Below are 115,343 nucleotides of genomic sequence, written 5' to 3' on the forward strand. Positions count from 1 at the left end.
GCCTTTCAGCGCCGATGGTACTGCAGGGGGGACCCTGTGGGAGAGTAGGACGCCGCCGAACAATCATTGTGGGAAAGCCCCGCACCTTATGGTGCGGGGCTTTCCTGCGTTCAGGGGCTTTTTCCACTGCCTCCCAGGGCCCGTCCTGCCTTTCACTGTGGTGTCGTGCAGGCGCGTCCCACAGAACAGCACAGCAAAAGGAAAAGGACGTTCGGTGTCGAGTGGTGTCAGAGCCGCCCTGCGGCCTTGAGAGCGAGATAGGCATCGGCCAGAGCCGGGGCGAGTTCGTCCGGGGAAGCGTCCACCACAGTGACGCCATGGCGCTGGAGCTGCTCGGAGGCGCGTCGGCGCTGGGCCTGGGTCTGTGCGCCGGCGGCCGCCTCGTACACCGCGTCCACACTGCCCCGGGCCTTCGCCATCTCTTCGGTGCGGGGGTCGGCGACCGCGGCCACGATGACGGTGTGCCGCTCGGTGAGCTGCGGAAGTACCGGAAGAAGACCTTCCTCGATGGGGGAGGCCTCCAATCCGGTGAGCAGCACGATCAGGGACCGGCGCGGGGCATGGGCGAGTGCGGCCGCGCTGAGCCCCCGGGCGTCGGTCTCGATGAGCTCGGGCTCCAGCGGGGCCAGGGCGCCGACCAGAGCCGGAAGCACATCGTTCGCAGCGTGGCCCTGGACCCTGGCGCGGATGCGGCGGTCATACGCGAGAAGGCCGACCCGGTCGCCGGCTCGGGAAGCGAGCGCAGCGAGAAGGAGGGCGGCGTCCATGGCTGCGTCGAGGCGGGGGACGTCGCCCACACGACCCGCGGAGGTGCGGCCGGTGTCCAGCACGATGAGGATGTGGCGGTCGCGCTCCGGTCGCCATGTGCGTACGGCGACGGTCGACTGACGTGCGGTCGCTCGCCAGTCGATCGAGCGGACGTCATCGCCCGGGACGTACTCACGGAGGCCGTCGAACTCGGTGCCCTCGCCTCGTGTGAGCACGCTGGTGCGGCCGTCCAGCTCGCGCAGGCGGGCCAGTCGGGAAGGCAGGTGCTTACGGCTGGTGAAGGGCGGCAGCACGCGGACCGTCCACGGAACCCTGTGACTTCCCTGGCGGGCGGCCAGGCCGAGGGGACCGAAGGAGCGCACGGTGACACGGTCGGCGTGGCGGTCGCCCCGGCGCGTGGGCTGGAGAAGGGTGGTGAGACGCCTGCGCTCTCCGGCGGGGACGGTGAGACCGTGCCGGGACGTCGACCCGTCGGCGCCGGGCAGCCAGCTGCTGGGTGGCCAGGCATCGCGGAGGTGGGCGCGCAGACGGCGACGCGAGGGGTTCGTGACGGTCAGCTGGACCGTGGCACTTTCACCGAGTCGAACGGATGTGTCACCACTTCGGGTGAACTGGAGCGGCCGCACTGGCGCGGCCAGCGCGTAGTCGCACAGAATTGCGAGGGAGAGAGGCGCGTTGACGGCGAGCATCCCCGCCCAGCTGGGGGCGAGGATGCCGACGGGAAGCGAGCCGATGGCTGCGAGAAGCGCGGTTCGTCCGGTGAGTGCCACTGTCCACAGCCTCAGCGGGGGACGGGGACGTGGGCGAGGATCGACGTGATGACGGAGTCGGAGGTGACTCCCTCCATCCCGGCCTCGGGGCGGAGTTGGATGCGATGGCGCAATGTGGGCAGGGCCAAGGCCTTCACGTCGTCCGGGGTGACGTAGTCGCGGCCGGTGAGCCAGGCCCAGGCGCGGGCAGTGGAGAGCAGGGCGGTGGCGCCGCGGGGCGAGACGCCGAGAGCCAGGGAGGGGGATTCACGAGTGGCACGACAGATATCGACGACGTAGCCGGTGACCTCGGCGGAGACCGAGGTCTTGGCGACAGCGGCGCGGGCAGCTTCCAGCTCGGCCGGTCCGGCCACCGGGCGGACGCCGGCCGCGTGCAGGTCGCGCGGATCGAAGCCCTCTGCGTGACGGGTCAGGACGTTGATCTCGTCCTCCCGTGAGGGCAGGGGAACCGTCAGCTTCAGCAGAAAGCGGTCCAGTTGGGCCTCGGGCAGGGGATAGGTCCCCTCGTACTCGACCGGGTTCTGGGTGGCAGCCACGAGGAACGGCTCAGGGAGAAGGCGCGGGGTTCCGTCGACGGTCACCTGACGTTCTTCCATGGCTTCCAGGAGGGATGCCTGGGTCTTGGGAGGAGTGCGGTTGATCTCGTCCGCCAGCAGGAGATTGGTGAAGACCGGGCCTGGCTGGAACGAGAACTCGGCAGTGCGGGCGTCATAGATGAGTGAGCCCGTCACATCGCTCGGCATCAGGTCCGGTGTGAACTGGACGCGCTGGGTGTCGAGTCGGAGGGAAGCGGCGAGTGCCCGGACGAGCAGGGTCTTGGCAACGCCCGGAACTCCTTCGAGCAGTACGTGACCTCGGCAGAGCAGTGCGACGACGAGCCCGGTGACGGCGGGGTCCTGCCCGACCACGGCCTTCGCGATCTCGGTGCGCAGGGCCTCCAGTGAGGAGCGGGCGCTGTCCGAGTTCTCAGGGGTCTCGGGGGTCGGGGCACTCATGAGGTGCGTACCTCTCTTTCGAGGGCGTCGAGTTGATCGGCGAGGAGAGTGAGGGCGGCGTCGTCGGTGGGGACCGGGCCGAACAGGAGGGGGCGAAGGTCCCTGTCGCCGGACGCGAGCCGGGCGGAGACGGCGGGGAGCAGTGTCTCCGGTGCGTGGGCGTCCGTCAGGGGGACGCCGAGCAGAGGAGCCAGCCGGGTGCGGGTGGCGGACCGCAGTACGGCGGCTGCCCGGTCACGGGCGTTGGCCTTGCGGTAGAGGCGGGCGCGACCCTCCGTGGATTCCGAGGCGCGGATGGCCACGGGCAGGCGCTCCGTCACCAGGGGACCGAGGCGACGGGCGCGCCAGATGGCGGCGAGGACAGCGGCCAGAGCGAGCTGAAGCGTGCCCCAAAGCCAGCCGGAGGGGACCAGTTCGACGAAGGTGCTCTCGCCGCCTTCACCACTTCCGTCATGGCCGTCACCGTCGCGGGTGGCGGAGGCATCACTGAGTGAGGGGAGGTACCAGACGACGTGAGTCCGGGAACCGAGGAGTTGAAGTGCGAGCGACGCGTTGCCCCGGTGGGCGAGGCGGTCGTTGTAGAGGATGTCGGGGGAGCCGAGGAGGACGGTGTCGCCGTCGGCGGAGCCCGGCAGGCGCAGCAGGGTGGGCATGCCGTCGCTGAGGTAGCACCCGTCGGCGCCGGGGATGTCGGTCGCGTAGCGCTCCCCGCCGAGTTCGGCGTCGCCCGCGCGCTGCGCGGCGGGCAGCGCGCAGCGCGGGGCGCGGACGGTCACCGGGGACGGAGAGTCCGAACGCACCCCGGGAGCCAGTGTGTCGAGGGAGGGAGCGCCGGCGGAGAGCAGGATCGTGCGGCCCCCGGCGGACTTCGTCGCCTCGTGAAGAGTGGTCTGCTGGCTCTCCGTCAGCAGATCGGGGGCGGTGACGAGAAGTGTGGTCGCGGGGCCGACCGTCGAGACCGCCTCGTCGAGGGTGGTGGCCACCGTGGAGGTGATCCCCCTGTTTCTGAGGAGCTCGGCGACGGCTCGGCTGCCTTGGGGGTCGGCGGAGCGGGGGTCGAGCCGGCCGTGCTGGTCGCCGGAGCGGACCAGGGCCATGACGATCGCGGCCAGGAGGAGGATGCCGAGTGCGATGAGCAGGCCGCGGACGCGCGCCCAGAGCTGGCCGGGGGTGAGGGAGGCCGAGGTGGACGTGGCGGTCATCCGGTCGCTCCCCGGACGGCTTCACCCAGCTGCGGCTTGGTCCGTTCCAGCGCGGTGTCCAGGTCCTTGAGCCGTTGGTACGCGCGTTGGTCGGCGGTGCGGCCGCCGTATGTGACGTCGTCGAACTCCCGGGCGGCCGCACGCAGCTCGCCGGCGAGCCCGGGGAGGGTGCGGCTCGCTTCCGCGGCGGCCTCGTCGGCGGTGCGGCCGGGGCGCGGGTCCAGGACGGTCCGCTCCTCCAAGGAGCGCACGATCGCCCGCATCCGTTCCTGGACGGCGTGGTTCCAGTGCCCGGCGGCGGCGTGTCCGTCGGCCGCGGCGCGGTGCGCGGAGGCGCTGCGGGGGCTGTTGTCGAACAGCGGGTCCGAGCCGGCGGGGGCGAGGCGCGGACTGCCGAGCCGCCACCACAGGGCACCGATGAGGGCCAGGACGACCAGGACGATGACCACGAGACCGAGTACGCCCCCGGGGGCGGCCCCGGAGGCGGATTCGAAGATGCCGCCGACCCACTCCCAGAAGCGGTCGAGTGCCCGTTCCAGGATGCTGGGATCGTTCTCGTGGTACATCGGCTTGGACAGCTCCCGCTCCGCGGCCTCGCGGGCCGGGCCGCGAGGGATGCCCACCGGTACGTCGTCGTGCGGTGCGAGCCGCGCCGTCATCGGTCCCCCCGTGTTCGGCACCGCATCAGCTCCCGGGGGCGGCGTCGCCGGGCGGGGCGGCACCATAGCCGGGTACGCCAGCGGCGCGGCCGAGCTCCAGGTCGAGGGCCTCGCGGCGGATGCGCTGGTCCACGTAGAGAAGGACGCTGACGCCGGAGGCGATGGGCGTGGTGATCGAGGAGGCGATCACCGCTCCGATGCCCGTGATGATCAGGAAGGGCCAGCCGAACTCCGGAGTCGAGCCCGTGAGCAGACCGCCGATGCCGTCGCCGTCGACCATCAGCGCGATGACGGTGAACGGGATGGAAATGATCATCGATACGAGCAGGGTCAGGAGCATGGTCAGCGTCAGGATGCCGAAGATGCGCCACCAGGCGCCCCTGACCAGCTTGGCGGAGCGGCGTATCGAGGCGATGACCCCACGTCGTTCCAGCATGAGCGCCGGGTAGGAGAGGCTGAACTGGATCATCAGCCAGAGCACGACGAGGGCCGCGGCGAAACCGCCGAGGACGGCCAGCGCGAGGCCCGCCTCGGAGCCGACGAGCAGCCCGGGCACGAAGCCCACCGACATGATCGCCGCGCTCATCAGCGGCAGCAGCACCGTCAGTCCGAGGAGCTGGAGAAGCCGGGGACGGGCCTCGCTCCAGGCGTCGGAGAGAGACACCGGTCGTCCCAGTACCGAGCGGCTGATCACAACTGTGAGCAGCGCGGTGGTGATGAAAGTGCCGATGAGCGTGATGAGCATCGTCGGTCCCAGGGAGGTGAGGCTCACCTTCAGGGACTCGACCGACTGGTTCAGGACCTCCGACGGGCTGGCGTCGGGATCGACGTCCGGAGGCGTCGGCATCACATAGCGCTGGAGGAGGATGTCGGCGATCTGCGTGACGACGGAGACGGTGATCGTGATGGCCAGCACCGTCCGCCAGTGGGCACGGAGGGTCGAGACCGCGCCGTCGAGGATCTCGCCGACGCCCAGGGGACGGAGCGGGATGACGCCCGGCTTCGCGGCCGGCGGCCGGCCGTAGCCCTGCTGGGGCCCGCCCCAGCCCGGTCCGGGGGGAGCGGGCTGGGTCTGGCGGGACGGTCCGGCCTGTGTGGGCGGGGACCACTGGGAGGCGGGCGGCTGGTCCTTGGACCACTTGGAAGCGGCGCCGTTCCCGTCGGCGGGCTCAGTGGGCCCGGCGGGACGGGGGGCGGCATCGCCCTGGCCGTCGGACGGGGCAGATCCGGGCGAGGCCCAGCCCGGAGTGTCGTTCACGGTCGTCCACCTCGTGGATTGGTCGCGGGGCCGTCTCGTCGCGCCGGCCCGGTCGCAGTGCCGGGCCGCGTGGAGGGGCGGCAGGTTGGCAGCCATCGTGCCACGCGTCGATCGCCGCCGGGTCTCGGTCGGGATCTCGTTCGTACCTTCATTGTCGGTGGTTCAGCGGGCAGACTGGGCGGATGGCTGATCAGTACGCACAAACTCCCCTTCGCATCGAGCCGCCCCCGCTCCCGGCACTGCGCTGGGAGGAGCCACCGGAGGGGCCGGTGGTGGTCCTCCTGGACCAGACGCGGCTGCCCGCGGAGGAAGTCGAACTGGTTTGTACGGACGTGCCGGCGCTGGTGCGGGCGATCCAGATCCTCGCGGTCCGGGGCGCGCCCCTGCTGGGGCTCGCCGGTGCCTATGGGGTGGCCCTGGCCGCCGTTCGCGGCTATGACGTGGAGGAGGCGGCGGAGCTCCTCGCCGGCGCGCGACCCACCGCGGTGAACCTCGGATACGGGGTACGGCGGGCGGCAGCGGCGTACCGGACCGCGGCCGACAAGGGCGCGGACCGGCGGGAGGCGGCCGAGGCCGCGCTGGCCGAGGCCCGTGAGCTGCACCGGGAGGACGCCGCGGCCAGTGCGGAGATGGCGGTCCGGGGCCTGGCCCTTCTCGACGAGCTGCTGCCGGGCGGTGGGCACCGTGTCCTGACGCACTGCAACACCGGCGCGCTGGTGTCGGGCGGCGAAGGCACGGCGTTCGCCGTGGCCCTCGCCGCGCACCGGGCCGACCGGCTGCGGCGGCTGTGGGTGGACGAGACCCGGCCGCTGCTGCAGGGCTCCCGGCTGACGGCGTACGAGGCCGCGCGGCACGGGCTGCCGTACACGCTGCTCACCGACAACGCGGCGGGATCGCTCTTCGCGGCGGGCGAGGTGGATGCCGTGCTCATAGGGGCGGACCGGATCGCCGCCGACGGTTCGGTGGCCAACAAGGTGGGGAGCTACCCGCTCGCGGTGCTGGCCAAGTACCACCACGTACCGTTCATCGTGGTCGCGCCCCGCACCACGATCGACCTCGACACCCCGGACGGGGCCGCGATAGAGGTGGAGCAGCGCCCGGGCCAGGAAGTGACGGAGCTCACAGTTCCGCCACAGGTGGCCGTGAGTGGACCCGGCGCCGGGACGGGACTGCCGGTGGCGCCGCTCGGAACGCGGGCCTACAACCCGGCGTTTGATGTCACGCCGCCCGAGCTGGTGACGGCGATCGTCACGGAGCTGGGGGCGGTGTCCCCGGTGACCGGAGAAGGAATTGCCGAGCTGTGTGCCAGGTCACGCCGGGTAACGATTAGCTAATGGGATGATGTCGAATATGAAGGGACGCGTCCTTGTCGTCGACGACGACACCGCACTGGCCGAGATGCTCGGCATCGTGTTGCGTGGAGAAGGTTTCGAGCCGTCGTTCGTAGCGGACGGCGACAAGGCACTTGCCGCATTCCGGGAGGCCAAGCCAGACCTGGTACTGCTGGACCTCATGCTGCCCGGTCGGGACGGCATCGAGGTCTGCCGCTTGATCAGGGCCGAGTCCGGCGTGCCGATCGTGATGCTCACGGCGAAGAGCGACACCGTCGATGTGGTGGTCGGGCTCGAGTCCGGGGCCGATGACTACATCGTCAAGCCGTTCAAGCCGAAGGAGCTGGTCGCGCGCATCCGGGCACGGCTCCGGAGGTCCGAGGAGCCCGCTCCCGAGCAGCTCACCATCGGCGATCTGATCATCGACGTCGCGGGTCACTCCGTGAAGCGGGACGGGCAGTCCATCGCGCTGACCCCGCTGGAGTTCGATCTGCTCGTCGCCCTGGCCCGCAAGCCGTGGCAGGTGTTCACCCGAGAGGTGCTGCTGGAGCAGGTCTGGGGCTACCGCCACGCCGCCGACACGCGGCTGGTGAACGTGCATGTGCAGCGGCTGCGCTCCAAGGTCGAGAAGGATCCCGAGCGGCCGGAGATCGTGGTGACCGTCCGTGGTGTCGGTTACAAGGCCGGACCGAGCTGACATGTCCCGCGGCACCGCTGCTCCGAAGCCCGGGAACCCGGGAGTCCGTGCGGGGCGGGCTGCCGGGCCGGGGCGTGATTCTTCGCGGGTCGGCCGCCTGTTCCAGGGCGGCCGGCTGCTCCAGGACGGGGCGCCGGGTGGTCCGGTGCTCCGGCTCCTGGCGCGCTGGGTGCGCCGTCCGCTGCTGCCCGCCCTGCGGCTGTGGCGCCGGAACATCCAGCTGCGGGTGGTCGCGGGCACGCTGCTGATGTCGCTCGGAGTGGTGCTGCTGCTCGGCTTCGTGGTCATCGGCCAGATGCGCAACGGCCTGCTGGACGCCAAGGAGAGGGCGGCGCAGAGCCAGGCGTCCGGAGGTTTCTCGGCGGCCCAGGACTCGGCCAGCGCTCCTCCCGCCCCGGGCGGGCAGGACGGCGCGGCGGCCGGTACGGCGCGGTCCTCGCTGAACTGGCGGTCCGACCTGGTCGTGCAGCTCGCCAGCGGAGGCCAGAGCGCCTTCAACGTGGTGGCGCTCAGCTCCGACCTGGAGGGCACGGCCCCCAGCCGCGGCGCCCGCGCGTCGGGTGGTGTGGAGCCCGCGCGGAGCATCCCGGCCGGGCTGCGGGAGTCGGTGGCACAGGGGACCGGGACGTTCCAGACGTACACCCGGATCACCTACACGGACGGCAAGAGGTCCGAGGCGGGCCTGGTCATCGGCAAGCGCCTCAATGACATCGAGGGCAATTCCTACGAGCTCTACTACCTCTTCCCGCTGACGCAGGAGGAGGACTCGCTCTCGCTGGTCAAGACGACGCTCGCGACGGCAGGACTGTTCGTCGTGGTTCTGCTGTGCGCCATCGCCTGGCTCATGGTGCGGCAGGTCGTGACACCCGTACGCATGGCGGCGGGCATCGCCGAGCGGCTGTCCGCCGGCCGGCTGCAGGAACGCATGAAGGTCACCGGTGAGGACGACATCGCCCGCCTCGGTGAAGCCTTCAACAAAATGGCGCAGAACCTCCAGCTCAAGATCCAGCAGCTGGAGGAGCTGTCGAGGATGCAGCGGCGGTTCGTCTCCGACGTGTCGCACGAGCTGCGCACGCCGCTGACCACCGTACGGATGGCCGCCGACGTCATCCACGAGGCCCGCGCCGACTTCGACCCGGTGACCGCCCGGTCGGCGGAGCTGCTGGGGGACCAGCTGGACCGCTTCGAGTCACTGCTCGCCGATCTCCTGGAGATCAGCCGCTTCGACGCCGGGGCGGCGGCGCTGGAGGCCGAGCCGATAGATCTGCGCGCGGTCGTCCGCAGGGTCATCGGCGGCGCCGAACCGCTGGCGGAGCGCAAGGGCGGGCGGATCGTCGTCGTGGGCGACGAGCAGCCGGTGGTCGCCGAGGCCGACGCGCGCCGCGTCGAGCGCGTGCTGCGCAACCTGGTCGTCAACGCCGTGGAACACGGCGAGGGCAGGGACGTCGTGGTGCGGATGGCCGCCGCGGGCGGTGCGGTGGCGGTCGCGGTGCGTGACTACGGCGTGGGTCTCAAGCCCGGTGAGGCGACCCGGGTGTTCAACCGCTTCTGGCGGGCCGACCCGGCTCGTGCCAGGACCACCGGTGGTACCGGTCTCGGCCTTTCGATCGCGGTCGAGGACGCGCGGCTGCACGGCGGCTGGCTCCAGGCCTGGGGCGAGCCGGGCGGCGGTTCGCAGTTCCGGCTGACGCTGCCGCGTACGGCGGACGAGCCGCTGCGGGGTTCGCCCATACCGCTGGAGCCGGAGGACTCCCGGCGCAACCGGGAGCGGGCCGCCGCGGAGAGCGCGCAGGACGCACAGGACGGTGCGCGCCGCGCCACGGTGCCGGGGCAGGCCGGAGTGGACCGTTCGCCGCTGTCCGTACCGCCGAGGACGGCCATACCGCCCCGGCAGGCGCAGGCCGCAGCCGATCCGACCGCCCTGCCGGGCAGCGGTGCCCGGGTGGTCGCGCGCGGCACGGGCGAGCGGGCGGGCGACAGGGCCCCGTCCACGCAGGACTCTGAGCGGGAGGGCACGACTCGTGGGCGCTGACCGTCGTCGGCACGGCCGTGGACGCAGGGTGCGGGGTGTCGCGCTGCTCGGGTGCGCCGGGCTGCTGGCCGGGTGCGCGTCGATGCCCGACAGCGGTGATGTCACCGCCGTGAAGGCATCGAAGCCGGGGGACTCCCAGGTGCGGGTGTACCCGGTGATGCCCCGGGAGAACGCCGAGCCGGGTGAGATAGTCGACGGGTTCCTGGAAGCGATGACCGGCGACGATCCGGGGTTCGCCACGGCCCGCAAGTACCTGACCAAGCAGGCGGCGCGCACCTGGAGACCGGAGGAGCGCACCACGGTCCTCACCGCCGCCCCGGACCGCAAGCAGCCGGAGCCCAGCAGCAGGCTGGAGTCGCCCGGGCTGGTCTACCCCCTGTACGGCCAGCAGATCGCGACGGTCGACGGCCGGCACGCCTACCGGCCGGTGGCGCCCGCCGAGTACTCCGGATCGATCCACCTCGTCCAGGTGGGCAGCGGCGCGGAGGGCAAGGCCAAGGAGTGGCGGATCGACAGCCTGCCGCCGGGGCTCGTGCTCAGTGAGTCGGACTTCCAGCGCAACTACCGCTCCGTGAACAAGTACTACTTCGCTTCGGGGCGGAACTGGGTCGTGGCCGATCCGGTGTACATCCGGCAGCGGCAGGACCCGGTGACACGGATGGATCCCGTGGCGCAGACGGTCAAGGCGTTGCTCGACGGGCCGACCAACTGGCTGAAGCCGGTGGTCGATTCGCGTTTTCCCACCGGTACGACGCTGAAGAAGGACGTCAAGTCGTTGACGCCCGACGACCAGAACACGCTGACGGTGCCGCTCAATGACAAGGCGGACAATGTCGGCCGGGAGCAGTGCCGGAAAATGGCGGCGCAATTGCTCTTCACCGTCGGGGACCTGACGCCCACCAGGGTGGAGCAGGTGGCGTTGCAGCGTTCGGACGGTTCGCCGCTGTGCACACTGGGTGAGAACCAGAAGGAAAACTTCGTGGCCGATCCCAATGCCGGCATTCCCGAGAATCCCTACTTCATCAATGCCGGTGGTCAGCTGGCGGAGCTCGAGGTGGCCGCGAAGGACGTGGGTGAACCGCAGCCGGTGCTGGGGCCGTTCGGCAACGGCGTGGTGAAGCTGGGCTCGGTCGCGGTCGCGCGGGACGAGCGGTACGCCGCCGCGGTGACGCAGGACGGCCAGGACCTGAGGGTGGCGTCCATCGTCTCGGAGGCGGAGCTTCCCGAGCCGTTGGTCAGCAGCAAGGGCAAGCGGCCCGCCGAGCGGCTGTCCGCGCCGAGCTGGGACGGCCGGGGCGATCTGTGGGTCGCGGACCGGGACGCGGCCGGGCCGCGACTGGTGCTCGTGCCGGGTGGCTCCGGTGAGGCGCTGACCGTCACGACCCCCTGGCTCGTGGACGGCGTGCGGATCGAGGCGCTGCGGGTCTCCGAGGACGGGGTGCGGATCGCGCTGCTGCTGGGCAAGGGGGACAAGACCACCCTGCACATCGGCCGGGTGGAGCGCCACGGCTCCGGGACGCAACGGTCGGCCGCCGTGGTGGACCTGGAGTCCGTCGCCCCCCGCATGGAGTCCGTGACCTCGGTTTCCTGGGCGGGCCCGAGCAGGCTCGTGGTGCTCGGCAAACTGGCCGGCGGGGTCCAGCAGGTGCGGTACATCCAGACGGACGGTTCGACGTCCGCCGCCGGTATCCCCGGTCTGAACCAGGTCCAGACGGTCGCGGCGGCCAACGACGAGCGGGTGCCCCTGGTGGCGTCCTCCCCGGACGACGGCATCGTGCGTCTCCAGTCCGGCGCCAACTGGCAGCCCATGGTCGAGAAGGGCAAGGGGACCTTCCCCGTCTACCCCGGCTGATCCGGCTCGTCGAGAGTCCGGTTCCCGGCGCCACGGGTACCCCCTTCCGGGCACCCCATGCAGGCCGGGCCTGACGCGGGGCCCGCATGGGGTGTCCCGCACGCGTGCCCTGCCCCGTGCCGCGCGGCCTGCCCACGGCCTCGACGAGGTTTTCCACAGGGGTGGCAAGCGGTCCGCCCGGGCCCCAGAGTGGACGCATGCGGGTGTGGTGGCGGGAGATCGCCGGGCTGGTGCTGCCGATGGCCTGCGGCGGTTGCGGCCGTCCGCGCACCCGGCTGTGCGAGCGGTGCGGGCAGGCGCTGTACGGGGCGGAGCCCGGGAGGGTCAGGCCGGCGCCGGAGCCTGCGGGGCTGCCGGTCGTCCACGCGGCCGCGCCCTACACGGACGCGGTGCGGGCGGTTCTCCTGGGTCACAAGGAGCGAGGCGCACTGGGGCTGGCCGAGCCTCTGGGCCTTGCCCTGGCGGGGGCCGTGAGGGCCTCCGTACCACCCTCTGCCGGGCTCGGGGCCGGGCCCCTGCTCCTGGTGCCCGTGCCGTCCGCCCGACGTGCGGTGCGGGCACGTGGGCACGACGCGGCCCGGCGGATCGCATGGGCGGCTGCCGGGCAACTGAGACGTACGGGTACAGCGGTGCGGGTGTTGCCCGTGTTGCGTCAGAGGCGAAAGGTGGCGGACCAGACGGGCCTCGGTGCCCGGCAGCGGCTGGTCAACATGGCGGGTGCCCTGGAGGCGGTGGCCGGGGCGGAGCGGCTGATGGCGGGCGGGCGGGTGCTGCTGGTCGACGATCTCATGACCACGGGTGCTTCGCTGGTCGAGGCCGCCAGGGCACTGCGTGCCGCGACGGACGGTTCGTCCGCGGCATTCGGCCAGGTGGGCGCAGCAGTTGTCGCCGCGCCGCTGATCTCGTTCCATAAACCGGAACTGACGGGGAAGACGCATCGTTGCAGCTAGTGAGGGAACGGAAACACCTGATCGGACGTACGTGCTGGTAGCGGGTGCCGACACCCGTCCGAGCGAGCTATGTTCGGTCTGTGAGGAATGGCGAAAGCCGCGCTTCACCGAATGCACTGACGTGCTTCCGGGCACTTTCCGGTAGCGGCCAGGACATCCAAGTCGGTGGAATGGGGATCTTGCCGACGGGGGAGGAGGAGGTCGAAGTCGCCTAGTCCGAGACTCCGGTGTTCACCGGGGTCTGGTGCAAAAGGGAGAGCTCGCCGGCCAGGGAGCTGGACGGAGCGATCCGGGAACGGAGTTCTGCGTGGACATCGTCGTCAAGGGCCGCAAGACCGAGGTGCCCGAGCGGTTCCGCAAGCACGTGGCCGAGAAGCTGAAGCTGGACAAGATCCAGAAGCTCGACGGCAAGGTGATCAGCCTCGACGTCGAGGTGTCCAAGGAGCACAACCCGCGGCAGGCCGACCGGTCCGACCGCGTGGAGATCACCCTTCACTCCCGAGGTCCGGTGATCCGGGCGGAGGCGGCTGCAGGCGACCCGTACGCAGCGCTTGATCTTGCCACGGGCAAGCTGGAGGCGCGGCTGCGCAAGCAGCACGACAAGCGCCACACACGCCGGGGCAGCGGCCGACTGTCGGCCGCCGAGGTCGCCGACACCGTTCCGGGCGTCGCCCGGCTGAACGGGACCGGCGCGCTGGGCGCGGACGACAGCGACAGCATTCCGACCACCAGGATGGGCTCGCTCGAAGTCCAGGGCGAGGGACCGCTGGTGGTCCGCGAGAAGAACCACACGGCCGCACCGATGACGCTCGACCAGGCGCTCTACGAGATGGAGCTGGTCGGGCACGACTTCTATCTGTTCGTCGACTCCGAGACGAAGCAGCCCAGTGTCGTCTACCGGCGACACGCGTACGACTACGGCGTCATCCACCTCGAGTCCGACCCGCTCGCCGGTTCCGAGGCGGGCGGCGCCGGTGGTGCGCTCGGCGGCTGACCCCGCTCGGACAGTGCCCCTGGAGCGCGCTTGTGCGCCCCCAGGGGCACCCTCGTGCGACCGCGGGATCACCGTTTCGCCGTCCGGGCATGAAATCATGACGCCGTGCGCCAACCGGTGCTCCGTGAACCGAGGTTGGCGGACGGAACATGAACTTCAGGCCCCGGCCTTCAGGGGGAGGAACGATGGCGGACAGCTTCGGCCCGGTGTATCACCAGGGCGGCCCCGGCGCCCCGCTCGACGGCGCGGGTCCCGGAAGCGATCCCGGCTCCGACAGGGACGGCGGCGCGTCCCGGGAGCCCATCCGGGTCCTGGTGGTGGACGACCACGCCCTCTTCCGGCGCGGTCTGGAGATCGTCCTCGCCCAGGAGGAGGACATCCAGGTGGTGGGTGAGGCGGGCGACGGCGCGGAAGCCGTCGACAAGGCCGCCGACCTGCTGCCCGACATCATCCTGATGGATGTACGGATGCCGAAGCGCGGTGGTATCGAGGCCTGCACCTCCATCAAGGAGGTTGCCCCCAGCGCCAAGATCATCATGCTGACGATCAGCGACGAGGAGGCCGACCTCTACGACGCGATCAAGGCGGGCGCGACCGGTTATCTCCTCAAGGAGATCTCCACCGACGAGGTCGCCACCGCGATCCGGGCGGTCGCCGACGGCCAGTCGCAGATCAGCCCCTCGATGGCGTCCAAGCTCCTCACCGAGTTCAAGTCGATGATCCAGCGCACCGACGAACGCCGTCTGGTGCCGGCGCCACGGCTGACCGACCGGGAGCTGGAGGTGCTCAAGCTGGTCGCCACCGGCATGAACAACCGGGACATCGCCAAAGAGCTGTTCATCTCGGAGAACACCGTGAAGAACCACGTCCGCAACATCCTGGAGAAGCTGCAGCTGCACTCCAGGATGGAGGCGGTCGTGTACGCGATGCGGGAGAAGATCCTCGAAATCAGGTGACCGGCGGCCACGAGGGCGCGGGTGCCCCCGGCCCGGGCCGGCCGGCGCCGGGGGCGGGGCCCGTCAGGCCAGGGCCGCCGTCAGCGCGGCGGCGAGTTCCGGGCGGTCGACGCGTTCGATCCGTACGGAATCGCACCCCACCCACTCGGCGGCCTCGCGCAGCGCCCGGGCCATCGGTTCCGCGGCCTTCGCCGTGTCCAGCGACACCTGCCTCGCCACCAGGGTCGTGCCCTCGCGCGCCGGGTCGACCCGGCCCAGCAGCCTGCCTCCCGCCAGCAGCGGCATCGCGAAGTAGCCGTGGACCCGCTTCTGCTTGGGGACGTAGGCCTCCAGCCGGTGGGTGAAGCCGAAGACGCGCTCGGTGCGGGCCCGCTCCCAGATCAGCGAGTCGAACGGTGACAGCAGAGTCGTCCGGTGGCGGCCGCGCGGTTCGCTCGCCAGTGCCTCGGGGTCCGCCCAGGCGGGCTTCTCCCACCCCTGGACCCGCACCGGCACCAGCCCGGACTCCTCGATCACCGCGTCGAACTGCTCACCCTTGAGGCGGTGGTAGTCGGCGATGTCCGCGCGGGTGCCGACGCCCAGCGCCCGGCCCGCGAGCCGGACGAGACGGCGCAGGCACTCGTGGTCGTCCAGCTCGTCGTGGAGCAGGTCGTCCGGGATGGCCCGCTCGGCCAGGTCGTAGACCCGCTTCCAGCCGCGCCGCTGGGTGCAGACCACCTCTCCGTACATCAGCGCCCGCTCGACGGCGACCTTCGACTCCGACCAGTCCCACCACTCGCCGCCGTTCTTGGCGCCGCCGAGCTCCGTGGCCGTCAGCGGGCCCTCGGCCCGCAGCTGCTTGATGACCGCGTCATAGGCGCCGTCCGGCAGGTCGTGGTACCAGTGCGGGCGGGCACGGTACGCGCGGCGGCGGAAGGCGAAGTGCGGCCACTCCTCGACCGGCAGGACGCACGCCGCGTGCGACCAGTACTCGAAGGCGTGCGGGCGTGCCGGGGACGTGCCCACGGCCGTGCTCGCCCAGTAGGCGTCGTCGACGGTCGCGCGGCCGACCGCCCCGAGGCGCGCGTACGGGATCAGCTCGTGGGAGCGCGCCAGCACGGAGATGGTGTCCAGCTGTACGGCGCCGAGGTGGCGCAGCACGCCGCGCACACCCGCTCTGCGGTCGGGGGCGCCCAGGAAGCCCTGGGCGCGCAGCGCGATGCGACGGGCCTCGTCGGCGGAGAGGTCGGCGGCGGCAGGAGGCAGGGTCGTCATGCTCACGCACGATAGACCGAGCCACTGACAGTCAGTTCCCGGCCGGCAGGTACGGCCGGGAGCCGGGCAGCCCGAGGTCGGAGGGGAGCAGGGAGGCCACCCAGCAGTCCCTCATGGTCCCCCGGTGGTCCATGGCGGACCGCAGGACGCCCTCGACGGTGAAGCCGGCCCGCTCGGCGACGGTGCGCGAGCCGGTATTGCCGACCTGGGCGCGCCATTCGAGCCGGGCGCTGCCGAGCTCGGTGAAGGCCCAGCGGGCCAGGCCCAGCACCGTCTCCGTGGCGTACCCCCGGCCCCGGTGCTCCCCGACCGTGTAGAAGCCGATCTCCCAGGCGCCCTCGCGCGGGTGGTGGAGGCTGGCAGAGGCGAGGAGCGGGCCGCCCTCCCGCAGCCGTACGGAGAAGGTGTACGCGGTGTCGGTGCGCCAGCCGTCCGGCACCGTACGGCCCACGAACTCGTCCGCGTGCTCCCGTTCGTACGGGGTGGGGACGGGTATCCAGCGCTGGATCCCGGGGTCCTGGCAGGCGGCGCGGACCTCCTCGGAGTCCGCGGGCACGAAGGCGCGGAGCAGCAGGCGTTCAGTGGTGAGGGTGACGGGCTCCATGACGGGATTGTGATACGCAGAGTGACGGTGTGCGACCACTTTTCGGGATGGGCGGCACCTTCCGCGCGTCCCGTGCGTTCTCCTTCGGGGCAGCAGTCGGCGCGGCACCCGGCTTCACGGAGTGCGGACCTCCCGGCGTGGCGGGGTCCTCGCTTACGATGGCCGTTGCGGTGGGGCCCGCCCGCCGCGCCCGTGCCCGTGTCCATGACAAGACCCAGTGCCAGGCCCGACCGGCAAGGAGACCAGCCTCAGTGTCCGTCTTCAACAAGCTCATGCGTGCAGGCGAAGGCAAGATCCTGCGCAAACTGCACCGCATCGCGGACCAGGTCAACTCCATCGAAGAGGACTTCGTCAACCTCTCCGACGCCGAGTTGCGGGCTCTCACCGAGGAGTACAAGCAGCGGTACGCCGACGGTGAGAGCCTCGACGACCTGATGCCCGAGGCCTTCGCGACGGTTCGCGAGGCCGCCAAGCGCGTGCTCGGCCAGCGCCACTACGACGTCCAGCTGATGGGCGGCGCCGCGCTGCACCTCGGCTACGTCGCCGAGATGAAGACCGGTGAGGGCAAGACCCTCGTCGGTACGCTCCCGGCGTACCTCAACGCACTGTCCGGCAAGGGCGTGCACCTGATCACGGTCAACGACTACCTGGCCGAGCGCGACTCCGAGATGATGGGCCGGGTCCACAAGTTCCTGGGTCTGTCGGTCGGCTGCATCCTCGCCAACATGTCGCCCGCGCAGCGCCGTGACATGTACAACCGCGACATCACGTACGGCACCAACAACGAGTTCGGCTTCGACTACCTGCGCGACAACATGGCGTGGTCCAAGGACGAGCTCGTCCAGCGCGGCCACAACTTCGCCTGTGTCGACGAGGTCGACTCCATCCTGGTCGACGAGGCCCGTACGCCGCTGATCATCTCCGGTCCGGCCGACCAGGCCACCAAGTGGTACGGCGACTTCGCCAAGCTGGTCACCCGCCTCACCAAGGGCGAGGCCGGCAACCCCCTCAAGGGCATCGAGGAGACCGGCGACTACGAGGTCGACGAGAAGAAGCGCACCGTCGCCATCCACGAGTCCGGTGTCGCCAAGGTCGAGGACTGGCTCGGCATCGACAACCTCTACGAGTCGGTCAACACGCCTCTCGTCGGTTATCTGAACAACGCCATCAAGGCCAAGGAACTGTTCAAGAAGGACAAGGACTACGTCGTCATCGACGGCGAAGTCATGATCGTCGACGAGCACACCGGCCGTATCCTCGCCGGCCGCCGGTACAACGAGGGCATGCACCAGGCGATCGAGGCGAAGGAAGGGGTGGACATCAAGGACGAGAACCAGACCCTCGCCACGATCACCCTCCAGAACTTCTTCCGCCTCTACGACAAGCTCTCCGGCATGACCGGTACGGCCATGACCGAGGCCGCCGAGTTCCACCAGATCTACAAGCTGGGCGTCGTGCCGATCCCGACGAACCGGCCCATGGTCCGCGTGGACCAGTCGGACCTGATCTACCGCACCGAGGTGGCCAAGTTCGCGGCCGTCGTCGACGACATCGCGGAGAAGCACGAGAAGGGCCAGCCGATCCTCGTCGGTACGACGTCGGTCGAGAAGTCCGAATACCTCTCGCAGCAGCTCTCCAAGCGCGGTATCCAGCACGAGGTCCTCAACGCCAAGCAGCACGACCGTGAGGCGTCGATCGTCGCCCAGGCCGGCCGCAAGGGCGCCGTCACCGTCGCCACGAACATGGCCGGTCGCGGTACCGACATCAAGCTCGGCGGCAACCCCGACGACCTCGCCGAGGCGGAGCTGCGCCAGCGCGGCCTCGACCCGGTCGACCACGTGGAGGAGTGGGCCGCCGCCCTGCCCGCCGCGCTGGAGAAGGCCGAGCTCGCCGTCAAGGCGGAGTTCGAAGAGGTCAAGCAGCTCGGCGGGCTGTACGTGCTGGGCACGGAGCGCCACGAGTCGCGGCGTATCGACAACCAGCTGCGCGGCCGTTCCGGCCGTCAGGGCGACCCGGGCGAGTCCCGGTTCTACCTCTCCCTCGGCGACGACCTGATGCGCCTGTTCAAGGCCCAGATGGTCGAGCGCGTCATGTCGATGGCCAACGTGCCCGACGACGTGCCGATCGAGAACAAGATGGTCACGCGCGCGATCGCGTCCGCGCAGTCGCAGGTCGAGCAGCAGAACTTCGAGACGCGTAAGAACGTCCTGAAGTACGACGAGGTCCTCAACCGGCAGCGCGAGGTCATCTACGGCGAGCGCCGGCGCGTCCTGGAGGGCGAGGACCTGCACGAGCACGTCGGGCACTTCATGGACGACACCATCGACGCGTACATCCAGGCGGAGACCGTCGAGGGCTTCGCCGAGGAGTGGGACCTGGACCGGCTGTGGGGCGCCTTCAAGCAGCTCTACCCGGTGAAGGCCACGGTCGAGGAGCTGGAGGAGGCCGCCGGCGACCGCGCCGGGATCACGGCCGAGTTCATCGCCGAGGCGATCAAGGACGACATCCACGAGCAGTACGCCGAGCGCGAGAAGCAGCTCGGCTCGGACATCATGCGTGAGCTGGAGCGCCGTGTGGTGCTGTCCGTGCTGGACCGCAAGTGGCGCGAGCACCTCTACGAGATGGACTACCTCCAGGAGGGCATCGGCCTGCGCGCCATGGCGCAGAAGGACCCGCTGGTCGAGTACCAGCGCGAGGGCTTCGACATGTTCACCGCCATGATGGAGGGCATCAAGGAGGAGTCGGTCGGCTACCTGTTCAATCTGGAGGTTCAGGTCGAGCAGCAGGTCGAGGAGGTCCCGGTCCAGGACGCGGCCGAGAGGACCTCGCTCACCAAGGAGGACGCCGTGCCGGCGGGCGCCGGGCGTCCCGAGATCCGCGCCAAGGGCCTGGACGCCCCGCAGCGGCCGGACCGGCTGCACTTCTCCGCCCCGACCGTGGACGGCGAGGGCGGCGTCGTCGAGGGCGACTTCGACAACGGCGACGAGGCCCGTTCGGAGTCGGACGGCCTGACCCGCGCGGAGCGCCGCAAGGCCCAGAAGGGCGGCCGTCGCCGCAAGAAGTAACCAGGTCCACGCCGGACCGGGCAGCACCGGCCGGCACGGGCAGGTCCGCCGAGGCGGGGCCGGGCACGCACACGTCGTGCCCGGCCCCGCCTTCGGTTCCCACCCCCGCCGTTCCCCGCCGTTCCCCGCCGTTCCCCGCCGTTCCCCGTGGTTCCTTGTGTTCCGGGGTTCCGCCAGGGGGCTTCGCACGCGTGTGCGTGGGCGGTTTCAGGCCGACGACGTGGCCGTGGCCGTGGAGTGCTCGCTGTCGAGCTCCACGGCCGCGCAGCGCCACTTCCGGTCGGCCCCCTGCTCCAGGCGGAACGCCATGGCGCGCACCCGCTCACCGGCCGCGATGCTGGCGAAAGCCTCGACGACTCCGGGCCGGGGCGGGAAGCCGCCGCACCGGCGGACGACCGGGCGGGTGCCGTGCCCGCGCAGGGGAGCGCCCGGGGCGAGCCGGATCAGCTGCTCGTAGGCCGCGCCGACGGTCTGACCGAGCATCCAGTGGACCGGTCGCTCGCCGCTGAGCACGGCGAGCAGGCGCTCGGCGAACAGCACGTGGGGGAGGAGCGGGCGGGGCCTCCTGAGGGCCCCGGGGCCGCCGGGCCCGCCTGTGCCCCGGGAACCTCCCGGACCGCCGGGGCCGCGCTGGTCCCGGCGTCCGCCCGGACCGGCGGTGCCCCTCGTCGCCGTGACCCTTCCGCTCGCGGTCCTGGCATTGCTGGTGCCCATGGTCATCGCCCCCGTTCCCGCCACCCGGGCCATACCGGGCGGTAACTTGTGTTGATGATCTTCTACGGGGGCCCGGACGGCCGCCGCAACGGGCGTGCCGCCGGCGCGGGGCCGGAGACGGGATCACCTATCCGGGTGACGGGGCCCGGGTGGAGCGGGCGCCGGCCGGGGTCCGCGCGGCCGCGAGTGGACGCGGTACGTGGGCGGGTGCCGGGTCCGAAGGGGGACCGCGCACGTATCCTGAGGGCGTCTTCCGACTACGAAAGCGGCCTGCCATGCGCGTGTACGTCCCCCTTACCCTCGCCGGTCTCGCACGGGCGCACAAGGCGGGCGAGCTGGGCCCCGGCCCGTTGATGGCCTACGCCGTGACGCCCGGCCTGCGCGAGTGGTACGTCTCGGACGACATCGAGGAGCTGGAGTACGCCGCGCTCAACCGGGCCGCGGCCGCCTCGCTCCGGCTGATCGCCGGCGACCCGGACGCCGCGCGCCGGCGGATCGTGGTGGCCGTGGACGTGCCGGACGGGGCGGCGACCGCCGACCCCGGCTTCGGGCTGGACGCGGCGTCGGTCGGCGAGGTGCGGCTCGCGTCCGCCGTGCCGTTCGCCAAGGCGGCGGCCGTGCACGCCGACGCCGACGAGGCCGAGCCCGATGTGTCCGCGGCGGCGGCCGCCCTGGGCGCCGCCGACCAGGGCGACGACGACGCCCAGTTCGTGGTGGACGGTGCCGAGGACCACGAGCTGCTGTGGTTCGGCGTGCAGGAGATCCCCGGGCTCATCCGCTGACGGCCCGCGGGCCCGCGCCGCCCGGTCCGCCGGTCCGGCCCGTGGATCCCGTCCGCAGGCCCCGTCCGCGGGTCGGCGGCCGATCCGTCGTCGGCGTCCGTTGTCGGACCCTGCCGGTACCTTCGTCGCATGGGGAAGCGCAGCACACATCTGGTGTGGGACTGGAACGGCACTCTGCTCGACGACACGGCGACCGTCATCGCGGCGACCAATGCCGCGTTCGCGGAGATCGGGCTGGAGCCGATCACCCTCGCCCGGTACCGCGAGCTGTACTGCGTTCCGATTCCCCTGTTCTACGAGCGGCTGCTGGGGCGGCTGCCCACGGACGCCGAGTGGGCCCTGATGGACGGCGCCTTCCACCGCCATTACTGGGAGCGGGCCGACGCGTGCGGGCTGACGGCCGGGGCTGCCGAGCTGCTCTCCAGCCGGCAGAGTGCCGGGCGGACGCAGTCGCTGCTGTCGCTCGCCCCTCATGAGCACCTCATACCGATCGTGCGGCGGCACGGCATCGAAGAGCGGTTCGTCCGCGTGGACGGGCGGGTCGGCACGTCGACGACCGGCAAGGCCGAGCACATGGTGCGCCATCTGCGGGCGCTCGACGGGCTGGCGGCGGACCGGGTCGTCGTGATCGGCGACGCGGCGGACGACGCGGTCGCCGCCGCGCACGTGGGTGCCAGGGCGGTGCTGTACACCGGCGGCTCGCACAGCCGCGCCAGCCTGGAGGCGACGGGCGCGCCGGTCGTCGACACGCTGGTCGAGGCGGTGGCGGTCGCCGAGGCCATGGCGTAGTGGGGCCATGGCGTGGCGAGGGCCGCGCCGGGCGCCCGCGTGGGCGTCGCGCCCGGCGCGGCCGCCGGAAGCCACGGTCGCCGTGGCCGCGTCACGGCCACGGGGCCGTGGAGGTCCCGCGGGGCGGCGGAGGCCGCAGGACATCCGGGAGAAGCGAAGGACCCGTCGGCGGTCCGCGTCGGCCGCCCCGTGCCAGGACGGTGTCAGGGCGGCGCGGGGACGGTGATCCGACGAGGTCCGTCAGTGGGCCGGCGGACCCGCCGGGCTCTTCGCGCGCAGGACGGTGAGGAACTCCCGCATCCACGCCGAGTGGTCCGGCCAGGCGCGGGACGAGACCAGCGTGCCGTCCACCACGGCCTCGGTGTCCTGGAACGTGGCCCCGGCCGCCTGCATGTCCAGCTCCAGCGCCGGGTAGGCGGTCACCCTGCGGCCGTCCAGGGCGCCCACCGCCGCCGTCAGCAGCGGACCGTGGCAGATCTGGGCCACCGGCTTGTCGGCGTCGAAGAAGGACTTGAGGATCTTCCGGAGCTCCGGGTCGTTGCGCAGGTACTCGGGCGCCCGGCCGCCCGGCACCACCACGGCGACGTACTGGCTCGGCTCCACTTCGGAGAAGGCCAGGTCGGCGGGCCAGGTGTAGCCCGGCTTCTCGGTGTACGTGTCGAAGCCCGGCTCGAAGTCGTGCACCACGAAACGCAACTGCTTGCGGGCGGGGGCGGCGATGTGCACGTCGTACCCCTCCTCGCGCAAGCGCTGATACGGGTACAGGACCTCAAGGGACTCCGCCGCGTCACCCGTCACGATCAGGATTTTCGCTGCCATGACTGCTCCCCGGTTGTCGGCGCTCGACGTGCCTCGGTCACTCAGTCTGCCCAGAGGTCCTGTGTCGCTGTCCAGAGTGTCAAACTTCGGACCCCGGTTTTGTACACATACGGCTCATGACGGCCGAGGGGGCAAGGGCGATAGCCTGGACCCGTGATCAGCGCGATATGCCGCGGGGGCAGCGGAGCCCCCGGCCAGCGCCCGGTGTGCCACAGCACCCGGGCGGACGTTGATCTTCCCAGTCCGGCCCGGTCGCCAAAATTGGCCAATAACGGCTCGGACATCTCTCATCGCGGCATAGCGTCGTTCCTGACCGGATACCCCGCGTCGTGGCGTTGTGCCGTTTCTTTCCCCTACGTCACGCAACGGCGCGCGACAGGAGCCAGAGGACATGCAGACCAAGCTGGACGAAGCCAAGGCCGAGCTGCTCGAACGGGCCGCCCGGGTAGCTGAGAACAGCCCGTTGGGGGGCCCCGGGGGTCCGGGGGCCGGGCCCCGGGGCAAGAAGGCGACCGCCACCGGGCCGGAGAACGGGGGGCGCCCGGACCGGGACACCCTGCTCGACTACCTCCAGCGCTACTACCTGCACACCGCTCCCGAGGACCTCGCCGACCGCGACCCGGTCGACATCTTCGGCGCGGCGCTTTCCCACTACCGGCTGGCCGAGAACCGCCCCCAGGGCACGGCCAACGTGCGCGTCCACACGCCGACCGTCGAGGAGAACGGCTGGACCTGCAGCCACTCCGTCGTCGAGGTCGTCACCGACGACATGCCGTTCCTGGTGGACTCGGTCACCAACGAGCTCTCCCGGCAGGGCCGCGGCATCCATGTCGTGATCCACCCCCAGGTCGCCGTCCGTCGCGACCTCACCGGCAAGCTCATCGAGGTGCTCACCGACGGCCACGGGCCCGCGGACCGGCACGACGTGCTGATCGAGTCCTGGATCCACGTCGAGATCGACCGCGAGACCGACCGCGCCGACCTCAAGCAGATCACCGCCGACCTGCTGCGCGTGCTGTCCGACGTCCGCGAGACGGTCGAGGACTGGGAGAAGATGCGCGACGCCGCGCTGCGCATCGCCGACGAGCTGCCCGCCGAGCCGACCGCCGACGACCTGCCCGACGCGGAGGTCGAGGAGGCCCGCGAACTGCTGCGCTGGCTGGCCGCCGACCACTTCACGTTCCTCGGCTACCGCGAGTACGAGCTCACCAGCGACGACGCGCTGACCGCCGTACCGGGCACCGGCCTCGGCATCCTCCGCTCCGACCCGCACCACCGCGACGAGGAGACGCACCCCGTCTCCCCCTCGTTCGACCGGCTGCCCGCCGACGCCCGGGCCAAGGCCCGCGAGCACAGGCTGCTCGTCCTGACCAAGGCCAACAGCCGCTCCACCGTGCACCGCCCGTCCTACCTGGACTACGTCGGGGTCAAGAAGTTCGACGCCAAGGGCAACGTCGTCGGCGAGCGGCGCTTCCTCGGCCTGTTCTCCTCGGCCGCGTACACCGAGTCGGTGCGCCGGGTGCCCGTCATCCGCCGCAAGGTCGCCGAGGTGCTGGAGGGCGCGGGCTTCTCGCCCAACAGCCACGACGGCCGCGACCTGCTGCAGATCCTGGAGACGTACCCGCGCGACGAGCTCTTCCAGACGCCGGTCGACCAGCTGCGGTCCATCGTGACCTCGGTGCTCTACCTCCAGGAGCGCCGGCGGCTGCGGCTCTACCTGCGCCAGGACGAGTACGGCCGCTACTACTCCGCCCTCGTCTACCTGCCGCGGGACCGCTACACCACCGGCGTCCGGCTGCGGATCATCGACATCCTCAAGGAGGAGCTCGGCGGCACCAGCGTCGACTTCACCGCCTGGAACACCGAATCGATCCTCTCGCGTCTGCACTTCGTCGTCCGCGTCCCGCAGGGCACCGAGCTCACGGCGCTGACCGACGCCGATGTCGACCGGATCGAGGCCCGGCTCGTCGAGGCCGCCCGCTCCTGGGCCGACGGTTTCGCCGAGGCGCTCAACGCCGAGGTGGGCGAGGAGCGCGCCGCCGAGCTGCTGCGCAGGTACACGGGCGCCTTCCCCGAGGGGTACAAGGCCGACCATCCGCCGCGCGCCGCGGTCGCCGACCTGCTCCAGCTGGAGCAGCTGACCAAGCGGGAGCAGGACTTCGCGCTCTCCCTGTACGAGCCCGTCGGTGCCCAGCCCGGCGAGCGCCGCTTCAAGATCTACAAGACCGGCGCCCAGGTCTCCCTCTCCGCCGTCCTGCCGGTCCTCAACCGGCTCGGCGTCGAGGTCGTCGACGAGCGCCCGTACGAGCTGCGCTGCGCCGACCGCACCCACGCCTGGATCTACGACTTCGGCATGCGCATGCCGGTGACGAAGGGCAACGGCGGCGAGCACCTGGCCGACGACGTGCGCGAGAGGTTCCAGGAGGCGTTCGCCGCGTCCTGGACGGGGGCGGCCGAGACCGACGGCTTCAACGCGCTCGTCCTGAGCGCCGGGCTGAACTGGCGTCAGGCGATGGTGCTGCGCGCCTACGCGAAGTACCTGCGCCAGGCCGGTTCGACCTTCAGCCAGGACTACATGGAGGACACCCTCCGCAACAACGTCCACACCACCCGGCTGCTGGTCTCGCTCTTCGAGGCGCGCATGTCGCCGGAGCGGCAGAAGGCCGGCACCGAGCTGACCGACGGGCTCCTGGAGGAGCTGGACGGGGCTCTCGACCAGGTCGCCTCGCTCGACGAGGACCGCATCCTGCGCTCCTTCCTCACCGTCATCAAGGCGACGCTGCGGACGAACTTCTTCCAGAAGGCGGACGACGGCAACCCGCACGGCTACGTGTCGATGAAGTTCGACCCGCAGGCCATCCCCGACCTGCCGGCGCCCCGCCCGGCGTTCGAGATCTGGGTGTACTCGCCGCGCGTCGAGGGCGTCCACCTGCGCTTCGGCAAGGTGGCCCGAGGCGGCCTGCGCTGGTCCGACCGGCGCGAGGACTTCCGTACCGAGATCCTCGGCCTGGTCAAGGCGCAGATGGTGAAGAACACCGTCATCGTCCCGGTGGGCGCCAAGGGCGGCTTCGTCGCCAAGCAGCTCCCGGACCCGGCCGTGGACCGTGACGCCTGGCTCGCCGAGGGCATCGCCAGCTACCGGACCTTCATCTCGGCGCTGCTCGACATCACCGACAACATGGTGGCGGGCGAGGTCGTGCCCCCGGCCGACGTCGTCCGGCACGACGAGGACGACACGTACCTCGTCGTCGCCGCCGACAAGGGCACGGCGACCTTCTCGGACATCGCCAACGACGTGGCGATCGCGTACAACTTCTGGCTCGGTGACGCCTTCGCGTCCGGCGGCTCCGCCGGGTACGACCACAAGGGCATGGGCATCACCGCCCGCGGGGCCTGGGAGTCCGTCAAGCGCCACTTCCGGGAGCTGGGCCACGACACCCAGACCCAGGACTTCACGGTCGTGGGCGTCGGCGACATGTCCGGCGACGTGTTCGGCAACGGCATGCTGCTCAGCGAGCACATCCGGCTCGTCGCGGCCTTCGACCACCGGCACATCTTCATCGACCCGACCCCGGACGCGGCCGTCTCGTACGCCGAGCGGCGCCGCCTCTTCGAGCTGCCGCGCAGCTCCTGGGCCGACTACGACAAGGGGCTGCTGTCCGCGGGCGGCGGCATCCACCCCCGTACCGCCAAGTCGATCCCGGTCAACGCGCAGGTGCGCGCGGCTCTCGGCATCGAGGCGGGCGTCACCAAGGTGACCCCCGCCGAGCTGATGCAGGCCATCCTCAAGGCACCGGTGGACCTGCTGTGGAACGGCGGCATCGGTACGTACGTCAAGGCGTCCACCGAGTCGAACGGCGACGTCGGCGACAAGGCGAACGACGCCATCCGCGTCAACGGCGAGGACCTGCGCGTCAAGGTCGTCGGCGAGGGCGGCAACCTGGGGCTGACCCAGCTCGGCCGGATCGAGTTCGACCGCAAGGGCGGGCCCGAGGGCCAGGGCGGCAGGATCAACACCGACGCCATCGACAACAGCGCGGGCGTGGACACCTCCGACCACGAGGTGAACATCAAGATCCTGCTCAACGGCCTGGTCGCGGACGGCGACATGACCGTCAAGCAGCGCAACAAGATCCTCGCCGAGATGACCGACGAGGTCGGCTCGCTGGTGCTGCGCAACAACTACGCGCAGAACGTGGCGCTCGCCAACGCGGTCGCCCAGTCGCCCTCCCTGCTCCACGCCCACCAGCGCTTCATGCGCCGGCTGGGCCGCGACGGGCACCTCGACCGGGCGCTGGAGTTCCTGCCCAACGACCGTCAGATCCGCGAGCTGCTCAACGCGGGCAAGGGCCTCAGCCAGCCCGAACTGGCCGTGCTGCTCGCCTACACCAAGATCACGGTGGCGGACGAGCTGATCCACACCGATCTGCCCGACGACGCCTATCTGCGCCGGCTGCTCCACGCGTACTTCCCGACGAAGCTGCGCAAGGAGTTCCCCGAGCAGGTCGACGCCCACGCGCTGCGCCGCGAGATCATCACCACGGTGCTGGTCAACGACACCGTCAACACGGGTGGCTCGACCTTCCTGCACCGGCTGCGCGAGGAGACCGGGGCGTCGATCGAGGAGATCGTGCGGGCGCAGATGGCGGCCCGGGAGATCTTCGGCCTGAGCGCCGTGTGGGACGCCGTGGAGGCCCTCGACAACAAGGTCGCGGCCGATGTCCAGACCCGGATCCGGCTGCACTCGCGACGGCTGGTCGAGCGCGGTACGCGGTGGCTGCTCGGCAACCGGCCGCAGCCGGTGCGGCTCGCGGAGACCATCGAGTTCTTCGCCGAGCGCGTGGAGCAGGTCTGGGAGAAGCTGCCGCAGATGCTGCGCGGTGCCGACCTGGAGTGGTACGGGTCGATCGTGGAGGAGCTCACCGGGGAGGGTGTCCCGGAGGAGCTCGCGCTGCGGGTCGCCGGGTTCTCGTCGGCCTTCCCGACGCTGGACATCGTCGCGATCGCGGACCGGACCGGAAAGGACTCGATGGCCGTCGCCGAGGTCTACTACGACCTGGCCGACCGGCTCCGGATCACCCAGCTGATGGACCGGATCATCGAGCTGCCGCGGGCCGACCGCTGGCAGTCCATGGCCCGTGCCTCGATCCGCGAGGACCTGTACGCCGCGCATGCCGCGCTGACGGCCGACGTGCTGGCGGCGGGCGACGGCAGCGCGTCGCCCGAGGAGCGGTTCGAGGCCTGGGAGCACAAGAACGCGGCGATCCTCAGCCGGGCGCGCACCACGCTGGAGGAGATCCAGAGCTCGGAGGACTTCGACCTGGCGAACCTGTCGGTCGCCATGCGGACGATGCGGACCCTGCTGCGTACGCACAGCTGAGTGCGCACCCGCGTGCACGAGTGAACGGGGCGCCCGCCGGTACGGTGGGCGCCCCGCTCGCGTCCCGGCGTCCCGTTCGCGTCTCCGGGTCCGGCGGGCCCCGCCCGGCGGGGCGGGGGTGTGCGACCGCGCCTCAGTGGTCCTCGACGGCCGGCAGCCCGGGCGCCGTGGCCCTCCACAGCCTCCGGCAGGACACCGCCGTGGCGGCGATCAGCAGCGCGTTGCGCGCCACCATCACCGCACAGCCCAGTGGCGTCACGGCGAGGACGTGCTCGTACAGCACGGGATAGGCGAGCGCGCTGAGGGCCGCCGCGGGCAGCAGCAGGAGCGTCACCGGCCGCTGGCTGGTGATCCGGCAGGTCAGGCAGACGGCCGCCAGTCCCAGCAGCCAGATCATGTACTGGGGGCTGATCACCCGGCTCGTCACGGTGAAGAGCAGGACGGCGGCGAGCGCGGCGTCCGGCCCGGTCGCCGTGGTCCAGCGTCGCGCCCTGACCCGCCACAGCAGGAGCCAGCAGAAGGCGGCGACGGTGAGCAGCAGGGAGAGGCGGGCCACGACCGGCACATGGGGGCCGGTGAACTCGAAGGAGCCGTACCGGTACTGGACCGCTCCCGGCCACCCCGCCAGGTGGGCCACGGAGAGCGCGCTGCCTCCGAGCGACTCGATCTGCACGCCGCGGCCGCCCTGGTGGCGCAGGAACTCCAGGGGGTCGGAGAACGCGAGCGCGAGCACGGTCATCAGCGCCACCGCCGCCAGCAGGGCGGAGGCCCAGGCCCGGCGGGTGGGGCGGCCCGGGGCAGTGCCCAGCAGCGTGAGCGCCGGCCACACCTTGACCATCGCGCCGAGGCCGGCGAGGACGCCGCCGAGGCGCGGCCGGCCCGCCTGGACCGCCAGCAGGGCGAACACCGCGAAGGCCGTGGTCTGGACGTCGTAGCGGACGAGCGGCATGTGCAGCAGCAGCGGCAATCCGCCCACCCACACCCAGGCGCCGCTCCCGCCCGCCCGGGCGAGGGCGACCGAGACGGCGGCGTCGGTGCACAGGGTCAGGGCGACGAAGCCCTGGTAGTACGTCAGCGGTTCGAGCAGCCCCGGGGCGAGGATCACCAGGCCGGCGCCGGGCGGGTACTGCCAGGTGACGTCGGCCAGGGGGAACGCGCCCTGGCTCAGCTGTCCGTACCAGTGCTGGTAGAGCAGGTACACCTCGCGGCCGATCTTGCCGACGCCGAGGGTGTCGTCCCACAGCAGCGCCAGCATTCCGGCGCGGCTGAGGGTCCATACCGCGAGGAGCGGGAGGGGGGAGGGGCGTTCGAGGGACCAGGGGATGCGGATGCGGGGGGTGCTGAGCCGATGCGTCGTCATCGCTCGGCATTTTAGTGCTGCTTGGGCCGTTTACCCGTTTTGACCTATTTCCTCTTCATGTACGCCTCGTACGCGTCGATGACCTCGCCCGCCGGTCCGTCCATCAGGACCGTTCCGGCCTCCAGCCAGACGGCCCGGTCGCAGGTCTGCCTGATGGTGGAGTTGCTGTGGCTGACCAGGAAGACGGTGCCGGCCTCCTCGCGCAGCCGGTTGATCCGTTCCTGGCTGCGGGCTCGGAACCTGGCGTCGCCGGTGGCCAGCGCCTCGTCGATCAGCAGGACGTCGTGGCTCTTGGAGGCGGCGATGGAGAAGCGCAGCCGGGCGCCCATGCCGGAGGAGTACGTGCGCATCGGCAGTGAGATGAAGTCGCCCTTCTCGTTGATCCCCGAGAAGTCCACGATCTCCTGGTAGCGGGCGTGGATCTCCGCCCGCGTCATCCCCATCGCCAGGCCGCCGAGGATGACGTTGCGCTCGCCCGTCAGGTCGCTCATCAACGCGGCGTTCACCCCCAGGAGCGAGGGCTGCCCCTGGGTGTAGATCCGTCCCTGGCTGGGGGGCAGCAGTCCGGCGACGGCCTTGAGCAGGGTCGACTTTCCCGAGCCGTTGGAGCCGATCAGCCCGATCGCCTCGCCCTTGTACGCGGCGAAGCTGACGCCCTTGACCGCGTGGACCGTACGGGTGCCCGGCGCGGCCCCGCCGCCCGCCCGGCGCCGGGGGCGCACCTTGCCGAGCAGACGCGCGGCGGCGCCGCCCGCCCCGCCCGCGGGGCCGGCGGACCCGCCGGCCCCCTGGACGGTGTAGGTCACGTGCACGTCGTCGACCACGACGGTCGGAACGCGCTCCGGAACACGGGTGTCAGCCACGGCCGTACGTCTCCTCTGCCTGCCAGAACCAGATGAAGCCGCCCACGAAGGCGACCAGCGCCCACCCGGCCGCCACGCCCCACACATGCGGCGGCAGCTGGGCGGAGGTGAAGCTGTCGATGAGCGCGAAGCGCACCAGATCGATGTAGACGGCGGCCGGATTGCACTCCAGCGCCAGCCGCACGGCGCCCGGCAGCCGGTCCCCCGCGAGCACGTGGTCCAGGCTCCACATCACCCCGGACGCGTACATCCAGGTGCGCAGCAGGAAGGGCATGAGCTGCGCGATGTCCGGGGTCCGGGCGGCGAGCCTGGCCAGCGCCAGCGACACGCCCGTGTTGAACAGTGACTGGAGCAGCAGGGCCGGCGCGGCCAGCAGCCAGGACGGGCCCGGGTGGACGCCGAAGCAGAAGAGGATGACCACCAGCGCGCAGAGCGAGAACAGCAGCTGCTGGAGCTGTTGCAGGGCCAGCGAGACGGGCAGGCTGGCGCGCGGGAAGTGCAGCGCTCTGACGAGGCCGATGTTGCCGCTGACGGCCCGTGTGCCGGCCATGAGCGAGCTGGAGGTGAAGGTCCAGATGAAGACCCCCGTGACCAGGAACGGAACGTAGTCCGGGACGCCGTGGCGGGTGTTCATCAGCACGCCGAAGATGAAGTAGTACACCGCGGCGTTCAGCAGCGGGTTCATCAGCTGCCACACCTGGCCGAGCCTCGCCCGGCTGTACTGGGCGGTGAGCCGGGCGGTCGCGAACGCGGTGATGAAGTGGCGCCGCGACCAGATCTGCCGGGCGTACAGCGGCAGCGACGGCCGGGCGCCGCTGACGGTCAGGCCGTGGCGCAGGGCCAGCGCCCGCAGGTCCTCGTCGGCGACCGCCGGCGGGGCGGGCGTCCGCTCCGGCCCGGCGGTCGCCGGTGGCCGGGTCGACGTCGGGGTGCTCACTGAGGCGGTCCCTTCTCCCAGGCTCTGCGACGGCTCGGCGGCTCCTCGGTGGCGCTGCTCCGCCGCCTCGCGGCTCCGCCCGCTTCGCGTGCTTCGCGGGTCCGCCGCTCCGCGGCCTCCGTGCCGCACGCCAGTCCCACGACGGGACGGTCCCGTATCGTCGCTACGGGGAGAGTAGGACGGTGTACGTCGGAACGCAACCGTCCCGTCGTCACGTGGGTGCCGGGCTATGATCCGAGGCATGACGACACCGCCCGGAACCCCCCGCCGCGCCCCCGCCGGAGCCGCGGTGCTCCGGGAGGACGTGACCGACGCGATCCGCGCCGCCGTCTTCGAGGAGCTCGCCGCGGTCGGCTTCGCCCGGATGTCCATCGAGGGCATCGCCCGGCGGGCCGGGGTCGGCAAGACGGCGGTCTACCGGCGCTGGAAGTCCAAGCTGTCGCTCGTCCTCGACCTGCTGACCGCCTTCGCCGTCCAGGGCCTGCCCGCCCCCGCCACCGGGTCGCTCCACGGGGACGTGCGCGCCCTGCTCGAAGTGGCCTCCCACGCGCTGCGCCACCCCGTCGCCTCGCAGGTCATCCCCGATCTGCTGGTGGAGGCCGCCCGCCACCCCGAGATCGCCGAGGCGGTCAGGGCGGCCCTGCTCGACAGTCAGCAGGGGGTCGCGGCCCTGGTCGTGCGCGACGCCGTGGCGCGCGGGGAACTGCCCGCCGGCACGGACCCCGACCGGGCGCTGGACCTGATCATCGGGCCGCTGTACTGGCGCCTGGTCGTCGTCCGGGGCGGCCTTCCGAAGGGGTACCTCGACGACCTGGCCACGGCCGCGGTGGCCGCGCTGAGGAGCTGACGGGTCACCCGGTCGGGCGCGGCGCGAGTGACGCCCGGCGCGCGGGGCGGTTGAGCCTGCCGACACGAAAGGACGGTGGGTGGCAGTGCGAGAACTGGGCATCAGCGGCGCGTGGGTCATGGAGCCGGAGGTCCTGCGGGACGAGCGGGGCACGTTCCACGAGTGGTTCAGGGCGCCCGAGCTGGTGGAGGCGGCGGGGCACGGCCTGGGCCTCGCCCAGGCGAACTGTTCCGTCTCCTCCCGGGGCACCCTGCGCGGCATCCACTTCGCCGACGTACCGCCCGGCCAGGCCAAGTACGTCACCTGCGTACGCGGGGCGGTGCTCGACGTGATCGTCGACGTCAGGACCGGATCCCCGACGTACCGCGCCTGGCAGGCCGTCCGGCTCGACGACCGCGACCGCCGGGCCGTCCACGTCGCCGAGGGGCTCGGGCACGGCTTCATGGCGCTCACCGATGACGCGACCGTCGTCTACCTCTGCTCGCGCGGCTACGCCCCGGACCGCGAGCACGGCGTCCACCCGCTCGACCCGGACCTCGGCATCGAGTGGCCGGCGGACCTGGCCCCCGTCCTGTCCGGCAAGGACGCCGCCGCCCCCACCCTCGCCGAGGCGGAGCGCCAGGGGCTGCTGCCCTCGTACGAGGTGTGCTCCGACTGGTACGAGACGCTACGGGCCGGGGTGGCCCGGCCGCTCGTGCCCGCGCGGAACTGACCCGGCCCACGGCCCCGGGCCGGACCGATGCCCGGCCCGGGGTGTCCGTCGCCGTACCCGGCTGCCAGGATCCGGGGATGGAACTCGCACACCCTCTCGACGGCCTCGACGCACAGCCCTGGGGCGACACCTCGCACGCCTACGGAAGCGCCGACGATCTTCCCGACCTGCTGCGGGTGCTCGCCGACGGTGGTCCCGACGCGGTGGAGGAGGCCGTCTCGGAGCTGTACGGCCGCATCCTGCACCAGGGCACGGTCTATCCCGCCAGTGCCGTCGTCGTTCCCTTCCTGGCCCGCCTCGCCGCGGCCGGACACGCGACGGCCGACGTGCTCACCCTGCTCGGCGGCCTCGCCGAGAGCGAGGACGAGTGCGACGTGGAGCCGGGCGCCGTCCGGGCGGCCGTCGCCGCCGGGCTCCCGCTGATCCTGCCGCTGCTCTCCGACCGGGACTCCGCGGTACGCCAGGCCGCCGCCTGGGCCGCCGGGCAGACGCGCGACGAGGCGGTGCCGCCGGCCCTGCGCGAGCTGTGGGAACGCGAGCGGGTACCGCTGGTGCGGGCGGAGCTGCTCGGGGTGCTGGCCCGGCTGGACGGCCCCGGCGCCGTGGCCCTCGCCGAGGAGGCCCTCGATCCGGCGCAGGCACCGCACCTGCGCCTCGCCGCCGTGTTCGCGTGCCTGGACGGCGGGGTGCCGTGGAGTCAGGTGCACCATGACGCCGTCCTGTCCCTGCTTCCGGTGAACCCGCTGGTGCTCAAGCGCCTCGACGTGGGACGCACGGAGCCCCTGTACGCCGTCGTCGCCGCACTGCTGGAACGTGACACCGACACCGACCGGGCCGCCGTGGCCGCCCTGCTCGACCCCGCCCTCCGGGACGGTCGCGAGGACGTGCGGGCCGAGGCCCTGTGGGCGGCCGACCTGGCCTGCCGACGCTCCCGGGGCCTGCCCGGGGCGCTGCTGCCCGCCCTGCTCGCGCTCGCCGCCGACCCCGCGACGGTGGGGGAGGTGCTGCCCCTGCTCACCCTGCTCGGCCCCGCGGCGGCCGGAGCCGCGCCGACGCTGCTCGACGCCGCCGACGGCGAGGGCGACCCCGCCGACGCGGCCCTGGCCGCGCTCGCGGCCGTGGCGCCGCACCGGGCCGCCGTGCTGCTCGCCCGCCACCTGGCGGACCGCCCCCGGGCGCTCGACGCCGCCGCCGGGTTCATGGCCCCGGCCGACTCCGTCTTCCCGTTCAACGCGGAGCTGCTGCACGCGGTACGCGTCCGCCTGGCGGCGGCCGAGCCCCGGCCGGAGGAACCCCTCCAGCTGATGAACCTGCTCGCCCAGTGGCGCGGGCAGGCCGCCCCCGCGCTGCCCGAGCTGTACGCGGTGCTGCCCCGGTTCCCCGAACGCGCGGCCGGGACCGTCGCGGCCGTCGCGGCCGACGGGCCGGCCGGCGAGCGCGAACACGCCGCCGGTGTGCTGCGCGCGGCGTCCGCCGACGGCTCGCTCCCGGTCGCACGGGCCCTGCACGAGCTGACCGGCGAGAGCGCCGCGCTCCTTCCGGTGCTCGGCCGACGACTGGAGAGCGGCGGCCCCGAACTGGTCGGCGAGGCCGCCCGGACGGCCGCCGGACTGGGCCCCGCCGCGTCCCCGCTGCTCGACGCGCTGGCGAACGCCCTGTCCGTACCGCGCCCGGACGGCTTCACGACCTCCTCCGAGCTCGACGCCGACGTGGCCGTCGCCGAGGCCCTCTGGCGGATCACCGGCCAGGCGGACGCCGTCCTGCCCGTCCTGGACTCCGTGTTCGACCGGGCGGACGGAGAACCCTGGTTCGCCTGGAGCGCGATACGCGCCGCCCGGGCGGCCGCGCTTCTCGGCCCCGCCGCCCGTCCGTTGGTCCCGCGTCTGGAGCGGCTGCTCGACGACCCCGAACAGACGGCCACCGCCGTGCTCGCCCTCGTGGCCGCCGAGCCGGACTCGTCGCACCGGTCCGCACTGGCCGAGGCCGCCCTGCGGTCCGCCGAGACGCGCGCCGACCCCATGGGCGCGTGCGACGCCCTGGAGGCCCTGGGCGGAACCGCCCTGACGGCGGACCACGTGCGCCGTCTGACGGTCCTGGCGGAGGGGGACGCGCGGGTGACCGGCACGGTGCTGGACCACGAGGTCGTCCACGCGGACGACCGCCTGCGCGCCCGGCTGCGGGAGGTGCTCGCCGCGCTCTGACCTCACCCCGGTACGGAGCACTCCGCCCACACGGTCTTCCCCGGCCCCGGCCGCTCCCGCACCCCCCCACCGCTCCGCCGGCGCGTCGACCAGGACAGGGCCCCGCCCCCGTTCGTCGTCCGAGGCGGGGGCGGCGAGCGCGGGCCCGGCCGGGTGGGTGTCGGAGACCTCGACCCGGACGGTGCGCGCGGCGATGTCGTACGCCAGGTGCACCGCGAAGTCCCGGCCGGGCACGCAGCCGTGCAGTACGGCGACTCGGTCATGAGCGTAGAACTCGTCTGGTTCAAGAGCAGCTACAGCGGCGGCGGGGGCGGCAAGTCGCTCGCCGTGTCACCCGGCGCGTGGTCCGCCTTCACGACGCACGCGGCCGAGCGATGAGCACCACCGACCTGGTCTGGATCAAGAGCAGCTACAGCGGTGGTGGCGGCGACAACTGCGTCGAGGCCGCCGTGCGGACCGACGCGGTCCACGTCCGGGACTCCAAGGACACCGACCGGCAGTCGCTCGCCGTCGGTCCCGCCGCCTGGGCGGACTTCGTCTCCCGGCTGTGACGATCCCGAAGAGCACCCGCCACCGGGCCTCCCGCGTCCGGGGGACTTGGGCGAAAGCGGCTTACGCCCCGCAGGACTTCGGGTAGACAGGAAGCGCGAGTCCGGGGCGTGAGCAAGGGCGGGGGCCTGTCATTCGTACACCCTTACGTGCAGCGACAGCAGTGGCGCTCGTCGTGGTCTCCACCGTGGCGGGCGCCGGGTGCGACCGAGCACCGGAGCAGCGCCCCCGTACGGTGGCCGAGCTGAGTGCCGAGGAGCTCAACAAGGCGGCGGACGGTCTCATCGACTGCTCGGTCCCGGGGCTCGGGGTCGAGAGTCCGCTCGCTCCGGTGCGGACGGACGTCACGGGTGACGGGACGCCGGAGGTGATCGCCTCCTTCGAGTGCGTGACCGGGGACTCCAGTTCGTTCAGCCATGTCGTCGCGTACGACGGCGGATCGGCCGCCGATGCGCCACGGGTGATCAGCACGCTGGTGCGCATGCCCGGGACGGCGACCGACTACGGCGAAGCGATCAGGACCGGAGCCAAGGTCCGGAAGATTTCCGTGAAGGGCTCCGTGGTCACCGTCGTCGCGTCCAAGTGGCGCCATGAGGACGCCAAGGCGTGTCCGGCCCTGAAGTACGTGCAGCTCTTCACCGTGCGGCAGAAGGCCCTGGTGGCGCAGGAGCCCACCGAGCTGGACGTGGCCGGCTGCGTCGCCCAGTACGGAGACGGGGGGATCACATGGTGGGAAGACAACGGGGTGCCGCCGGAGGCCCGACGCGGAACTCGGCGGCGCGCGACCGGGCGGCCCGCTCACGGCGGTCCGCCGCCGGTGCGGGCTCGTTCTGGGAGCGGACCCAGGCATCGTTCGAGGCGCACCGGATCGGTGTGCTGATCGTGGGGGCGTCTCTCGTACTCGGCCTGGTCGTCACGGCGACCGGGCTGCTCATCGACCTGTTCCCCGATCTCAAGCCCGAGCCCAGTACCACCTCCGAGGTCACGGTGGACAGCGTCGCGGTCGGCCGTATCGAAGAGCTGCACGGCCAGACGCGGATCACCCCCGAGGCCGAGAAGGTGAAGAAGGTCTACGACGCTCCGGTCATCGACGTCCTGCTGGGAAACTCGGGTGAGGAGCCGGCGTCCGTGACGTCGGCCCGGTTCGACTTCTTCGCCGTCACGCACATGCTGCGCTGCTCCCGTGCGGGCGGCGGCGCCATCGACTATGTGCGGTTTCCCGTGGCCGTACCCGTCGATGCGAAGGAGAACGGCCACCGGATCGTCCAGGCGATGCGTTTCGGGGTCGGGCCGGGCGAGGCGAGGAGCGTCGCCTTCGCCCTGGGGCCCAAGACCGATTCCTATTCGCCCGCCTGGGTGTACGGGTTCTCCCTCACGCTCACGGCCGGGACCTCCGAGGTCGTGATCCCGAAGGCCGCCGTCACGGATGTCGACAGATGGGAAAAGGACGTGCTGGAAGGCGCTGCCGCCAGCGCGGCCGACCCCGACAGCTCGGAACTCCAGCGCCAGACGCACGCCTGTTACACCGATCTGCTGAAGACCACGGAACGGATCGCCGAAGAGGCCGAGCACCTGCCACCGGGGTGGCAGGAGTTCGCCATCACGTTCCGTGCCGTGATGGAGGAGTGAGGGGCGCGAGGGCGCCCGGCCCCCTCACCCGACGGTCTCATCCCCCGGCGGTGACCAGCGCGGGAAGCGCCTCCTCCAGCGCTTCCCGCCAGTCGCGCGCCGGTGCCACGCACGTCTCCCGCCAGCGGTCGTGGCCCAGCACGCTGTACGCGGGGCGCTCGGCCGGGCGGGGGAAGGCGGCCGTCGTGGTGGGACATACCCGCTCGGGGTCGGCGCCCGTCAGACGGAACGTCTCCCGGGCGAGGTCGTACCACGTCCCCTCCCCGGAGTTCGTCGCGTGGTAGACGCCCGCGGGCGGCCGCGAGCGGCCCAGCGCCACCAGCAGGCGGGCCACGTCCGCGCTCCAGGTCGGCTGGCCGCGCTGGTCGTCCACCACGTCCACGCGCGGGCGGGACGCCTCCAGCCCGAGCATCGTCCGTACGAAGTTCGCGCCGCCCGCTCCGTACAGCCACGCCGTCCGGACCACGTACCCGAGCTCCGGCAGCGACTCCAGCACCGCCCGCTCGCCGGCGAGCTTGGTCCGGCCGTACGCGGTGCGCGGCCGGGGTACGGAGTGCTCCGCGTACGGCGCGCGGGCGGCGCCGTCGAAGACGTAGTCGGTGGAGACGTGCAGCAGGACGCTCCCCGCCTCGGCGCAGGCCCGCGCCAGGTGACCGACCGCCGTGCCGTTGACCGCCAGGGCGTCCGCCTCGCGGGCCTCCGCGTCGTCCACCGCCGTCCATGCGGCGCAGTTGACGACCACCGAGGGGCGCAGGCCCGACACGGCGGCCCGTACGGCGGCCGGGTCGCGCACATCGAGCTCGCCGCGCGTCAGACCGGCCGCCTCGTCCCCCAGACGGGCGACGACGTCCCGGCCGAGCATGCCGCCCGCGCCGGTCACCAGCCAGGTCGGGCTCACAGCACGGCCCGGTCGAGCAGCGGCTCCCACCAGGAGCGGTTCTCCCGGTACCAGGCGACCGTCTCGGCGAGACCCGTGGTGAAGTCCTTGGCCGGGCGGTAACCCAGTTCCGCGCGGATGCGGGAGCAGTCCACCGAGTAGCGCCGGTCGTGGCCCTTGCGGTCCTCGACGTGGTCGACGCTCGACCAGTCGGCGCCGCAGGCCGCCAGGAGCAGCCCGGTCAGCTCCTTGTTGGAGAGCTCCGTGCCGCCGCCGATGTTGTAGATCGTGCCGGCCCGGCCCCGGGTGCGGACCAGCTCGATGCCCCGCACGTGGTCGTCGATGTGCAGCCAGTCGCGGACGTGCGAGCCGTCGCCGTAGAGGGGCACCCGCCCGCCGTCGAGCAGCCGGGTGATGAAGAGGGGGATGAGCTTCTCGGGGAAGTGGTGGTGGCCGTAGTTGTTGGAGCAGCGCGTCACGCGTACGTCGAGGCCGTGCGTACGGTGGCAGGCCAGCGCGATCAGGTCGGCCGACGCCTTGGTCGCCGCGTACGGGGAGTTGGGCCGCACGGGCTCCTCCTCCGTCCAGGACCCCGACTCCAGTGAGCCGTACACCTCGTCCGTCGAGATCTGCACGAAGGTGTCCACGCGGTTGCGCAGGGCCGCGTCCAGCAGCGTCTGGGTGCCCAGCACGTTGGTGCGTACGAAGGCGTCCGCGTCCGCCAGGGAGCGGTCCACGTGGGACTCGGCGGCGAAGTGGACGATCTGGTCGTGCTCGGAGACCAGCTTGCCGACCAGCTCCCGGTCGCAGACGTCACCGTGGACGAAGGTGAGGCCGGGGTGGTCGCGCACCGGGTCCAGGTTGGCCGGATTGCCCGCGTAGGTGAGCTTGTCGAGGACGGTGACGGCGGTCCGGTCCGGTCCGTCCGGGCCCAGCAGCGTACGGACGTAGTGCGAGCCGATGAAGCCGGCGCCGCCGGTCACCAGCACGCGCGTGACGGTCTTCGTGCCGTTCATGACGAGATCTGCACCTTGCTGTGATCGCCGAGCACCAGGCGGTGGGCGGCCGGGATGGGCGGGGCCGGGGTGATCTCGACGTTACGGCCGATGAGGGACGCCTCCACACGCCCCACGCCGTGCAGCGACGAACCGCTGAGCACGATGGAGTACTCGATCTCGCTGTCCGTCACCCGGCAGTGCTCGGCGATCGAGGTGGAGGGGCCGATGTAGGAGTTCTCGACGACCGTGTGCGCGCCGATGACGACCGGCCCGACGATGCGCGAGGCGCGCACGGTCGCGCCGCCGCCGATGCTGACCCGGCCGATGATCTCGGTCGCCTCGTCGACGCTGCCCTCGTTGCGGGGGGTGAGCAGCTCCAGGACGGAACGGTTCACCTCCAGCATGTCCGCCACGTTGCCGGTGTCCTTCCAGTAGCCCGAGATGATCGTGGACTTGACCGTGCGCCGCTCGTCGATGAGCCACTGGAGCGCGTGGGTGATCTCCAGCTCGCCCCGGGCGGACGGTGCGATGGAGCGCACCGCCTCGTGCGCGGCCGGGCTGAACAGGTAGACCCCGACCAGTGCGAGATCGCTGCGGGGGTGGGCCGGCTTCTCCTCCAGCCGGGCCACCCGGCCGTCGACGTCCAGCTCCGCGACACCGAAGGCGCGCGGGTCGGCCACCTTGGTCAGCAGGATCTGCGCGTCCGGCCGGGTCGCGCGGAACTCCTCGACCAGTTCCGTGATCCCGCCGACGACGAAGTTGTCGCCCAGGTACATGACGAAGTCGTCCTCGCCGAGGAACTCCCGGGCGATCAGCACGGCGTGCGCGAGGCCGAGCGGCGCCTCCTGGGGGATGTAGGTGACGTCCAGGCCGAACCGGGAGCCGTCCCCGACCGCGTCGCGGATCTCCCGCGCGGTGTCGCCGACGATGATCCCGACCTCCCGGATGCCGGCCGCGGCGATGGATTCGAGCCCGTAGAAGAGCACCGGCTTGTTGGCGACCGGTACGAGTTGCTTGGCGGAGGTGTGGGTGATCGGGCGGAGCCGGGTGCCGGCGCCGCCGGAGAGTACGAGTGCTTTCACTGGACCTGACCTGACGTGATCCGTCGGAGCGGGGGCCTGGGGCTGAACGGGGGATCGGGGCGGGCGAAACCCGCGGGGGGAGGGGGCGGGCGGGGCCCGTTGGGGGCCGGGGATCGGACCCGGGCCGGAACAAGGTGCGGAATGTGAACGAAAGTTGAGCGCCGCCGATTACGCCACGACGTCCATGCGCCCCTGGGCCATACGTGTGATTCGGTGATTCAGTTCTGCGGCGATAACGCCCATGCAGCGAACTCCGCCACGGCGTAAGTGTGTTAATCGGTGCTTCGTCAGGTGCCATGGGTATTGCTACGTTCGCCCACCATGAGCGCCAGAATGTCGCCCCTGTCCCGTGACGTACGGAAAGCCCGGATCGTCGTCGTCGCTGTCGCGGCGGTCGCGTTCGTCGCCAAGATGGCTCTCGCGGCGTCCACCCGAGGGCCAGCCGATGTGCGCTTCTTCTGGGGCTTCGCCCGGGCCATCGCCCGGACGGATCCCGTACGCATCTACGGTGAGCCGCTGCCCTGGCTGCCCGTCTACAACCACCCGCCACTGGCCAGCTGGATGCTGCTGGGGATGGAGTGGCTGGCACAGCACGGCGTGCCGTGGCGGCCCCTGATCCGCTTCCCCGCCTGCCTCGCCGACCTCATCACCGTCGTCCTCGTGTTCGAGATCGTACGGAGACGGGGCACCGTGCGGACGGCGGTCCTCTGTGCGATCGGCGCGGCCCTGTGCCCGGTGCTGGTGGCGACCAGCGGCTACCACGGGAACACCGACTCGGTGGCCGTGATGTTCGCGTTCGCCGCCGCCTACCTGCTGGTCGACCGGGCCAGCCCGCTGGCCGCCGGACTCGCCGCGGCCCTGTGCGTCAGTGTGAAGCTCATCCCGGTCGTCGCCCTGCCCCTGCTCTTCGTGGGTGCCCGGCACGCCGGACGACCGGCGCTGGCCCGGTTCACGGCCGGCTTCGCCGCACTGTTCCTCGCCGTCTGGGGCCCGGTGATCGCGACCGTGCCCGGCGGGCTCCGGGCCAACGTACTGGAGTACGCGGGCGGCAACTTCAGCTTCTGGGGCATCGTCCGCTTCGCCCGCTGGGCCGGCGTGCCCGAGCACTACGTCTCCATGGTCCGCGGCGACGGCCACTTCCTGATCGTCCTCGCGATCATGGCGGTCGGCGTCTGGCTGGCCTGGCGGCGCCCGGCCGACCTGCCCGTCGCCGTCGCCGTCACCCTCGGCCTCCTGCTGCTGCTCAGCACCGCCTCGGGCGTGCAGTACCTCGCCTGGCCGGCGGCCGGTCTGTTCGTCGTAGGGCTCCGGCAGGGCCTCGCCTACGGCCTCGTCGTCGGCGCGGTGACCACCTCCGTCTACTCCGGGCAGCGGCCCGTCCACTGGACGCTCGCCGAGATGGCGGCCGGCACGCTCGGCTGGGCGGTCCTCGCGGTGTGCGTGGCCACCGGTGTCCGCCGCGTACTGGCCGCCGCGCGGGCCGACGCCGCCCGCCCGCCCGCCACCGGCATCGACATCGCCGGGCCGCGCTCGGAACGGCAGCCCCGCCACGCCGACCAGCCCGCCCCCTGACCCCTGCCCGTCCCCTGACCCCTGTCCGTCCCCCGACCTCGGCGTGCCCCCGGACCTCGGCGCGCCCCCGGACACACCCCCGGCCCCAGCCCGCCCCTGCCCCCAGCGCGACCCCGCGAGACCCCGCGAGAGTGGAGAAGCCACGTGAGCCCCGTGACGGAAGGCCAGCGCCCCAGGATCGGCATCCTGGTGGTCGCGTACAACGCGGAATCGACGCTGGAGAAGACCCTCGACCGGATCCCCGAGGACTTCCGGCCGAAGATCACCGAGATCCTGATCCTCGACGACGCCAGCCATGACGCGACCTTCACCGCGGGCTGCCGCTGGTCCCAGCTCGACGGCAGACCCCCCACGGTCGTGATGCGGCACACCAAGAACCTCGGCTACGGCGGCAACCAGAAGGCCGGGTACGCGCTGGCCGCCGAGCGCGGCCTGGACATCGTCGTCCTCCTCCACGGCGACGGCCAGTACGCCCCCGAACTGCTCCCGCGGATGGTCGAGCCGCTGGAACGGGGCGAGTGCGAAGCCGTGTTCGGTTCGCGCATGATGCGGCCCAAGGACGCCCTGCGCGGCGGTATGCCGGTCTACAAGTGGCTCGGCAACCGCGTGCTGACCAGGCTGGAGAACAAGCTGCTGGGCACCGCGCTCACCGAGTTCCACTCCGGCTACCGCGCCTACAGCGTCGAGGCGCTGCGCGCGCTGCCCATCGAGCGCAACACCGACGCCTTCGACTTCGACACCCAGATCATCGTCCAGCTCGCGGACGCGGGGATGCGCATCAGGGAGATCCCGATCCCCACCTACTACGGGGACGAGATCTGCTACGTCAACGGCCTGCGCTACGCCAAGGACGTCGTCAAGGACGTCCTCGAATACCGCCTGGCCAAGAAGGGGTTCGGCACCTGCTCCTGGATCCCCAAGCCCGCCGCGTACGCCTTCAAGGAGGGCGACGGCTCCTCCCACGCCGTCATCCTGGAGCGGATGCGCTCCCTGCCGCCCGGCCGGGTCCTCGACGTCGGCTGTTCCGGCGGCCTGTTCGCCGAGCGGCTCGAAGCGCTCGGCCACCGGGTGACCGGCATCGACCACGTCGAGATCGACGGCGTGCGCGAACGCTGCTCCGCCTTCTTCCCCGCGGACCTGGAGGAGGGCCTGCCCGACGGCATCGGCGACGGCTACGACTACATCGTCGCCGCGGACGTCATCGAACACCTCTCCCGGCCCGAACGCGTCCTCACCCAGCTCCGCCAGGTGCTGCACCCCCACGGCCAGGTGCTGCTCTCCGTGCCGAACTTCGGGCACTGGTACTCACGGCTGCGGGTCGCCCTCGGGGTCTTCGACTACGACCGGCGCGGCATCCTCGACGAGACCCACCTGCGCTTCTTCACCCGTGCCAGCCTGCGCCGCACGGTGCGCTCCGCCGGGTACGACGTGCTGTCGATGAGCGCCACCGGCGCGCCCTTCTGGCCGGTGCTGGGCGGCGGAACCGTCGCCAGGGTGCTGGGCGGGGTGTCGAAGCTGCTCACCCGCGTCCGGCCGACCGTCTTCGGCTACCAGTACGTCGCCCTGCTGACCCCGCACGCCGCGCGGACGATCATCGCTGGGGAGCACATCGATGTCCAGGACATCCTCAACCGTCAGTTCGTCCCCACCGACCGCCCCACGGACCGGGTCGGCGTATGACCCCGGACCGGTACGGCCCGCGCGGAGGCGGACGTTGACCCTGGCCAGCCTGTCGCTGCTGCTCTTCGCGGTCCTCTCGTCCGCGGGGGGCCAGATCATGCTCAAGCACGGCATGGGGACCGCGGCCGCCGCCGTCGACCGCGACGGCGGCTCACTGGCCGTACGCGCCGCCACCACCCCCTGGGTGGTGCTGGGCCTCGCCGTCTTCGCGGTCTCCGCCCTCGCGTGGATGACGACCCTCGCCAAGGTGCCGCTGTCGCTCGCCTACCCGTTCAACGCCCTCGGCTACCTGCTGATCGTGCTGGCCGGCTCCACCCTGCTGCACGAGCGGACCTCGGTGTGGACCTGGGCCGGCTCGCTGCTGGTGGTGATCGGCCTGGTGACGGTCTTCGCCGGCCAGCGCGACTGACCTCGCCGTCCGGAGCGGCCGGCCTCGCCGGCCGCCGAACGCAACCGACCTCCTCCCGAAGGACCGCACGACCCGAAGGACCGCACGACCTCATGCCCAAGCTCAGCGTCATCGTGTCCGGCCGATCCTCGCAGAGCCGCCTGCGCGCCTGTCTGGAGAGCGTCACCGCGCAGACCCACCCCGACCTCGACATCGTCGTGACCGCCGGTGACGACGGGACACGAGCCCTCGCCCGCGTCCACGAGGCGCTCGACCCGCGCGTCACCGTCGTGTCCGTACCGGCCGACGCGCCCGACGCCGTCGCCCGGGCCGCCGGCGCCCGCGCCGCCCGCGGCACGTACCTCCAGTTCCTGCGCGGCTGCGACCGGCTGCCCGACGGCGCGGTGGCGGCGCTCGCCGACCGGCTCGACGGACTGCGTGACCGGGCGCGGGAGCCCGACGTGCTGCTCTGCGACCACCAGCAGGCCACCTGGTGGGCCGAGGACGTCCCCGGCGGCGACGGCCCGGTCCTCGGCCGCGCGCCGGACACCACCACCCTCGCCGCCCACCCCGCGCTGCTGGACGTCGCCCCCCTCCTCGGCAACCGCCTCATCAGCGCCCGCCTGCTCACCGCCCACCCCGAGCTCATCGGCACCGAAGGGCACGACGAGCTCTATGTCTCCTGCGCCGTGCTGCTGCTCGCCCGGAGCGTCGCCTGCTGCGACACCGTCGCGCTGACCCGCCGCACGGAGCGCCCCGCCCAGCGCCGCGCCGCCCACCCCGACCGGCACTTCGCGGTCTTCGGCCAGTACGAGCGGCTGCACCGGCTCGCCGGCGACGCGGCCGTCTCCACCGCCCTGCGCTCCCGGCTGTACGACCGGATGGTCGACGACTACCTGGCGACCCTCGCCCGGCGCGACGAGCTCCCGCCCGCCCTGGTCACCGAGTTCTTCCGGCGGGCGGCCCGGCACGCCGAACGCTTCCGCCCCGAGGGGCACCGCCGCCCCGGCGGTCTCGACGGCGTACGCCACTCACTGCTCGGCCGCAACGCCTATCTGCGCTACCGGCTGCTGCGGACCGCCAACGACGCCCGTCGCGCCTTCCAGGCCGGCGTGGCCGTCTGCGCCGACCGTGCCGTCGACGCCCACTCCCGCGGCCGCTACCGCCTGGCCCGCTGCCGGAGCGTCGACGAGGACCTCGCCGTCTTCTCCGCGTACTGGGGCCGGGGAGTCTTCTGCAACCCCGCCGCCATCGCCGCCGAGCTCGCCGAACTGGAGCCGGACATCCGCCAGGTGTGGATCGTCGAGGAGAGCGCGGTGCCCCTGCTGCCTCCCGGCACCGACCACGTCGTCCCGGGCACCGCCCGCTACTGGAGCACCCTGGCCCGCGCCAAGTACCTGGTCAACAACGTCAACTTTCCGGACGCCCTGGCCAAACGCCCCGGCACGGTGCACCTCCAGACCCACCACGGCACCCCGCTCAAACACATGGGCGTCGACCAGCGGCCCTACCCGGCCGCCGCCCGGGACCTCGACTTCGACGCCCTGCTGGCACGCGTCGACCGCTGGGACTACAGCCTGTCCGCCAACAGCCACTCCACCGAGACCTGGCGGCGCGCCTACCCCTCCGGCCACCGGTCGCTCGACTACGGCTACCCCCGCAACGACATCCTCTACCGGGCCACCGCCGAGGACGTCCGCGCCGCCCGCGCCAAACTCGGCGTCCGGCCAGGCCAGCGGGCCCTGCTGTACGCCCCCACCCACCGCGACTACGAGGCCCGCCCGTCGCCCCGCCTCGACGCGGCCCGTCTCGTGCGGCGGCTCGGCGACGACACCGTGCTGCTCGTGCGCGGCCACTACCTGTACGCCGACGGCCCCACCGCCGGACGGTCCGCCGGAGACCGCGTCCTGGACGTCACCGGGTACGACCCGGTCGAGGAGCTCGCCCTGGCCGCCGACGCGCTCATCACCGACTACTCGTCGATCATGTTCGACTACGCCAACCTCGACCGCCCCATCGTGATCCTCGCCGACGACTGGGAGACGTACACCCTCACCCGGGGCGTGTACTTCGACCTGACGGCCGAACCCCCGGGACCGGTGGCACGTACGCAGGACGAGCTCGCCGACATCCTCGCCCACGGCGCCTGGTGCGACGAGGCGTCGGCCAAACAGCGCCACGACTTCCGGCTGCGCTTCTGCGAGTACGACGACGGGCGCGCCGCCGAGCGCGTCGTCCGCCGCGTCTTCCTCGGCGAGGGCGAGGAGAGCCTGCCGCCCGTGCTGCCGCTGGAGCGGCGCACCCCCGCCCCCACGCCGCAGGAGGCCACCCGCCGATGAGCACCGACCCCGATGTGACCGTCACCGTCATCGTGCACGACGACGCGGCGCGGCTGCCGCGCGCCGTCGCCTCCGTGCGCGCCCAGACCCACCGCAACATCGAGATCGTCATCAGCGACGACCACTCCACCGACGCCACGCCCCAGGTGGCGGCCGCCCTCGCGGCCAAGGACCACCGCATCCGCCTGCTCCGGCTGGAGGAGAACAGCGGCGGCTGCGGCGCGCCCCGCAACCGGGCCATGGAGATCGCCCGGGCGCCGTACCTGATGTTCCTCGACAGCGACGACGAACTGCCGCCGAAGGCCGTCGAACTGCTGCTCGCCGCCCACCGCGAGGAGCCCGTCGACTTCGTCATGGGCGCGGTGCGACGGGTCCGCGCGGGCACCGGCGCCACCTCCACCTGGATGGCACCGCTCTACGGACGCCGCCGCACGGTCCACGGCATCGAGGCCGAACCCCGGCTGCTCTTCGAACCGCTGGCCACCAACAAGATGTACCGCAAGGACTTCCTGGACCGGCACGCCCTGCGCTTCCCCGAGGGCATCCACTACGAGGACCAGCTGTTCTCCGCGCGCGCCTACACCCTCGCCCACGCCTTCACCGTCATCCCCGAGCCGGTCTACCGCTGGTACGTCGACCCCCACGCCGCGCCCGAGAAGGCCACCATCTCCAACCAGCGCCACCTCATCGGCAACGTCCGCGACCGGGTGGCCATCTCCCGGATGATCGACCAGTTCCTCGCCGGACACGGCTGCTCGGCCGCCGTGCGCGAGGAGAAGGACTTCAAGTTCCTCTCCCACGACCTGCGGATGTACACGGGCGACCTGCCGTACCGCGAGATCCCCTGGATCGCCCGGTTCGCCGACGAGACGGTGCCCTACCTCGACGAGCTGTCGCCCGCCGCCTTCGAGCGGCTCGGCCACGCCGAGCGGGTCGTCGTGGGCCTGCTGCGCGAGGGCCGGTACGCGGAGGTCCGGCTGGCCGCCCGGGGGCTGGGGCACGGCGTGGGGCCCCGCGAGATGACCACCGACGCGCGGGGCCGCGCCTACTGGGGCGGCGCGCTGCCGGTCGGCGACGCCGCCCGGCGCGACCTGGACCTGACCGCGCTCGACCTGACCCGGTGCCCGTTCGCCGCCGCCGCGTTCCGGCACGAGATCACCCGGGTCGAGCAGGGGCCGGGCGCCGCCGTCGACCTGACCGTCCGCACCTACGACCCGGCCCTGCGCCTCCCGCTCGCCCCCCAGGCCGCGCACCTGCACATCTCGCCCGCCGGGCGGCGGATGACCACCGGACTGCGGATGGACCCGGTGGCGCGGGGCGTCTACGAGGGCACCGTACGGCTCGACCTCGCCGCGGCCCCGCTGCCCGCGCACGGCTTCCTCGGGGTGCGCCATCCGGTGCTGGAGATCGGCGACGGGCAGAGCGGCAACACCGGCGTGATGCTCGCGCCCCTGGACTTCACGCCCTTCGTCCTGGCGGGACCGGGGCGGCACCGCATCACGGTGGAGCCCGAGGGGCACGGCGCGGGCCGGCTCCAGCTGCGCTGGCGCCCGCAGGGCGTGGTCGGCATGCTGCTCGGCCAGGTCGTGCAGCGCGGCCCGCTGCGCAGGGCGGCGCGTGCGCTGGCCCGCCGCTGACGCCCGGGGCCCCGCGTGCCGGCCCCTCTGGCGCCGGCCCTTTGTGTGCGCGGGTCCCGCATGTGCCGGACCTCCGCGCGGGGCCTCTCCGCGCGGGGCCCTAAGCGCGGGGTTCCGCCGGACTGGGCCGGCCGCCCGCCGGGGCCTCCCGGCGCGGGGCGAGGGCGGGGAAGACCGTCGCCCCTGCGCCGGTCGCCGCCGGGGCGGGGCGGCGCTCCTCCAGCGGCACGAAGGGCGGCAGGTCCGCCGGGTCCTCGCCGAGGAACAGGTGCCGTACCACCCGCTCGGCCGCGTGGCCGTCGTCGTACGGGCAGAACCGGGCGCGGAACGCGGCGCGCAGCTGGGCCGATCGCGAGCCGCGCCAGTGGCCGGTGGCGAAGATGTCGATCAGCTCGTCCTGCGAGCGGGCCACGGCGCCCGGCGGGAAGTCCCGCAGGTCGAAGTAGGTGCCGCGGGCGGCGTCGTAGGCGGCCCAGTCCTCGGTGTGCACCACGATCGGGCGGTCGAGGCCCGCGTAGTCGAACATCAGTGACGAGTAGTCCGTGACGAGGGCGTCGGAGGCCAGGCACAGGGTCTCGACCGAGTGGTGGCCGGAGACGTCGATGATCCTCGGGTGCGGGACGGGTCCGGGGCCGTCGTCGTGCGTGGGGTGGGACCGGACGAGGACCACGAACCGGGGCCCGAGCGCGAGCAGGATCCGCTCCCAGTCGAGCAGCCGCGGCTGGGGGTGGAGGTGGTCGCGGTGGGTGGGGGCGTACAGGATCGCGGTGTGGCCCGGGGGGATGCGCAGCGACTCGCGCAGCAGGGCGACATCGGTGGCCCTGGCCCGCTGGAAGACGTCGTTGCGCGGGGAGCCGTACTCCAGCGTCCGGTAGGCCGCCGGGTAGACCCGCTCCCACACCAGGGTGGAGTGGCGGTTCGCGGACACCAGGTAGTCCCACTTGTCGATGTTGCGCAGCAGGGCGGCGAAGTCGGTGGAACCGCCGGCGGCCGGCCGGTGCTGGAGGTCCAGGCCCATGTGCTTGAGCGGCGTGCCGTGCTGGGTCTGGATCAGCAGCTGCCCGCGCCGTTTGATCAGCCGCCGGTCGAAGTTGACGTTGTTGACGAGGTACTTGGACCGGGCCAGGGCCGTCCAGTACGCGGCGGACCCCGGCCGCACCCGGCGGGTGGCGGGCGGCACCGTGTGGGCCAGCGCGGACGGGCAGATCCAGGAGGTGCGGATGTGCGGGGCCAGCGCGCGGACCCGCTCCTCCACGGCGGCCGGGCTGCACGCGTACCCGCGGCTCCAGTAGGCGCTGAACACCGCCCTGTCCGCGCGCAGCGGCAGGCACAGCTGGACGCGGTAGTGGACCTGGAGCAGGGCGCCGGCCAGGGCGCGCAGGGCGGCGACGGCGTGCGGGGCGGCCCGGCGCCTGAGCACCCGGGCCAGAGTGATCGCGCGGTAGGTGCGATGGTTGCCGAACCTGATCAGCGCGTGCCGCATCCGGGTGGTGAACTTCGGCGTGGCTCCGGGCGTGCGGTAGCGGCGGTAGTGGGCGCGGGAGCGGCGGAAGAACTCGGCGCGGGTGCCGCGGGGCAGCCTGTCCCTGGCCGTGAACACCGAGGTGAAGTGGTCGGCCATCCGCCGGAACAGCACCGGCCGCCAGCACGCCAGCTCGGGGCGGGCGTCGACGAAGGCGAAGAGCCGCTCGTACTGGTCGAAGAGGTCGAAGTGACGGCGGCTGGTGGTGGTGAGGATGTTGCCGCTGCGCCGCTGGCGGTAGTGGACGCAGACCCGGTCCAGGGTGGCGATCGACCCGGCGGCCATCAGCACCGGATAGCTCCACGGGGTGTCCTCGTAGAAGCCGGGCGGGAAGACGAACCCCTGGCGCTCGACGAAATCCCGCCGGTACGCCTTGTTCCAGACCACCATCAGGACCTTCAGCAGACCGGGGCGGTCGGCCAGGGTGAAGGGGGCCGGCCCCACCTCGGTCAGGTGCGCGCCGAACTCGTTGCGCACGGCCTCGCCCGACCAGTACGTACGGGCGTAGTCGTACACCAGGACATCGGGGCCGCCGGTCTCCTTGAGCCGGTCGGCGATGGCGCGCAGCGCCCCCGGCGCCAGGGTGTCGTCACCGTCGAGGAAGAGCACGTAGTCGCCGGTGGCACGGGCGAGCCCGGTGTTGCGGGCGGGACCCAGGCCGGTGTTCTCGGGCAGGTGCACGGCGACGACCCGGCTGTCGGCGGCCGCGAACTCGTCGATGATCGCCCCGCCGCCGTCCGGCGAGCAGTCGTCCACGGCGATCACTTCCAGATCGTCGTACGACTGGGAGAGCACCGACTCCAGGCAAGCGTGCAGATAAGCCTGGACCTTGTACGCGGGGACGATGACGCTGAACCGGGGCATGGCCCGGGAACTGCCGGTCGACCGACCGGGTTACGCCCGCCGTGGCATACGGGGGACGAACCGCCGGTGGCGGCCGGGTGACCGACCGCCCGGCGTCAGCCACGGGTTGACCGCATGTCACTTCACCGCCCCGGCCATCACCCCCGAGACGAACTGCTTCTGGAAGGCGAAGAAGACGGCCAGCGGGATCACCATCGAGACGAAGGCGCCGGGCGCCAGGACATCGATGTTGTTGCCGAACTGCCGCACCTGCTGCTGGAGCGCGACGGTGATCGGCGGGGACTCGGAGTCGGCGAAGATCAGCGCGATCAGCATGTCGTTCCACACCCAGAGGAACTGGAAGATGCCGAGCGAGGCGATGGCCGGGGCACCGAGCGGCAGGACCACCCGGGTGAACAGCCGGATCTCGCCCGCCCCGTCCAGCCGGGCGGCCTCCAGCAGCTCCCGGGGGATCTCCGCGAAGAAGTTGCGCAGCAGGAAGACCGCGAAGGGCAGTCCGAAGGCCACATGGAAGAGGACGACCCCGAGCGTCGTCTCGAAGAGGCCGATCTCGCCGAACAGCTGGGACACGGGCACGAGCGCGACCTGGACGGGGACCACCAGCAGCCCCACCACGGCCAGGAACCACCAGTCGCGGCCGGGGAACTCCATCCACGCGAAGGCGTAGCCGGCGAGCGATCCGATGACGACGACCAGGACGGTCGCCGGCACGGTGATCAGGACGCTGGAGAGGAGGGATTCGGTGATGGCGCCGTTGTCGAGGAGCGCGGAGTAGTTGTCGGCCGTGAGCTGGGCGGGGGCGGTGAAGACCTGCCACCAGCCGCTCGCGTTGATGTCCGCGGGGTCGCGCAGCGAGGAGATCAGCAGGCCGGCGGTCGGCATCAGCCAGAACAGGGCGACCAGGACGAGGACGACGCGCATCGCGCCGCCGCCGGCCCGGGCGGCGATCCGCGCGGCGGGCGAGCGCTTCGCCGTGACGGTGCTGCCGGTCGTGGTCATCGCCGGGTCTCCTTCCGTATCCGGCGGATGTTGAGGTACATCACCGGGATCACCAGCAGCAGGAGGAGTACGGCGATGGCGCTGCCGACGCCGGGATGGGCGTCCGTGCCGAACGACGAGCGGTAGAGCTGGAGCGCGAGGACGTTCGCGTCGTCCTGGACGGAGCCCGGCGCGATGATGAAGACCAGGTCGAAGATCTTCAGCACGTTGATCATCAGGGTGACCAGGACGACCGCCAGGACCGGCGCGAGCAGCGGGACCGTCACCCGGCGGAAGACCTGCCACTCGTTCGCGCCGTCCACCCGCGCCGCTTCGAGCAGCTCGCGCGGCAGGCTCGCCAGCCCCGCCGCGATCAGCACCATCGCGAAGCCCGCCCACATCCAGACGTAGCTGCCGATGATGGCCGGCGTGACCAGGGCCGGGCCCAGCCAGTCGACGCCGTTGTAGGGCTCCCGGAAGTTGCCGGCGGGCAGCCGGAGCAGGGCGCCGTCCGCCGAGGCGGGCAGCGTGAACGTACCGTCGGCGCCCGCCGTGGCCGTGGCGACCACGCGGCCGTCCTTCACCGCCTCGATCCTGATGCCCTTGAGGCCCGGTTCCCGGCCGTCGACGACGTTCGGCCGTCCGCCGCCGCCGCGGGTGAAGTCCAGCCACGCGGTGCCGGTGACCGTGCCGTCGCCCGGCACGGCGGCCTTCGCGGGCCGTGCGTCGTCCGGCATCCCGGCCGGGGCGACGCCCACCAGCGGCAGCAGCGCGGGGGTGCCCGCCCGTACCGGCTCCTCGGTGACGAACGCCCCGCCGCCCGCCGCCCTGAGCGGATGGACGGGCAGCGGGCGTGCCTTGGGGAAGGCGGCCGACTCGGCGAAGGTGTCGTGCACGCCCACCATGACGGCGTTGGCGACCCCCCGGTCTGGATCCTGCTCGTACACCAGGCGGAAGATGATGCCCGCCGCGAGCATCGAGATCGCCATCGGCATGAAGACGAGCAGCTTGAAGGCCGTGCCCCAGCGCACCCGCTCGGTCAGCACCGCGAAGATCAGCCCGAGCGCGGTGGCGACGGTCGGCGCGACGACCACCCAGATCGCGTTGTTGCGGACCGCGGTGAGGATGGTGTCGTCGGTGAAGATCTCCACGTAGTTGGCGAACCCGGCGAAGCCGCCGCCGGACCGGTCGAAGAAGGACCGGTGGACGGAGTACCCGATCGGGTAGACCACGAGCGCGCCGAGCAGCACCAGGGCGGGGAGCAGGAAGCAGGCCGCGACGGCCCCGCGGGTGCCGGTGACGCTCGCGCGCCGGCCGGCCGGGGCGCTCTCACGTGTGCCGTGCGGGGGAGCGGGGGGCGTGGCGCCCGCCCGGCCTCCCCCCGGGGACGCGGTCACCGCGTCAGTCCTTGTACGCCTTGGCCGCGTCGGCCTCCAGGCGCGCCTGGGTCCCCGCGACGTCCTTCGGGTTCTTCAGGAAGTCCTGGAGCGCCTTCCACTCGCCCTTGCCGGGCGTGCCGCCGAACGACTGCGGCATCTGGTCCGACATGTCGAACCGGAAGCCGTCGCCCGCCGCGATCAGCGCCTTGGCGATGTCGCGCTGGACGTCGTTCGGGTACGCCTTCACGTCGAGCGACTTGTTCGGGGAGATGAAGCCGCCCTCGCCCGCCCAGATCTCCGCCGCGTCCGGGGAGGCCAGGAAGGTCAGCAGCGCCTGGGCGGCGGGCCGGTCGGTCAGTGCGACGGCCACGTCGCCACCGGTCACCACCGGGGCCTGGGCGCCCACGGCCGGGAACGGGAAGACCTTGGCGTCCGTACCGATCTTCGCCGGGGTCTGGGCGATGTTGATGGAGACGAAGTCGCCCTCGAAGACCATCGCGGCCTTGGGCTGGTCGCCGCCGGTGAAGGTGTCGGTGACCGACGTGGGGAACTCCGTCTGCAGCGCGCCGTCGGCGCCTCCCGCGATCAGCTCCGGCCTGCCGAACAGCTCGGCGAGGGTGCCGAGCGCCCGCGCCACGGACGGGTCGGTCCACTTGATCCGGTGCTGGGCCAGCTGGTCGTACTTCTCCGGGCCCGCCTGGGAGAGGTAGACGTTCTCGAACCAGTCGGTGAGGGTCCAGCCGTCCGCGCCGCCGATCGACACCGGCGTGACGCCGGACGCGGAGAGGGTCTCGGCCGTGGCCAGGAACTCCTTCCAGGTCTTCGGCTCGGTGGCGCCCGCGTTGTCGAACGCGGCGGCGTTGTACCAGACCAGCGACTTGTTCGCCGCCTTGAAGTACACGCCGTAGGGGGTGCCGTTCACCGCGCCGAGGTCCTGCCAGCCCTGGGCGAAGTTCTTGGCCAGCTGGGCCTTGACCTCGGCACCGGCCGGCTTGGCCCACTTGCGCCCGACCGCCTCCTTGAGCGCGCCGACCTGCTGGAGCATCGCCACGTCGGGCGGCGAGCCGCCCGCGATCTTCGTGCCGATGTAGTTGAGCATCGCGTCCTGCGTCGGGACGTAGGAGACCACCGCCCCGGTGCGCTTCTCGAACTCCTTGAGCACCTTGGTGAACGCCTGCTGCTCGGGGCCGGTCCACACGGCCACCACCTGGAGCTTCTCGCCGGTCAGCTTCGGCAGCCGGACGGTCGCCCCGGTCTCCTGACCGGTGCTCTCGCTCGCACCGGCCCCCTGGCGCCCGGCGTCACCGTCACCGCCGCACCCCGCGACGGCCAGGGCGCCCACGGCGCCCATCACCACAACAGCCCTGCGTGCTCGAAGAGTTGTGCGCATCACTGCCCCGTCTCTCCCGTGCGCGAACGCGTCCCGTCCGTCAGGTCTACGCCCGGTGCACGGGGGTCGCAATACCGCCTTCGGTGTCGCGTCTGCGATCGTGATGGGCTCGTGACGTAGCGTCAAACTACTCCTCGAACCGGCCCGTTCAGGGCAGGGACGCGGTCAGCGGGGGCAGCGGTGTCGCCTCGACGGACCGGGCGGCCCGCTCCAGCGCGCTGGCCAGCAGCGCCAGGTCCGTCGGGCCGTTGCCCAGCTCCCGCACGGGACGGCGCGTCGGCGGATCGCCCATGCGCTCCCACTCCAGCGGGACCACGGTCGGGCGCAGCGTCGCCGTGCGCGGGATGCGCCCGGTCACCCGGCCGCCCTGGAACGGGGTCACCCGCCCGTCCGGATGCCCCAGCCGGCCCCGTCCGGGCGACGGGTCGTCCGGTCCCCGGGGCACCGCGGGCGCGTCCAGCACGACCCGCAGCCGCGCGCCGTGCGCCAGCTCGGTGTCGGCCGTCCGGTCGGGCCGCGCGGACGTCGCCACCAGATGCACGCCGAGCCGCGCGCCCTCCCGCGCCACGGCCTCCAGCGCCCGCACGACCGAACCGGCCGCGGGCCGGCCCGGGCTGCCGAGCGCGGGCGCGACGAGCGCGTCGTAGTCGTCGACCAGCACCACCAGGCGGGGCAGCGGCGGCGGGACCTCGCTCCGCCCGGAGGCGACGCGGGCGGCGGGCCGCAGCCGCAGCGTGCCGCCGGCCGCCGGATCGGCATCGCCGCGCTGCTCGCCGGGGCCCGGCGGGCGCTGGCCCACCATCCGGCCGGCCACCTCGCGCTGGGTGTGCCATTCGGCGAAGTCCTGGCGGCCCAGCAGCTCGGCGCGCCGTTTCAGCTCCGCCCCCAGGGCCTGCGCGAACGCCCGCATCCGCACCGGGTCGCAGGCCACCAGGTGCTCCGAGGCGTGCGGCAGCTCCAGACAGGGGGCGAGGCCGTCCCCGCGCTCGCCGCCCGCTCCGTCGACGAGCAGCAGCCCCAGCCGGTCGGGGCGCGAGGCGGCGGCCAGCGAGGCCGCGACGGCCCGCAGCAGCTCCGTGCGGCCGCTGCCCGCCGGCCCCTCGATCAGCAGATGCGGGCCCTCCTCGGTGAGGTCGACGCGGAGCGGACCGCGCGGCCCGGTGCCGAGCACCGCGGTGCCGTCGGGGGCCGACGCCCAGCGGGCCATCAGCGAGGCGGGCGTGGCCCGGGCCAGCTCCAGCTCGTCGAGCAGCCGGGCCGACGGGGGCAGCGCCATGGCGGCCGCCCTGCCGCGCGGCGCGGAACCCTCGACCCGCAGCGGCGCCAGGGCCCGGCCGAACCGCTCGGCCCACGCGCCGGAGACGGCGTCCACGGCGGCGACCGTGCCGTGCCCCGCGGGCTGCCCGCCCGCCGTACGCATCAGGCGCAGGGCGGTCGCCACATCACCGGACAGCAGCGCCACGGCACCGCACTCGCGGAACGGCAGCGACGCCGCACACGCCGTCTCGTAGGTCGCCGTGACGGGGGAGACGGGGGAGGCGGCCGGGGTCTCGGCGAGGCACACCAGGTGGATACCGGCCGCCGGTCCGGCGCCGGCCAGCCGGGCCGTGGTCTCGCGCAGCGCGGCCGTGCCCGGGTCGCCGTCGACGATCACCACCGTGTACGCGCCGTCGAAGCGGGCCGCCGCGTCCGCGACGGCCCTGCGGTCGGCGCTCGCCCAGCCGGTGCCCAGGGGGCCGTCGTCCAGGCGCCGGGTCAGCTCGGCCGTGCGGGCTGCGGCCTGGTCGCGGTCGTAGGCGAGCAGGAGACGGCAGTCCTGGCCGTGGGCCGGACGCGCATGGGGGAGCCAGCCGAGCCAGCCCCACTCGCGCCTGCGGTCCGCCAGGGACCGGGCCCGGTCGGCGCTGATCAGCACGATCTCCAGGTCCGTCGGCGCGTGCAGCGCGGTGAGCTGCGCGATCACCGAACGGGCCAGGCCGGCCAGGCGCGCGCGGGGGCCCGCCAGACCCAGCGCCCCGGCCTCCCGCAGCGCGACGGTGACCGGGACGGCCGGCAGGTCGGCCCGGTCGGCCGTGCCGAGCCGGACGACCAGCGACTCGGGGTGGGCGGGGCCCCGCTCCCACAGCCGGGGGCCCGGGCCGAGCGCGGTGAGCAGGACGGCGGAGGGGTCGGGCCAGGTGTCGGCGAGCCGCCCGCGCCGGGAGGCGTCGGCGGCCGGCACGGGGGAGGCGCCGTGCGGCGCCCCGGGCTCCGGGCCGTCGGCCCGGGTGCCGGCGAGCCGCCGCGCCCAGGCGCCTATCCCCCGTCTGCGGGTGGTGCCGCCGGAACGGTCGGGGCCCTCGCCGTCGGAGTCGGAGTCGCCGAGGGACGCCCGGGCCCGGTCGGGGGGAACCGGCGTGCCACGGGCGGGGGTGGCGCTCTGGGGCCGGAAGGCGTCCTCCCGGCCGGGCCGCTCCGGTGGCCGCGCCCCGGCCCCGGGGTGGTGCGCGGCCTGGGCCGGTACGAGCGGGGTCGGGGGCGCGGGCGGGCCGTCGTGCGCGCGCGTGCCGGACTGCGGCGGTACGGCTCCGGGGGCGCCGCCGTAAGGGGCGGCGCCCGGGACCGGGGCCGCGCCGGGATCCGTACCCGCGCCGTCCCCGGTGCCCGGCCGGATCACGCGCACATGCCCCTCGCCGTCCGGCGCCGTGGGCAGCGGGGAGCAGTCCCGGTCGGCCGCGCCGGTCGTCAGCCGCAGCGTCGACTCGCCCAGCCGCAGCAGCGCGCCCGGCGCCAGCCGGACCGGACGGATGCCTACCTCGGCGCCGTCCAGGGTCGTGCCGTTGGTGGAGCCCAGGTCCGCGACCGTGACCCGGCCGCTCTCCGAGACGGTCACCGCGCAGTGCAGCCGGGACACGTCGGGGTCGTCCAGGGGGACGTCCGCGTCGGCCGAACGGCCGATCCGGATCTCCCCGCCGTGCAGCAGATGGACGCCGCCTGCGTCCGGTCCGGCCACCACGTGCAGCCGCGCCGACACGCCTTCCACCGGCACCCGGGCCTCACCGGGCACCTGCAGCGAGAGCACCGCGCCGTCCACCAGCGGCGGCTCGCCCAGGGCGCAGCGCTGCGCGTCGAGCCGCTCGCGGCCCGCGTACAGCACGACGGCGCCCGAGCCGCTGGTGTCGGGACCGGACACGGCCGCGGCCAGCCCGGAGGCCACAGCGGCCAGCGCGGTCCCCGCGGGGGCGGTGACGAGCACGTCGCACGCGCGCCCCGCGGGCTGGCCGCCGAGCGGCGCCGCGAGGACGGTCAGCCGGATCTGCATCGCCGTCAGCGGTCCCTTCTGCGCGGCGTGCGCGGCTGGGGGAACTGCCCGTCGAACCTCCCCCCACCCGGCACGGACGCGTGGTCCGGTACAGGTCGGCACGGACCGCGGGGCTCCCGACCCCGACGATGCGCCGTGCTGGAGGCATCCTCGCACCTGGCACCGACAACACGCCCGGGACCCGCCTCGAATTGATCTTGAACGGACGTCGGTGATCACGAAAACGCCTGCTTGCGTACGCCTTGGGCTCATGTATGACCCGCGTCGCATGTCCCACTGGCAACCATCCGTTCGACGGACGCGTCTTCCCCCCGGCAGAGGGGGAACCAAGAGGGGGCAACGACAGGACCCGAGCACGACCGACCGGTGTGCCGCCCGACGGCACTAAAGTGGGTCGGACCCGGGCGGGCCCGAGAGGGCGGCCCGGGGCCACGCAAGGACCACGATCGCAGGGAGCGCATGACGTGCGGCCGGTAGGCAGCAAGTACCTGCTCGAGGAGCCGCTCGGTCGCGGCGCCACGGGCACCGTCTGGCGAGCCCGCCAGCGGGAGACCGCGGGCGCCGAGGCGGCCGTTCCGGGGCAGCCCGGCGAGACCGTCGCGATCAAGGTCCTCAAGGAGGAGCTCGCGAACGACGCGGATGTGGTGATGCGGTTCCTGCGGGAACGCTCCGTCCTCCTCCGCCTGACCCATCCGAACATCGTGCGCACCCGCGACCTGGTGGTGGAGGGGGATCTCCTCGCCCTGGTCATGGACCTCGTGGACGGTCCCGACCTGCATCGCTACATCCGCGAGAGCGGGCCCCTGACGCCGGTCGCGGCGGCCCTGCTGACGGCCCAGATCGCCGACGCGCTCGCCGCCAGCCACGCGGACGGCGTCGTGCACCGGGACCTGAAGCCGGCCAACGTGCTGCTCGCCGAGCGGGACGGCGAGATGCACCCGATGCTCACCGACTTCGGCATCGCGCGCCTCGCGGATTCCCCCGGCCTCACCCGGACGCACGAGTTCGTCGGCACGCCCGCCTACGTCGCTCCGGAGTCCGCCGAGGGACGCCCGCAGACCTCCGCCGTGGACATCTACGGCGCGGGCATCCTGCTCTACGAGCTCGTCACCGGCCGGCCCCCCTTCGCCGGCGGTACGGCCCTGGAGGTGCTGCACCGGCATCTCAGTGAGGAGCCCCGCCGGCCCTCCACCGTCCCCGGCCCGCTGTGGACGGTCATCGAGCGCTGCCTGAGCAAGGACCCCGACCGGCGCCCCAGCGCGGTGAACCTCGCCCGCGCCCTGCGCACCGTCGCGGCCGGTGTCGGGCTGCACGCCACTCCCGCCCAGATCGAGGCCGCGGAGGGCGTCGGCGCGCTGCTCGCCCCCGACCCCGCTCCGGCCTCGGTGCCCGGAACCCCCGGGGCGGCCGACCCCACGCAGGTCCTGCCGAGCAACGCGGGCCAGTACGACCCCGCCGCCGCGACCAGCGTGATGCCGACCAGCGGCCACGGCGGCCCGGGCGGCAACGCCGACCCCACCGCCGTCATGCCCCCGCTCCCGCCGCGCCCGGACGGCCCGCCGCAGCCCGAGGAGCCGCACCCGTGGCAGTCCCAGCTGCGCGCGGCCCGGGACCGCAACGAGCAGACCCAGGTCCAGTACCTCGACCCGAGCCAGGACCCGCTGCGCCGGCGCCCCCAGCGCCAGGCGCCCCAGCAGCCGCCGCAGCAGCAGTACCCGCCCCAGCAGCAGCGCCACCAGCCGCCGCCGCCCCCGCCCCAGCAGCACAGGCCGCCGCAGCGTCAGCAGTACGCCCCGCCGCCGCCCCAGCAGTACGCGCCCCAGCACCAGGCGCGTCAGCCGTATCCGCCGCAGCAACCACAGCAACCGCAGCGGCCTCAGCCGCCGGCTCCGCGCGAGCCGCGTCCGCCGCGGCAGCGCAGCGCCAATCCGATGCGGATCCCCGGTCTCGGCTGCCTCAAGGGCTGTCTGTTCACGATCATCCTGTTCTTCGTGGCGGGATGGCTGATCTGGGAGCTCACCCCGCTCCAGGACTGGGTCGCCGAGGGCAAGAGCTACTGGACCGCGATCAGCGACGCCGTCTCGGGCGTCTCCGACTGGATCTCGGGTCTGGGCGGGGACGCCGGCGGCGGTACGGGGACGCCGTAACCGCCCCCACGATCGACGGCTCTGCCGATTTGTCGACTTCCGGAGGGTGATTTCCCTCCGGAAGTGAGTACTGGCGCCCGCACCCGCGTAGCTTTGTCGAGAACGCCAGCCGCTGAGGGAGCAGTCTTGGCACGGAATATCGGCAGCCGGTACACGGCCCACCAGATCCTGGGGCGGGGGAGCGCCGGCACGGTGTGGCTCGGCGAGGGTCCCGAGGGGCCCGTCGCCATCAAGCTGTTGCGCGAGGACCTGGCCTCCGACCAGGAGCTCGTCGGCCGCTTCGTCCAGGAGCGCACCGCGCTGCTCGGGCTCGGCCATCCGCGCGTGGTGGCCGTCCGCGACCTCGTCGTCGACGGCAACGACCTCGCCCTCGTGATGGACCTGGTCCGGGGCACCGACCTGCGCACCCGGCTCGACCGGGAGCGCCGGCTCGCCCCGGAGGCGGCCGTCGCGATCATCGCGGACGTCGCCGAAGGGCTGGCCGCCGCGCACGCCGCCGGTGTCGTCCACCGCGACGTCAAGCCGGAGAACATCCTGCTCGACATGGAGGGCCCGCTCGGCCCCGGCGGGTCCCACCCCGCGCTGCTGACCGACTTCGGCGTGGCCAAGCTGATCGACACCCCGCGCCGCACCAAGACCAACCGCATCATCGGTACGCCGGACTACCTGGCCCCGGAGATCGTCGAGGGCCTGCCGCCCCGCGCGGCCGTGGACATCTACGCCCTGGCCACGGTCCTGTACGAGCTGCTCGCGGGTTTCACGCCGTTCGGCGGCGGCCACCCCGGCGCCGTGCTGCGCCGCCATGTGACGGAGACGGTCGTCCCGCTCCCGGGCATCCCGGACGAGCTGTGGCAGCTCATCGTCCAGTGCCTGGCCAAGGCCCCCGCCTCCCGGCTGCGCGCCTCCGAGCTGGCCGCCCGCCTCCACGACCTGCTCCCGCTGGTCGCGGGCATGCCGCCGCTGGACGTGGACGAGCCGGACGCGGAACCGTCCTCGGAGCCGTACGAGGACGACCCGTACCCCACCCTGCCCTCCGAGCCGCGCCGGGCCGCCGTGCCGCTGGTGCCGGGGGCGTCCACCGACTCCAACCGGGACACCCACACCTCGATGCGCGTCCCGGCGCCCGACGAGCTCTCCGGCGGCCCGCTCGGCACCGCCCGGGCGCCGCGTCCGGCCGGCGGCCGCCGCCCCGGCTCGGCCCGCAACAGGGCGGGGGCCGTCCGCAAGCGCCGCCTCGCCCTGGGCGTCGTCGCCCTGGCCCTGGCGGCCGCGGCGGGGGTCGGGGGCTACCTGGCGACCAGCGGCGACGAGCCGTCCGCCCCGCCGCGGGACTCCAGGCAGTCGGCCCCCTCCCAGCCCTGAGCGCCGGCCCCGTTCCCTCCGGGGGGACGGGCCGGCGCGGCCAGCCGTTACGCTGGTGTCGTGGCAGTCGTCGATGTATCCGAAGAGCTGAAGTCCCTCTCCTCGACCATGGGGTCGATCGAGGCCGTCCTGGACCTCGAAAAGCTGAGGGCAGACATCGCCGTGCTCGAGGAGCAGGCCGCGGCCCCGTCCCTGTGGGACGATCCGGAGGCGGCGCAGAAGATCACGAGCAAGCTTTCGCACCTCCAGGCCGAGGTCCGCAAGACCGAGGCGCTCCGGAGCCGGATCGACGACCTCGCGGTGCTCTTCGAGCTCGCCGAGGCCGAGGACGACGCCGACACCCTGGCGGAGGCCGAGACCGAGCTGGAGTCGGTGCGCAAGGCGCTGGACGAGATGGAGGTCCGTACCCTCCTCTCCGGCGAGTACGACGAGCGCGAGGCGCTGGTCAACGTCCGCGCCGAGGCGGGCGGCGTCGACGCCGCCGACTTCGCGGAGCAGCTCCAGCGCATGTACCTGCGCTGGGCGGAGCGCCACGGCTACGGCACGGAGATCTACGAGACCTCCTACGCCGAGGAGGCCGGCATCAAGTCGACCACCTTCGTCGTCAAGGCGCCGTACGCCTACGGCACGCTCTCCGTGGAGCAGGGCACCCACCGCCTGGTCCGTATCTCGCCGTTCGACAACCAGGGCCGCCGTCAGACGTCCTTCGCGGGCGTCGAGATCCTCCCGGTCGTGGAGTCCAGCGACCACGTGGAGATCGACGAGTCCGAGTTGCGCGTCGACGTCTACCGTGCCTCCGGCCCCGGCGGCCAGGGCGTCAACACCACCGACTCCGCGGTCCGGATCACGCACCTTCCCACCGGCATCGTGGTCTCCTGCCAGAACGAGCGCTCCCAGATCCAGAACAAGGCCAGCGCGATGAACGTCCTCCAGGCCAAGCTGCTGGAGCGTCAGCGCCAGGAGGAGCGCGCCAAGATGGACGCTCTCAAGGGCGACGGCGGCAGCTCCTGGGGCAACCAGATGCGCTCCTACGTCCTGCACCCGTACCAGATGGTCAAGGACCTCCGTACGGACTTCGAGGTCGGCAACCCGCAGTCGGTGCTCGACGGCGAGATCGACGGCTTCCTGGAGGCGGGCATCCGCTGGCGCAAGCAGCAGGAGAAGTAGCGGGAGGGCAACGGCCCTTCCTCGCAACGCCTTTCGGCGCCGGACCCCCTCGGGCGGGTCCGGCGCCGTTCGCGTGGAGGCGCGCGCCCGCCGGGTCCGCCCCGCCGGGGAACCGGCGGATGCTCCGCCGATTCGCTGACGCAAGCGGTGAGCAGGGCCCCAGCTCGCTTTGTCGACAAGGGAACTGGCGTATGAGGGGCGGCGGTTCCGCGTTTACGTCACAGTTGCATCGTTGCACGCCAGGCAAGTGTGATCATTTGGGGCATCGTTCGCGCAACGACCTTGACGCTTGTCCTAAAACTGGGAAAGCTGACGCGCGGCATGCGCATGTCTGGGGCGTGTGTGATCGGGGGAGGCTGCGACGAGCCCCCCGTGTCCGATGCCCCGAGCGCTGCTCCACTGACGAGATCAGCTACTGGGGGTAGCAGCCAGATGACCAAGAAGACGCGGGTCCGCGTAGCGCGGATCGCAGCCGGTGCGGTGATCGCAGCCGGTGCGTCCCTGACCGCAGCGGGCGCCGCTTCCGCCGTCGGTATAGACGTCAACGTCGCGGGCATCGGTGTCAACGCCGAGGTCAGCAAGGACGGTATCGAGGCGGGTGCCGTCGGCGGTAACGACACCGTCGGCTCCACGACCGGTGGCGCCACCACGGGCGACCCGGGCACCACGGGTGCCACCACCGGCGACCCGGGCACGACCGGCGCCACGACCGGCGACCCGGGCACCACGGGCGCCACCACGGGCGACCCGGGCACGACCGGCGCCACCACGGGCGACCCCGGCACCACGGGCGCCACGACCGGCGACCCGGGCACGACCGGCGCCACCACGGGCGACCCCGGCACCACGGGCGCCACGACCGGCGACCCGGGTACGACCGGTGCCACCACGGGCGACCCCGGCACGACCGGCGCCACGACCGGCGACCCGGGCACCACGGGCGCCACCACCGGCGGTCCGTCCACCGGTGGCGGCAACGGCGGCAACGGGGGCAACGGCGGCAACGGCAGCACCGGTGGCTCCACGGCCACGGGCGGCAGCACCGGCGGCTCCACCGCCACGGGCGGCAGCACCGGCAGCACGGGTGGCTCCGCCGCCACCGGTGGCTCCACCTCGGGCGACGCCGGTACCTGCACCGTCGACCTCGACGGTGCCGAGTGCGCCGACAACACCGACACCGACTCGGCCGGCTCCCAGCCGGTCGAGCAGGGCAAGGCCAAGGAGGAGCTGGCCGAGACCGGCGCCGCCGAGACCTCGTTCCTGCTCATCGGTGCCGCGACGATGATCGCGGGCGGCATCGGCTTCCGCATGCTGCCGCGCCTCGTGGGTGGCGGCCGCACGGCCGTCTGACCCCCTCGGCACGCCAGAAGGGCCCGGACGCCACTCTCGGTGGCTGTCCGGGCCCTTCCGGCTGTCCCAGGGAGGTCTACGCGGTCTGGTGGGCCAGCAGCGCGAGCGCCGCGACCAGGATCACCAGCAGTGCCAGCAGCGCCGCCGGGTTCAGTCCGCCGAGGGGGCCCTCCTGCTGGAGGCGCTCCCGGTTCGCCCGGCAGACATGGCAACGGCCCTCGTTCACGGGAGCCGCGCAGTTGGCGCACACCAGTCGGTCATAGGTCATGCGCTTTCCTCCTTCCGCGCGGCGGAGCCGCAAACGCGGACTGTGCACACAGTTCTCTCCGCCCAACGCTCAGGGAAACGCATCCGTTCCCCCTACCACTGTGCCAGGTCCCTGGATTTTAGGCGCGCCCCGCCGGATTCCCCCGGTTCGGGCGCCACGCCCGCCGGGACAAAAGGCACAAGGCCGGACGGCGACTGCGCGGGGCATCCCCGGTCGCGTATGGTCACGCTCACCTACTCCCTGCCGACCGTGGTGCACCCGTGATCCGATTCGACAACGTCTCCAAGTCCTATCCGAAGCAGAACCGCCCCGCGCTCAGGGATGTCTCCCTGGAGATCGAGAAGGGCGAGTTCGTCTTCCTGGTGGGGTCCTCCGGCTCCGGAAAGTCCACCTTCCTGCGGCTGATCCTGCGCGAGGAGCGCGCCAGCCACGGCATGGTGCACGTTCTCGGCAAGGACCTGGCCCGGCTGTCCAACTGGAAGGTGCCGCACATGCGCCGCCAGCTCGGCACCGTCTTCCAGGACTTCCGCCTGCTGCCCAACAAGACCGTCGCGGAGAACGTGGCGTTCGCGCAGGAGGTCATCGGCAAGCCGCGCGGAGAGATCCGCAAGGCCGTTCCCCAGGTCCTCGACCTCGTCGGACTCGGCGGCAAGGAGGACCGCATGCCCGGCGAGCTCTCCGGCGGTGAGCAGCAGCGGGTGGCCATCGCGCGCGCCTTCGTCAACCGGCCCATGCTGCTGATCGCCGACGAACCGACCGGCAACCTGGACCCGCAGACCTCCGTCGGCATCATGAAGCTGCTGGACCGGATCAACCGGACCGGCACCACCGTGGTGATGGCCACCCACGACCAGAACATCGTCGACCAGATGCGCAAGCGCGTCATCGAGCTCGAAAAGGGCCGCCTCGTACGCGACCAGGCGCGCGGCGTCTACGGCTACCAGCACTGAGCAAGGAAAGGCTGAACGCACGCGATGCGCGCCCAGTTCGTACTGTCGGAGATCGGTGTCGGCCTCCGTCGTAATCTCACGATGACCTTCGCGGTCATCGTCTCCGTCGCCCTCTCCCTCGCCCTCTTCGGCGGAGCGTTGCTCATGCGCGAGCAGGTCAACGTGATGAAGGACTTCTGGTACGACAAGGTCAACGTCACCATCTACCTCTGCAACAAGAACGACGCGGAGGGCGCGGACACCTGCTCCAAGGGAGCGGTGACCGCCCAGCAGAAGAAGCAGATCGAGGACGACCTCGACAAGCTGGACATCGTCGAGAGCGTCCAGTACGAGACGGCCGACCAGGCGTACAAGCACTACCGGGACCAGTACGGCGACACCGCCATCGCCAGCATCATCACGCCCGACCAGATGCAGGAGTCGTTCCGGGTCAAGCTGAAGGACCCCGAGAAGTACAAGGTCGTGGCGACCGCGTTCGCCGGGCGCGACGGCGTGCACTCGGTGGCGGACCAACGCGGCATCCTGGAGAACCTCTTCAACATGATGAGGGGCATGAACGTCGCCGCGCTCTTCGTCATGGCGCTGATGCTCGTCATCGCCCTGATGCTGATCGTCAACACCGTGCGCGTCTCCGCCTTCAGCCGCAGACGCGAGACCGGGATCATGCGACTGGTCGGCGCGTCCAGTTTCTACATCCAGATGCCGTTCATCATGGAGGCGGCGTTCGCGGGGCTGCTGGGCGGAGTGGTCGCCTGCGCCATGCTGCTGGCGGGGCGTTACTTCCTGATCGACGGCGGTCTCGCGCTCTCCGAGAAGATGCCCCTGGTCAACTTCATCGGCTGGGACGCGGTGATCACGGTCCTTCCCCTCGTCGTGGTGATCGGCCTGCTCATGCCGTCACTCGCGGCCGCGATCGCGCTGCGCAAGTACCTCAAGGTGTGACAAGCGCCCCGGGCGTCGTGGGGCCAACGGCCCTACGGCGCCTTTCGCTTGTCCTAGAGTGGGCGCCATGCTGGGCCCGGAGTTCTGCACCCGGCCCCGCGGCGCCGGGGGCCGCGGGGCGGCCCTGGCATTCGTCTTCGCGACCGTCCTCGCCGCGGCAGCCGCGACCAACTGCCTCCCCCGCGAGGAGCGGCCGGTGCCGGTGCGGCCCGTCAGCTCGGCCGGGGCGTCCACGGCCGACCGGGACGAGGTGGCCAGGGCGGCGGCCGACGCCGTGGCCGACGGCAAGTCGGGGGCGAAGGCCGCCGAGGAGGTCGTCAGCCGCAGCGGGGACCGGTGGGGCGCGGTGTACGACCCGCGCGAGTACGAGGAGTTCGAGCAGGCCCTCGACGGCCGGTACGTCGGTGTGGGCCTGTCCGCCCGGCGCGGCGCCGACGGCCGGGTCGAGGTGGCCCGGGTGCAGGACGGCGGACCGGCCGCGAAGGCGGGACTGCGCCCCGGCGACCTGCTGCGCACCATCGACGGGCGCCCGCTGCGGGGACGCTCGGTCTCCGAGGCGGTCGCCCTGCTGCGGGGCGACGGCCAGGGGGCCGGGGCCCGGGCGGGATCGGCCGTGGTCCTCGGCGTCCAGCGCGGCCCGCGCGTCTGGACCGAGACGCTGCGCCGGGCCCGGCTGGCCACCGAGGCCGTCACCGTCCGGCGGCTGGGCGGCGACGCCGTCCTGATCAAGGTCTCGGCGTTCACCCGGGGTACGGGCGAGCGGATCGGCGACGCCGTCCGCGGCGCCCCCGAGGGGGCCGGCATCCTCCTGGACCTGCGGGGCAACGGCGGCGGGCTGGTCTCCGAGGCGGTCACGGCCGCGTCGGCCTTCCTGGACGGCGGCCTGGTCGCCACGTACGACGTCCACGGGCGGGAGAAGGCGCTGTACGCCGCCCCGGGCGGGGACACCGAGCGGCCCCTGGTCGCCCTGGTCGACGGCGGCACCATGAGCGCGGCCGAGCTGCTGACGGGCGCGCTCAAGGACCGGGGCCGGGCGGTCACGGTGGGGACGCGCACCTTCGGCAAGGGGTCGGTGCAGATGCCGAGCCGGCTGCCCGGCGGATCGGTCGCCGAGCTGACCGTCGGCCACTACCGCACCCCCGCCGGGCACAGCGTGGACGGCCGCGGCATCACCCCGGACCTGACCGCGGGCGACGGGGCCGAGGAGCGGGGCCGGACGGTCCTGAGCGGCCTCGGGGGCGCTTCTTAAAAGAGTTGCGGCACAGTGCGAAAATGGCGGGACTATGGCTAAGGAAAAGGACACAGGGCGCAAGCTCATCGCGCAGAACAAGAAGGCGCGGCACGACTACCACATCCTCGACACCTACGAGTGCGGCCTGGTGCTCATGGGGACCGAGGTCAAGTCGTTGCGCATGGGACGGGCATCGCTGGTGGACGGGTTCGTCCACATCGACGCCAACGAGGCATGGCTGCACAACGTGCACGTCCCGGAGTACGTACAGGGGACCTGGACCAACCACTCCGCCAAGCGCAAGCGCAAGCTGCTGCTCCACCGGGCGGAGATCGACAAGCTGGAGTCGAAGTCGCAGGAGACGGGTCACACGATCGTGCCCCTCGCGCTGTACTTCAAGGACGGGCGGGTCAAGGTCGAGATCGCGCTCGCCAAGGGCAAGAAGGAGTACGACAAGCGGCAGACCCTGCGCGAGAAGCAGGACCTGCGCGAGACGAACCGGGCGATCTCCGCGGCGCGGCGGCGGCAGCGGAGCGCGTAGGACCCTCGTCCGCGTCCGGCAGGACCCGGACGGACACCCCCGGCCGGCACGGAGCCTGCCCGGTCCGGAGGAATACGCTGGCATGGTCGTGCGTTGGTCACGTACGATGGGCCGTGCGCTCCACAGCGGGTGCACGTTTTGAAAAATGAACATGGGGATGATCGGTTTCGACAGCGGATGTCGAAGCAGGGGAAGCGAGCCGAGGAAGCGGCAATGATCTCGTAAACCATATGTCGCAACCAATAATCGCCAACACCAAGCGCGATTCCTTCGCCCTCGCTGCCTAAGTAGCGATTTGCGAAGTGTCAGCCCGGGGGTGATCCCGACCCGGATCCTGGCATCATCAAGGGATCTAAACTTCTAGGCCCGGTCACGGGGCCTGGAAGGAAATCAAACAGTGACTGAGCCCGTCGGAGACTTGTCCGTGTGATCTCCGGGGCCGAGAAAATCGCAGCGGACTGCGCTCGGAGAAGCCCTGATTCTGCACCGTTGGACGCGGGTTCGATTCCCGCCATCTCCACTTTCCCATGTTTCTCATAGACGAAGGCCCGGCTGTCACGACAGCCGGGCCTTCGTCGTACCCCGGGCCGGCTCCGCCGTCGCCGTCGCCGTCGCGAGTACGAGGGCGAGCGCCGCGGCCGCCGCCGGGACCAGGTACGCGAGGGCCGCACCCGCCGACTCCACCGCCCAGCCGCCGGTCGCCGAGCCCGCCGCCGCGCCGCCCATCAGCGCGGTGACGGCCAGGGTCATGCCCTCGTTGAGCCGGCCGCGCGGGGTGCGGCGCTGGATCAGTGTCATGCCCGTGACCATGGCCGGCGCGGTCGCCATGCCCGCGACCAGCAGGGCCGCCGCGACCAGGGGCAGCGCACCGGTCAGCGTGGCCGCGAGCAGCGGCAGCGACATCAGCGCGGCCATGGCGGCGAGGCAGGGCCACAGCCGGGCCGTCCGCCGGGCCCTGCCGTAGAGGAGGCCCGCCGCGCACGACCCCGCCGCCTGGAGCGCCACCACCGCACCGGCCGCCGGGCCGTCCACGAAGGCGAGCGTCACGACCTCCAGCGACCCGAAGACCGCGCCGGTGGCCAGCAGGACCGCCAGCAGGGAGGGCATCCCGGGGGCGCGCAGCGGGGTGCGGCCCGTGCCGGCGCGGGGGGACGCGGGCGGCTCGGTGGCGCGCTGGGTGGCGAAGATCAGGATGCCGGCCAGGAGCAGGACCGCCCCGGTCACGGTGCCCGCCTCCGGGAACAGCGCCGCGCACAGGAACGCGGCCAGCACCGGCCCGGTCATGAAGCACAGTTCGTCGGCGGCCTGCTCGAAGGCGTTCGCGGTGTGCACCGCCGCCGGGTCGTCGCGGTACAGGTGCGCCCAGCGGGCGCGGGACATCCCGCCGATGTTGGGAGTGGTGGCGGTCGCGGCGTACGCGGCGAACAGCGTCCACGCCGGGGCGTCGTGGCGGACGCACAGCACCAGTGCGAGAGAGCCGAGCACGGCGATCAGCGCCGCGGGCACGGCGACCCTTGCCTGGCCGTGGCGGTCGACGAGCCGCGCGGTGAACGGCGCGACCAGGGCGGTGGCGGCCAGGCCGGTGGCCGTGACGGCGCCGGCGAGGGCGTACGAACCGCGCGATCCGGCGATCATGATCACGGCGCTCACCGTGAACATCCCCATGGGGAGCCGGGCGATGAGGTTGCCCAGGGTGAAGGCGCGGGTCCCGGGCTCGCCGAACAGCCGGACGTAGGCGTTGCGCGAGGCGCGACGAGGCGCCGGAGGGGAGGCTTCCTTGTAGCGCGGGGCCGGGAAGGGGGAGTCGGAGTGCAGCCCCAGCAGGGGGCCCCGGAGGGTCGATTGCGGCATGCGGCCAGCTTGGTGGCACCCCGCCGCGGCGGTCCAACACCTGAACCGCACCCATTGACGCACCCCGGTTGTAGATTCGGCGCGTGGCCCATGACATCGAACCCCGGCTGCTGCGCGCGTTCGTCGCCGTGGCCGACGAGCTCCACTTCACCCGCGCCGCCGCCCGGCTGTACGTCGCCCAGCAGGCGCTCAGCCGGGACATCCGGCGCCTGGAGCGCGAGCTGGGTGCCGTGCTGTTCGCCCGGACCACCCGGCAGGTGACGCTCACGTCGGAGGGGGAGCGGCTGCTGCCGTACGCGCGCAGCGTGCTCGCCGCCCACGACGAGCTCGGCGCCGCCTTCGCCGACGAGGCGCGGCCGCTGCTGGTGGACCTCAACACCGAGGGGATGATCACCGGCCGGGTGCTGGCCAGGGCCCGGGAGCTGGCCCCGCAGTGCGAGCTGATGGCCCGTTTCGAGAGCGGCCTGACCGGCGCGGCAGCCGAGATCCTGGCGGGGCGGCTCGATGTGTCCTTCGGGCGCTTCGGGGGGCTGGCGCCCGAGGTCCGCGCCCGGCTCGACCGGCAGACGGTGCGCTACGAGCCGATGGGCGTCCTGCTGCCGCTCGGCCATCCTCTGGCCGCACACGCCGAAGTGGAACTGAACGCCCTGTCGGGGGAGTCCCTGTACGCGGGAGCCGGGAATCCCGGCACCCGGGAGTGGACCGATCTGGCCGAGCGGCTGTTCGCGGGGCGGGGCATCGGGATCGCGCCGCCCGCGCCGGTGGCGATCGGAGCGGAGGAGTTCCGTCGGGTGATGGCCAAAACCCGTACACCGGTCCTGGTCGCGGTGGACTTCCCCGTGATGCCGGACACAGTGCTGCGGCCGCTCGTGCGCCCCGTGCCGCTGTCCCCGGTCTCGCTCGTGTGGCGAAAGGGGCTCAGACACCCTGGTGTCGAAGCCTTGCGCACGGCCGCCGCCGAGCTGGCCGAGCAGGAGAAATGGTTGGACATTCCGCCCGGGGCCTGGCTGCCGGAGGGTGATTTGTTGCAGATGTGCAGCAATCAATGAACCATAAGCACCCCTGCCACACAGGTGCGCTACATTCGTACTCCGGGTGCAGTGTGATAGGGGGGCGCGTCGACCGGGTGGGGGCCTGGCCGGGGGCGACATACCCAGGAATCGCGTGCGCACCCCTTTTTCCGTTCAGTGGGGGATGTGCGTACAGCAGTGGATAATTGGCGAGAAAACACCCAAAACGGGCACACATATGAGCCACACGACGTGACCGTCCAGCTCGACGGGCTCGGGCGGCAGGGCACGGAGCCGCCGTTCGGTCCCGCGACCACCCGGCTCGACGTCGTGACCGCCCCGGAGGCCTCCTCCGACGGGCCGGTCTTCGTCGACGAGAGCGGCCGGCGCAGCAAGAAGTTCCGGCGGCTCGGCTGGGTGCTGGCCATCGCCTGCGCCGTCTACGCGGTCACCCTGGTCGCCGCGGTCATCGGCGGAAACTCCAGCGCTCCCTGGCTCCTCATACCCGGTCCCGCCGACGAGACACAGACGGACACCACCCAGGTCGTCCCCGCTCCCTCCAGCAGCACGGGCCCCGACGGCGTCCCGGCCGCGGTACCCGGCGTCCCCGCCCCCACCGACTCCGCCGGGGCGGTCGTCCGGCAGCCCTCCGGCAGCGGTTCGAGCGGCGCGCCCGCCCAAACCGGCGCCGAGCCCACCGCATCGCCCGGCAGCGGCCTGAGCACCGGCGGCACCGTCGTCGACAAGCCGGACCCCAAGCCCCCGGTCGTACAGCCCTCGGGCGGCGCCTCCGAGCCGCCGCCCATCCCCTCGACGGATCCCGACCCCACGGTCGATCCGACGACCCCGACGGAAGAACCGACCGATCCACCGGTCGTAGACGGCGGCAACCAGCCCCTGGCCGCGGAAGGCGCACAGTAAATGACATCCCCCGGCAGGCGGCGCGCGCAGAAGAAGACGCGTGTCCGCCGGCGCAGGCTGCCCATGCGCTATCTGCTGCCGTCGCTCTTCCTGGTCGCGCTGCTCGCGATGCTGATGCTGCGCGGCTATGTGCACAGCGAGATCCTGGCCGACCACCGCGTACGCCCGCCCGTCGCCTACGACCAGGTGCCCGAGGACATCCTCAAGGGCGGCCCGGTCATCGACGCACGTGACAAGAACGCCCCCAAGGCGCTGAGCGTGCCCGACAAGAAGCTCGTGCTGACCTTCGACGACGGACCGGACCCGGTCTGGACGCCGAGGGTGCTGGACAAGCTGAAGGAGTACGACGCCCACGGCGTCTTCTTCGTCACCGGCACCATGGCCTCGCGCTACCCGGACCTGGTCGAGCGGATGGTGAAGGAGGGCCACGAGGTCGGCCTGCACACCTTCAACCACCCCGACCTCTCCTACCAGTCGGCCAACCGGATCGACTGGGAGCTCTCCCAGAACCAGCTGGCCATCGCCGGCGCGGCCGGGGTGCGCACCTCGCTGTTCCGCCCGCCGTACTCGTCGTTCTCCAGCGCGCTCGACAACGAGGCCTGGCCGGTCACGCAGTACATAGGCAGCCGCGGCTACATCACGGCCTTCAACAACACCGACTCCGAGGACTGGAAGCGCCCCGGCTCCGACGCGATCATCAAGCGCGCCACGCCCGAGGGCACCAAGGGCTCGATCGTGCTGATGCACGACTCCGGTGGCGACCGCTCCCAGACCGTCGCGGCCCTCGACCGCTTCCTGCCCGAGATGCAGGCCAGGGGCTACGAGTTCACCGTGCTGACCGAGGCGCTCGGCGCCCCCAGCGCGCACACCCCGGTGTCCGGCCTCGACCTGTGGAAGGGCAGGGCGTTCGTCGCCGCGGTCGCCGTCTCGGAGAACACCACCGGCGTCCTGGTCGGCGGCCTCGCCATCATCGGCGTGCTGGTCTTCGCCCGTTTCGGCCTGATGCTCGTCCTGTCGTTCGCGCACGCCCGCAAGGTCCGCCGACGCGGCTTCCGCTGGGGCAGCCCCATCACCGAACCGGTGACCGTGCTGGTCCCGGCGTACAACGAGAAGGAGTGCATCGAGAACACCGTGCGCTCCCTGATGGCCAGCGACCACCCCATCGAAGTGATCGTCATCGACGACGGTTCGACGGACGGGACGGCCGACATCGTCGAGGCGATGTGGCTGCCCAACGTCCGGGTGGTGCGCCAGGTCAACTCCGGCAAGCCCGAGGCGCTCAACAACGGCATCCGGCACGCCCGCTACGACATCATCGTGATGATGGACGGCGACACCGTCTTCGAGCCGTCCACCGTCGGCGAGCTGGTGCAGCCCTTCGGCGACCCGCGCGTCGGCGCGGTCGCGGGCAACGCCAAGGTCGGCAACCGCGACTCGCTCATCGGCGCGTGGCAGCACATCGAGTACGTGATGGGCTTCAACCTCGACCGCCGCATGTACGAGCTGCTGGGCTGCATGCCCACCATCCCGGGCGCGGTCGGCGCCTTCCGCCGCGAGGCCCTGGACCGGGTCGGCGGCATGAGCGAGGACACCCTCGCCGAGGACACCGACATCACCATGGCCATGCACCGCGACGGCTGGCGCGTGGTCTACGCGGAGAAGGCCCGGGCCTGGACCGAGGCGCCCGAGAGCGTGCAGCAGCTGTGGTCCCAGCGCTACCGCTGGTCGTACGGCACCATGCAGGCGATGTGGAAGCACCGCCGCGCCGTGATCGAGCGCGGCCCCTCCGGCCGCTTCGGCCGCGTCGGCCTGCCCCTGGTCTCGCTGTTCATGGTGCTGTTCCCGCTGCTGGCACCGCTCATCGACGTCTTCCTGCTGTACGGCCTGGTCTTCGGGCCCACCCAGAAGACGGTCGGCGCCTGGCTGGTGGTCCTCGCCATCCAGGCCGTGTGCGCCGCGTACGCCTTCCGGCTCGACAAGGAACGGATGACCCACCTGATCTCGCTGCCCCTCCAGCAGCTCCTGTACCGCCAGCTCATGTACGTCGTGCTCCTGCAGTCCTGGATCACCGCTCTCACGGGCGGCCGGCTGCGCTGGCAGAAGCTGCGCCGGACCGGTGTCGTGGAGGCCCCCGGCTCCATCCCGGGCCAGCGCCAGAGCAGTGAGAACCGGAGGCCGGTCGCGTGACCATCCCCTCTCTGGAAACCACCGGAGGCGTCCCGCGGGCGCGGCACAAGGCGACCGTGGCCGGCGGACCCGCCCCGGCGGCCGCGCGCCCCGGCCGCGACCGCTACCTCGACCTGCTGCGCGCCGTCGCGCTGGTCCGCGTGATCGTCTACCACATCTTCGGCTGGGCCTGGCTGACCGTCCTCTTCCCGTCCATGGGCGTGATGTTCGCGCTCGCCGGGTCGCTGATGGCGCGCTCCCTCTCCCGGCCCGCGTGGGGCGTGATCCGGGGACGCGTCCGGCGGCTGCTGCCGCCCATGTGGGCGTTCTCGCTCGCCGTCGTACCGGTCATGTTCTACCTGGGCTGGAAGCCGCTGAAGGAAGAGGGCCTGTGGTGGTTCGCCAAGCTGGCCACCTACGTCTTCCCGATCGGCGCCCCGCCGTACCCGTGGCACAGCGGTGACCCGTCGGGGCTCCTGGAGGACACCTGGGCGGTCCAGGCCGCCGGGCCCCTCTGGTACATCCGCGCCTACCTCTGGTTCGTCATCGCCTCGCCGGTGCTGCTGTGGGCGTTCCGCAAGGTGCCATGGGTGACGCTGCTGGCTCCGCTCGGCCTCACCGCGATCGTGGGCTCCGGCCTCGTCAGGATCCCGGGCGAGACGGGCAACGCGATCAGCGACTTCGCCTGCTACGGCTCCTGCTGGGTCCTCGGCTTCGCGCACAACGAGGGGCTGTTCCAGAAGATCCCCAGGTACGTCTCCGTCTCCGCGTCCGCCCTGATCATGGCCTTCGGCCTGTGGTGGGCCTCCGGGCACCTGGGACCGGACGGCTGGGACCTCAACGACATCCCGCTGGCGCAGGCGACCTGGTCGTTCGGCTTCTGCGTGATCCTCCTGCAGTACTCCCCGTCCTGGCAGGTACTGCCGGGGAAGCTGGCCGCGTGGGACAGCCTGGTGACCCTCGCCAACAACCGGGCCGTGACGATCTACCTCTGGCACAACCTGCTGATCATGGCGACGATCCCGGTCATCGACCTGCTGTTCCAGATCCCGGGCGTGTGGCCGACGTACTCCGGCTACATCGAGAGCGCCTACCCCGTGCTCATGCTGATCGTCGTCTTCCCGCTGATCGGCCTGATGATCATGGCCGTGGGGTGGCTGGAGGACGTCGCCGCCCAGCGCAGGCCGCGGCTGTGGCCGAACGGCAGGAAGCGCGAGGCGCGCCGCTGAGGCGCCCTGGGCACCACGGCGCACCGACGGCGCCCGACGGCGCCCGGCACGGCGCTCACAGCCTCGCCGGGCGCCGGGTGAGAGCAAGGTTTCAGCCCGGTCACCTCACATGACCGGGCTGAAACGCGGCCTCCCTAGCGTGAGGTCCTGACGGGATTCAGGACCTGACAGCAGTGGAGGTGCGCGATGAGCGGCCGGTGGATCGAGCGGTGGGACCCCGAGGACGAGACCTTCTGGCGGGACGGGGGTGAGCGCGTCGCCCGCCGCAATCTGCTCTTCTCCGTCGTCTCCGAGCACATCGGGTTCTCCATCTGGACCCTGTGGTCCGTGATGGTCCTGTTCATGGGCCCCGAGTACGGGATCGACCCGGCGGGCAAGTTCTTCCTGATCGGCATGGCGACGCTGGTCGGCGCGGTGATCAGGGTGCCGTACTCCTTCGCCGTCGCCCGCTTCGGCGGCCGCAACTGGACGGTCTTCAGCGCGCTGCTCCTGCTGCTGCCCACCGGGGCGGCGTTCCTGGTCATGGAGCCCGGCACGTCGTACACGACCTTCCTGCTGGTCGCCGCCCTCACCGGCGTCGGAGGCGGCAACTTCGCCTCGTCCATGACCAACATCAACGCCTTCTTCCCGCTCCACCGCAAGGGCTGGGCCCTCGGGCTCAACGCGGGCGGCGGCAACATCGGCGTGCCCGTCGTCCAGCTCGTGGGCCTGCTCGTCATCGGCACGGCGGGAGCCGCCAGCCCCCGGCTGGTGCTCGGCATCTACCTCCCGCTGATCGTCGTCGCCGCCGTCTGCGCCGCGCTCTACATGGACAACCTGGCGCCCGTCAGGAACGACACCGGAGCGGTCAAGGAGGCCGCGAAGGCCCCCCACACCTGGATCATGGCGTTCCTCTACGTCGGGACCTTCGGCTCGTTCATCGGCTACAGCTTCGCCTTCGGCCTCGTCCTCCAGACACAGTTCGGCCGCACCCCGCTCCAGGCCGCCTCGCTCACCTTCATCGGGCCGCTGCTCGGCTCGCTGATCCGGCCCGTCGGCGGCGCGCTCGCCGACCGGTACGGCGGGGCGCGCATCACCCTGGGGACCTTCGTGGCGATGGCCGGCGCGACCGGTGTCGTCCTCTACGCCTCGGTCGTCGAGTCGCTGCCGGTCTTCCTCGTCGGCTTCACCGGCCTGTTCGTCCTGAGCGGCCTCGGCAACGGCTCGACCTTCAAGATGATCCCCGTCATCTTCCGCGCCAAGGCGCACGCCTCCGGACTCGTCGGCGAGGAGGCGGACGCCTACGGGCGCCGGCTCTCGGGCGCCGCGATGGGGCTCATCGGCGCGGTCGGGGCGCTCGGCGGACTCGGCATCAACCTCGCCTTCCGCCAGTCCTTCGCCACCGCCGGGACCGGCACCGCCGCCTTCGTCGCCTTCCTTCTCTTCTACGCGGCCTGTCTGGCCGTCACCTGGGCGGTATACCTTCGCCGTCCGATCGAGGCGCCCGCGAAGCCGCAGCTCAGTTACTCCGAAGTGTGATCGGGAATGCGCCGTAACGGGGGCGAAATACGGCCGCCCCGAGACTGTCACGCATCCTTGTCAGGCTCTGATGCCATGCACCAGGAACAGCACGGGCCCCTCGCGGGCTTCACGGTCGGCGTCACCGCGGCCCGCCGCGCGGACGAGCTGGGTGCGTTGCTGCAACGGCGCGGAGCGGCCGTCGCGCACGCCCCCGCACTGCGGATCGTGCCACTCGCCGACGACACCGAACTCCTCGCCGCCACGAAGGACCTGGTGGCCGACGCCCCGGACATCGTCGTCGCCACCACCGCCATCGGCTTCCGCGGCTGGCTGGAGGCGGCCGACGGCTGGGGGTACGGCGAGGAGCTCGTGGCCTGCCTGCGCGGTGTGCAGGTCCTGGCCCGAGGACCGAAGGTGAAGGGCGCCGTGCGGGCGGCCGGGCTGACCGAGGAGTGGTCGCCCGCCTCCGACTCCATGGCCGAGGTCCTCGACCGGCTCCTCGAACAGGGGGTCGAGGGCCGCCGCATCGGCCTCCAGCTCCACGGCGAGCCGCTGCCCGGGTTCGTGGAGGCGCTGCGGGAGGGCGGGGCGACCGTCGTCGTCGTACCGGTGTACCGATGGATGCCGCCGGAGGACCTGGGGCCGCTGGACCGGCTCATCGACCTGACCGTCACGCGCTCCCTGGACGCCCTCACCTTCACCAGCGCGCCGGCCGGCGCCTCGCTGCTGGCCCGCGCGGAGAGCCGGGGCCTGCTGCCCGAGCTCCTCGCCGCCCTCAACCACGACGTGCTGTCCGCCTGCGTCGGGCCGGTCACCGCCCTGCCGCTCCAGGCGCACGGCATCGACACCGTCCAGCCCGCCCGCTTCCGGCTCGGGCCGCTGGTCCAACTGCTCTGCCAGGAACTCCCGGCGCGGGCCCGCACACTGCCGGTGGCCGGCCGCCGGGTGGAGATCCGGGGCCAGGCCGTCCTCGTCGACGGCGAGCTGCGGCCCGTCCCGCCCGCCGGTATGTCGCTGCTCAACTGCCTGGCCCGTCGCCCCGGATGGGTCGTCTCCCGGGGCGACCTGCTCCGGGCGCTGCCGGGCGCGGGCCGCGACGAGCACGCGGTGGAGACGGCCATGGCCCGGCTGCGCTCCGCGCTGGGCGCCCCGAAGCTGATCCAGACGGTCGTCAAGCGCGGCTACCGGCTGGCGCTGGACCCGGAATCCGACGCCAAGTACGCGGACGGATAGCCGAAGGCGGCCCGGCCGCCGGCCGGACAGCCACGGGCACCGCCGGGCGGCCCGCCGCACGACGGGCCGCACCCGTCACCGCGGGGCGGGAAAGGGGCGGGCGGGGTTCCGGTGACCTCCCCGGGCGGGCACTCTGTTGACGACACAGGGCGGTGACCCCGGGGCGGTGACTGGCGCATGGCGGCGGACCGGAGCACGGGTTCGGGCGGGCGGCGGTTCGACTCGGGGCGGCTGTGCCTCGATCTCATGGCGACCGGGGAGCCGTCCTCCCCGGACCGGCTGTCCGGACCCGAAGCGCTCACCGCATGGCTGGTGGCGGCCGGCCTGGTCCCGGCCGGCACCCCGCTTCCCGCGGTCGACGCCCACTGGGTGGCCCGCTTCGGCGAACTGCGACGGTGGACGGGCCAGTTGGTGCGGGCGCAGCTCGACGGCCGGGGCGGGTACGCCGATTGCGCCCTGGCTCGCCTCAACACCCTCGCCGCCGCCGCGCCTCCCGCGCCGCGCGCCGTACGGGCCACGGCCGGTGAAGGGAACGACCTGGTCAGGGCTTTGGGAAGCACGCCCGACTGCGGCGCGCTGCTCGCCGCTGTCGCACGCGACGCCATCGACCTGCTGACCGACCCGGCCGCCCGCGCCCGGCTGCGGCAGTGCGAGGGGGACGACTGCGCCCGGGTGTATCTGGACACCTCGCGAGGGCGCCGGCGCCGCTGGTGCTCCAGTGAACTGTGCGGCAACCGGGAGCGCGTCGCCCGCCACCGCGCGCGTATCCGAAAAGATCTTTCGAAAAAATCTCCCGCGCTTTGAGTGGTTCCGCGCCGCCCTCCGTAGTGATGGGGGACAAGCAGTCGGACAAGGTCTCGACCGGGAGGTTCCAGGTGCGCAAGGATGCCGCCGTGGCCGATGACCGTCGTGGGACGCATCGGGCTCGGCACCGCGCAGTCACACCGCGTACCAACCCGGATGCTCCGGACGAGGAGTTGATGCGGGCGCTCTACCGCGAGCACGCCGGCCCTCTGCTCGCGTATGTGCTCCGCCTCGTCGCCGGCGACCGCCAGCGCGCCGAGGACGTGGTGCAGGAGACGCTCATCCGTGCCTGGAAGAACGCCGGTCAGCTCAATCGGGCCACCGGTTCCGTCCGACCCTGGCTGGTGACGGTCGCCCGGCGCATCGTCATCGACGGCCACCGAAGCCGGCAGGCCCGGCCGCAGGAGGTCGATCCGTCGCCGCTGGAGGTCATGCCCGCGGAGGACGAGATCGACAAGGCGCTATGGCTGATGACGCTCTCTGATGCGCTCGACGATTTGACCCCGGCTCATCGGGAAGTATTGGTCGAGACCTATTTCAAGGGGCGTACGGTCAATGAGGCCGCCGAGACCCTCGGCATACCCAGTGGGACGGTCCGGTCCCGGGTGTTCTACGCACTGCGTTCGATGAAGCTCGCTCTGGAGGAGAGGGGGATCTCGGCATGACGACGTACGAGAACGAGTCGGTGCACGACGCCGTGGGCGCTTATGTGCTCGGCATTCTCGACGATGCCGATGCCACCGCCTTCGAGATGCACCTGGTGGGGTGTTCCGTGTGCGCCGCCCACCTGGACGAGTTCGCCGGCATGGAACCCATGCTGGCCATGCTGGCCGAGGCGCCGGGGCCGGCCGCCCAGCCGGTCGTGCTGCCGATGCCCGATCCCGTACCGGCCGCCGGGTTCTCCGGAGCCCCGCCCGGATCGGGTCCGCCGCTGATCGACCGGCTGGTCGACGAGGTCGCCGCCAAGCGCGCCCAGCGCCGTCGCCGTACCCGCCTCCTCGTGGCGCTCGCCGCCGCGCTGGTCATCGGCGGTCCGGTGGCGGCGGTGGTCACCACCTCCCGCGACGACGCCGGGACCCTCCAGGCGCTCGACCCGCACCCCACCAGCCCCGCCGAGGACGCCTTCTTCCACCACATGCAGGCGAAGGTGCAGGCGACCGACGCGTCCACCAAGGTCAGCGCGACCATCGGGATGGAGAGCAAGGGCTGGGGGACCCACGCCGTTCTGGAGCTCAAGAACGTCAAGGGCCCCCTGAAGTGCAACCTGGTCGCCGTCTCCAAGACCGGCGAGGAGGAGGTCGTGACCTCCTGGGCGGTCCCGAAGTGGGGATACGGCATCCCTGACAGCCCGGACAAAATGGCCAAAAACCCTCTGTACATCCACGGTGGCGTGTCCATGAACCGGTCCGACATCGATCACTTCGAGGTCCGTACGTTCGAAGGCAAGCGGCTCGTGGAGGTCGACGCCTGACACGAGTGCCCCCCTTGGCGTACGCTCGACGGCTGCCCAATGCACGTCAGAAGGGGGCCTCGGTGGCCGCGCAGGAAGCCGTCGATTCGGTCCGGGACCGTGAAATCGGTGTCGAACAGGACCATCTTGATCAGGTGTACCGCCGCCTCGAGGAGAAGATCCACGAGGCGGAGTTCCTGATGAGTGACGCCGCCAAGCGCGGCCAGGTCGGCACGCCCGGCGCACTCGCCGAACGGGACGCCCAGGTGTTCCGTGCCGGGATCCACCTCAACCGGCTCAACAACGAGTACGAGGACTTCCTCTTCGGCCGTATCGACCTGCTCCAGGGCAAGGACGGCAAGAAGGGCCCGGACGGTGCCTACACCTCGGTGGAGCCCGCCGACGACGCCGTACGCCCCGACAACACGGCCGAGATCGGGGAGACCCTCCACATCGGCCGGATCGGCGTCCTCGACTCCGACTACGCGCCCCTGGTGATCGACTGGCGCGCCCCGGCCGCCGCGCCGTTCTACCGCTCGACGCCGGTCGACCCCGGCCGGGTGGTGCGCAGACGGGTCATCCGCTCCAGGGGCCGCAAGGTCCTCGGCGTCGAGGACGACCTGATGCGCCCGGAGCTGACCGCCACCCTCGGCGGCGCCGAGCTCCCGGTGATCGGCGACGGCGCCCTGATGGCCGCACTCGGCCAGGCACGCAGCCACACCATGCGCGACATCGTCTCCTCCATCCAGGCCGAGCAGGACCTGGTGATCCGGGCCCCGGCCGCCTCCGTGACGTACGTGGAGGGCGGCCCGGGCACCGGCAAGACGGCCGTGGCGCTGCACCGCGCCGCCTACCTGCTCTACCAGGACCGGCGCCGGTACGCGGGCGGCATCCTGATCGTCTCGCCGACCCCCCTGCTGGTCGCCTACACCGAGGGCGTCCTGCCGTCCCTCGGCGAGGAGGGCCAGGTGGCGATCCGCGCGGTCGGCAGCCTGGTCGACGGGGCGGAGGCCACCGCGTACGACGAACCGGCCGTGGCCCGGGTCAAGGGCTCCTCGCGGATGCTGAAGGTGCTGCGCAAGGCCGTGAGCGGGGCGCTGGAGCGCCCCGGTGCCGCAGGGACCGCCGGGACCACGGGGGCCGCGGGGGCCTCAGGGGCCGGGGAGCAGCTCGCCCTCGGGGAGGACGCGCCGGAGCCCGGTACGCCCTCCCGGCTGCGGGTGGTCGCCTTCGGGCGGCGGCTGGAGCTGGAGGCCGACGACCTGTCCCGGATCCGCCAGATCGCGCTGGGCGGTACGGCCCCCGTCAACCTGCTGCGCCCGCGCGCCCGCAAGCTGCTGCTGGACGCGCTGTACGCCAAGTCCGGCGCCGGGAGCCGGCACAGCGACCCCGAGCTCGCGGCGGAGCTGCGCTCGTCGTTCGACGAGGACGTCTCCACCGAGGACAGCTTCCTGCGGTTCCTGGACGCCTGGTGGCCGGAGCTCACGCCCCGCCAGGTGCTCAGGGCGATGGCCGACGAGAAGCGGCTGGGCCGCTGGGCGCGCCGGGTGCTCAACCCCGGCGAGGTCCGCCGCGTGGCCCGCTCGCTGCGCCGCGAGGAGCTGTCCGTGCACGACGTGGCCCTGCTGGACGAGCTCCAGACGCTGCTCGGCACCCCGGCCCGCCCGCGCCGCAAGCGCGAGCTGGACCCGCTGGACCAGCTCACGGGGCTGGAGGAGCTGATGCCGGTACGGGAGGAGACGCAGCGCGAGCGCGCCGAGCGGCTGGCCCAGGAGCGCACCGAGTACGCCCACGTCATCGTCGACGAGGCGCAGGACCTCACCCCCATGCAGTGGCGGATGGTGGGCCGCCGGGGCAGGCACGCCACCTGGACCGTGGTGGGCGACCCCGCCCAGTCCTCCTGGTCGGTGCCGGAGGAGGCGGCCGAGGCCCGTGACGAGGCGCTGGGCAGCCGCCCGCGCCGCCGCTTCGAGCTCACGGTGAACTACCGGAACCCGGCCGAGATCGCCGAGCTCGCCGCCCGGATCCTGGCGCTGGCGATGCCCGGCATGGAGGCGCCGCGCGCGGTCCGCTCCACGGGCGTGGAGCCCCGTTTCGTGGCCCTGGCCGACGGGGACCTGGCCGGAACCGTGCGGGAGGAGGCGCGGCGGCTGCTGGAGCTGGTGGACGGCACGGTCGGCGTGGTCGTCGCGATGAACCGGCGCGAGCAGGCCGCGCGCTGGCTGGACGGGCTCGGTGACCGGGTGGTGGCGCTGGGCAGCCTGGAGGCGAAGGGCCTGGAGTACGACGCGACGGTCGTCGTGTCGCCCGCCGAGATCGCCGACGAGTCCCCGGCGGGCCTGCGGGTGCTGTACGTGGCGCTGACCCGGGCGACGCAGCAGCTCACGGTGGTCTCCGGGCGCCGTGACGAGCCCGACGCGGACGGTGTCCCGGACCTGCTCAGGGACTGATTTCCGGTCAACCGGCGCAGGACGAATCACTTGGCGGGGCGATTTGTTAGCCTGGTGGTGGCACCGGCTCGATCCAAGCCCCCGGGCCCAACCTTCGTCGCTACGAGCGACCACTTGCCGCGAGGCGAGCATGGCGGGCCGGTGCCACCCACAGCGTGAGAAGCAGGTCCGCGTCATCCATGGATGGCGCGGACCTGCTGTCGTTGGCGGCGGCCGGGGGCGGGAGGCCCCGTCGACCGCCCGGTCGGTTCCTTGACCGTCCGTTGGGCCTCCGGGGCTTCCGTCGGAGCCGCCATCTCTCGTATGGTGGAAACTACTTTCCGAAAACTAAACGACCACTATTACCTGCTACTCGCAGGTAGGTGCGACGATCGGAGAGCCCTGCCCGGCCATCGCCGGCGTGGGGCAGCAATGAAGCTAGGGAAAGCAGAGGAACTCGGCCATGGCAACGGCGCCCAGCGTCTCGTACTCGATGACGGTCCGGCTGGAGGTTCCCGCCAGCGGAACCGCGGTCTCTCAGCTCACCACGGCCGTGGAATCCTCCGGCGGCTCGGTCACCGGCCTCGACGTGACCGCCTCCGGCCACGAGAAGCTGCGGATCGACGTCACGATCGCCGCGACCTCCACCGCGCACGCCGACGAGATCGTCACCAAGCTGCGCGGCATCGAGGGTGTCGTACTCGGCAAGGTCTCCGACCGTACGTTCCTGATGCACCTCGGCGGCAAGATCGAGATGGCGTCCAAGCACCCCATCCGCAACCGTGACGACCTGTCCATGATCTACACCCCGGGCGTGGCCCGCGTGTGCATGGCGATCGCCGAGAACCCCGAGGACGCCCGCCGCCTCACCATCAAGCGCAACTCCGTCGCAGTCGTGACGGACGGCTCCGCCGTGCTGGGCCTCGGCAACATCGGCCCCAAGGCCGCACTGCCGGTCATGGAGGGCAAGGCGGCCCTGTTCAAGCGGTTCGCGGGCATCGACGCCTGGCCGATCTGCCTGGACACCCAGGACACCGACGCGATCGTCGAGATCGTCAAGGCGATCGCCCCCGGCTTCGCGGGCATCAACCTGGAGGACATCTCCGCCCCCCGCTGCTTCGAGATCGAGGCGCGGCTGCGCGAGGCGCTGGACATCCCGGTCTTCCACGACGACCAGCACGGCACGGCGATCGTCGTGCTCGCCGCGCTGACCAACGCGCTCCGCGTGGTGGGCAAGGGCATCGGGGACGTACGGGTCGTCATGTCCGGTGCCGGCGCGGCCGGTACGGCCATCCTCAAGCTGCTCATCGCGGCGGGCGTCAAGCACGCCGTCGTGGCCGACATCCACGGCGTCGTGCACGCGGGCCGCGAGGACCTGGTGGACGCCGCGCCCGAGTCGCCGCTGCGGTGGATCGCCGACAACACCAACCCCGAGGGCGTCACGGGCACGCTGAAGGAAGCGGTGCACGGCGCCGACGTCTTCATCGGCGTCTCCGCTCCGAACGTGCTCAACGGGGACGACGTGGCCGGGATGGCGGAGGGCGCGATCGTGTTCGCGCTCGCGAACCCGGACCCCGAGGTCGAGCCGGCAATCGCCCGTCAGACGGCGGCAGTTGTGGCCACCGGCCGTTCGGACTTCCCCAACCAGATCAACAACGTGCTGGTCTTCCCCGGCGTCTTCCGCGGTCTGCTGGACGCGCAGTCGCGCACGGTCAACACCGAGATGATGCTGGCGGCCGCGACCGCCCTCGCGGACGTCGTCACCGAGGACGAGCTCAACCCGAACTACATCATCCCGTCCGTCTTCAACGACAAGGTCGCGGGTGCCGTGGCCGGTGCCGTTCGCAACGCGGCCAAGGCGGCCGGTGTCACTGTGACGGCGCCCACGTCCGTCTGACCTCGGCGCGTCGCGCGTCCCGGGGCCGTAAACCCGCCTTTAGGGTGGCGGTTCGGCTCCGGGGAGTTCCCCAGGAGTCGACCGAACGTCACCACGACGAGGCAGTGGCGCTTTTCGTGTGACTCCGAAGGGTGCCGGATTGGCTTTCCCGCCGCTGGTGGGGGCAGGATGCATATTCGGGCGCGAGGGTCTGACAGCAGACCCGGGTCCGGGGACTGTCCAAGGGCCCTGGCAGCATCGGCTTCGATCTCACGCCTCACAGGCAAGAAGAACACGGGAGTAACAACATGAACCGCAGTGAGCTGGTGGCCGCCCTGGCCGACCGCGCCGAGGTGACCCGCAAGGACGCCGACGCCGTGCTGGCCGCTCTCGCCGAGACCGTCGGCGAGGTCGTCGCCAAGGGCGACGAGAAGGTCACCATCCCCGGCTTCCTGACCTTCGAGCGCACCCACCGTGCCGCTCGCACCGCTCGTAACCCGCAGACCGGCGACCCGATCGACATCCCGGCCGGTTACAGCGTGAAGGTCTCCGCGGGCTCCAAGCTCAAGGAAGCCGCCAAGGGCAAGTAAGCCCCCTGGGCGACACAGAAGGGCGGCCACCCTGTCAGGGGGTGGCCGCCCTTCGGTTTGCCCGCGTACGCCCCCGCTCGGCCCTTTCCTGACCCCACCCATCCCGGCGGGCGCCTCCGGGGCGCCGGTCACGGGTGCCGGCCGCCCGGGAGGCGACGGAGCCGAGGGGCCGTGACGGGAGTCCCGGCGGGGCCGTGACGGGGAGGTTCCGGCGGGCCCGAGGGCGGTTGCTCGTGAACGACCCGTGGTCGCCCCCGCAAACGACCGACGGCCCCCGCGCTCGGCGGGGGCCGTGGGGACGGCCGGCGGGCCTGGCGCGGGGTCAGACCGCCGGGCCTGCCGGGAGTTCGACCTTGGCGCCCGGCTCCACCAGCTTGTCCATGCTGTGTTTGCCCGGGGGGCGACCCCCGGACCCCCGGCCGGGGCGCCCGGGGGCGGAGCGAACTGTCGAGAGGCGGGTCGCGGGGTCAGACCGCCGGGCCTGCCGGGAGTTCGACCTTGGCGCCCGGCTCCACCAGCTTGTCCATGCTGTGTTTGCCCGGGGGGCGACCCCCGGACCCCCGGCCGGGGCGCCCGGGGGGCGGAGCGAACTGTCGAGAGGCGGGTCGCGGGGTCAGACCGCCGGGCCTGCCGGGAGTTCGACCTTGGCGCCCAGCTCCACCAGCTTGTCCATGAAGTTCTCGTAGCCGCGGTTGATCAGGTCGATGCCGTGGACCCGGGAGGTGCCCTGGGCCGCCAGGGCCGCGATCAGGTACGAGAAGCCGCCGCGCAGGTCAGGGATGACCAGGTCCGCGCCCTGGAGCTTCGTCGGGCCCGACACCACCGCCGAGTGCAGGAAGTTGCGCTGGCCGAAGCGGCAGTCCGAGCCGCCCAGGCACTCGCGGTACAGCTGGATGTGCGCGCCCATCTGGTTCAGCGCGGACGTGAAGCCCAGCCGGGACTCGTACACCGTCTCGTGGATGATGGAGAGGCCGGCGGCCTGCGTCAGGGCCACCACCAGCGGCTGCTGCCAGTCGGTCTGGAAGCCGGGGTGCACGTCGGTCTCCAGGGCGATCGCGTTGAGCGAGCCGCCGGGGTGCCAGAAGCGGATGCCCTCGTCGTCGATCTCGAAGGCACCGCCCACCCGCCGATAGGTGTTGAGGAACGTCATCATCGAGCGCTGCTGGGCGCCGCGCACATAGATGTTGCCCTCGGTCGCCAGCGCCGCCGACGCCCAGGAGGCCGCCTCCAGGCGGTCGGGGAGCGCGCGGTGCGTGTAGCCGCCGAGCTTGTCGACACCGGTGATCCGGATCGTCCGGTCGGTGTCCACGGAGATGATCGCGCCCATCTTCTGCAGCACGCAGATGAGGTCCTCGATCTCCGGCTCGACCGCCGCGTTGGAGAGCTCGGTGACTCCCTCCGCCAGCACGGCCGTCAGCAGCACCTGCTCGGTCGAGCCGACCGACGGGTAGGGCAGGCGGATCTTCGTGCCGCGCAGCCGCTGCGGAGCCTCCAGGTACTGGCCGTCCGCGCGCTTCTCGATGGTCGCGCCGAACTGGCGCAGCACGTCGAAGTGGAAGTCGATCGGCCGGCCGCCGATGTCGCAGCCGCCCAGACCCGGGATGAAGGCGTGGCCGAGACGGTGCAGCAGCGGGCCGCAGAAGAGGATCGGGATGCGCGACGAGCCCGCGTGGGCATCGATGTCGGCGACGTTGGCGGACTCGACGTGGGTGGGGTCCAGGATCAGCTCGCCCGGCTCCTCGCCGGGGCGCACGGTCACTCCGTGCAGCTGGAGCAGTCCGCGCACCACCCGGACATCACGGATGTCGGGCACGTTGCGCAGCCGGCTCGGCTCGCTGCCGAGCAGGGCGGCGACCATCGCCTTGGGCACGAGGTTCTTCGCGCCGCGGACACGGATCTCGCCCTCCAGCGGGGTTCCGCCGTGGACAAGCAGTACATCGTCTGTGCCGGTCATGAATCTCGCGTTCCGGAGGGTGTCCCCCCGTGGAGCCAGGGGGAGGTCGGGCAGGGGGCCAGAGAAAAGGGTAAGGGGCTTCCGCCCCTGTCCCGTAAGGCTGAGGGGGCCTCTCAGATGTAATGAATTGGGCACAACACCCTGTGCTCTCCCGCCCTTGCGGACGGTTACCGACCGTATTCGGCCACCGGCCCCGTCCGGCGTGGCGCGGCCGGGGCCGGCACCCGTTCCGGTCCGAGTCGTCCGCTCACCCCACGCGACACGGCAAGATGCGGGATCATGTCTGGCATGACCGAGGTGTCCTCGCTCACAGGACGGCTGCTCGTGGCCACCCCCGCGCTGGCGGACCCGAACTTCGACCGCGCGGTCGTCCTGTTGCTCGACCACGACGACGAGGGTTCCCTCGGCGTGGTCCTCAACCGTCCGACGCCGGTCGGTGTCGGCGACATCCTGGAGCCCTGGGCGCCGCTCGCCGGTGAGCCCGGCGTGGTCTTCCAGGGCGGTCCCGTCTCCCTGGACTCGGCGCTCGGCCTCGCCGTGATCCCCGGTGACGAGGGGCCGCTGGGCTGGCGCCGGGTGTACGGGGCGATCGGCCTGGTGGACCTGGAGGCCCCGCCGGAGCTGCTCGCCGCCGCCCTCGGCTCGCTCAGGATCTTCGCCGGGTACGCGGGGTGGGGGCCGGGCCAGCTGGAGGACGAGATGGCCGACGGCGCGTGGTTCGTCGTCGATTCGGAGCCGGGCGACGTGTCGTCCCCGTCACCCGAGAGCCTGTGGCGGGCGGTGCTGCGGCGTCAGCGCAGCGAACTCGCCATGATCGCGACGTACCCGGACGACCCCTCCCTCAACTGACCGGCCGGCCGGTGGCCGTGCGGACCGGTCCGGACGACCGTCGTGCGGGCCGGCGCGTTCCGGCTCGCGCGCGCCGGTCCGCGCGCCCCGTGCCCCCGGCCGGAGCGGCCGGTGACCGGGTCCGGTGCCCGGCGGACCCGTGCGGGGCCTGGCTCCCGGGACGGCGCGGACGTGGGTACCCTTGGAGCTCATGAGCACTCTTGAGCCCGAGCGCGGGGCAGGTACGGGGACCCTCGTAGAGCCGACGCCGCAGGTGTCGCACGGCGACGGCGACCACGAGCGCTACGCGCACTATGTCCAGAAGGACAAGATCATGGCGAGCGCCCTCGACGGCACTCCCGTGGTGGCGCTGTGCGGGAAGGTCTGGGTGCCGGGGCGTGACCCCAAGAAGTACCCGGTCTGCCCGATGTGCAAGGAGATCTACGAGTCCATGGGCGCCGGTGGCGACAAGGACAAGGGCAAGGGCGGCAAGGACAAGAAGTAACCGACCGGCCCCGCCGGAAGGCCCCCGGGACGCGCACTCACCGCGCGTCCCGGGGGCCTTCTCGTGTTCGGGGGCCGCCGGCCGCCGTTGCACGGGGTGCACCCCCTGGTCACAGAGTGGTTGAGACCTCTTGTACGCCCGTGAGGGCCGATCTAACCTCCTGCGTGTTGTGCAGCACGAAATGACCGTTGCGCATGCTGCAACGCCATCGGAGGGGATCCCGTCATGAAGCTTCCTGCCCGAACAGTCGCGCCGGTCACGGCACTTGCGCTGGCGGCCCTCACCGCCACCGCGTGCGCCCCGGGGACCTCGGACAACGGCGCGACCAAGGACGAGAAGGGCGGCACCCTGCGCGTCTGGCTCTTCCAGGAGGTCAACAACAAGCCCAAGGAGCAGGTCGTCGACGCCGCCGTCGCCGCCTTCGAGAAGCGCAACCAGGGCGCGAAGGTCGAGGTCGAGTACATCCCGGTCGACACCAGGGCCCAGCGGATCAAGGCCGCCTTCAACGACCCCAAGAGCGCCCCCGACCTGATCGAGTACGGCAACACCGACACCGCCGGATACGTCAAGGACGGCGGACTGGCCGACATCAGCACCGAGTTCGCCGCCTGGAACGAGGCGAAGGACATCGACCCGACCGCCAAGCAGTCCGTCACGGTGGACGGCAAGGTCTACGGCTCGCCCCTCTTCGTCGGCGTACGCGCGCTGTACTACCGCACCGACGTCTTCAAGGAGCTCGGGCTGGCCGCCCCCAAGACGCAGGCCGAACTCGTCTCCACCGCAAAGAAGATCCACAAGGCCAGGCCGGAGCTGTACGGGATCGCGGTCGGCGGCGCCTACACCTACGGCGCGATGCCCTTCATCTGGGCCCACGGCGGCGAACTCGCCACGCGGGACGGCGGGACGTACAAGGCGGCCATCAACAGTGAGGCCGCGCGCAAGGGCATCACCGCGTACACCTCCCTCTTCGGCGACGACAACTGCCCCGCCGCCAAGTGCGCCTCGATGGGCGGCAACGCGACCGTCACCGCGTTCGCCTCCGGCAAGGCGGCCATGGTGATCGGCGGCGACTTCAGTCACGCGGCGGTCGAGGCGGGCACGGTGAAGGGTTCCTACGCCGTGGTGCCGCTGCCCGGTGTCACGGCCGGGTCAATAGCGCCCGCCTTCGCGGGCGGGAACAACGTCGGTGTGCTGAAGAGCAGTTCGCACCGGACGCTGGCGGTGGACCTGATGAAGTCGCTCACCGGCAAGGAGTCCCAGGGCCGGCTCTTCGACGCGATGGGCTTCCTGCCGACGTACACCGACGTACGGGCCCGGGCCGCCCAGAAGCAGCCGTTCGTGAAGCCCTTCATCGACTCGCTCGGCGCGGGCGCCAAGTTCGTCCCGGCGTCTCCCGGATGGGGTCAGATCGACGCCTCGCTGGTGCTGCCCACGATGTTCCAGGAGGTCGTGAGCGGCCGCAAGGACGTGGCCGGCGCCTCGGACGACGCGGCGAAGAAGATGGACGCGGCGTTCGCGTCCGCGAGCTGAGCCACATGACCGACCGCACCGAGACCGTGGACCGCGCCCCCGGGCCCCGGGCCGCCGCCGTCGAGCGGACCGGCCGGCGCCCGGCCACCGGGGCCGGCTCCGGCCCCGCGCCCCGGGCCGCCAGCCGCCCCGGACAGGCCGGGTGGACCCCCTGGCTCTACCTGGCGCCCGCGCTCGTCGTCCTCGGCGGGCTCCTCGTCTACCCCATCTACCAGCTCGGCCTGATCTCGTTCCTGGAGTACACCCAGGCCCAGGTCAGCGGAGGCGAACCGACCTCGTTCCAGGGGTTCGGCAACTACACGGCCCTCTTCGGCGACAGCCAGTTCTGGCAGGTCCTCCTCGCCACCGTGCTCTTCGCCGCCGCCTGCGTCGTCGCCACCCTGGCCACCGGGTGCGCCCTCGCCGTCCTGCTGACCCGCGTGCGGGCCGTGCCCCGTCTGGCGCTCATGCTGGCCGCGCTCGGCGCGTGGGCGACCCCCGCCATCACCGGGTCCACCGTCTGGGTCTTCCTGTTCGACCCGGACTTCGGCCCCGTCAACAAGGTGCTCGGCCTCGGCGACTTCTCCTGGACGTACGGGCGCTACAGCGCCTTCGCGCTCGTCCTCTTCGAGGTCGTGTGGTGTTCGTTCCCGTTCGTGATGGTGACCGTGTACGCGGGCATCAAGGCCATCCCGTCCGAGGTCCTGGAGGCCGCGGCGCTCGACGGCGCCTCGCAGTGGCGGATCTGGCGCTCCGTCACCGCCCCGATGCTCCGGCCGATCCTGGTCGTCGTCACCATCCAGTCGATCATCTGGGACTTCAAGGTCTTCACCCAGATCTACGTGATGACGGGCGGCGGCGGCATCGCCGGCCAGAACCTCGTCCTCAACGTCTACGCCTACCAGAAGGCGTTCGCGTCCTCCCAGTACAGCCTCGGTTCGGCGATCGGCGTCGTCATGCTCCTCATCCTGCTGGCGGTCACGCTGGTCTACCTCCGCCTGCTGCGACGACAGGGAGAAGAACTGTGAACCTCCCGCGCATCCGCCGTCCCTGGCGGCTGGCCGCCGAGGCCGCCGCCCTGGCCGTCGCGGTCGTCGTCGCCTTCCCGCTCTACTGGATGGTCCTCTCCGCCCTGAAACCCGCGGGCGAGATCCAGTCCACCGAGGCCCGGCCGTGGACCCTTTCGCCGTCCCTCGACTCCTTCCGCCGCGTCTTCGAGCAGCAGGAGTTCGGCCGCTACTTCGTCAACAGCCTGGTGGTCGCCGGCACGGTCGTCGTGGCCTCCGCGCTGATCGCCTTCCTGGCCGCGACCGCCGTCACCCGCTTCAGGTTCCGGCTCCGCACAACCCTGCTGATCATGTTCCTGGTCGCCCAGATGGTGCCGATCGAGGCCCTGACCATCCCGCTGTTCTTCCTGATGCGGGACTTCGGCCAGCTCAACACCCTCGGCTCGCTCGTCCTGCCGCACATCGCCTTCTCGCTGCCGTTCGCCATCTGGATGCTGCGCGGCTTCGTCAAGGCGGTCCCCGAGGCCCTGGAGGAGGCCGCGTACATCGACGGCGCGAGCCGCACCCGCTTCCTGTGGCAGATCCTCTTCCCGCTGGTCTTCCCCGGCCTGGTCGCGACGAGCGTCTTCTCGTTCATCTCGACCTGGAACGACTTCCTCTTCGCGAAGTCCTTCATCATCAGCGACACCTCCCAGTCGACCCTCCCGATGGCCCTCCTCGTCTTCTTCAAGCCCGACGAGAACGACTGGGGCGGCATCATGGCCGCGTCGACCGTCATGACCATCCCGGTACTCGTCTTCTTCGTACTCGTACAGCGACGCCTGGTCTCCGGACTGGGCGGAGCGGTCAAGGACTGACGCCATGCCCGACACCCGTCTGATCCCCGCCCCCCGCTCCGTGCGCCCCACGGGCGACGGGACCTTCGTCCTCGACGACCGCACGACCCTCACCGCGGAGACCGGGACCGGCAGCGCCGAAAGGTGGCTGCGCTCGGTGCTCACCCAGGCCACCGCGCTGCCGCTGCACCCGGCCGGGACCGGCCCGCGGGACGGCACCCCCGGGAGCGCCGGGGACGACGCGAACTCCGTACGGCTGCGCCTCGACGGCAGCCTCCCGCCGGAGGGCTACCGGATCACCGTGCGCGACCGGAGGGCGCTGGTCGAGGGCGGCGGGCCGGCCGGCGTCTTCTGGGGGGCGCAGACCCTGCGCCAGCTCCTGGGCCCGGACGCCTACCGCCGCGCCCCCCTGGGCGCGGCCCGCTGGCAGCTGCCCGAGCTGGAGATCGAGGACGCGCCCCGCTTCGGCTGGCGCGGCCTCATGCTCGACGTGGCACGGCACTTCCTGCCCAAGGAGGACGTCCTGCGCCAGATCGACCTCCTCGCCGCCCACAAGCTCAACGTCTTCCACTTCCACCTCACCGACGACCAGGGCTGGCGGATCGAGATCAAGCGCCACCCGAGGCTCACCGAGATCGGCGCCTGGCGGGCCCGTACCAAGCACGGACACCGCGCGTCCCCGCTGTGGAGCGAGACACCGCACGGCGGCCACTACACCCAGGACGACATCCGGGAGATCGTCGCCTACGCCGCCGAGCGGCACATCAGCGTCGTACCGGAGATCGACATCCCCGGCCACTCGCAGGCGGCCATCGCCGCGTATCCGGAACTCGGCAACGCCGACGTCGTCGACACGGCCGCGCTGACCGTCTGGGACACCTGGGGCGTCAACCCGAACGTGCTCGCCCCCACCGAGCACACCCTGCGCTTCTACGAGGAGGTCTTCGAGGAGGTCCTCGACCTCTTCCCGTCGACGTTCATCCATGTGGGCGGTGACGAGTGCCCCAAGGACCAGTGGAAGGCGTCCCCCGCCGCCCAGGCCCGGATCGAGGAGCTCGGACTCGCCGACGAGGACGAGCTCCAGGCGTGGTTCATCCGGCACTTCGACGGCTGGCTCGCCGAGCGGGGCAGGCGCCTCATCGGATGGGACGAGATCCTGGAGGGCGGGCTCGCGCCCGGCGCCGCCGTCTCCTCCTGGCGGGGGTACGCGGGCGGGATCGCCGCCGCCGAGGCGGGGCACGACGTGGTCATGTGCCCCGAGCAGCAGGTCTACCTGGACCACCGCCAGCACGGCGGCGAGGACGAGCCGGTGCCCATCGGGTACGTACGGACCCTGGAGGACGTCTACCGCTTCGACCCCGTGCCGCCCGGGCTGGATCCGCGGGCCGCCGCGCACATCCTGGGGACCCAGGCCAACGCCTGGACCGAGGTGATGGACAGCCGCTCCCGCGTCGACTACCAGGTCTTCCCGCGCCTCGCGGCCTTCGCCGAGGTCGCCTGGTCCGCCCTGGCAGCCCCCGCCGAACGCGACTTCGCGGAGTTCACGGACCGAATGACTGTCCACTACCGGCGCCTGGACGCGCTCGGCGTCGACTACCGGCCACCCGCGGGACCCGCACCGTGGCAGCGGCGCCCGGGGGTGATCGGACGCCCGATCGACGGGGCGCCCCCGAACGTGTGAGCCCGGCGGGCGGGCGCCGCCCCGGGGCCCGGCGCCCGCCACCGTTGCCGCCCGCCAGGGATAAGTAGTACAAGGTCGCCGAGAAGTGGCAATTCACCTGCCACGCCGATGGCGTGGCAAAACGGCCCATCTCGCAGGTCACGGGATGTCCGGGACGGATCCTTCCTTCGCGGACCCTCGCGTCGACCGGCCCGGAAGATGTGCCAGAGTTGCCACGTCGGGGCTGTGAGCACGTACCGTACGGCAACACAGCGGGACAGCCGGGACAGCCGGGAGACCGGGAAGGGGCAGCTGGGTTGACCACGCACGCACCGCAGGCGGCGCAGTCCGTGACGCTGCCGGCCACGCTCGACGAGGCCGTGGCGGCGCTCACGGCCATGCCCGCCGCCGTGCCCGTCGCGGGCGGCACCGATCTGATGGCCGCCGTCAACAAGGGCCAGTTGCGCCCCGCCGGCCTCGTCGGCCTCGGCCGCATCAACGAGATCCGGGGCTGGCAGTACCAGGACGGCCACGCCCTCCTCGGCGCCGGACTCACCCATGCCCGCATGGGCCGCCCCGACTTCGCCGCCCTCATCCCCGCGCTCGCCGCGGCCGCCCGCGCGGCCGGGCCCCCGCAGATCCGCAACGCCGGCACGCTGGGCGGCAACATCGTCACCGCCGCACCCACCGGCGACGCCCTGCCCGTCCTGGCCGCCCTGGAGGCGGACCTGGTCGTCAAGGGCCCGGCCGGCGTCCGCGAGATCCCCATCTCGCACCTGCTGGCCGGCCGCGAGCTGCTCGCGCCCGCCGAGCTCATCGGCTTCGTACGCGTACCCCTCCTGCACGCCCCGCAGGTCTTCCTGAAGGCGACCGGCCGGACCGGGCCCGGCCGGGCCACCACGTCCGTCGCCGTCGTCCTGGATCCGGCGCGACGCGGTGTGCGCTGCGCGGTGGGCGCGGTCGCGCCGATGCCGCTGCGCCCGCTGGAGGCGGAGCGCTGGATCGCCTCCCTCATCGACTGGGACGGCGACCGCGGACTGGCACCGGAGGCCCTGACGGCGTTCGGCGAGTACGTCGCGGCCGCCTGCATCCCGGACCCGGTGGCCGCGGAGGGCGACGAACAGCCGCCGCCCCCGCTGCCGCCCGCTGTACTGCACCTGCGGCGCACGGTCGCCGCGCTGGCCCGACGGGCACTGGGGAGGGCGCTGTCGTGAGCACCGACGAGAACGACGAGCTGCGGGAGCAGGGCGGCTGGCAGCCCATCCCGCAGGGCGAGTACGACGCCGACATGACCGCCTTCGTGCAGCTTCCGCCGGAGGTGGCGCTGGACGGCGCCCCGCTGGAGGCGCCGGGCCACGGCTACGTACCGCCGCGGATCGCCTCACCCGGCGCCTGGACGGGCCACGAGCCGGCCTCCTGGCCCGAGCCCGCCCCGCAGGCCCCGGAGGCCGCGCACGACCCGAACGCGACCGGGCAGTGGACCTTCCAGGCCGCGCCCGAACCCGCTCCCGCGCCGTCCCGGCCGACCGGCCAGTGGACCATTCCGGTCGCCCAGGGGGACCTTCCCGACGAGTCGGGCGAGTACACCACCTCCGCGCTCGCCTCGCAGTGGACGAGCGGCAACCCGCCGGCGACGCTGCCGGGCGGGGCGCCCGCCCCGTGGGCGACCCAGGCACCCGCCGCAGCCGCGGAACCGGAGCCGGCCGCGCCGACGGAGCCGGACCCGGAGCCGGTGTTCGAACCGGCTGCAGGGCAGGCGCCCGAGCACGCCGCCGGGCCGGCAGCCGAACAGGCACCCGAGCCGGCGGCCACGCCCGGGCCCGCCGGGGAACCGGCCGAAGCCACCGTGCCCGCCCTCCTGGACACCGGCAGCAGCGGCGGCAGCGACGAGCACCCGCACATCTCCTACGTCCTGCGCGTCAACGGCGTCGACCGTCCCGTCACCGAGGCGTGGATCGGCGAATCGCTCCTGTACGTGCTGCGCGAGCGACTGGGCCTGGCCGGCGCCAAGGACGGCTGCTCCCAGGGCGAGTGCGGCGCCTGCAACGTCCAGGTCGACGGCCGGCTCGTCGCCTCCTGCCTGGTGCCCGCCGCCACCGCGGCCGGCAGCGAGGTGCGGACCGTCGAGGGCCTGGCCACCGACGGCGAACCCTCCGACGTCCAGCGCGCCCTCGCCAAGTGCGGAGCCGTCCAGTGCGGCTTCTGCATCCCGGGCATGGCCATGACCGTCCACGACCTCCTCGAAGGCAACCACGCGCCCAGCGAGCTGGAGACCCGCCAGGCGCTCTGCGGCAACCTCTGCCGCTGCACCGGCTACCGCGGTGTCCTCGACGCCGTGCGCGAGGTGGTCGCCGAACGCGATGCCGCCGCCGCCGCGGCGGGCTCCGCGGCCGAAGCCCGCATCCCGCACCAGGTTCCCCACCCGCACGACGGAGGCATGGCGTGACCAACGACGCGGCCACCGCCACCACGGCGGTCGACGGCCCCGAGCAGGAGCCCCCGGCGCACGGCATCGGCGCGTCGCTCCCGCCGGCCGACGCCCGCGCCAAGACGGAGGGCACCTTCCCGTACGCCTCGGACCTGTGGGCCGAGGGCCTGCTGTGGGCGGCGCTGCTGCGCTCCCCGCACGCGCACGCGCGGATCCTCTCCATCGACACCACCGCGGCCGCCGAGATGCCCGGCGTACGGGCCGTCGTGACCCACGTGGACGTCCCCGGAGACACCTCGTACGGCCGCATGGTCGCCGACCGCCCCGTCTTCGCCTCCGACCTCGTCCGCCACCACGGCGAGGCGATCGCCGCCGTCGCCGCCGACCACCCGGACACGGCCCGCCTGGCGGCCGCCGCCATCGCCGTCGAGTACGAGATCCTCGACCCGGTCACCGACCCCGAGAAGGCGTTCGCGGCCCCGCCCCTGCACCCCGACGGCAACCTGATCCGCCACATCCCGCTGCGCTACGGCGACCCGGACGTCGCGGGCGAGGTCATCGTGGAGGGCCTGTACCGCATCGGCCGCCAGGACCCGGCGCCCATCGGCGCCGAGGCCGGGCTCGCCGTGCCCCGTCCGGACGGCGGCGTCGAGATCTACACCGCCTCCACCGACCCGCACACCGACCGCGACCTGGCCGCCGCCTGCTTCGGGCTCCCGGCCGAGCAGGTCAAGCTGGTCGTCACCGGCGTCCCCGGCGCCACCGGCGACCGCGAGGACCCCGGCTTCCAGATCCCGCTGGGCCTGCTGGCACTCAGAACCGGCTGCCCGGTCAAACTGGCGGCCACCCGCGAGGAGTCGTTCCTCGGCCACGCCCACCGCCACCCCACGCTGCTGCGCTACCGCCACCACGCGGACGCCGAGGGCCGCCTCGTCAAGGTCGAGGCACAGATCCTCCTCGACGCCGGCGCGTACGCCGACGCCTCCGCCGAGTCCCTCGCCGCCGCGGTCGCCTTCGCCTGCGGCCCGTACGTCGTCCCGCACGCCTTCATCGAGGGCTGGGCCGTACGCACCAACAACCCGCCCTCCGGCCATGTGCGCGGCGAGGGCGCGATGCAGGTCTGCGCCGCCTACGAGGCCCAGATGGACAAGCTCTCCGCCAGGCTGGGCGTCGACCCCGCCGAACTCCGTCTGCGCAACGCCCTCGCCACCGGCGACCTCCTGCCCACCGGCCAGACCGTCACCTGCCCGGCACCCGTCGCCGAACTCCTCCAGGCGGTACGCGACTTCCCGCTGCCCGCCCTCCCCAAGGACTCCCCGGAGGACTGCTGGCTGCTCCCCGGCGGCCCGGAGGGCGCGGGCGAACCCGGAGCCGTACGCCGCGGCGTCGGCTACGCGCTCGGCATGGTCCACATGCTCGGCGCCGAGGGCACCGACGAGGTCTCGACCGCGACGGTCAAGGTCCACGACGGCACCGCCACCGTCATCTGCGCGGCCGTCGAGACCGGACAGGGCTTCTCCACCCTGGCCCGCCAGATCGTCCAGGAGACCCTCGGCATCGACGAGGTCCACGTCGCCTCGGTCGACACGGACCAGCCCCCGGCCGGCCCCGCGACGCACGGCCGGCACACCTGGGTGTCGGGCGGAGCGGTCGAACGCGCCGCCAGGATGGTGCGCACCCAGCTGCTCCAGCCGCTGGCCCACAAGTTCGGCATGTCCACCGAGCTCCTCCAGATCACGGACGGCAAGATCACCTCGTACGACGGTGTGCTGTCGACGACGGTCACCGAGGCCATGGACGGCAAGGAACTGTGGGCCACGGCCCAGTGCCGCCCGCACCCCACCGAGCCCCTCGACGCATCGGGCCAGGGCGACGCCTTCGTGGGCCTGGCGTTCTGCGCCATCCGCGCCGTGGTGGACGTCGACATCGAACTCGGCTCCATCCGCGTGGTGGAGATGGCGGTGGCCCAGGACGTCGGCCGGGTGCTGAACCCGGCCCAGCTGGCCACCCGCATCGAGGCGGGCGTCACCCAGGGCGTGGGCGCGGCCCTCACCGAGAACCTCCGCACCGCACGCGGACTGGTCCGCCACCCCGACCTGACCGGCTACGCCCTGCCGACCTCGCTGGACGCCCCGGACATTCGCATCGTGAAACTCGTCGAGGAACGCGACGTGGTGGCCCCCTTCGGCGCGAAGGCCGCGAGCGCGGTCCCGGTGGTGACCTCCCCGGCCGCCGTCGCCTCCGCGGTCCGCGCCGCCACGGGCCGCCCGGTCAACCGCCTCCCGATCAGGCCCCAGGCGGCCGTGGCGGCCGCCAACCCGTAAGGGGGACACGGCACTCGCGACGCGAGAGGGCGCGGTGTGCCCTCAGGACGACCCGGTCGGAGACCTGAGGCCTCCGACAGGTGCGAGATGGGTCCGGGGCGGGTCCGAGACGGTTCTGAGGGCGAATCCGAGACGGTTCTGAGTCGTGCCCGAAAAGGATCGGAAAAGGGCCGTCCGGAGTCTTCGGGGAGTGGCCGGAAAGGTCGGCCCGAGTGGTCAGGGCGTAGGGAAAACCGATTATCTTGCGGCCTGCACAAGCACAAGCCCTGCGGACTGCCCCGGACGCACCGGATGGGACGAGTCTGTCCGCGCATGCCCGGGGCCACAGCACCGTATCGGGGGATGCATGTCGTTCGAAGAGGAATGGGCGTCAGCCCGTACGGCCAAGGACGCCGGTGTCGGTATGCGGCTGAACCGCTCCGACAACGGCCCGGCCGGCGGCAGCGGAAACCCCGACCTGAGCGTGAGCCAGGACAGACTGGGGGCCATCGGCAGCGCGGCCTACACGCTCCACGGAAGGCTCAAGGCAGATGGTGGCCATGCCCGGGCCAGTACGTTCGACGCGGCGACGATGATGACCGTCAACGGGTTCCGGACCGGGGCGGCGATGGCGACGGTCCAGGAAACGTGGAACTCGCAGCTGAACACGTTGCTCGACGCGTGCGCGAACATCTCCAACCAACTTGACTACAGCGCCGCCTCGCACGCCAAGGAGGAGGAGGACATCAAAACGTCCTTCGCCGCGTCCAAGATCGACCAGTACTTGAGGTAGGCGGAGCAGCCATGCTGACTTTCGACAATGTGTTTCACGCTCCGCTGGACAAGATGAAGGCGGCGGTGGACGACTGGTCTGAGATGACCACCAGGCTCGAGAAGCTGGCTGAGGACGCGCGTACCACCATGGCGGCCAAGGCCAAGGACGATTACTGGAGAGGCGTCAACGCCGAAATCACCAAGCCCTTCGTGGACAAGACGGCCAAGGAGTTCGACGACGCGGCGAAGGCGGCCAAGGGCATCAGGCTGATCCTCGACGACGGCCATAACGCCTTCAAGAAGGCCAGGGACGACCTCAAGAGGATCGTCGACACGGACGCCCCGGCACAGGGTCTGACCGTCACCTCCCACGGCAGGGTCAGGGCCTCGCATCCGCTGGAGGAGGACTGGGCGGCCAAGCACGACCCGGAATACGACAAGATGCTCAAGAAGCAGAGGGCCGGGATCGACGCACTGCAGGGGCGTATCGACGCCATCATCGAGACCTGTGACGACGCCGATGTCGCGACGTCGAATGCACTCAAGGCCAACATCAGCGCGGACGAGCACAATTTCAGCGCACCGAAGTACAGCAGCCTGGATGCCGAGGAGGCGCGGCGAGCCCTCGACCTGGCGAAGAAGGGCGGGGACCTCTCCCACGACCAGCTGGGGCAGCTCAACGAACTCCTCAAGGACAACCACACCTCGAAGGAATTCGCCCGGACCTTCTACGACGGACTGGGCCCGAAGGGCTCCCTGGAGTTCTTCGGGCAGCTCTCCACCCGCACCTACGAGAACGGCAGACTGAACCTGGAGCGTCTCACCGATGTCCAGGAACTGCAGCGGAATCTGGGGCTCAATCTTGCGTCGGCGACCCAGGGCGGCGACAAGTGGACGGAGAGCTGGTCCACGGAGATGCGGAAGCTCGGTACCGAGCGCGTTCCGATGGCGAGGAACGACTACAACGGCCCCTTCGGCTATCAGCTGCTCGGCGGAATCATGCGGTACGGGAACTATGACCCGAAGTTCCTCAACCCCATCGCCGAGCATGTGGTCCAGCTGCACCAGAAGGACCCGGCCAGGTTCGCCGAGAACAAGGCGATCGGTGCCTGGCAGAAGAACCCGTTCAACCCGTCCGGTGTGAACGGAGCCGGTTACGACCCGATCGTTCCCATGCTGGAGGCGTTGGGGCACAGCCCGGAGGCCGCGAAGCAGTTCTTCTCCGCCACCCCGACGGCGTACAACGAGGACGGCACGATCAAGGGCGGCGAGCCGCACCTGGGGGAGAGCAAGGACGGGGAGAAGGTCGAGGGCTATCTCGATTACTTCAGTAACGAGAGGTACGACTCCTTCCCCGACACCGACGGTCACCACCCTGACGAGGTGAAGAAGTCCCGCGACTACATGCCGGACGCACTGGGGCACGCGCTGGAGGCGGCGACGCTTGGGCGCGCGTACGACGACCCCCGCCCCGCGTTCGTCAGGGACGCGACTGCGGCGGACATCATGGAAAGCGTGGTCGAAAGGTACGGCGGAGACCCGGAGTTCCTTAAGAAGAACCATTCGGCATTGGCAGACAGTCTCGGCAACATGGGTGCCGGATACATCGATGACATCAACTGGGCGCTCGATAACAGAACAACGGACAGCATCTACGCCCCTGAAAAGGAGTGGGACGCGCACGCGGAGCTCGACCGATCAGGAGCACATAAATTCCTGAGTGTGTTGGGTCAGCATCCCGACGCGTATGCGTCCATCAGCACCGCCGAGCGCGTCTACACCACCAGTGTGCTGGAGGACCAGGTCGGTGCGGATGGAAGGATCGACGAAGGAGGGGCGCGGCATGCCGTGAACACGGGTGCCCAGGTGCAGGGAATCCTCGACCAGTCCCGAGCCGATCAGGTCGAGGCAGAGGGCGTGAAGAAACACGAAGACTACGAGAAGGCCCACGCGAAGCGCTCTGCGTGGATCGGGTTCGGGACGACGGCGGCGATCGCGGCAGGAGTGGCCTTCTTGCCGGCGACGGCGGCTGCGGCAGGTGCGGCGGCCATCGTCGTCCCCCTCGCGGTGGACACAGGGAGCGCCGCCCTTGGGCAGATGGCCAGCCAGGTCGTCGGGGACTGGTCGGACAAATCTGCGGATGACCACAAAAGGGGTACCGAGGGCGACGTCAGGGAGAAGAAGTCCGACCTGTTCCGGGCTGGAGAGTACAGCGCCAAGGCGCCCATGGAACGCTTCATCGATCAGTATCGCGGCAGCATGAGCAGCGGGTTCGAGCAGGATCTGCGCGAATCCGTGGACATCGGTTACGCAACGGGCAATCTGAGAGAAGACCAGCAGGGCCATGACCCGGAGACCGGCTGAGGGCGAGTGGCGGAGAGGGCGGAGGCCCGTGAGGGTTAGACGTGTGTTGCGAGCCGGATTCGTCGGCCTCGTGGTGTGTCTCGGTGCGACCGCGTGTGGCGGTACCGAGGACGGGGAGAAGGAACGGACGGCGGCCGAGGAGCAGTGTGGTGGTGTCCTTTCGCGCCCAGCGGTTTCGGCGCTGCAACGGGTGATGAGCGTGGAGAAGTTCTCGAATGCCGGGCCGGGCCGATTGACCGAGACGGTCGCGCAGTTGCGTGGCGACTACGACAAAAATCTGAGATGGAGCCATGGCCTGCGTGTGTGCCAGATCAGCACCGACGGTGGTGACGTGAAGGGCATGCGCATCTCATTCGCTCTCTATGCTCCTGAGGACCTGCCGGGTGGCCGCCACGCTGCTGGCCTTCACGCCTATCCCATGGGCAAGGAAGCGCTGGCCGGAGCCAAGCGCGCTTCTCTGTACTTCGAGTGCGTCAGCCCGGAGCTGAAGGGGTCATCGTCACGCCCCGCACGGATCCTGGGAAGTCTCTCGTACTGGAAACCGCCGCAGGACTCCCCTGCGACACGCGATGCCAATCTCACGGTGTTGCACTCCGTGTCCCTGGCGGTCGCCAAGGAATTGAAGTGCGAACGGAACGCGGATCTCCCCACGGAGCCGGAACTGACGCCGATCGACTGACGTCCCAGCAGAAGCGGCAGCTGCCCCGGGGGGTTGCGGTAGTCGTCCAGGGGAGCAAGGTTCGAGAATCCGAGCCGTCCGGGCGGCTGGCCGCATCGCTTGCGCGGGCCGTGCGCGACAGGGTGGGGTGTGGGCACACGTCGTTCCCGGGCATGCCCTGCGCGTACGGCCACGGCGGGGCCCGGCCATCGGGGGTTTCGGCACAACGGCGCGCTGTGCCGCACAAGTTCACCGATGTCGTGGGATCGCCGTCGATAGCGTGTGATCCGCGTTGCTTCCGCAACCCAAGGGTGCGTCGTGTCAGTAGCGCTGACTAAAGTGGCCCCTGAAGCTTTGTGTAAACGGGGAGGCGTCGATGGCTGAAGACGACGGGACAGGCCGGCCGGTGTATCCGAGCGTGTCCACGACGAGCGCGGGGAGCGGATCCGGGTCGGGTTCCGGGTCCATGGACCTGGACGTCAGCGACGGCGTCCTCATCGACTTCAAGAGCAAGGTCGACGGTCTGCTGATCAAGCTCCAGGAGTCGCCGGCGGACCCGCAGAAGATCGCCGGGGACGGCGTGATCCCGGCCGACAACCTCGGCAAGAACTTCGGCGAGTCCGAGATGCTGCACGGCGCCTACAAGAAGGTCTACGAGGAACTGCAGAACCTCTCGAAGGGCCTGGCAGGCCAGATCGAGGCGCTGGGCATCGCCGTCGACGGCTCCCGCAAGGGCTACGAGGCCATCAACAGCGACATCAAGCGGCGGATGCAGCAGATCAGCCGTGACGCCGAAGTCGAGTACGACCGGTATCAGAAGGCGAAGGACCCGGCCCGCGCGGACGCCAAGGACGAGAAGCCGGCGGACACGCAGGGAGCCGGGGACTCCAGCGGGGGCCAGGGCTGATGCAGACGTTGACGCAGGTATGCAGAGGGGGGCGGAATCATGGCTGAGAAGGGTACGGGGATCGGGTACATCCCGGGGTTCATCGGCAACCTGTTCGTGTCGACCGACTTCGAGTCGCACACGCACGAGCAGCTTCGGGCCATGATCGCCTCGGCGAATCCGGACACCCTCAAGGACCACGCCGACAAGCTGACCGACGCGGCCAAGACGATCAAGCAGATCGGCGAGGACCTCAAGGTCTACGTACGCTCGGTGGACTGGAAGGGCGAGGCAGGCACCGCCTTCGAGACGTGGGGCGAGCAGGCGTGGGCGGCCACCATCAAGCTGGGTGAGTACAGCGAGACCGGCGGCACGTGGATGAGCAACGCCGCGCAGACCCTGCAGGAGGTCAAGAAGGCCCTGCCCGAGATCGACACGGCGGCCAAGGAGAACCTCCAGGCAGCCAAGGACAACCCGAAGGACACGGACGCGGCCAAGGTCCGCACCGACGCCCAGGCGAAGCTGGACGAGGACCACGCCGAAGCGGTCCAGCAGATGCGCAAACTGGCGCAGTCCTACACCTTCTCGTCGATGTTCATCAACGCGGCGGAACCGCCGGTCTTCCCGCCGCCGCCGGGGGACTTCGTCCCGACGGGTCGGTACGACGACACCGGCCAGGAGTTTGCTCGGCCGGGTGGTTACGCGGGTGGCGGTGGTTCTTCAGGCGGAGGCTATTACTCCGGCTCCGGCCAGAGCGGTTCCGGCGGGTCGGGCTACGTCGCACCCTCGGGCGGCGGCGCAGGCACGGGTTCGGTTCCTGCGGGCTCCGTGACCCCTCCGGCCTCGGGGCGTCCCGTGGACATGGAGATCGACAGCGTCACCACGCTGCCGCCGACCACCCAGCCGCCCACCGTGACACCGCCGAACGGACCGGCGCCGACCGTCCGTCCGGACCTCGGGACCCCGCCCACGATGATGCCTCCCGTCATCGGTGGGCGAGGCCTGACGGGGCCGACGGTCATGGACGGGCGTACCCCGACCGGGTCCGTGCGCCAGCCGACGGTGCCGGGCCAGGGCGGGCTCAACAACAACCAGCCCCGGTCGACGCCTCGTGACGGCATCTCCGGTGGGCGCCCCGTACCGCAGAGCGGCCGTCCCACCGGTCTCCCGCGCTCCACGGCGATCGGCAACGAGGGGCCGCACGGTCGCCCCATGACGGGCGGCGGTGGAATGCACAACCCCATGGGCGGGCAGAACGGAACCTCCGCAGGCAGGCGCCTCGCTTACGAGGGCGGCGGCATGGTCGGCGGCCGTGGACAGCAGCCCGGCTCCGCCGTGGGCCGTCCGTTCACACCGGGTGGCACGGGATTGGTCCGAGGCGCATCCGAGGGCGGATCCCGTTCCGGGGCCGTCGCCGGACGCGGTGGGATGCCGCACACCGGTCAGGGCTCGGCACGCCGCCAGGAGGAGCAGGGCGGCCAGCGCCCGGACTACCTGACGGAGGACGAAGAGACCTGGCAGCAGGGCGGTCGTCGTATCGTGCCGCCGGTGATCGACTGACCCCGCACGGAACAACCTGAAGAGAGAAGCAGATGCAGACCAGCAGCGCTCGAATCAGCCGCCGGACCAAGCTCACATCCGGCCTGGTCGGGTTGCTGCTGGCAGGCATCGCGGCGACACCGGCCCACGCCGAGACGATCCGCTCCCTGCAATGGCATCTCGACGCCATGAAAGCCGACGAGATGTGGAAGGTAAGTACCGGTAAGGGTGTCACTGTCGCGGTCATCGACTCAGGCGTGGAGGTCATTCCGGAGCTTGAAGGCCAAGTCCTTCCCGGGATGAGTCTTTCAGCGGCACCTGGTGGCGCTCGCGTCGATGTGGAAGGCCACGGCACGGGGATCGCTGCTGTGATCGCGGGCACAGGCAAACATCCGAGCGGTGACGGCGCGTACGGGCTGGCTCCGGGAGTCAAGATCCTGCCCATTCGGTTCGATACGAAGGCAGGCAAACAAAGCGATCGAGACTACGGCACCGCGATCCGTTATGCGGCTGACTCGGACGCCAAAGTCATCAATATGTCGAACGGCGGCCCTTATGACGGCTCCGAAACCCGTGAAGCCGTAAAGTATGCGCTGAGCAAGGGGAAGCTACTCTTTGCGGCGGTCGGGAACAACGGCAACGACGCTACTCAGGTCGCGTATCCGGCCGGCACGCCCGGCGTCGTGGGGGTGGCTGCGGTCGACAAGAACTTCAAGGCGACCAAGGCATCTCAGACCGGTGCCCATGTCGACCTGGCTGCGCCGGGTATGGACATTGTCACCGCCTGCACGGAAGACAGCGGCCTGTGCAAGAACAGCGGCACCAGTGACGCGTCGGCCTTCGCCTCGGCCTCCGCCGCGCTGATCTGGTCGAAGTACCCGAAGTGGACCAACAACCAGGTTCTGCGGGTCATGATCAATACAGCGGGTGGCCCGACCAGTGGGGCCAAGCGGAACGACTACATCGGGTACGGAATGGTCCGCCCCCGTATTCCACTCTCGCAGACCGTGGAACCGGGCCCTGCCGACGAGTACCCCTTGCCCGACCTCGCGGCCGCCGAGGCCAAGTCTCCGTCACCGGTTGCCTCCAAGGCCGACGAGGACGCTGGTGCCAAGGACGACGGTAAGCCGGCTGCCACAGCCCCGGCGGCGTCGGGCGGCGGCGACACCGGTCTCTGGATCGGCCTGGGCGTGGCCGCGGCGGCGGTCATCGGTGCAGCCGTCGCTGTCCCCGTATACCGCTCGCGCCGCCGCAGCGCGGCTGTGACGGCCGGGGCGCCGAACACGAACCAGCCCCCGTATCCGCCGCACGGGCAGCCTCAGTGGCCCGTGGACCAGCACCGCCCCCAGGGGCCCGGCCAGCGCTGAGCAGGTGCGGCCGCGGTCCGGCTGGAAAGCCGTATCCCGGTGCTTTGGAGGTTTCGTACAACGATGCTTCGGACTTCCTCGCCGTGCTCGCCCGGGACGAGAAGTCGTACGGGCTGATGTCCATGGCCCAGCAGGCCTACACGATGATGGTCATGCTGGACCATCCGCCGGCTCGGGACGCATTCGGAAAGCTGCACTTCGCCGATGCCATGTCGGTGGGCTATGTCGGTGCGGAATCGCAAGGGATCCTCGATCAGGCGCGTGCCAACCAGATCGTCTCCGACATCGACGCTTCGACGGAACAGCGGAACAAGGACCTCGAGAAGAGCGCGGCATGGACCGAGTTCGGAGTATCCGCCGCGACCGGTGCGGGACTCGCGTTCATCAACCCGCCCTTGGGTGCGGGTGTGGCAGCCGTCGCTCTCATTCCTTGGGCCGCGGAGACGGCGGGCGAGGCTGTCAATACGCTGATCAGCGAGGAGTTCGGCGAGCACAATGATGAGAAGGAAAAGAAGATCGACCCGGACGCCGAGAAGGACGAAGCCCTCGATCATTACTTCACGCGTGGACAGAAAGTGGCCAACGCTCCGATCGACATCTATGTGAAGCACTACAGGGAGTCCATGAGCCGTTTGGACGAGGCTGATCTTCGGGAATCCGCAAAGCGCGCCCGCAACGGTGGATATGATCACGGGGCTCTGCAGGCTGGAAGGATTGCTCCTGGACCCTATGAAGTGAAGGAAGAGGACAAGTGGTTCGGCCTTTTCTGAGGGGTGTGGCCGTGGGGGTGCTTCTCATGACGGTCTCTTGCAGTGGCGATTCCCGTGATTCAGGGGAGAGTACATCGAGCGCCAAGCCCTTGTGCGGGATAACGGACGTGCAAACCGTATCGGCTCTGGAAAGACTTGCGGGAGGCAGGGATTTCAAGTCCAATCAGCATCGAACGCCAAGTGAGATGGGGCGGGAGCTGCGAGCGGACCTTCCGGAGGCTGATGGCGGCACGCGGGAGCGACTGCTGTGCAGTATCTACCCTCAAAGGTTGACCGACAGCAGGAATTTGGACGTCAATTTCTCCTGGCAAAGGTCTATCCCTCCTGATCAAGCCAGGCGGTCGAAGGACGGTTCCGTCTATTACAGCTTCGACGGTGCTTATGTGAGGGCGGTATCGGATCTTGCGGTCATGACGGTCCCGTGCGACATCGGAGTGGCGTCCGCTGGTACGGATGTTGATGCGCTCGATATCGCTCTGTCCAATACCATGCCTGCCGGCAGGGAGGAGAGTCGACGGGACGATCAGGTTCTCGTGCTCCATACTCTTGCCCGCACCGTCGTGCAAAAACTCGGTTGCCCGGGCGACCCCCTGTCGAGCAAGCCCGTGCTGACGCCTTACGCGACGCATTGGGATGCCGTCCACGCCAAAAGGTGAGAGGTCGTCGGGGAGTCGGGCGCCGTGAAGCAGCTGTGCAGCGACGTCCCCGGAATCCTCACAATTATGGGGCGGACCATTTCTCTGTGTGATGTATTCCCTTCCCCGGTCGCGGAGGAAACAGCGGAATTGTCGGGCAGAACGCCCGAATCGCCCGCCCCCGTTGGGCTGGTGCAGCGGACCGACCTATCGTGGGGGCCGGAACTGTACGGTCCGTGAGTCGACAACGGGGGAAACCATGTCGTTCGACGAAGAGTGGGCGTCTGCCCGCACCACCGCCACCGCGAATGTCAGTATGCGGCTGAACCAGGCCCCGGGTGGCCCTGCCGGGGGCTCCGCCTCCGACTACAAGGTGAAGTCGCCGGAGTTGAGGGCCATCGGCAACGAGGCCCAGGAGCTCTTCCACTGGTTCGAGCGCGACGCGTTCCACGCGGGGGCGCAGACCGGCTCGGCGTCGGACAGCCTCACCGCCGACGGCTTCCAGACGGGGTCCGCGCTCTGGACGGCCTGGGACACCTGGCGCGGCCAGTGCGAGACGCTGCTGAGCGCCTGTGCGCACATCCACAACCACCTCGAGGCGACGATCCGCAGCGACTCGAACCTCGAAGAAGTGCTGATCAGCAACTTCTCCATGGCCGACATCGACAAGAACTTCAAGTGAGGCTGGGCAGATGCTGAAGTTTGATCAGGTTCTTCACGCCCGGCTCGGCAGCCTCAAGGAAGCAGTCACCGACTGGTCGGAGACGGTCACCAAGCTGGAGAAGGCACAGGAGAAGGCGGACAACGGGCTGCGGAGCAAGGCGGAGAAGGCCGACTGGGCGGGTGAGAACGCCGGTGTCACCCAGGCGTTCGTCAAGAAGACCGCCAAGGAGTTCGGCGACGCCCTCAAGGAAGCGACGAGCATACGCAACGTCCTGCGGGACGCCCACACCGAGTTCCAGGGCGCCAAGAGCGACCTGGAGAAGCTGGTCGAGTCCGCTCCCGGCAAGGGCATACGGATCGACTCGGACGGTGTCGTCAGCTATCTGATCCACCCGGACCGCCGGAGCAAGGACTACGACGGCCCCAAGCCGGAGAAGGCCGACTTCGACGCCATGAGGGCCTCCATCAAGGCGGCCATCGACAAGGCGAACGAAGCGGACGACGTCGCCGCGCGGGCCCTGCGCACGCTGGTCGGCAAGAACCAGAGGGACTTCTCCGGCACCAGCTACGACGGCCTGAAGGAAGCCTCGAAGGCCCAGGACGCCGAGGACGCCAAGACCGCCTACGACCTGTACAAGAAGGGCGACGACGCGTCCCCGGCGGAGATCGACAAGCTCAACAAGCTGTTCAAGGACAACGCCGACGACCGGTACTTCGCCGAGCGGTTCGCCCTGGAGGTCGGCCCCAAGGGCTCGATGGAGTACTGGGCCGACATGGGCGACCCCAGCGACGGCTCCCGCCTCGGTGTCGACCACCGGGACAAGCTGTCGGAGCTCCAGAAGAACTGGAGCCTCACCCTCGCCTCCGCCACCCACTCCACCAGCCCCGAGATGGAGCAGTGGAAGGCCGACGTCATCAAGGCCGGCAGCGAGCCGATCCAGACGCGTGGCACGTCGCCGTACGGCTTCCAGGTCATGAGCAACCTGATGCGCGTCGGAGACTACGACGACAAGTTCATGACCAACTACGGCAAGGCCCTCGTCGTCACCGAGCAGAAGATGACGCACAACGGCGCCCTGCCCCCCGACCGTGCCTGGATGCAGATGGGTGGCATGCAGAACCACCTCAACTGGCAGGGCGGCGGTCTCGGGAACGACCCCATGGTCGGCTTCATGGAGGGCCTGGGCCACAACCCCAAGGCGTCGACGGACTTCTTCAACAACAGCATCGAAGTCCCCGGGGACGACGGCAAGAACAAGAAGCTCGACACCTTCGACTACTTCTCCAAGGACCGCGACTGGCCGGAGGAGCTCACCGACAAGGGCAAGATGAGCAAGGAGCCCGGGTACAACGCCCTGGGCCACGCGCTGGAGTCCGCGGTGACGGGGCACCCGTTCGACGCCCCCGCCGAGGGCCTCAAGGACGTCCGTACGGTCGAGAACGCCGAGGTCATGCAGAAGGTCGTCGAGCGCTACGGCAGCGAGACGAAGTACATGCACGAGCAGCCCGGCATCGACGACAGCCTGGGCAAGATGGGTGCCGCGTACATCGACGAGCTGAACCGCTCCATGGAGCAGGAGAACGGCTCGTCGATGCAGGAAGTGACCGACTCGCCCTTCGGAGCCAACAACGCCGACGGAAAGTCGCGCTTCGGCGACAAGTTCGATACGGAGCTTCTGTTCAACCGGGGCGACGCGATCAACTTCATGGGCACCGTCGCGCAGAGCGAGACCGGTCACGCCCAGCTGTCGGCGGCTCAGACGATCTACACGACCAGCGTCATGGACGAGGTGGGCCCCAAGCCCGGCTCCGGGCCGGCCCGTGACCTGGATCTGACGGACGCCAAGACCGCCCTGAGGATCGGGGCCGAGACGCACGGCATCCTGGACAACTCGCGTATGGCGCAGATCGACGCGCAGTACGAGAAGGACTCCGAAGAGCACAAGAAGGCGGTCGGCAGGACCACCGAGTGGGTCAAGTTCGGCGTGGGCGCCGTCGCGGCCGGTGGTGTCGTGGCGCTGACCGGTGGTGCGGGCGGTGTGCTCGTCCCGCTGGCCGCGGAGACCGTGGGTGGCGCGGTGACCACGTTCATCGGCATGGAAGCCGACGACATCGCTGAGAAGTACCAGGAGGACGAGCTCCTCAAGAAGAAGTCGGACGACCTGAAGGACGAGGCGCTCAACACAGGAAAGCAGAACGCCCTGATGCCGGCACAGGCGTACGCCGAGGCTCCCGGATGGAGCAGGACGGACAGCAACTACATCAACGAAGAGCTGACCAAGTACGTGAAGGACAGCCGCCTGCATGCCAAGGACGACTCGTTGCCCGATCCGTACAAGCCGAAGAAGTGACATGCCGACCATGCTGAGAAAGTTCATGGCCCCGCTGGCCGCCGTCCTCCTGGCGGCCGGCTGTTCCTCGGGGGGCGGTGACGACGTCGCGGCGGAAGGCCGGCCGGCCGATGAGATCTGCGGCGCCTTCGCCAAGGACCAGCCCGCCGCGGCCGCCTTCGAGGCGATCGCCGGTGAAGGGGGGCTCGTGGACAACCTCTCCGAGCCGGAGCGGGTGGTCAAGGAGCTTCGGGCGGCCGCCCTGGAGCCGCAGAGCGGGAAGACACGCATGAAGGGGGTTTCCTTCTGCTGGCCGCGTTCCACGGACGGCAAGGGTGTCTTCAACATCACGTTCCGCGAGGCCCTGGCCGTTCCGGAGTCCGCCGACACGGACGTCACCCGCTACACCGTGGGGGAGAGCGCCACGTCGTCCGACCTCTTCGCCTCGATCTACTTCACCTGCCGTATGAAGGCACCGGCCCACGAGATCGTCATCGCCGCGGAGCTCGAACGGGACGACAGGAACGAGGCCGCGGAGGCGGACGTCAGGGCCCGCCAGATCACGGTGCTCAACGCCGCCGCCCGCAAGGTCTCGGGCGAGCTGGGGTGCGGTCCGGAGACCGAGCTGGGCACCGGGGTGCCGCAGCAGGAGCCCGGCGCGGGCTGACGTCCGCGCCGTACCGCCCTGACCGGGCGCCCGCCGACGCCCCCGAGGGGGTGCCGGCGGGCGCCCGCGTGCTTCAGAACACCGGCAGCGCCGTCAGCCAGCCCTCGGTGGCGACGAAGACGCGGTTGCCGTCGGCGGTGAAGCCCGTGACCTCACCGCGGGGCGTGTACGAGCTCACGGGCATGCCGTACCGCAGTTCGAGGGCCTGCACCTGCGGACCGCTGTCCACCATCCAGGCGCAGCTGCCCTGGAGCAGGACAGGGGTGTCCGCCGTCCCCAGGTGCGACCGGTCCCACGTGGTCGTGCCGTCCTTCACCCTGACCTGCTGGGCCGACCTGCCGCGCATGACGTAGATCAGGTCGCCGGCCACGAGCGGCGCGGACCAGCTCTCCGGGTTGCCCTCGTAGTCCTTGTGCGGCTTGGTCGTCCACACCTCGCCGCCGTCGGAGACGCGCCGCGCGTGGAGGTTCGTACCGCCGAAGTAGCAGACGCCCTTGTCGACCTCCGGCGTGGCCGTGTGCGTGGCTCCCGAGGCGACCTGCCACACCTTGCTGCCGTCCCGGGTGTCGACGCCCAGCATCTGGCCCTTCGCCGTGCAGATGACCAGACGGCCCTGGACGGCGGTGCCGCGCGGCGGGACCTCGGTCCTCAGGTCCACCGGGCCGGGGGCCGTCCACAGGACGGTGGCGTCGGAGCGGCGGACGGCACGCAGCCGGCCGTCGCGGGTGACGACGTACACCGCCGTGTCGTCCGCGGCCAGCACGGAGCGGGCCTCGACGGGCGCGGTCCACTTGCGTTCGCCGGTGGAGGCGACGAACGTCAGCAGATCACCCTTGTCGCCGACCGCCGCGATCAGCCGGTCGGACACGGAGATGTACCGGCCGGACACGTCGACGTCGGGGGCCGCCCAGCGTTTCCTGCCGTCGACGACACCGTGGGCGGCGATGCCGCCGCCCGGGGCGCCGAAGACGATCACGTCCCGTACGGGCTTGGGCGGCGGGGAGTCCTCCGCCAGCACGTTCAGCGGGCCCCACAGCGGCGGGAGGTCCTCACCCGGCTCGATGACGACGCTGCCGTCGTCGATGTTCAGGAGCGGGGCCGCGGGGGTCTTCACGGCCGGGGGGATGTCGAAGGGGCCCGGCGCCTTCCCGGCGCCGCCGCCTCCCGGCCCCTCCTCCCGCAGCAGCCACCAGGCGCCCGTGCCGCCCGCGGCGGCGAGGACCGTGCCGCCCGCGGCCAGCGCGGTCAGCAGACGACGTCGCGGCACGGCACCGAAGGAGCCGCCCACCGCCGTCACCCGGTCGATGCCTGTCCCGCGCTGTTCGATGTCGACGGCCAGTGGTCCCTGGCGCCAGATCTTCCCGGAGCCCTTCAGCGGGCCGAACGCCGCACCGATGTGCGCGGGCGTGGGCCGCATCGCCGCGTCCTTGGCCAGGCACGGGCCGATCAGCGGCTGGAGCGCGGGCGGCACCAGGGACAGGTCGGGCGCCCCGTGGACGACCTCGTACTGCACCGCCGCGACATGGCTCGCGTCGAACGCCCTGCGGCCGGTGGCCGCGTGGACGAGGACGGCGCCCAGGGAGAACACGTCGGCCGCCGGGCCGACGCGCTGCCCGAGGACCTGCTCGGGCGCGCCGTACCCGGGGGTGACGGGTATCTGGCCGGTGGTCGTGAGCGTCAGACCGTGCTCGGGGCGGGCGATGCCGAAGTCGATGACCCGCGGGCCGCTCGCCGTCAGCACGATGTTGGCCGGCTTGAGGTCACGGTGGATCAGTCCGGCCGCGTGGATGTCCTGGAGGGTACGGGCCAGGGCCGAGGCGAGCGCCCGCACCGTCGGCTCGTCCATCGGCCCGTGCGCCTGGATCGCCTCCTCCAGTGTGGGCCCGACCAGGAACTCGGTCGCGATCCACGGGCGTCCTCCCTCGGTCCGCGCTCCCAGCACCCGGGCCACGCCCTTCCCGGTGACCGCCCGCGCCATCTGCGCCTCGCGTACGAAACGCTGGGCGAGGTGCTGGTCGTGGGCGAGTTCGGGGCGCAGCACCTTCAGGGCGGCCGGCCGGCCGGCGCCGTCCCGGCCGAAGTAGACCTTGCCCATACCGCCCTCGCCGAGCACACCGAGCAGGCGGTACGGGCCGAGGCGGAGCGGGTCGCCGGTGCCGAGCGGATTCATGGGATGCGGGGGCTTTCTGCTGGGCCGGACGGGGAGGGGGAGGGAGGGGGATGGAGGGGAGAAGCGGAGGAGGGAGGGAGAAAGGGGAGGGAGAAGCGGAGGAGGGAGGGGGGAGGAGCGGAGGAGGGGGCGGCGGGACGGGGACGGCGGGTCACTGGAGGGGGAAGGCACTGAGGAAGTGGCCGCCCAGCGCGAGCACCTTGCCCGCCTTGCGGTGAACGGCGAAGCGGGCGCCGACGGTCTTCAGGGTGCGTACCGTCGTTCCGTCGGCCAGGCCGACGACCCGCAGGCCCGAGGCTCCCGGTGCGTACAGGTGCTTCGTGCCGACGACGGGGGCCACCGTCATGCTGGGCCGCGCGCCGGCGACGGGGCGCTCCTGCCAGATCAGCTTGCCCGTCGCCGCGTCGAGGGCGACGAGGGCGGCGCCCTCGGCCGCGTACACGGAGCCGTCCTTCACCACCGCCGGACCGTAGCCCCCGGTGGCGCCGCGGCCGGGCCCGAACCGCCAGGCCGCCGTGCCGTCCTTGAGCCGCCGGGCGATCAGCTCGTCGGGCCCGTGGAGGTAGACGTGCTCGCCGTCGGCGGCCAGCAGGGTGCGCAGCGCGTCGGGCTTCCCGACGGCGACCGGCTGCTCCCAGCGGCGCGCTCCGGTACGGGTGTCGCGCGCGACGACCGAGACCTTGCCGTCGCCGTCCTCCATCAGCAGGACCAGCAGGCCGCCCGTCACACCGGCCGCCAGGGCGTACATGCGTTCCGAGTCCTTGGGCCGCAGGGGCAGCGGCTGGGTCCAGCGCTTCCCGCCGGAGTCCAGGTCCACCGCCACCAGGTACCAGGGGTTGCGGCGGCTGAAGCCGGTCCAGCCCACCCGCCCGGTACCGGCGGCCACGTACGCCACACCGCCGGCGACGCACAACAGCTGGTTCTCGTAGTGGGAGCCCTGGTACTCGGGGAACGTGGCGCGGGTGGTCGAGGTGCCCTTGACCGGGTCGACGTCGGAGATGACGAGCGGCTGGCCCTTGCCGGTGGTGTTCTCCAGCGCGTACAGCCGCGAGCCGTCGGAGACCACCTGGTGGGTGGCGCCGCCCTGGTCGAAGCCCTTCCCCTCCGTGCCGTCGCGGGCGTCCAGGTAGGTCACGCTGGTACCGCTGACCAGGCCGACGTGGTCGCCGATCACATGGGGGAGCGACGGGTAGAAGATGTCCTCCTCCGTCTCGCCGCCGATCTGCTTCTGCCAGACCCAGTCGTGTTCCGCCACCGGCTTTCCGGTGGGCGCGGGGGTCTTCGCGGACGTGCCGCCCCGCCCGTCGTCCGGTCCGCCGCCCCGGCCCAGCCACGCCCACGCGCCGGCGCCGGCAGCGGTCACGCCCAGGACCGACCCGCCGCCGGCCGTCAGGAGCCGGCGACGGGACACGGACGCGCCACGGGGGGCGGGGCCGGTGCTCTCGCCGGGCGGGGCCGGGAGGCGGTACGGGGCGGGGAGCCAGACCTCCGTCGCGCGGCGGGCGATGTCCGCGAGCAGCAGGGGCGGGAGGTGGTCGGCGAAATCGCCGTGCCCGTCGTGGAGCGCGGCGGCCAGTCCGGTCGTCGTGGGGCGCTGGGCCGGGTCCTTGGAGAGGCAGCGGGAGATCAGCGGGGCCAGGGACGGGGGGAGGGCCGTCAGGTCCGGCTCGGCGTAGCGGACCCGGTAGAGGAGGTCGGCCGGGCCGCCCGTGCCGAAGGGGCCGCGGCCCGTGGCCGCGAAGGTCAGGACGCCCGCCAGCGCGAAGACGTCGCCTGCCGGGGTGTGCTCCTGGCCCGTCGCCTGCTCAGGCGACATGAAGGCGGGGGTGCCGGCCGCCGCTCCCGTGCGGGTCAGCCGGTCGTCGCCGGCCGCGTGGGCGATGCCGAAGTCGATCACCTTGGGGCCGTACGCCGTCACCATGACGTTCGACGGCTTCAGGTCGCGGTGGACCACGTCCGACGAGTGCAGCTGGGCGAGTGCCCCGGCGAGGGCCGCGCCCAGGGCACGTACGGACGGTTCCGGCAGCGGCCCGCAGAGGTGCACCGCCTCGTCGAGCGGAGGGCCCAGCACGTACTCCGTGGCGAGCCAGGGGGTGTCGGCGAGGGGGTCGGCGTCGAAGACGGCGGCGCCGTGGCGGTCGCCGATGATGCGGGCCGCGTCCGTCTCCAGCCGGAAACGGGTCCTGGCCACCGGGTCGGCGGCTATGGACGCGTGCATCGTCTTGAGGGCGACCGTGCGGCCGCCGCCGGAGCGGGCCAGGTAGACCGTGCCCATGCCGCCGCTGCCCAGGCGGGCGACCAGGCGGTACCCGCCCAGCAGTGCCGGGTCGTCATGGGTGAGGGGGGACAGCATGGCGTCAGTTCCCGGGGGAGTGGGCGGGCAGGCGGAGTTCGGCGGCGAGAACCTCGGCCGACTGGCGGGCGAGCGCGGCGACGATCCGGCCGGGCAGCCAGCCGGGCGTGAGCAGGGCGCCCGCGGCCGACAGCACCGTGGCGTGCGGGCTCGGCGGCGCCAGGCCCGCGAGGACGGACGCCGCCGTGGGGCGGGCCGCCGGGTCCCTGGTCAGACAGGAAGTGATCAACGCCCGCAGGGCGGCGGGGAGTTCGGAGCGTTCGGGCACGGTGTGGCCGGTCGAGGCGTATGCGAGGACCGCGCCGAGCGCGTACACGTCGCCGGGCGGTCGCGGCCGCCCGCCCGTCGCCTGTTCCGGTGCCAGGGCGCCCGGGTCCAGGCCCGGCAGCCCGGATCGCCGGCCGCCGTCGGGACCCGCCGCCCGTACCGCGCCGAAACCGGTGAGCCGGGGGCCGTCGCCGGCCAGGAGCACGGTGGCGGGGGCCACGCCCGCGTGGGTCAGGCCCTGGAGGTGCGCCGCGGCCAGAGTCTCGGCGAGGGCCGCGCCGAGGGCCCGGACCGTCGCCTCCGGCAGCGGCCCGCCGTGCACGGCCAGTGCGACGGGCAGGGGCAGGACGGGCAGGTAAGGACTGGCGTACCAGGGCGCGCCGGGCGTGGCCGCGACCTCGGCCACGGGGGCGACCCAGGGGCCCGTCAGACGGCGGGCCGCCTCCGCCTCGACGGCGAAGCGGGCCGGATCGGCGCCCGGCAGCGGGGTGCTGACCAGTACGGTGCGCTCCCCGTCCGCGCCGCGCGCGACGAAGCGCCGGACGGGGACGTGGGGGGAGCGGGGCGGGTCGAGGCGGGTGATCAGGTGGTACGGGCCGACCGCGCGGAGGGAGGGGCCACCCGTGGAGGCGTCCGTGTGCGGCCGTTCCATGTGCGAATCCCCCTTGGCGATCATCAGAACGCCAGGAGCCTACTCAGAGGTCATCGGGAAGCACGAACCCGTAGGGGGGAGGCGGAGTCGACGCGGAGCGGAGGGGGGCCGACGACGACGCGGCGAGGCGCGGTGCCGGGGCACGCGAGCCGGGCAGGACCCGGACGAGAGGCCCTGGCTACGGGTGCCCGCGGCGCCTGTGCCGCGCGGCGTGGGACGCGCCGG

At 71.8% G+C, this 115,343-nt stretch carries 89 protein-coding genes and 1 other RNA gene; 64 read left to right on the plus strand and 26 right to left on the minus strand.

Annotated features, from left to right (window positions below; genetic code table 11):
• Window positions 1–227 precede the first annotated feature (227 nt).
• Genes PUR26_RS06725 through PUR26_RS06745 form a run of 5 tightly spaced genes read right to left on the minus strand, consistent with a single transcriptional unit; the run spans window position 228 to window position 5,652 of the window.
• On the minus strand, window positions 228–1,538 hold the full coding sequence (locus PUR26_RS06725) for a DUF58 domain-containing protein (RefSeq protein ID WP_329870174.1): 1,311 nt from the start codon (window positions 1,536–1,538) through the stop codon (window positions 228–230).
• A gap of 11 nt (window positions 1,539–1,549) precedes the next feature.
• On the minus strand, window positions 1,550–2,533 hold the full coding sequence (locus PUR26_RS06730) for an AAA family ATPase (RefSeq protein WP_329870176.1): 984 nt from the start codon (window positions 2,531–2,533) through the stop codon (window positions 1,550–1,552).
• Window positions 2,530–3,735: a DUF4350 domain-containing protein gene (locus PUR26_RS06735; protein WP_329870178.1), complete on the minus strand. Its 1,206-nt coding sequence runs from the start codon at window positions 3,733–3,735 to the stop codon at window positions 2,530–2,532. Before PUR26_RS06735 ends, PUR26_RS06730 begins: the two co-directional genes overlap by 4 nt.
• Window positions 3,732–4,394 carry a DUF4129 domain-containing protein gene (locus PUR26_RS06740; protein ID WP_329870180.1) on the minus strand — a complete coding sequence of 221 codons (663 nt, stop codon included), beginning with the start codon at window positions 4,392–4,394 and terminating at the stop codon, window positions 3,732–3,734. Before PUR26_RS06740 ends, PUR26_RS06735 begins: the two co-directional genes overlap by 4 nt.
• 25 nt (window positions 4,395–4,419) lie before the next feature.
• Window positions 4,420–5,652 (minus strand): DUF7544 domain-containing protein, encoded by a 1,233-nt coding sequence (locus PUR26_RS06745; RefSeq protein ID WP_329870182.1) that lies wholly within the window; start codon window positions 5,650–5,652, stop codon window positions 4,420–4,422.
• A 182-nt stretch (window positions 5,653–5,834) separates the two neighbouring features.
• On the opposite strand from PUR26_RS06745, the gene mtnA reads away from it, so the two are divergent.
• The 7 genes from mtnA to PUR26_RS06780 all read left to right on the plus strand — a co-directional run bounded on the left by mtnA (window position 5,835) and on the right by PUR26_RS06780 (window position 14,464).
• A complete protein-coding gene (gene mtnA, locus PUR26_RS06750) occupies window positions 5,835–6,986 on the plus strand; it encodes an S-methyl-5-thioribose-1-phosphate isomerase (RefSeq protein WP_329870184.1) in 1,152 nt (383 codons plus the stop codon).
• A 4-nt stretch (window positions 6,987–6,990) separates the two neighbouring features.
• A complete protein-coding gene (gene mtrA, locus PUR26_RS06755; protein ID WP_329870186.1) occupies window positions 6,991–7,680 on the plus strand; it encodes a two-component system response regulator MtrA in 690 nt (229 codons plus the stop codon).
• A 1-nt stretch (window position 7,681) separates the two neighbouring features.
• On the plus strand, window positions 7,682–9,712 hold the full coding sequence (gene mtrB / locus PUR26_RS06760) for an MtrAB system histidine kinase MtrB (protein ID WP_329870188.1): 2,031 nt from the start codon (window positions 7,682–7,684) through the stop codon (window positions 9,710–9,712).
• Window positions 9,702–11,564, plus strand: a complete 1,863-nt coding sequence (locus tag PUR26_RS06765; RefSeq protein WP_329870190.1) for an LpqB family beta-propeller domain-containing protein — start codon at window positions 9,702–9,704, stop codon at window positions 11,562–11,564. The genes mtrB and PUR26_RS06765 overlap by 11 nt, the downstream gene beginning before the upstream one ends.
• Window positions 11,565–12,229: 665 nt before the next feature.
• Window positions 12,230–12,514 carry a ComF family protein gene (locus PUR26_RS34615; protein WP_443076992.1) on the plus strand — a complete coding sequence of 95 codons (285 nt, stop codon included), beginning with the start codon at window positions 12,230–12,232 and terminating at the stop codon, window positions 12,512–12,514.
• 307 nt (window positions 12,515–12,821) lie between these two features.
• Window positions 12,822–13,508, plus strand: a complete 687-nt coding sequence (hpf, locus tag PUR26_RS06775; protein WP_329870194.1) for a ribosome hibernation-promoting factor, HPF/YfiA family — start codon at window positions 12,822–12,824, stop codon at window positions 13,506–13,508.
• 185 nt (window positions 13,509–13,693) lie between these two features.
• On the plus strand, window positions 13,694–14,464 hold the full coding sequence (locus PUR26_RS06780; RefSeq protein ID WP_329870196.1) for a response regulator transcription factor: 771 nt from the start codon (window positions 13,694–13,696) through the stop codon (window positions 14,462–14,464).
• 63 nt (window positions 14,465–14,527) lie between these two features.
• Here PUR26_RS06780 and PUR26_RS06785 read toward each other — a convergent pair whose 3' ends face one another.
• Together PUR26_RS06785 and PUR26_RS06790 are read right to left on the minus strand one after the other, a co-directional pair.
• Entirely contained in the window at window positions 14,528–15,718 is a 1,191-nt protein-coding gene (locus PUR26_RS06785; protein WP_329870198.1) for a winged helix-turn-helix domain-containing protein, read from the minus strand.
• A gap of 31 nt (window positions 15,719–15,749) precedes the next feature.
• Window positions 15,750–16,322 carry a GNAT family N-acetyltransferase gene (locus PUR26_RS06790; RefSeq protein WP_329870200.1) on the minus strand — a complete coding sequence of 191 codons (573 nt, stop codon included), beginning with the start codon at window positions 16,320–16,322 and terminating at the stop codon, window positions 15,750–15,752.
• A 251-nt stretch (window positions 16,323–16,573) separates the two neighbouring features.
• Here PUR26_RS06790 and secA point away from each other — a divergent pair, with 251 nt between their 5' ends.
• Window positions 16,574–19,387 (plus strand): preprotein translocase subunit SecA, encoded by a 2,814-nt coding sequence (gene secA / locus PUR26_RS06795; RefSeq protein ID WP_329870202.1) that lies wholly within the window; start codon window positions 16,574–16,576, stop codon window positions 19,385–19,387.
• A 207-nt stretch (window positions 19,388–19,594) separates the two neighbouring features.
• Here secA and PUR26_RS06800 read toward each other — a convergent pair whose 3' ends face one another.
• Window positions 19,595–20,101: an Rv3235 family protein gene (locus PUR26_RS06800; RefSeq protein WP_329870205.1), complete on the minus strand. Its 507-nt coding sequence runs from the start codon at window positions 20,099–20,101 to the stop codon at window positions 19,595–19,597.
• Between the two features lie 275 nt (window positions 20,102–20,376).
• Here PUR26_RS06800 and PUR26_RS06805 point away from each other — a divergent pair, with 275 nt between their 5' ends.
• Together PUR26_RS06805 and PUR26_RS06810 are read left to right on the plus strand one after the other, a co-directional pair.
• Window positions 20,377–20,883: a DUF6912 family protein gene (locus PUR26_RS06805; RefSeq protein WP_329870207.1), complete on the plus strand. Its 507-nt coding sequence runs from the start codon at window positions 20,377–20,379 to the stop codon at window positions 20,881–20,883.
• A 129-nt stretch (window positions 20,884–21,012) separates the two neighbouring features.
• A complete protein-coding gene (locus tag PUR26_RS06810; RefSeq protein ID WP_329870209.1) occupies window positions 21,013–21,672 on the plus strand; it encodes an HAD family hydrolase in 660 nt (219 codons plus the stop codon).
• A 240-nt stretch (window positions 21,673–21,912) separates the two neighbouring features.
• Here PUR26_RS06810 and PUR26_RS06815 read toward each other — a convergent pair whose 3' ends face one another.
• Window positions 21,913–22,491: a DJ-1/PfpI family protein gene (locus tag PUR26_RS06815; RefSeq protein ID WP_329870211.1), complete on the minus strand. Its 579-nt coding sequence runs from the start codon at window positions 22,489–22,491 to the stop codon at window positions 21,913–21,915.
• A gap of 391 nt (window positions 22,492–22,882) precedes the next feature.
• Between PUR26_RS06815 and PUR26_RS06820 the strand changes: the two genes are divergently transcribed.
• On the plus strand, window positions 22,883–27,871 hold the full coding sequence (locus tag PUR26_RS06820; protein ID WP_329870214.1) for an NAD-glutamate dehydrogenase: 4,989 nt from the start codon (window positions 22,883–22,885) through the stop codon (window positions 27,869–27,871).
• A gap of 133 nt (window positions 27,872–28,004) precedes the next feature.
• Here PUR26_RS06820 and PUR26_RS06825 read toward each other — a convergent pair whose 3' ends face one another.
• From PUR26_RS06825 to PUR26_RS06835, 3 genes are read right to left on the minus strand one after another with little or no spacing between them, the layout of a single operon-like run.
• A complete protein-coding gene (locus PUR26_RS06825; protein ID WP_329870216.1) occupies window positions 28,005–29,231 on the minus strand; it encodes a glycosyltransferase family 87 protein in 1,227 nt (408 codons plus the stop codon).
• Between the two features lie 44 nt (window positions 29,232–29,275).
• A complete protein-coding gene (locus tag PUR26_RS06830) occupies window positions 29,276–30,094 on the minus strand; it encodes an ABC transporter ATP-binding protein (protein ID WP_329870217.1) in 819 nt (272 codons plus the stop codon).
• A complete protein-coding gene (locus PUR26_RS06835; RefSeq protein WP_329870521.1) occupies window positions 30,087–30,947 on the minus strand; it encodes an ABC transporter permease in 861 nt (286 codons plus the stop codon). Before PUR26_RS06835 ends, PUR26_RS06830 begins: the two co-directional genes overlap by 8 nt.
• Before the next feature lie 313 nt (window positions 30,948–31,260).
• On the opposite strand from PUR26_RS06835, the gene PUR26_RS06840 reads away from it, so the two are divergent.
• The 7 genes from PUR26_RS06840 to PUR26_RS06870 all read left to right on the plus strand — a co-directional run bounded on the left by PUR26_RS06840 (window position 31,261) and on the right by PUR26_RS06870 (window position 36,969).
• Window positions 31,261–31,878 carry a TetR/AcrR family transcriptional regulator gene (locus PUR26_RS06840; protein WP_329870219.1) on the plus strand — a complete coding sequence of 206 codons (618 nt, stop codon included), beginning with the start codon at window positions 31,261–31,263 and terminating at the stop codon, window positions 31,876–31,878.
• Between the two features lie 85 nt (window positions 31,879–31,963).
• Entirely contained in the window at window positions 31,964–32,590 is a 627-nt protein-coding gene (rfbC, locus tag PUR26_RS06845; RefSeq protein WP_329870523.1) for a dTDP-4-dehydrorhamnose 3,5-epimerase, read from the plus strand.
• A gap of 77 nt (window positions 32,591–32,667) precedes the next feature.
• A complete protein-coding gene (locus PUR26_RS06850; RefSeq protein ID WP_329870222.1) occupies window positions 32,668–34,791 on the plus strand; it encodes a HEAT repeat domain-containing protein in 2,124 nt (707 codons plus the stop codon).
• A gap of 153 nt (window positions 34,792–34,944) precedes the next feature.
• Window positions 34,945–35,169: a hypothetical protein gene (locus PUR26_RS06855; protein ID WP_329870224.1), complete on the plus strand. Its 225-nt coding sequence runs from the start codon at window positions 34,945–34,947 to the stop codon at window positions 35,167–35,169.
• Window positions 35,166–35,342, plus strand: coding sequence for a DUF397 domain-containing protein (locus PUR26_RS06860; RefSeq protein WP_329870225.1), 177 nt, complete (start codon window positions 35,166–35,168; stop codon window positions 35,340–35,342). The genes PUR26_RS06855 and PUR26_RS06860 overlap by 4 nt, the downstream gene beginning before the upstream one ends.
• A gap of 161 nt (window positions 35,343–35,503) precedes the next feature.
• Window positions 35,504–36,220: a hypothetical protein gene (locus PUR26_RS06865; protein ID WP_329870227.1), complete on the plus strand. Its 717-nt coding sequence runs from the start codon at window positions 35,504–35,506 to the stop codon at window positions 36,218–36,220.
• A gap of 2 nt (window positions 36,221–36,222) precedes the next feature.
• Entirely contained in the window at window positions 36,223–36,969 is a 747-nt protein-coding gene (locus PUR26_RS06870) for a hypothetical protein (RefSeq protein WP_329870229.1), read from the plus strand.
• 37 nt (window positions 36,970–37,006) lie between these two features.
• Here PUR26_RS06870 and rfbD read toward each other — a convergent pair whose 3' ends face one another.
• The 3 genes from rfbD to PUR26_RS06885 are packed head-to-tail and all read right to left on the minus strand — an operon-like array spanning window position 37,007 to window position 39,926.
• Window positions 37,007–37,867 carry a dTDP-4-dehydrorhamnose reductase gene (rfbD, locus tag PUR26_RS06875; protein WP_329870231.1) on the minus strand — a complete coding sequence of 287 codons (861 nt, stop codon included), beginning with the start codon at window positions 37,865–37,867 and terminating at the stop codon, window positions 37,007–37,009.
• Window positions 37,864–38,862, minus strand: a complete 999-nt coding sequence (rfbB, locus tag PUR26_RS06880; RefSeq protein ID WP_329870233.1) for a dTDP-glucose 4,6-dehydratase — start codon at window positions 38,860–38,862, stop codon at window positions 37,864–37,866. Before rfbB ends, rfbD begins: the two co-directional genes overlap by 4 nt.
• Window positions 38,859–39,926, minus strand: a complete 1,068-nt coding sequence (locus PUR26_RS06885) for a glucose-1-phosphate thymidylyltransferase (RefSeq protein WP_329870235.1) — start codon at window positions 39,924–39,926, stop codon at window positions 38,859–38,861. The genes rfbB and PUR26_RS06885 overlap by 4 nt, the downstream gene beginning before the upstream one ends.
• A gap of 321 nt (window positions 39,927–40,247) precedes the next feature.
• Here PUR26_RS06885 and PUR26_RS06890 point away from each other — a divergent pair, with 321 nt between their 5' ends.
• From PUR26_RS06890 to PUR26_RS06910, 5 genes are all read left to right on the plus strand, one after another.
• Window positions 40,248–41,498: a glycosyltransferase family 39 protein gene (locus tag PUR26_RS06890; protein ID WP_329870237.1), complete on the plus strand. Its 1,251-nt coding sequence runs from the start codon at window positions 40,248–40,250 to the stop codon at window positions 41,496–41,498.
• Window positions 41,499–41,642: 144 nt separating this feature from the next.
• Complete coding sequence (locus PUR26_RS06895; protein ID WP_443076994.1) at window positions 41,643–43,178, plus strand: methyltransferase domain-containing protein; 1,536 nt, start codon at window positions 41,643–41,645, stop codon at window positions 43,176–43,178.
• 34 nt (window positions 43,179–43,212) lie between these two features.
• A complete protein-coding gene (locus PUR26_RS06900) occupies window positions 43,213–43,587 on the plus strand; it encodes a hypothetical protein (protein WP_329870239.1) in 375 nt (124 codons plus the stop codon).
• A 92-nt stretch (window positions 43,588–43,679) separates the two neighbouring features.
• Window positions 43,680–45,905: a bifunctional glycosyltransferase/CDP-glycerol:glycerophosphate glycerophosphotransferase gene (locus PUR26_RS06905; RefSeq protein ID WP_329870241.1), complete on the plus strand. Its 2,226-nt coding sequence runs from the start codon at window positions 43,680–43,682 to the stop codon at window positions 45,903–45,905.
• The gene (locus tag PUR26_RS06910) at window positions 45,902–47,542 is read left to right on the plus strand and encodes a glycosyltransferase family 2 protein (protein ID WP_329870243.1); all 1,641 of its coding nucleotides are present in this window, start codon (window positions 45,902–45,904) and stop codon (window positions 47,540–47,542) included. The genes PUR26_RS06905 and PUR26_RS06910 overlap by 4 nt, the downstream gene beginning before the upstream one ends.
• A 100-nt stretch (window positions 47,543–47,642) precedes the next feature.
• On the opposite strand, the gene PUR26_RS06915 is transcribed toward PUR26_RS06910, so the two are convergent.
• From PUR26_RS06915 to PUR26_RS06935, 5 genes are all read right to left on the minus strand, one after another.
• Window positions 47,643–49,928, minus strand: a complete 2,286-nt coding sequence (locus tag PUR26_RS06915) for a bifunctional glycosyltransferase/CDP-glycerol:glycerophosphate glycerophosphotransferase (protein ID WP_329870245.1) — start codon at window positions 49,926–49,928, stop codon at window positions 47,643–47,645.
• A gap of 117 nt (window positions 49,929–50,045) precedes the next feature.
• Window positions 50,046–50,927 carry a carbohydrate ABC transporter permease gene (locus PUR26_RS06920; RefSeq protein ID WP_329870247.1) on the minus strand — a complete coding sequence of 294 codons (882 nt, stop codon included), beginning with the start codon at window positions 50,925–50,927 and terminating at the stop codon, window positions 50,046–50,048.
• Window positions 50,924–52,303: a carbohydrate ABC transporter permease gene (locus PUR26_RS06925; protein WP_329870249.1), complete on the minus strand. Its 1,380-nt coding sequence runs from the start codon at window positions 52,301–52,303 to the stop codon at window positions 50,924–50,926. Before PUR26_RS06925 ends, PUR26_RS06920 begins: the two co-directional genes overlap by 4 nt.
• Before the next feature lie 4 nt (window positions 52,304–52,307).
• Window positions 52,308–53,675 (minus strand): ABC transporter substrate-binding protein, encoded by a 1,368-nt coding sequence (locus PUR26_RS06930; RefSeq protein WP_329870251.1) that lies wholly within the window; start codon window positions 53,673–53,675, stop codon window positions 52,308–52,310.
• 148 nt (window positions 53,676–53,823) lie between these two features.
• Window positions 53,824–56,976 carry an FHA domain-containing protein gene (locus tag PUR26_RS06935; RefSeq protein WP_329870253.1) on the minus strand — a complete coding sequence of 1,051 codons (3,153 nt, stop codon included), beginning with the start codon at window positions 56,974–56,976 and terminating at the stop codon, window positions 53,824–53,826.
• A 464-nt stretch (window positions 56,977–57,440) separates the two neighbouring features.
• Between PUR26_RS06935 and PUR26_RS06940 the strand changes: the two genes are divergently transcribed.
• From PUR26_RS06940 to PUR26_RS06955, 4 genes are all read left to right on the plus strand, one after another.
• Entirely contained in the window at window positions 57,441–59,123 is a 1,683-nt protein-coding gene (locus PUR26_RS06940) for a serine/threonine-protein kinase (RefSeq protein WP_329870256.1), read from the plus strand.
• Window positions 59,124–59,249: 126 nt separating this feature from the next.
• Window positions 59,250–60,485 (plus strand): serine/threonine-protein kinase, encoded by a 1,236-nt coding sequence (locus PUR26_RS06945; RefSeq protein WP_329870257.1) that lies wholly within the window; start codon window positions 59,250–59,252, stop codon window positions 60,483–60,485.
• 60 nt (window positions 60,486–60,545) lie between these two features.
• Entirely contained in the window at window positions 60,546–61,652 is a 1,107-nt protein-coding gene (prfB, locus tag PUR26_RS06950; protein WP_329870258.1) for a peptide chain release factor 2, read from the plus strand.
• A 432-nt stretch (window positions 61,653–62,084) separates the two neighbouring features.
• Window positions 62,085–63,002, plus strand: a complete 918-nt coding sequence (locus tag PUR26_RS06955; RefSeq protein ID WP_329870259.1) for a hypothetical protein — start codon at window positions 62,085–62,087, stop codon at window positions 63,000–63,002.
• 76 nt (window positions 63,003–63,078) lie between these two features.
• Here PUR26_RS06955 and PUR26_RS06960 read toward each other — a convergent pair whose 3' ends face one another.
• A complete protein-coding gene (locus PUR26_RS06960; RefSeq protein ID WP_329870260.1) occupies window positions 63,079–63,270 on the minus strand; it encodes a hypothetical protein in 192 nt (63 codons plus the stop codon).
• A gap of 260 nt (window positions 63,271–63,530) precedes the next feature.
• Between PUR26_RS06960 and ftsE the strand changes: the two genes are divergently transcribed.
• From ftsE to ssrA, 5 genes are all read left to right on the plus strand, one after another.
• Complete coding sequence (gene ftsE, locus PUR26_RS06965) at window positions 63,531–64,220, plus strand: cell division ATP-binding protein FtsE (RefSeq protein WP_329870262.1); 690 nt, start codon at window positions 63,531–63,533, stop codon at window positions 64,218–64,220.
• Between the two features lie 24 nt (window positions 64,221–64,244).
• Window positions 64,245–65,162 (plus strand): permease-like cell division protein FtsX, encoded by a 918-nt coding sequence (gene ftsX, locus PUR26_RS06970; protein ID WP_329870264.1) that lies wholly within the window; start codon window positions 64,245–64,247, stop codon window positions 65,160–65,162.
• Between the two features lie 67 nt (window positions 65,163–65,229).
• On the plus strand, window positions 65,230–66,411 hold the full coding sequence (locus PUR26_RS06975; RefSeq protein WP_329870266.1) for a S41 family peptidase: 1,182 nt from the start codon (window positions 65,230–65,232) through the stop codon (window positions 66,409–66,411).
• Between the two features lie 34 nt (window positions 66,412–66,445).
• On the plus strand, window positions 66,446–66,934 hold the full coding sequence (gene smpB / locus PUR26_RS06980; RefSeq protein WP_329870268.1) for an SsrA-binding protein SmpB: 489 nt from the start codon (window positions 66,446–66,448) through the stop codon (window positions 66,932–66,934).
• Between the two features lie 153 nt (window positions 66,935–67,087).
• Window positions 67,088–67,457: a transfer-messenger RNA gene (ssrA, locus tag PUR26_RS06985) on the plus strand.
• A gap of 32 nt (window positions 67,458–67,489) precedes the next feature.
• Here ssrA and PUR26_RS06990 read toward each other — a convergent pair.
• Entirely contained in the window at window positions 67,490–68,785 is a 1,296-nt protein-coding gene (locus PUR26_RS06990) for an MFS transporter (protein WP_329870269.1), read from the minus strand.
• An 83-nt stretch (window positions 68,786–68,868) separates the two neighbouring features.
• On the opposite strand from PUR26_RS06990, the gene PUR26_RS06995 reads away from it, so the two are divergent.
• From PUR26_RS06995 to PUR26_RS07050, 12 genes are all read left to right on the plus strand, one after another.
• Entirely contained in the window at window positions 68,869–69,834 is a 966-nt protein-coding gene (locus PUR26_RS06995) for a LysR family transcriptional regulator (RefSeq protein ID WP_329870271.1), read from the plus strand.
• Window positions 69,835–70,047: 213 nt separating this feature from the next.
• Window positions 70,048–70,716, plus strand: coding sequence for a hypothetical protein (locus PUR26_RS07000; protein WP_329870273.1), 669 nt, complete (start codon window positions 70,048–70,050; stop codon window positions 70,714–70,716).
• Entirely contained in the window at window positions 70,717–72,903 is a 2,187-nt protein-coding gene (locus tag PUR26_RS07005; RefSeq protein ID WP_329870274.1) for a glycosyltransferase, read from the plus strand. It begins immediately after the preceding gene.
• A gap of 2 nt (window positions 72,904–72,905) precedes the next feature.
• On the plus strand, window positions 72,906–74,111 hold the full coding sequence (locus PUR26_RS07010) for an acyltransferase family protein (RefSeq protein WP_443077003.1): 1,206 nt from the start codon (window positions 72,906–72,908) through the stop codon (window positions 74,109–74,111).
• A gap of 186 nt (window positions 74,112–74,297) precedes the next feature.
• Window positions 74,298–75,629, plus strand: a complete 1,332-nt coding sequence (locus PUR26_RS07015) for a nitrate/nitrite transporter (RefSeq protein WP_329870276.1) — start codon at window positions 74,298–74,300, stop codon at window positions 75,627–75,629.
• A 75-nt stretch (window positions 75,630–75,704) separates the two neighbouring features.
• Window positions 75,705–76,844, plus strand: coding sequence for a uroporphyrinogen-III synthase (locus PUR26_RS07020; RefSeq protein WP_329870279.1), 1,140 nt, complete (start codon window positions 75,705–75,707; stop codon window positions 76,842–76,844).
• A 177-nt stretch (window positions 76,845–77,021) separates the two neighbouring features.
• Window positions 77,022–77,648 (plus strand): CGNR zinc finger domain-containing protein, encoded by a 627-nt coding sequence (locus tag PUR26_RS07025; RefSeq protein WP_329870281.1) that lies wholly within the window; start codon window positions 77,022–77,024, stop codon window positions 77,646–77,648.
• Window positions 77,649–77,674: 26 nt separating this feature from the next.
• The gene (locus tag PUR26_RS07030) at window positions 77,675–78,313 is read left to right on the plus strand and encodes a sigma-70 family RNA polymerase sigma factor (protein WP_329870283.1); all 639 of its coding nucleotides are present in this window, start codon (window positions 77,675–77,677) and stop codon (window positions 78,311–78,313) included.
• Window positions 78,310–79,119 (plus strand): anti-sigma factor family protein, encoded by an 810-nt coding sequence (locus tag PUR26_RS07035; RefSeq protein ID WP_329870285.1) that lies wholly within the window; start codon window positions 78,310–78,312, stop codon window positions 79,117–79,119. The genes PUR26_RS07030 and PUR26_RS07035 overlap by 4 nt, the downstream gene beginning before the upstream one ends.
• A 62-nt stretch (window positions 79,120–79,181) precedes the next feature.
• Window positions 79,182–81,548, plus strand: a complete 2,367-nt coding sequence (locus tag PUR26_RS07040; RefSeq protein ID WP_329870287.1) for a HelD family protein — start codon at window positions 79,182–79,184, stop codon at window positions 81,546–81,548.
• A 442-nt stretch (window positions 81,549–81,990) separates the two neighbouring features.
• Window positions 81,991–83,424, plus strand: a complete 1,434-nt coding sequence (locus PUR26_RS07045; protein ID WP_329870289.1) for an NAD-dependent malic enzyme — start codon at window positions 81,991–81,993, stop codon at window positions 83,422–83,424.
• A gap of 287 nt (window positions 83,425–83,711) precedes the next feature.
• Complete coding sequence (locus PUR26_RS07050; protein WP_015033921.1) at window positions 83,712–83,993, plus strand: HU family DNA-binding protein; 282 nt, start codon at window positions 83,712–83,714, stop codon at window positions 83,991–83,993.
• 613 nt (window positions 83,994–84,606) lie between these two features.
• Here PUR26_RS07050 and murA read toward each other — a convergent pair.
• Window positions 84,607–85,947: a UDP-N-acetylglucosamine 1-carboxyvinyltransferase gene (murA, locus tag PUR26_RS07055; RefSeq protein WP_329870291.1), complete on the minus strand. Its 1,341-nt coding sequence runs from the start codon at window positions 85,945–85,947 to the stop codon at window positions 84,607–84,609.
• Window positions 85,948–86,235: 288 nt separating this feature from the next.
• Here murA and PUR26_RS07060 point away from each other — a divergent pair, with 288 nt between their 5' ends.
• The 20 genes from PUR26_RS07060 (at window position 86,236) to PUR26_RS07155 (ending at window position 109,676) form a co-directional block, all read left to right on the plus strand.
• Window positions 86,236–86,796, plus strand: coding sequence for a YqgE/AlgH family protein (locus PUR26_RS07060; protein ID WP_329870293.1), 561 nt, complete (start codon window positions 86,236–86,238; stop codon window positions 86,794–86,796).
• Between the two features lie 190 nt (window positions 86,797–86,986).
• Entirely contained in the window at window positions 86,987–87,280 is a 294-nt protein-coding gene (locus PUR26_RS07065) for a DUF3039 domain-containing protein (protein ID WP_329870294.1), read from the plus strand.
• Between the two features lie 225 nt (window positions 87,281–87,505).
• The gene (locus tag PUR26_RS07070) at window positions 87,506–88,810 is read left to right on the plus strand and encodes an extracellular solute-binding protein (protein ID WP_329870296.1); all 1,305 of its coding nucleotides are present in this window, start codon (window positions 87,506–87,508) and stop codon (window positions 88,808–88,810) included.
• A 5-nt stretch (window positions 88,811–88,815) separates the two neighbouring features.
• Window positions 88,816–89,817 carry a carbohydrate ABC transporter permease gene (locus tag PUR26_RS07075; protein ID WP_329870298.1) on the plus strand — a complete coding sequence of 334 codons (1,002 nt, stop codon included), beginning with the start codon at window positions 88,816–88,818 and terminating at the stop codon, window positions 89,815–89,817.
• Window positions 89,814–90,653: a carbohydrate ABC transporter permease gene (locus PUR26_RS07080; RefSeq protein ID WP_329870300.1), complete on the plus strand. Its 840-nt coding sequence runs from the start codon at window positions 89,814–89,816 to the stop codon at window positions 90,651–90,653. Before PUR26_RS07075 ends, PUR26_RS07080 begins: the two co-directional genes overlap by 4 nt.
• Window positions 90,654–90,657: 4 nt before the next feature.
• Entirely contained in the window at window positions 90,658–92,313 is a 1,656-nt protein-coding gene (locus tag PUR26_RS07085) for a beta-N-acetylhexosaminidase (RefSeq protein WP_329870302.1), read from the plus strand.
• Between the two features lie 296 nt (window positions 92,314–92,609).
• Window positions 92,610–93,506 (plus strand): FAD binding domain-containing protein, encoded by an 897-nt coding sequence (locus PUR26_RS07090; protein ID WP_329870304.1) that lies wholly within the window; start codon window positions 92,610–92,612, stop codon window positions 93,504–93,506.
• Entirely contained in the window at window positions 93,503–94,738 is a 1,236-nt protein-coding gene (locus tag PUR26_RS07095) for a (2Fe-2S)-binding protein (RefSeq protein WP_329870305.1), read from the plus strand. Before PUR26_RS07090 ends, PUR26_RS07095 begins: the two co-directional genes overlap by 4 nt.
• Window positions 94,735–97,044, plus strand: a complete 2,310-nt coding sequence (locus tag PUR26_RS07100) for a xanthine dehydrogenase family protein molybdopterin-binding subunit (RefSeq protein WP_329870308.1) — start codon at window positions 94,735–94,737, stop codon at window positions 97,042–97,044. The genes PUR26_RS07095 and PUR26_RS07100 overlap by 4 nt, the downstream gene beginning before the upstream one ends.
• A gap of 346 nt (window positions 97,045–97,390) precedes the next feature.
• On the plus strand, window positions 97,391–97,816 hold the full coding sequence (locus PUR26_RS07105) for a hypothetical protein (protein WP_329870310.1): 426 nt from the start codon (window positions 97,391–97,393) through the stop codon (window positions 97,814–97,816).
• An 11-nt stretch (window positions 97,817–97,827) separates the two neighbouring features.
• On the plus strand, window positions 97,828–100,161 hold the full coding sequence (locus PUR26_RS07110; protein ID WP_329870312.1) for a hypothetical protein: 2,334 nt from the start codon (window positions 97,828–97,830) through the stop codon (window positions 100,159–100,161).
• Between the two features lie 43 nt (window positions 100,162–100,204).
• Window positions 100,205–100,840: a hypothetical protein gene (locus tag PUR26_RS07115; protein ID WP_329870313.1), complete on the plus strand. Its 636-nt coding sequence runs from the start codon at window positions 100,205–100,207 to the stop codon at window positions 100,838–100,840.
• A 355-nt stretch (window positions 100,841–101,195) separates the two neighbouring features.
• On the plus strand, window positions 101,196–101,726 hold the full coding sequence (locus PUR26_RS07120; RefSeq protein ID WP_329870315.1) for a hypothetical protein: 531 nt from the start codon (window positions 101,196–101,198) through the stop codon (window positions 101,724–101,726).
• A 39-nt stretch (window positions 101,727–101,765) separates the two neighbouring features.
• Complete coding sequence (locus PUR26_RS07125; RefSeq protein WP_329870317.1) at window positions 101,766–103,265, plus strand: WXG100 family type VII secretion target; 1,500 nt, start codon at window positions 101,766–101,768, stop codon at window positions 103,263–103,265.
• 32 nt (window positions 103,266–103,297) lie between these two features.
• The gene (gene mycP / locus PUR26_RS07130; protein ID WP_329870318.1) at window positions 103,298–104,611 is read left to right on the plus strand and encodes a type VII secretion-associated serine protease mycosin; all 1,314 of its coding nucleotides are present in this window, start codon (window positions 103,298–103,300) and stop codon (window positions 104,609–104,611) included.
• 44 nt (window positions 104,612–104,655) lie between these two features.
• Window positions 104,656–105,381 (plus strand): hypothetical protein, encoded by a 726-nt coding sequence (locus tag PUR26_RS07135; RefSeq protein WP_329870319.1) that lies wholly within the window; start codon window positions 104,656–104,658, stop codon window positions 105,379–105,381.
• Between the two features lie 269 nt (window positions 105,382–105,650).
• Window positions 105,651–106,037, plus strand: coding sequence for a hypothetical protein (locus PUR26_RS07140; RefSeq protein WP_329870320.1), 387 nt, complete (start codon window positions 105,651–105,653; stop codon window positions 106,035–106,037).
• Window positions 106,038–106,275: 238 nt separating this feature from the next.
• On the plus strand, window positions 106,276–106,698 hold the full coding sequence (locus tag PUR26_RS07145) for a hypothetical protein (RefSeq protein ID WP_329870322.1): 423 nt from the start codon (window positions 106,276–106,278) through the stop codon (window positions 106,696–106,698).
• 10 nt (window positions 106,699–106,708) lie between these two features.
• Entirely contained in the window at window positions 106,709–109,030 is a 2,322-nt protein-coding gene (locus tag PUR26_RS07150; RefSeq protein ID WP_329870323.1) for a hypothetical protein, read from the plus strand.
• A gap of 1 nt (window position 109,031) precedes the next feature.
• Window positions 109,032–109,676, plus strand: a complete 645-nt coding sequence (locus tag PUR26_RS07155; protein ID WP_329870325.1) for a hypothetical protein — start codon at window positions 109,032–109,034, stop codon at window positions 109,674–109,676.
• Window positions 109,677–109,749: 73 nt separating this feature from the next.
• On the opposite strand, the gene PUR26_RS07160 is transcribed toward PUR26_RS07155, so the two are convergent.
• The 3 genes from PUR26_RS07160 to PUR26_RS07170 form a co-directional block, all read right to left on the minus strand.
• Window positions 109,750–111,846 (minus strand): serine/threonine-protein kinase, encoded by a 2,097-nt coding sequence (locus tag PUR26_RS07160; protein ID WP_329870326.1) that lies wholly within the window; start codon window positions 111,844–111,846, stop codon window positions 109,750–109,752.
• Window positions 111,847–111,997: 151 nt separating this feature from the next.
• Window positions 111,998–114,199 carry a protein kinase domain-containing protein gene (locus PUR26_RS07165; RefSeq protein WP_329870328.1) on the minus strand — a complete coding sequence of 734 codons (2,202 nt, stop codon included), beginning with the start codon at window positions 114,197–114,199 and terminating at the stop codon, window positions 111,998–112,000.
• A 4-nt stretch (window positions 114,200–114,203) separates the two neighbouring features.
• The gene (locus tag PUR26_RS07170) at window positions 114,204–115,118 is read right to left on the minus strand and encodes a serine/threonine protein kinase (protein ID WP_329870330.1); all 915 of its coding nucleotides are present in this window, start codon (window positions 115,116–115,118) and stop codon (window positions 114,204–114,206) included.
• Window positions 115,119–115,343: the final 225 nt, after the last annotated feature.

The sequence above is a fragment of the Streptomyces sp. SP18CS02 genome (genome assembly GCF_036322365.1).
Lineage (GTDB): Bacteria > Actinomycetota > Actinomycetes > Streptomycetales > Streptomycetaceae > Streptomyces.

Bases quoted from the DNA above. Each gene is read 5' to 3' on its own strand.
- PUR26_RS07150 (WP_329870323.1), top strand. From the start codon at position 106,709: ATGCTGAAGTTTGATCAGGTTCTTCACGCCCGGCTCGGCAGCCTCAAG.
- PUR26_RS06955 (WP_329870259.1), top strand. From the start codon at position 62,085: ATGACCAAGAAGACGCGGGTCCGCGTAGCGCGGATCGCAGCCGGTGCG.
- PUR26_RS06915 (WP_329870245.1), bottom strand. From the start codon at position 49,928: ATGCCCCGGTTCAGCGTCATCGTCCCCGCGTACAAGGTCCAGGCTTAT.
- mtrB (WP_329870188.1), top strand. From the start codon at position 7,682: ATGTCCCGCGGCACCGCTGCTCCGAAGCCCGGGAACCCGGGAGTCCGT.
- mycP (WP_329870318.1), top strand. From the start codon at position 103,298: ATGCAGACCAGCAGCGCTCGAATCAGCCGCCGGACCAAGCTCACATCC.
- PUR26_RS06790 (WP_329870200.1), bottom strand. From the start codon at position 16,322: ATGGAGCCCGTCACCCTCACCACTGAACGCCTGCTGCTCCGCGCCTTC.
- PUR26_RS06910 (WP_329870243.1), top strand. From the start codon at position 45,902: ATGAGCACCGACCCCGATGTGACCGTCACCGTCATCGTGCACGACGAC.
- PUR26_RS06860 (WP_329870225.1), top strand. From the start codon at position 35,166: ATGAGCACCACCGACCTGGTCTGGATCAAGAGCAGCTACAGCGGTGGT.
- PUR26_RS06810 (WP_329870209.1), top strand. From the start codon at position 21,013: ATGGGGAAGCGCAGCACACATCTGGTGTGGGACTGGAACGGCACTCTG.
- PUR26_RS07165 (WP_329870328.1), bottom strand. From the start codon at position 114,199: ATGCTGTCCCCCCTCACCCATGACGACCCGGCACTGCTGGGCGGGTAC.
- PUR26_RS06815 (WP_329870211.1), bottom strand. From the start codon at position 22,491: ATGGCAGCGAAAATCCTGATCGTGACGGGTGACGCGGCGGAGTCCCTT.
- PUR26_RS07075 (WP_329870298.1), top strand. From the start codon at position 88,816: ATGACCGACCGCACCGAGACCGTGGACCGCGCCCCCGGGCCCCGGGCC.
- PUR26_RS07105 (WP_329870310.1), top strand. From the start codon at position 97,391: ATGTCGTTCGAAGAGGAATGGGCGTCAGCCCGTACGGCCAAGGACGCC.
- PUR26_RS06890 (WP_329870237.1), top strand. From the start codon at position 40,248: ATGAGCGCCAGAATGTCGCCCCTGTCCCGTGACGTACGGAAAGCCCGG.
- PUR26_RS07035 (WP_329870285.1), top strand. From the start codon at position 78,310: ATGACGACGTACGAGAACGAGTCGGTGCACGACGCCGTGGGCGCTTAT.
- PUR26_RS07085 (WP_329870302.1), top strand. From the start codon at position 90,658: ATGCCCGACACCCGTCTGATCCCCGCCCCCCGCTCCGTGCGCCCCACG.
- PUR26_RS06960 (WP_329870260.1), bottom strand. From the start codon at position 63,270: ATGACCTATGACCGACTGGTGTGCGCCAACTGCGCGGCTCCCGTGAAC.
- PUR26_RS07025 (WP_329870281.1), top strand. From the start codon at position 77,022: ATGGCGGCGGACCGGAGCACGGGTTCGGGCGGGCGGCGGTTCGACTCG.
- PUR26_RS07060 (WP_329870293.1), top strand. From the start codon at position 86,236: ATGACCGAGGTGTCCTCGCTCACAGGACGGCTGCTCGTGGCCACCCCC.
- PUR26_RS06730 (WP_329870176.1), bottom strand. From the start codon at position 2,533: ATGAGTGCCCCGACCCCCGAGACCCCTGAGAACTCGGACAGCGCCCGC.
- PUR26_RS06840 (WP_329870219.1), top strand. From the start codon at position 31,261: ATGATCCGAGGCATGACGACACCGCCCGGAACCCCCCGCCGCGCCCCC.
- PUR26_RS07070 (WP_329870296.1), top strand. From the start codon at position 87,506: ATGAAGCTTCCTGCCCGAACAGTCGCGCCGGTCACGGCACTTGCGCTG.
- PUR26_RS06735 (WP_329870178.1), bottom strand. From the start codon at position 3,735: ATGACCGCCACGTCCACCTCGGCCTCCCTCACCCCCGGCCAGCTCTGG.
- murA (WP_329870291.1), bottom strand. From the start codon at position 85,947: ATGACCGGCACAGACGATGTACTGCTTGTCCACGGCGGAACCCCGCTG.
- PUR26_RS06820 (WP_329870214.1), top strand. From the start codon at position 22,883: ATGCAGACCAAGCTGGACGAAGCCAAGGCCGAGCTGCTCGAACGGGCC.
- mtnA (WP_329870184.1), top strand. From the start codon at position 5,835: ATGGCTGATCAGTACGCACAAACTCCCCTTCGCATCGAGCCGCCCCCG.
- PUR26_RS07065 (WP_329870294.1), top strand. From the start codon at position 86,987: ATGAGCACTCTTGAGCCCGAGCGCGGGGCAGGTACGGGGACCCTCGTA.
- PUR26_RS07160 (WP_329870326.1), bottom strand. From the start codon at position 111,846: ATGAATCCGCTCGGCACCGGCGACCCGCTCCGCCTCGGCCCGTACCGC.
- PUR26_RS07015 (WP_329870276.1), top strand. From the start codon at position 74,298: ATGAGCGGCCGGTGGATCGAGCGGTGGGACCCCGAGGACGAGACCTTC.
- PUR26_RS06740 (WP_329870180.1), bottom strand. From the start codon at position 4,394: ATGACGGCGCGGCTCGCACCGCACGACGACGTACCGGTGGGCATCCCT.
- PUR26_RS06785 (WP_329870198.1), bottom strand. From the start codon at position 15,718: ATGACGACCCTGCCTCCTGCCGCCGCCGACCTCTCCGCCGACGAGGCC.
- PUR26_RS06905 (WP_329870241.1), top strand. From the start codon at position 43,680: ATGCCCAAGCTCAGCGTCATCGTGTCCGGCCGATCCTCGCAGAGCCGC.
- PUR26_RS07155 (WP_329870325.1), top strand. From the start codon at position 109,032: ATGCCGACCATGCTGAGAAAGTTCATGGCCCCGCTGGCCGCCGTCCTC.
- PUR26_RS07145 (WP_329870322.1), top strand. From the start codon at position 106,276: ATGTCGTTCGACGAAGAGTGGGCGTCTGCCCGCACCACCGCCACCGCG.
- mtrA (WP_329870186.1), top strand. From the start codon at position 6,991: ATGATGTCGAATATGAAGGGACGCGTCCTTGTCGTCGACGACGACACC.
- PUR26_RS06800 (WP_329870205.1), bottom strand. From the start codon at position 20,101: ATGGGCACCAGCAATGCCAGGACCGCGAGCGGAAGGGTCACGGCGACG.
- PUR26_RS07005 (WP_329870274.1), top strand. From the start codon at position 70,717: ATGACATCCCCCGGCAGGCGGCGCGCGCAGAAGAAGACGCGTGTCCGC.
- PUR26_RS07120 (WP_329870315.1), top strand. From the start codon at position 101,196: ATGGCTGAAGACGACGGGACAGGCCGGCCGGTGTATCCGAGCGTGTCC.
- PUR26_RS06935 (WP_329870253.1), bottom strand. From the start codon at position 56,976: ATGCAGATCCGGCTGACCGTCCTCGCGGCGCCGCTCGGCGGCCAGCCC.
- PUR26_RS07110 (WP_329870312.1), top strand. From the start codon at position 97,828: ATGCTGACTTTCGACAATGTGTTTCACGCTCCGCTGGACAAGATGAAG.
- PUR26_RS07170 (WP_329870330.1), bottom strand. From the start codon at position 115,118: ATGGAACGGCCGCACACGGACGCCTCCACGGGTGGCCCCTCCCTCCGC.
- ftsX (WP_329870264.1), top strand. From the start codon at position 64,245: ATGCGCGCCCAGTTCGTACTGTCGGAGATCGGTGTCGGCCTCCGTCGT.
- PUR26_RS07020 (WP_329870279.1), top strand. From the start codon at position 75,705: ATGCACCAGGAACAGCACGGGCCCCTCGCGGGCTTCACGGTCGGCGTC.
- PUR26_RS06920 (WP_329870247.1), bottom strand. From the start codon at position 50,927: ATGACCACGACCGGCAGCACCGTCACGGCGAAGCGCTCGCCCGCCGCG.
- PUR26_RS06825 (WP_329870216.1), bottom strand. From the start codon at position 29,231: ATGACGACGCATCGGCTCAGCACCCCCCGCATCCGCATCCCCTGGTCC.
- PUR26_RS06805 (WP_329870207.1), top strand. From the start codon at position 20,377: ATGCGCGTGTACGTCCCCCTTACCCTCGCCGGTCTCGCACGGGCGCAC.
- PUR26_RS06850 (WP_329870222.1), top strand. From the start codon at position 32,668: ATGGAACTCGCACACCCTCTCGACGGCCTCGACGCACAGCCCTGGGGC.
- rfbB (WP_329870233.1), bottom strand. From the start codon at position 38,862: ATGAACGGCACGAAGACCGTCACGCGCGTGCTGGTGACCGGCGGCGCC.
- PUR26_RS07125 (WP_329870317.1), top strand. From the start codon at position 101,766: ATGGCTGAGAAGGGTACGGGGATCGGGTACATCCCGGGGTTCATCGGC.
- PUR26_RS06780 (WP_329870196.1), top strand. From the start codon at position 13,694: ATGGCGGACAGCTTCGGCCCGGTGTATCACCAGGGCGGCCCCGGCGCC.
- PUR26_RS07050 (WP_015033921.1), top strand. From the start codon at position 83,712: ATGAACCGCAGTGAGCTGGTGGCCGCCCTGGCCGACCGCGCCGAGGTG.
- PUR26_RS07045 (WP_329870289.1), top strand. From the start codon at position 81,991: ATGGCAACGGCGCCCAGCGTCTCGTACTCGATGACGGTCCGGCTGGAG.
- PUR26_RS07030 (WP_329870283.1), top strand. From the start codon at position 77,675: ATGGGGGACAAGCAGTCGGACAAGGTCTCGACCGGGAGGTTCCAGGTG.
- smpB (WP_329870268.1), top strand. From the start codon at position 66,446: ATGGCTAAGGAAAAGGACACAGGGCGCAAGCTCATCGCGCAGAACAAG.
- PUR26_RS06990 (WP_329870269.1), bottom strand. From the start codon at position 68,785: ATGCCGCAATCGACCCTCCGGGGCCCCCTGCTGGGGCTGCACTCCGAC.
- PUR26_RS06930 (WP_329870251.1), bottom strand. From the start codon at position 53,675: ATGCGCACAACTCTTCGAGCACGCAGGGCTGTTGTGGTGATGGGCGCC.
- PUR26_RS06975 (WP_329870266.1), top strand. From the start codon at position 65,230: ATGCTGGGCCCGGAGTTCTGCACCCGGCCCCGCGGCGCCGGGGGCCGC.